We start from the raw sequence: 112,169 nt of genomic DNA, 5'->3' as shown, positions 1-112,169 counted from the left end.
AGTTGGTGGTGGTGCAGCTGGACTCTCCTGTGCTCTAACCCTTGCTTCTTCGAAGGGAAGAGGCTGGCAGTGGATAGAGGATAAGAAGTTCGTTGTGTTTGACACGGGATCCTCTGACCTTAACAAGGCGTACCTAAGGAACGTACCGGGCGTGGATGCAACCCTTGGTAAAGAGCTTATAAGCAAGATAAGGAAGCAGATACAGGAGTTTGACTCCGTAGACTTCGTAGAGGAAAGGGTAAGGAGGATAGAAAAGGAGGGTGATGTGTACAGACTATGGACCGAATCGGGTAAAGAGTTTACAGCCACGTACGTGGTACTGGCTACAGGCTTCCATTCCTTTGATATAGAAGGACTTCCTGTAGAGATCGTTGAGAATCCTAAATCTCCAAAGCCTGGTAGAATCATGATAAAGCATGTGGACTATGAAGTGATGCCTAACCTCTTCGTGGTTGGTACTCTTGCTGGTTTGTCATCTCACTTCACTTCTTGTGCAGGTTCTGGTGTTGAAGTAGCAATCCAGATACTCTCCAGGACTGTGGGTAAGAACATAGTCATACACGACGTGCCAGATCAGGGTTGAAAAGATCGCTTCCCTTTATACTTGCCCTTTCCTTTCTTGTAGCTTTCTTTTACTTTATACCCTTAGAAAAGCTCAAAGAAGCTTTGAGTAGAATTCCAATCCCCTTTTTACTTCTTGCCTTTTTCTTCTATTCTCTTAGCCAGGTGGCAAGGGCTGTTAGGTGGAAAGTCTTTCTCGATAACCTCAGCTTTTCTCAGATCTTCTGGCTTAGCAGTGTAAACGTGTTTTTTAACAACGTAATACCAGCAAGGCTAGGAGAACTAAGCTGGTTTTACTACGCAAAAAAACTCAACGTGGTATTTAGAGCTTCCCTCTGGTCTTTCCTAGTGGGAAGGATATTTGATATCTTAGCTATGTTCTTCGTATCTGGAATTGTATTCAGAGGCTATCTTATTACCCTTTCAATAGTCTCCTTGCTTATTGTGCTTTTGTTTCACAAGTCCTACTTTATGATACCAAAGTGGAAAAAGCTTGAAGAGTTTAGGAATTACATAAAAGAGAGATCATCTTTAAGAGTATCTCTATACCTTTTTGTCCTTTCCTGTGTTTCTTTTTTAACAAAACTGGCAGCTTTACAGACTTTGGTCTACAACTCAGTGGGTTTTGATACACGGCTGGTACCTTCCTTCGTAGCCGGGGAGCTGAGCAGCGTTTTACCCCTCCATAGCTTTATGGGTTACGGTACTTACGAGATGAGTTTTTCTCTACCGTTGAAGCTTTACGGGATTTCTCTTGAGGATGCACTCCTTACAGCCTTCCTGTTCCATAACTTCTTACTCATCTCCTCGGCCGTGTATGGTCTCATAGGTCTTGTTGTGTTACACTATAATGATAGTCCCCCATGAGAGAAGAGCTCTTGGAAAAGCTCCTTTATCTGTCTGTGTCCACCTTTCTAAACCTTATAATCTTTAGCTTTCTGTCTTACTTGCTGACCATTAACGTTAAACGCATGGTAAATAACACCCCCATAAACCTTTACGTTGAGTTACCTAAGCCAATGGAAGAAAAGGTAAATCTCACAAGAGGCTCCACCGGTTATGAAGCAAAGAAGGGCAAGGGTATAAACAGAGAAGGCAAAAAAAAATTAGCTACGTCTACTGTAGAACAACCACCTGCTGAAAAGGGATCTGTGCCAAATAGTAAAAACCAGTCTACCCAGGAGAGTTCCATACTTTCCCAGATAGAGGAGAAGGTTAAAGGCAGATACAGCAATTTGCAAGAGGAAGGTATTCAAAAGGTCCAGAATATAGGAGATATAAGTGCAACGGTTACCGAGAAGGGTGTGAGCCTGGAGGGATTGCCTGGTAACAGGGGGATAGCCTACAGTCCACCTCTACCAAAGATAGTCTCTGACGAACCTCTATCCACGCTTAAGATAGAGGTATGGATAGACCCAGATGGTAACGTGATAAAGGCCCAGATAGTAAAAAGGAGTGGTATGCCCTCTGTGGATGCCCGTCTTTTGTACTTTGTCAAGAGTATAAAGTTTGAACCTATAAGCTCAAACGTTATACAAAGAGGAATAATTAGCTTTAAGTTTAGAGGAGGTTAAGCGATGTTGGATTTTGCTTTTGCTCAGCAGCAGAATGCCCATCCTGATCCTGTTTCCGCATTGCTCTTCCAGATTATATTCTTTATAGGTATATTCGCCATCTTCTACTTTCTGATAGTAAGACCGCAACAGAAGGCAAGGAAAAAACACCAGGAGTTTCTGGCAAACCTCAAGAAGGGGGACAAGGTCATAACGAGCGGTGGTATATGGGGAACTGTCGTGGACATAGGCGAGCATACAATAACCTTAAAGGTGGATGCCAACACGCGTATAACCTTCAGCAAAGAGGCGATAATCAGCTATCAACCCAAGCAGGAAGAAGAACAGAAGGATTAATCTGTTTGGAATATACTTATAATCCATGGCAAAACAGATAAGATACTTGGACAGGAACCCAGAGCCCATGCTAGAGCCCAAGGAGAGGGTAAAGACTTTTAGAGAGTACGCTCTGGGTTATTCGGTAAGCCTCGCCGTAGATGAAGCAAAAAGATGTCTGTATTGTAAAGATGCCCACCTTAGATGTATAAAAGCCTGTCCTGTGAACGTAGACATACCAGGTTTTATAAAGAAGATAGCTGAAGGAGACCTCATAGGTGCATACAGAAAGATAGTAGAAGCTGATCCTTTTCCTTCCATATGTGGTAGGGTTTGCCCTCAGGAGAGGCAGTGCGAGGGAGCTTGTATCCTATACTACGACACTGTTAAGGGAAGAAGAAACAAAGGCCTTCCTGTAAGCATAGGAGCCTTGGAAAAGTTTGTGGGTGATGTAATAAGACTCATAGGCTACATAGAAGAAGAGAAAGCACCAAGCACAGGAAAGAGAGTAGCTCTAGTGGGTGCAGGACCTGCCAGCTTATCATGCGCCTATGACCTTGCAAGGTGGGGACACGAAGTGCATGTGTACGAAGCTCTTCCCAAAGCTGGCGGAGTCATGATCTACGGTATACCTAGTGCTCGCTTAGACAGGTCCATAGTAGATTGGGAGGTGGAGAGGCTAAAGAGGTTAGGAGTGATCTTTCACTTTGGCTATGTTATAGGTAGGACAAAAAGCCTTAAGGCACTCCTTGAGGAGTACGATGCTGTCTTCTTGGGGGTAGGTGCTGGAAGGGGAAACATAGGCTTTAAAGGAGAACACTTAAAAGGTGTTTATTCTGCCATAGAGGTTTTAACAAGGGTAAATCTCTTGCATGCAAAAGATTTTCCAGATAAAGGCGTGCCCATAAACCTGGGAAAGAAGACGGTTGTAGTAGGTGGTGGTTTTACAGCAATAGACTGTGCCATAACCGCTCTAAGGCTTGGTGTTGAAGTCCACGTAGTCTACAGGAGGACGAGGGAAACATCCTCGGCGAAGGACGAAGAGTGGGATCATATAATGGAAGAGGGTGCCATAATCCATTGGCTTACCCAACCCATCGAGATAATAGGAGATGAAAAGGGAAGGGTGGTAGGTCTAAAGTGTATTAAGATGACCCTTGGAGAACCAGATAGCAGCGGTAGGCCAAGACCCGTTCCCATAGAAGGTTCCGAGTTTGTCATAGAATGCGACTCTGTCATATTTGCTATAGGACAAAGAGCAAACCCCATAGCTTACGAAGGCATAGAGGGTCTTAGATTGACCAAATGGGGAACTGTAGAAGTGGACGAGAACTTCTACACGGGTGTTAAGGGCCTCTTTGCGGGTGGTGATGTGGTAAACGGTGGAGACACGGTAGTGAGAGCCATATCCCACGGAAGAAAAGCCGCAAAGGCTATACATGAATATCTTACGCAGGAGGTAAAAACATGAAAAAAGCACTGCCCTTACTAGCCTTACTACTTGCAGGCTTTTTTGTTGTAAAGGGCTGTAGCTCAAGCCCTGAAAGGCAAGCCCTTGGAACTGTCAAGGAGTTTATGGAAGCTATCAGGGATAAGGATTCTAAGGATGCTGTAAACCTCCTCTATCCACCTTACAGGGATGCCCTCGCTCAGCAGGTAAACGTACCTATACAGTTTGTAGAGCTAAAACCTTCAGAAATGGTAGGATGTGTACTAACCAGCATGGGTGAGAAGATAAAGGAGGTAAAGTACCTTGATGCCTCCAAGATAGATGACACACATACAGAGGTTGTCATAAAAGTGGTAGACAAGGACAAAACGGAAAAGATCCTCTCCTTTATACTCGTAAAGGATGGAAAGAGCTGGAAGATAGCCAACATATCAACCATGAGATGAAAATCCTTTTATGGCAGACAGCCTATTTAGGGGATGTGGTCCTCACCACTCCCCTCATAAGAACCATACTCCACAACCTTCCAGATGCAGAGTTAACTTTTGTAGGAAGGCCTTTCATAGTGGACCTTTTGAAAGGTTACCCCATAAAGCTTTTACCCTTCTCTAAAGGCTTCATTGAATCCTTCCAGATCATAGAAAAGATAAAAGAAAACCAGGTGGCTATATCACCCCATGTTTCCATGCGTACGGCTCTTATACTCTTCTTCTCCGGTATACCTAAAAGGGTAGGATTTGACAGGTCTGAGCTTTCCTTTCTGTATACACACAGGGTAAGACATAGATGGGAACTCCACGAAGCAGACAGAAACCTAGAACTCTTAAGACCTTTGGGTATCACGAGGTTTATAAGACGACCTCTGCTTTACGTGGACGAAGAGGAAAGGCAGAAGGTAAAAGAAAAGTTCAAACTGCCGCAAGAGTATGTGGTCATATCCCCATTTTCCAACTTTAGGCTAAAAGAATGGAGTCTTAAAAACTGGTTGGAGCTGGAGAAGAACATAGACCTTCCAGTGGTAGTGGTAGGGACTAAGGACAGGGTGGAAGAAGCCAGAGCTTTTAAAACGCAGTGGAACCTAGTGGGCAGTACAAACCTCAGGGAGCTGCTGGCTGTGATAGGGGCTTCTAAGCTTGTCGTTTCTTGTGATTCCTCTCCTGTCCACATGGCCAACGCTTTGGGAGTGCCGGCTATAACTATCTACACTTCCACTTCAAGTCGTTATGGTTTTTATCCCCTCATGGGTGGTTACTTAGAACCATACCTACCATGTAGTCCATGTTCCCCAAATCCGAAGGTTTGTAAGACTGGGAGTTACGCTTGCAAGGAGGCGGTAAAACCTAATCAGGTATTAGAAATGGCTTACAGGATACTCTCATGAGGCTTGACAGGTTTTTGTCCAACGGCGGTTTTGGTAGTAGATCACTTGTTAGCGAGCTCATAAAAGAGGGTAGAGTCCAAGTAAACGGCCGCGTGGTAAGAGACCCATCTTTTCACGTAGATCCCAAGAAGGATGTGGTGGAAGTCAACGGAGAAAGGGTAACTTATAGGCAGCATGTTTACTACATGTTTAACAAGCCAGCGGGTTATGTATGCTCTACTCATGACCCAAAGAACGAAACCATAATGATATTCTTTGAAGAAAACCCCTACAAGAGGAAGCTTTTCCCTGTAGGCAGATTGGACAAAGATGTAGAAGGTTTGTTGATCATAACTACAGACGGTGAGCTTGCCCACAGGCTATCCCATCCCAAGTGGGAAGTGCCAAAGGAGTACTATGCAGTAGTTAAGTGTGATGCCAATAAACTAGACACAAATGTAGGAAAGGAAGGTCTACAGATAGGTACCCTCAAAACAAAGCCTTTTGAGATAAGGGTGCTCTCCGACAAAGAGGTAATCATAAGGGTAGTAGAAGGTAAGTATCACCTCGTTAAAAGGATACTAGCCCACCTTAGCTGTCCTGTAGTTTATCTTAAACGCATAAGGATAGGTGAGCTGACCCTTGATGAGGACCTAAAACCTGGCCAATACAGAGAACTTACAGATGAGGAGTTAGCTAGGTTGAGATCTATGGTGGGTCTTCAGTAACCAGGCATAAAATATTACCCCATGATGGAAAGGGTCCTCATCTTCAACCCGGACGGAGACAGAGAACCAAGTAAAAGGAAGTTAGTCTTCGGAAACAGCACCAACATAATGGAGCTCAACAACATAAAGTACCAGTGGGCTTATGACCTTTACAAGACAATGGGCTTTACCAACTTCTGGATACCCGAAGAGATCCCCATGCACGAAGACAGAAAGCAGTACGAGAAAGAACTATCCCCTTATGAAAGGAGGGCTTACGAGCTTGTGCTGTCTTTTCTGATAGCACTAGACAGCTACCAAGTAAGTATGCTCAAGGAGTTCGCCAGGTACATAAGTGCTCCTGAGCTTGTGATGGCAATAACATCGCAGGAATTCCAGGAGGCTCTACATTCTTATTCTTACCAGTTTATCCTGGAGAGTGTAGTAGATCCAGTAAAGGCAGATGAGATATACAACTACTGGAGGCAGGATGAGAGACTGCTCGAAAGAAACAAAGTGGTAGCTCAGGTATACAACGACTTTATCAAGAACCCTACAGAAGAGAACTTTATAAAGGCTGTCTTTGGCAACTACGTGCTTGAAAGTCTGTACTTCTATTCAGGCTTTGCCTTCTTTTACACCCTAGGCCGCCAGGGCAAGATGAGAAACACAGTCCAGCAGATAAGGTACATAAACAGGGATGAGCTTACCCACGTGAGTCTTTTCAGGAACATAATCCTTACGCTTAAGGAAGAAGCACCCGAGCTGTTTACACCAGAAATAGAAAAATGGATCTATGAGTTTTTCAAGCTTGCAACTTACCAAGAGATAGAGTGGGGCAAGTATGTGACCCAGAACCAGATACTGGGTATAAATGACCATCTTATAGATCGTTACATAAAGTACCTTTCCAACCTTAGGCTTACACAGATAGGTTATAAACCCCTCTTTCCAGAGGTTACAGAAAACCCCATGAAGTGGATAGACACATTCAGATCCATAAATGACACAAAGACGGACTTCTTCCAGGCAAAGCCTCAAACTTATGCAAAGAGAACGGAGCTAAAGTGGTAGAGTGAAGACAAAGCTTGTAGCAAGTCTCAGCTATAAAACCCTAAGGTATCCCAAAAACCATCCACTAAGAATACCTAGGGTTTCCCTTCTTCTTGAGTTTCTCAAGGCTATGGACCTTTTACAAGACTCGGAGGTATGTGAAAGCAGAGAGGCCACTCTAGATGAACTTTTGCTCTTCCACACAGAGGACTACCTTGAAGCTCTCCAAGAAGCAGACAGGTGTATGTGTAGCAACAGCCTTTTGAGGGAAAAGTACAACATAGGTACCTACGAGAATCCCGTATCTCCTGCTATGTGGAGAGGATCTTTGCTAGCCACTGGTTCGTCTATCCAAGCAACAGAGCTTTTTCTCTCCGGCATTCTTGCTTTCAACCCAGCGGGTGGTATGCATCATGCTTATCCCTCAAGAGCAAACGGCTTTTGCTTCATCAACGACCCAGGCGTAACCATCCAGTACCTTTTAAAGAAAGGCTACAAAAGGGTCCTCTACATAGATCTAGATGCCCATCACTGCGACGGTGTTCAGGACTTCTTCTACCACACTAACGAGGTCTTTGTACTATCAATACACCAATCTCCCGAGTATGCCTTTCCTTTTAAGAAAGGTTATATACACGAAAGGGGTGAAGGTAAAGGAGAAGGTTACAACTTAAACGTACCCTTACCCAAGGGCATCAACGATGGAGAGTACCTTACCGTTCTTGATAAGACTCTTGAGCTTGTAAAGGATGTTTTTGAGCCAGATGTCTATGTACTCCAGCTTGGTACAGATACCCTTAAAGAAGACTACCTTTCTAAGTTTGAAATAACCAATACAACCTTTCTCCAAGCTTTTAGGATGGTAAGAGATTGCTTCGGTGAGGGGATATACCTTGGAGGTGGTGGGTACCATCCTATAGCCCTTGCCAGGGCCTGGGCGTTGATATGGTGTGACATTTCTGGTAGAGAAATACCAAAAAAGCTAACGCAAAAGGCAAAAGAGGTTTTACTCTCAGTAGAATTTGAAGAGTTTGACGATGAAGTAGATAGGAGCTACATGTATGAAAGTCTGGTGGATCCACCTGGTGAGTTCAATGTAAGAGGAGAAGTAAAAAAGCTACTTCAAGAGCTTAAAGCCTTTGTGTTATAATCTTCTCGTGAGGGTTTTAGTAATCGGTAACGGTGGAAGAGAGCACGCCATAGCCTACAAGCTTTCTCAAAGCCCTCTTGTAAACAAGCTATATGTGGCTAGAGGAAATGCAGGCATATGGCAGATAGCCCAGAAGGTAGACATAAATCCTACAGATGTATCATCCCTTCTAGAATTCTCCAAGAAGGAAGGGATAGACTTTGTGGTAGTTGGCCCAGAAGCTCCTCTTGTGGCCGGAATAGTAGACACCTTCGAAAAGGAAGGAGTGCCCGTTTTCGGTCCAAACAAACATGCTTCTATGCTAGAAGGAAGTAAAGCCTTAGCTAAAGAGTTTATGAGCAAGTACAACATACCCACGGCCCAGTATGAGGTCTTTGACGATCCAGATAAAGCCAAGAGGTTTATAAAGGATGTAGGAGCACCCATAGTCATAAAGGCTGACGGACTAGCTTCCGGTAAGGGTGCAGTGGTGTGTAAAACTTTAGAGGATGCCATAAAGACCGTAGACCAGTTTATGATCCAAGGTAAGTTGGGAGAGGCAGGTAAGAGGATAGTGGTGGAGGAATTTTTGGAAGGGGAGGAGGCTTCCTACATAGTCATGCTAAACGGTGATAGGTACGTACCCTTACCCACATCCCAAGACCACAAGAGACTTCTAGACGGAGACAAAGGCCCAAACACTGGTGGCATGGGTGCTTACTCTCCCAATCCTTTCGTAGATCCTCATACGGAAAAGCGCATAGAGGAGGAAATAATCAAGAGGGTGATACAGGGTCTAAAGCAAGAAGGGGTCTACTACAGGGGTTTCTTGTACGCAGGCCTTATGCTAACGGCCGAAGGACCAAAAGTTTTAGAGTTTAACGTGCGCCTTGGTGACCCCGAGGCCCAACCTATCCTCCTGAGGCTAAGGGGTGATTTCTTGAAGATCCTCCTAGACTTTTATGAAGGAAAAGAGATAAGTTTAGAAGTGACAGAGGAATGTGCCATATGCGTTGTCGTAGCAAGCTCTGGGTATCCAGAAACACCTTCGAAGGGTAAACCCATAAGCGGGCTTGAAGACCTAAAGGATGTAATAGTGTTCCACGCTGGAACAGACGTGAAGGATGGAAAGCTAGTAACCAACGGTGGCAGGATTTTAAACGTATGTGCCCTAGGTAAGAACCTCAGGGAAGCAAAGGAAAAGGTCTACAGGGAGATACAGAAGATACACTTTGAAGGTATGTACTACAGGAAGGATATAGGAGACAAAGCCTTAAGGTTTCTGGGAATTTAGTATCCTTTTTTCGTAGATCAGTATTAGGGTCACGGTGGTAGCAAAGATTATAGGTCCAAGGAAGAGTCCTATAAAACCGAAGCTCAGCAACCCACCTATGGTAGATAGGAATACCACTAAGTAGGGAAGTTCTACTCCTTTCTTCATTATCAAAGGTCTTACAAAGTTGTCAGCGGTGGATATAAAGAGAGCAGAATAGATGGTAAAGATTATGGCCTGAAGATGTCCCTTTGTAAAGAAGGCATAGACCGCTATGGGGAACCACACTAGAGAAGCGCCAAAAGGTGGTATAAAGCTTGCGACAAAGGTAAGCATAGCCCACAGCAGGGTATAATCTATTCCCAACAGCAGGTATCCTATAAAGCCCAAGATAGCCTGTATCAAGGCAACGCCCACAGAGCCGTATATCACCGCAAGAGTGGTCCTGTAGATGGTGGAAAACACTTCCCTTATATCCTCCTTGTGCACAGGAAGGAACCTTTCAAAAAAAGCTATCAACTTGGGCCAGTCTCTGAGTAAGAAAAAGTAAGCCAAAAGGAATACGAGAGTTTTGAAAAGCACACTACCGCTCTTTAGTATCATGTTTGTAAGTAGATCTCCGAGTCTCCCACTCATCTCCTTGATGGAGGACAGGAGAACATTTTTGAACGCTTCCCTCTGTATGTAAGAGAGCAGAGTCTGTACCTCTGGATGAGATAGAAACCTCTGTAAGCTAGGATGGTTCAAAAAGTCTATGTAGGAATGGTTTTGGAAGTAGTTTATAAGTAAACTTACAAACTCCGTTGCCTGCCTTACTATTATGATCCCAAGTAGGAAGAAAGGACCAACCACGAGGAAGAGAGTAGACACAGTCATCAAAAGAGCACTTATAGTCCTGCTCTTCACAACTTTGTTAAGCATACTGTAGGCCGGATATGTGATAAGTACAGCTATACCTGCCCAAAGCAGAGGTACCAAGAAGGGTAGTAGCATATAGAGAGTAAAGAGGGCAAAAAAGAGTGTAGAACTTAGTAAAAAGTAAACTATTAACTTTTCTCTATTCATTTTAATGTTAGTATTATAAAGGGCCAGAAGGCCCCTAGTATGTTTAAAACTGTGGCTTTGGTGTCTTTGCTGTAGAGGATGGAAGCACTGGAAGCTCTAGTGCATGCTTGGGAGGTGTACCAGTTAGGGTTTTGAGGAAAGCCACTATATCCTTTACCTGTTGGTCTGTTAGATCCTTACCAAGCTGTGTTTTTGCCATGACGCGTACTGCATCCTCCAGGGACCATACAGAACCGTCGTGGAAGTAAGGATAGGTTTTTTCTACGTTTCTGAGTGTTGGTACTTTAAAGACGTAGAGGTCTTCTTCCTTATGGGTCACTGCATACCTTCCTACGTCAACAGGTTGGGTAGGTTTGTCCAAAGTCACAAACTTTCTGGTAGCCTCCCAGTATGGACCTGTGACTCCGAACTTTACCATCATCCTACCACCCACGGCAGGACCGTTGTGACAGCCTGCACATCCAACCTCTATGAAGGTCTTAAGGCCCCTCTTTTCTTGCTCGTTTAGCGCGTTCGTGTTACCCTTAAGGAACTCATCAAAGCGTGAAGGAGTCTGTAATGTCCTTTCAAAGGCTGCAATGGCCTTGGCTATGTTGTCATAGGTGACAGGATCCTTTTCGTTGGGAAAGGCCTTCTTGAAAAGTTCCACGTACTCAGGTATAGACTTTATCCTCTTGACAGCTTCTTCAGGTGAGTCTAGGGCCATCTCTATGGGGTTGAGTATGGGGCCTTTGGCTTGCTCTTCTAAATCCTTTGCCCTTCCGTCCCAGAACTGTACCACGTTGAAGGCTGAGTTGTAAACGGTGGGAGCGTTCCTTGGTCCTATCGACCACCTGTGCCCTATGGATGTAGGCAAGTTGTCCACTCCATAGCTTGCAAGGTTGTGGCACGTGTTACAGCTTATAAGACCACTCTTTGAAAGCCTTGGATCATGGTAGAGCATCTTACCAAGCTGTACCTTTTCTTTAGTTACTGGGTTTTGAGGGTTGTCCACAACCTCCGGCAGCGTTCCAAAGAGTTGCCTTGCTGTCGCAAGGAGTTCATCATCCTTGCCAGCAGATTTTTGGGCGTAAACTGCACCACCAAGCATAAGACCTACCAGCAGACCACCTACTACCTTCTTCTTCATGTCTTAACCTCCTTAGAATATAATTATACCACACTATTAAAAACTTTTTGCAATAGATAAGGATTATCCTCACTTGAGTTTGTTAAAATTCTTACCTTATGATGAGTCCAGAAGAACAGCTGGAAATCATAAAGCAGGGAACTGTTGAGATAATAGAGGAAGAAGAGCTTCTAAAGAAGCTAAAGGAAGGAAGGCCCTTACGGGTGAAAGCAGGCTTTGATCCTACAGCTCCAGACTTGCACCTCGGTCATACGGTCTTACTCCAGAAGCTGAGGATTTTCCAAAAGCTTGGGCATGAAGTCTACTTTGTGATAGGTGACTTTACGGCCATGATAGGAGATCCAACGGGAAGGAACGAGACTAGGCCCCCTCTTTCCAGAGAGCAAGTCTTGGAGAATGCTAAAACCTACGAACACCAAGTTTTCAAAATCCTGGATCCTGAGAAAACGAACATAGTCTTCAACAGCTCCTGGTTGGCCAACCTAGGAACAGAAGGAATAATAAGACTTTGTGCTCAATACACGGTTGCCAGAATGCTAGAAAGGGATGACTTCTCCAAGAGATTCAGGGAAGGAAACCCCATATACATACATGAGTTTATATACCCCCTCTTACAGGGTTATGATTCTGTGTTCTTGAAGGCAGACGTAGAGCTTGGAGGGACAGACCAGAAGTTCAACCTGTTAGTAGGAAGAGACCTTCAGAGGGCCTTCGGTCAGGAACCGCAAGTGTGTATAACGCTCCCTCTCCTGGTAGGTCTTGATGGTGTGAGAAAGATGTCCAAGTCTTACGGTAATTATGTGGGAATAACCGAAGACCCAAACACCATGTTCGGAAAGATAATGTCCATATCAGACGAACTTATGTGGGAGTACTACCTTTTACTTACTGACTATTCGAGGGATCAGATAGAGGAGCTAAAAAAGCTACACCCCATGGAAGCCAAGAAAAGGCTGGCCCATTACCTAGTGAGCAGGTTCCATGGTCCTCAAGAAGCAGACAAAGCCAGGGAGTTCTTTGAGAGGACCTTCTCCCAAAGGGAGTTTCCTCAAGAGGCACCCATCTTAAAGGTACCTTACGGCTACAGAAAGAAGGCTTATGAGCTTCTCTATGAACTTGGCATTGAAGCTTCGAAGAACTCAGCCAGAAGGTTGATAGAAGGTGGAGGTCTTAAGGTAAACTTCCGTAAGGTGGAAGATCCAAACGAGGAGATAGAGGTAAACCAGGAGCTAAAGCTCCAGGTCGGCAAAAAGAGGTTCTACCGCGTAGTGCCAGAAGTCTCCTGAAGGAAGCTCACATCCCCCCAATCCACAGGCTTAAAGCCATGGACTTTCGCGAATTCTTGTAAAGACTTGTATCCTACTAGACTCTCTATCCTTGAGCTCAAAAGCAGATGAGTATCCCTTTCTTTCTGTAATCTTCTAAGTTTTTCAGAGTACATATTAGAAGTACGTAGGGCGTAGGTAGAATACAATAAGTTCACAACAAACAGAAATATGGAAAGTACAATATACTTCATGGCTTCTCCCCCGCTCTTAATTTTGCACTTCTACTGGAAGGATTCCTTCTTATCTCCTCCATAGTAGGAGTAATCGGCTTTTTTGTCAACACCTTTAATACATCCTTGTGCTCCTGGAAGAACCTTTTGACTATCCTGTCTTCCAGGGAATGAAAGGAGATGACCACTATCCTGCCATGTTTGTTTAGGAAGTTTATGGTCTTTTCAAGAGCTATCTTTAAGGACTGAAGCTCTTGGTTTACTTCTATCCTTATTGCCTGGAAGGTTCTGGTCGCTGGATGTATCTTTCCCCTTTTGGGTACTACAGAGAGGATTATCTTTGAGAGCTCACCAGTAGTCTCTATGGGTTTCTTGGACCTGTATAGGACTATAGCTTTTGCTATCTTTCTAGCGTAAGGCTCTTCTCCGTACTCCCTTATTATCCTGTATAGCTCCTCTTCTGAATATCTGTTAACCACATGGTATGCCGTCTTTTCTTGCTGTGGGTCCATCCTCATATCCAGGGGTTCATCCCTCTGAAAGGAAAAGCCTCTGGGAGTTTTAAGCTGCAGCATAGACACGCCAAGGTCAAAGAGAAAACCGTCAACCTTTTCAACACCTTCCTCTTTCAACACGAGGTCTAAGTCTGAATAGTTAGCCTTGTACAGAGAGTACCTACCCTCAAACTCACTTAGCCTCTGATCTGCAATTTCAAGGGCATGTGGGTCCCTGTCTATACCTATAAGGTAAGCCTCTGGGTTTCTCTTTAGGATCTCGTAAGAGTGACCGCCAAGACCTACTGTACAGTCTACGTATACCTTTCCACCATTCCCTAAAAGAAGAGATACAGCCTCTTCAAGAAGTACTGGTGTATGCATCAAAAAGCATTCTCTTGATGGGCATAAAGCTTTTCCTGTGGATGGGACTCTTTCCGTGAAGTTTTACCATCTTTACATGTTCGGATGTGGGATATCCTTTGTGCCTTTCAAAGCCATACTCGGGAAAGACCTTATGGTAATGTTCCATGATCCTGTCCCTTAGTACCTTTGCCACGACGCTAGCACATGCGCAGCTTATGCTCCTTTCATCTCCTTTCACCAAGGCTATACACTCGTAGCCCTCTAGTTTTACGTAATCGGAGATGACCACGTGAAAAGGATGTTTTAAATCCTCAAGGGCTCTCCTCATGGCGAGCTTTGTGGCTTTAAGGATGTTTGTTCTGTCTATCACTACACTGTCCACTACGGCCGTCCCTATGGCTAAGGCTATCTCCTTTATCTTGAGGAAGGTCTCCTCCCTTTCCTCTGGCGAGAGTTTTTTTGAATCCCCTTTTAAGAAGGGTTTGGTGAATGGTGGTAGTATTACTGCACAGGCAACCACAGGGCCCGCTATGGGCCCCCTACCCACCTCGTCGACACCGGCTACAAGCTTGCCCTCTCTCCAGAACCTTTCCTCATACTCTGTCATTTGTTCTTAGCTTCCCAAGGCTTTATCTCTCTAATCTTCCTTGCAGCCTCTTTACCGCTGTACTTCCTGAGGAAGTATAGCCTTGCCCTTCTTACCTTACCTATCTTGACCACCTCTATCTTTTCTATGTTTGGGCTGTAGTATGGGAATATCCTCTCTATGCCCACCGAGTAAGACTCCTTCCTCACGGTAAAGGTCTTATCAAGACCACTACCCCTTATCCTTATGACTATTCCTTCAAAGGGTTGTATCCTCTCTTTGTCTCCTTCTACTATCTTGTAGTAGACCCTTATGGTGTCACCTACCTTGAAAGGAGGATATTCCTTCTTAGGTGTGTACATCTCATGGATCTTCTGAACAAGGCTACTCATGGCTGACCTCCTTTGTAGTCAGGGAGTCTATTATACCATAAAGCTCTATTCTTTGACCACTAGGAGGCTTATTATCCTATTTCCTTCCATCTTTTCTATCTTTATCTTGTAGTCTTGGTAGACGACTTCCTCATCCTCCTCCGGAACTTTAGAAAGCAAAGACATTACAAAGCCAGCAACCGTATCATAATCGTACTCCTCGGGCAGTTCTATGTTGAAGAACTTAGCAAACTCTTCTATATCCGTCCATCCCATAACCTTGTAGGTGTTATAAGAAAGCTTTTGTATGTCCTTACTTATAGGAAGACTTTCCATGACGTAGGACAGGATGTCATGTATGGTCACGAGTCCTGTAACCTCCCCGTGCTCGCCTACCACTATGGCTATCTGCACACCTCTCTGGGCAAACTCTTTGAGAAGATCCTCTACGCTCATCACCTCTGGCACAAAAAGAACTTTTCTTTTGAACTCTCCAAGCCTTTTTGAAAGATTTTCCTCTATAGGGAGAAGGTCCTCTACGTGTACAACCCCCGTTACTGTATCCGTACTTTCCCTGTATACGGGTATCTTTGTATGCCTTTGCTCTACTATGTACTGCCACGCTTCTTGAACAGTCATGTCCTCGTCCAACATAAACACGTCTGGCTTAGGTTTCATCACCTCCCTGACAGTAGCGTCGTTAAGGGTTAGAGCTTTTTCAACTAGCTCTCTATCCTCTTGATCAAACACTTTCTCGTTGAAGCCAGTATCGAAGATCTCCCAAAAGAGATGTTCTTTTTTACTCGTTTCTATGGACTCCAAGCCAAAGTTATTCACAAGGTTTTCTAGAGGACCCCTTGCTAAAAGCCTTATGGGATAAGATAGGACGTAAAAAGGGTAGAGGATGATAGAGTACACGGCTATAAGCCTGTTAGTGAAGGAGAGTACCGCGTTCTTGGGTATTACCTCGCCAAAGATGAATATGAGCAAGCTTGCAAAGATCACCGAGTAGCCGGCGCTTGCTGGTCCAAAGATATGACTAAAAACCTTAACGCTGTAGGAGGAGATGAAGACGTTTACGAGTTCGTTGCCTATTAGGATTACCAGAAGGATCTCCCTAGGCCTGGAGAGGAGAAAGTCTATGAGCTTGTAGAGTTTGCCCGTGTAATACCTCGAGACTAGAAACCTGTTGCTACCGAAGAAGACTACCTCTGAGGATGAAAAGAATGCAGAAAGGAGTGTAGCTATAAGGAAGGTCAAAGTCTCAGTATAGATTGCACTTGACGAGCCTTCCATCTATTGAAACCTCCCTAAGGGTGTACCTGCATTCCTCTAGTCTTTTGGGACATAGGCTGTAGAAAGGGCATGAGCTTGTTTCATCTAACATGGGTTCAAGGAAAGACCTCGGTCTTCTCTCCCTTGGATGCTTTACGGGTACGTTCTCCAAAAGATACTGGGTGTAGGGATGGAGGGGGTTTTTTAATACTTGAGACTTGCTTCCCACCTCTACAAGCACACCTCTGTACAGCACACCTACCCTGTCAGCTGTGTATTCTACCGCTCTTACGTCATGGGTTATAAGGAGGGTAGATATGTTCCTTTCCTTAAGCTTAAGAAATAGGTTGAGTATTTCCCTTCTGATGCTTGCATCCAGAGAGGCCGTTGGTTCGTCGGCTACTATAAGTCTTGGTTCAAGAACTATAGCTCTACTTATGGCTACCCTTTGCCTCTGGCCACCTGAAAGCTGGGTAGGTCTTCTCTCCAGGTACTCTAAGGGAACTTGGGATAGCTCCAGAGACCTTTTTACCCTGTTTGGAATATCCTTCTGACCATGTACCAGGAGAGGCTCTTCCACTATCTGGTATACGGTGTAGCGTGGGTTTAGTGAAGTGGTAGGATCCTGAAAGACAGCGGATACTAGCTTTGTGTACTCCTTTCCCATACTAAATACATCTCTGTCCTCAAGTAGGACTTTACCTTTGTCTGGTCTTTCCAACCTAAGGACTATCTTACCAAGGGTACTCTTCCCAGATCCAGACTCACCCACGATGGCAAAGATCTCTCCCCTTTCCACTTTGAGAGAAACTCCCTTAAGGGCATGCACAGGCTTTTTCTTAAAGAGGGAGCTCTTTACCCAAAAGGTTTTATGAACATCCTGTATGTTTAGCATCAGATGGTTCTGGAGAACCTCTCCTCTTGCTTGGATCTTGTGTACTGATCAAAGACCATAGCTATGTTCCTTATGAGAAGCCTCCCTTCGGGTAGCACTCTTATCGTCCTGTCTTCTATCTTAAGAAGGCCATCTTCTTCCATGCTCTTGAGTTCTTGAAGCTCCTTCTCAAAGTGTTCTTCAAAGGGCACGCCAAACATCTTCTCTATCTTTTCGAAGGAACATACAAAATTACACATTAGATCCATGATGATCTCCCTACGTATGTAGTCTTCGTCCTTGAGGATATAGCCGCGCATAGTGGGAAGGTTATTCTGATCTATGGCCAGGTAGTACTCTCTTATGGTCTTGTAGTTTTGGAAGTATCCATCGTAGAGCATGCCTATGGAGGTGGCCCCTATGCCTATCAGGTCTACTCCCTTCTTGGTGGTATAACCCTGGAAGTTCCTCCATAGGGTGCCATCCTCTTGAGCTCTGGCAAGCTCATCCGTTGGTTTTGCAAAGTGGTCCATGCCTATGTACACATAACCAGCATCTTGAAACATATCTATGGTCATCTGAAGTATGGTAAGCTTGTCCTTAGGCGGTGGCAGGGTGGAAGGATCTATCTTCCTCTGCAAGGGTTTGAGCCAAGGTACGTAGGCGAAGTTGAAGACGGCAACCCTGTCTGGATCCAACTCTATGGTCTTCTCTATGGTCTTTTTAAACTTCTCAGGAGTCTGATAGGGAAGGCCGTACACAAGGTCTATGTTTATGCTTTCAAAGCCTAGATCCCTTAGCTTCTTCATTATGTCCCTCATAAGCTCCTCTGGCTGTATCCTGTTTATGGCCTTCTGCACCTCTGGGTCAAGGTCCTGAAGCCCCATGCTTATTCTGTTAAACCCGAGCCTTCTGAGGGTTTCAAGCTGCTCATCCGTGAGATACCTCGGATCTATCTCTACGCTTATCTCGGCATCCTCGCTTATCCTGAAGACTTCCCTCATGCTTGAGAAGAACTCTTCCATCTCCTGGGCTGTCAGAAAGTTGGGTGTTCCACCTCCCCAGTGAAGCTGGACTACCGGTCTTGATGTGTCAAGGTAATCTTTGAGTAACTCCATCTCTCTTTTCACGTAGTCTAAGTATCTCTTGGAGACGTCTTTTCTGTGCGATATTATCACGTTACATCCACAGAACCAGCAAGCGCTTTCACAGAAGGGTATGTGAAAGTATAGAGATAAGGGTCTCCCTGAGAAGTTGCTTTTGAGAAGGTGCCTTTTGTAATCCTCAGGCCCCACCTCGGGTGTGAACTCTGTGGCGGGTGGGTAACTGGTGTACCTTGGGCCGGGTCGGTCGTACTTCTTTATGAGCTCTTCGTTAAATACAGTTTTCATAGGTTATTAATATAGCTCCAGGTAGAGTTTGGCTATGGCCCCTGCTAGGTTGTTCATCCTCCTTATGTACCTTGCTCTCTCTTGTACAGAGATGACGCCTCTAGCATCAAGCAAGTTAAAGGTATGAGAACACTTAAGGAGATAATCATAAGCTGGAAGCACAAGCCTTTCGTCTATCAGCCTCTTGGTCTCTCTTTCGTACATCTCATACAGATCAAAGAGCATCTGAGGGTCAGACTTTTCAAAGTTGTAAATACTCCACTCTCTTTCAGCCTTTTTGAAAACATCTCCGTATGTGAGCCACTCGTTCCACTTTATGTCAAAGACGCTGTCTACATCCTGTAGGTACATGGCTATCCTCTCAAGCCCGTAGGTAATCTCTACCGATATCTCGTCAAGGTCTAGACCGCCAGCCTGTTGGAAATAGGTAAACTGGGTTATCTCCATACCGTCGAGCCAAACTTCCCAGCCGAGTCCCCATGCGCCAAGGGTAGGGGACTCCCAGTCATCTTCTACAAACCTTATGTCGTGCTCAGCGGGATCTATGCCAAGGACTTTAAGGCTCTCAAGGTATATCTCCTGTGGATCATCGGGTGCTGGCTTTAGGATGACCTGAAACTGGAAGTAGTGTTGGAGTCTGTTGGGATTTTCGCCGTACCTTCCGTCCTTGGGTCTTCGCGAGGGTTCTACGTATGCTACCTTCCATGGATTTTTGCCTAGGACCTTAAGGAAGGTAGCAGGGTTCATAGTACCAGCTCCTGTTTCTATGTCGTAGGGTTGCCATACGGCACAGCCTTGCTTAGCCCAGAAGTCATGGAGTTTCATTATTATGTCCTGAAAGTACATCTCAGACAGTACCCTCCTCTCTTATTTTTGCCCTGGAGAGTATGTAATACTTTCTCATGAGCACCCTGTTTAGAGCATCTATAAAACCGTTGACGCTGGCCTTTATTATGTCTACATCTATGCCTCTACCCGAGGCTCTAATGCCGTCAAGCTCTATGACGAGCCTTGCCTCAGCCTGTGCGTCCGTGTTGGGTGTTAAAGCCTTTATAGAGAAGTCTACCAGCTTTGGTTCTATGCCAAGGGCCTTTTGTATGGCCTTTATAACAGCATCAACGGGACCATTACCGGTGGATGTGGCCGTTTTTGTTTCCGAGTTGTAGGTTAGAACTACAGTGGCCGTTGGGAGCATGTTGTCACCCGTCTGTACCTGGTAGTGGACTATCTTTATGGGCTCTTTCTCTGGTACCTTCACAAACTCCTCGTATATAAGGGCTTCAAGGTCTTCTTCGTAAACTTCCTTCTTTTTGTCTGCCAAAGCTTTGAACTTCTCAAAGAGTCTGTCTAGGTCTTCCTCGGTAAAGTCATAACCCATCTCTTTAAGCTTTGCCTTCAAAGCATGCCTACCTGAGTGTTTACCCAACACTATACGTGTGGATGGAAAGCCTACATCCTCCGGGTTTATTATCTCGTAAGTGAGCCTGTGTGATAGGACTCCGTGCTGATGTATGCCAGATTCGTGGGCGAAGGCATTGTCCCCCACTATAGCCTTGTTGGGTGGTACGAAGCTGCCCGTTATCCTACACAGCAGTCTGCTAGTCTTGTAGAGTTCTTTGGTGTTTACACCCGTGTAAAGATCCTTAAAGTAGTCCTTTCTGACCTTTATGGCCATGACGATCTCTTCAAGGGCTGCATTACCAGCCCTTTCTCCGATACCATTTATGGTACATTCCACCTGTCTAGCCCCATGTTTTACAGCGGTGAGAGAGTTGGCTACGGCAAGCCCAAGGTCATCGTGACAGTGTACGCTTATTATGGCCTTGTCTACGTTGGGTACATTGTTGAGTATATCCTCTATAAGCTTACCGAACTCTTCGGGCACTGCATAACCCACTGTGTCTGGTATGTTTATGACCGTGGCGCCAGCCTTTATGGCTGTCTCTATGACTCTGTAGAGGAACTCCCTCTGGCTTCTGGTAGCGTCCTCGCAGGAGAACTCTACGTCATCCGTGAACCTTCTTGCAAACTCCACAGCCTTTTTCGCCCTCTCCAACACTTCCTCTTCGGACATACGAAGCTTGTACTTCATATGTATCTCAGATGTGGCTATGAAGGTGTGTATCCTTTTCCTTTCAGCTGGTGCAAGTGCTTGTGCTGCTATCTCTATGTCCTTCTCAAGGGCCCTTGCAAGGGAGCATATAACTGGTCCCTTGACTTCCGAAGCTATCAAGTTTATGGCTTCAAAGTCTCCCTTGGAGGCTGCTGCAAATCCTGCTTCTATGACATCGACACCCAGTTTTGCTAGTTGGTGAGCCATTTGGAGCTTTTCCTCTGTGGTCATAGAAAAGCCGGGTGCCTGTTCTCCATCCCTAAGGGTGGTGTCAAAGATGTATACCCTTTCCATACATCGACCTCCTGCTTATTGAAAATAATTCTCAACAGTCTTCAGGTCAAGGGGGCGTTGCAGAAGTTCATGCACTCCTCCGGAGACATCTCTATGCTCCTTATGACACACTCTCTAGCCCTCTCGAGTACTCTGTAAAGTAGCGGTTCTTCTTCTTTGTAGAAGGGGGAAAGCACGTACTGAACCACCTTGTTCTTGTTCTGCGGTCTACCTATACCTACCCTCAGTCTGTAAAAGCCTTCTGTCTTTATCTCTTTTACTATGGATTCTATACCGTGGTGTCCAGCGCTTGACCCACCAAACTTTAGCTTTAACCTTCCCAGGGGGAGGTCAAGCTCGTCGTGCACCACAAGCATCTCAGATGGATGTATACCATACTCTTCAAGAAGGTTTACCACAGCAAGACCCGAGTTGTTCATGTATGTTTGGGGCTTTGCTAGGAGTATCCTTCTATCACCTAAATTCTTTACGTACAGGTGTGAAAGGCATTCTACAGAGTAGGTCTTTATCCTCCAGTACTTTACTAGCTCGTCTATTACCATAAAGCCTATGTTGTGTCTTGTCCGCTCGTACTCTTTACCAGGATTTCCCAAACCTACTACAAGCTTTATCATCAAGAAGTAGCGGTCTCTTCGGTGGTGGTCGTCTCCTCCTCAGGTTCTAGTACTACAGCAACCGTCTCTTCTGGAGAGTCCATCACCACGCATCCTTCTGGCACGGGTATGTCCCTGACGTGGAGGACTGCTCCCAGACCCATGCCGGATACATCTACTACTATCTTCTCTGGAAGCTTGTCTATGGGTGCTCTCAAGGTTATGGTATGCATGAGTACCTCAAAGGTACCACCTAAACCCACACCTTCCGGTGTTCCCACAAACTCTAGAGGAACCTCTACCTCTATCTCTTTTACATGTGACAGGTCCATAAGGTCTACGTGCTGTGGATCGTCACCGAGCCAACCTGTTTGGATGTCCTTCAGGATGCAGAGCCTCTTTTCTCCATCTATCTCGGCTTCTATTAAAAAGGTCTCACCGTGAGGTAGGGAGAGCAGATCTTTTATGCTCATGTAGGCGTGTAGATTCTCCACACCCTTACCGTATATCTCTACGGGTACATACCCTTGAGCTCTCATCCTTTTGAGCTCGCTCTTTTTACCAAGCATTCTCGGCATAAGTTTTACCCTTACTCTTCTCATAACTGACCTCCTGAGTTCTATATGAATAGAGAGCTTACAGATTCTCCTTCCTGAACCCTTCTTATGGCTTCGGCCAAGAGATTAGCTATAGACACCACTTTTATCTTATCGCAGCTATCATCCTTCAAAGGTATGGTGTCGGTTATTATCACCTCTTCTATGGGAGCCGTCTTTATCCTATCTATAGCTGGTCCAGAGAGAACTCCGTGGGTTGCGCACACTTTCACAGACCTGGCACCTTTGCTTAAAAGAAGCTGTGATGCGGCTACTACAGTACCAGCTGTGTCTATGATATCGTCCAGGATTATGGTTTCCTTACCTTCCACGTTTCCTACAAGATCAAAGACTTCAGCAACTCCTGGTTCAGGCCTTCTCTTGTATATTATGGCTATATTGCAGCCAAGCTTGTTGGCAAGCCTTCTTGCCCTCTCCACACCGCCAGCATCGGGGGAGACTATAACCACCTTCTCGGGGTCTACCTTGTCCTTCAGATAGTCGTATATGACGTTAAGAGCAAAAAGGTTGTCCACTGGTATGTTGAAGAAACCTTGTATTTGAGGCGAGTGTAAATCTACCACTATCACCCTATGGGCACCTGCCGTGGTTATAAGGTCTGCCACGAGCCTGGCGCTTATGGGTACCCTTGGCCTGTCCTTCCTATCCTGACGTGCGTAGGCAAAGTAAGGGATCACGGCAGTTATACTCTTTGCAGAGGCTCTTTTGAGAGCATCAAGTATTAAAAGGAGCTCCATGAGGTGATCGTTTACCGGGCTGCAGAGGGACTGAAGAACAAAAACGTCCTCTGCCCTCATAGACTCGTTGATCTGTACACGTATCTCACCGTCGCTAAACCTGGATATGATAGCATCCACCAAAGAAACACCTAAATGACTGGCTACAGCCTGGGCAAGTTTAGGGTTGCTGTTACCAGCTATGAGCTTTGCTCCCATCTGTTCAACCTACCGTGTATAATTATAACTCTTATGCAAACAGCTGTACATCCGAGATTACACATATGCCACCGAGCCTTTTGATAAGACGACCCACCCTTTGAACTATCCTTTCTGCTTTGTCGTCTTCGCACACAGTGAAGGCGTAGCTATTCTTGTAGACGCCTGTGAGCTCATCGCCTTCCCTAAGGCCCCTTTCTCCCATACCTTCCACGTCTCTAATAACCGTATACCCAGATACCCTTTCTTCTTCAAAGATCTTAAGAACATCGTTAAGATGCAAGCTATCTATGACTACCTCTACCTTCTTCATGGCTTACCCCCAAAGCATGTTCACTAAGTAGTAGTATAAAGGTATGCCTACAGATATGTTGAAAGGAAAGGTAAGAGCAAGGCTCATGGGTACGTATATGCTGGGATTGGCTTCTGGAACAGACAGCCTCATGGCGGCAGGGACGGCTATGTAAGATGCACTAGCGGAAAGGACAGTAAGCAGAAAGGCATCACCTTTCTGTATACCTAGAGTATGCGTCAAGAAAGCAGCTATCACGGCGTTGATAACAGGCACTACTATGGCAAACACTAAAAGGAACGCACCAACCTTTCTTAACTCTCTTATGCGTTTGGCAGCGATTATACCCATATCGAGCAGGAAGAAGGTCAAGAAGCCCTTAAACAGGTTGCCAAAGACCGGTTCCACACCCTTCCACCCATTCTCACCTGTTACGTAACCCACTATCAAACCAACAAGAAGTAAGTACACGGACGTATTTAGAAAAGATTCCCTTAGAACTTCCTTCCAGTCCGTGTGGGAATTCTCTCTGTTTTTGGCAAATATAGAGAGAAGTACAAGGCCTATTATTATGGCGGGCGATTCCATGAGGGTCATGGCGGCAACCACATAACCTCCGCTTGGAACTTTTAGCTGTTGAAGGAAGGACAAGGCTGTCAAGAATGTTACCGCACTGATAGATCCATAGGTGGCGGCTACAGCTACAGCGTTGTAAACATCTAACTTGAGCCTGAGTATAAAGAAGGTGTAGATGGGTACAAAGATAGCCATGAACATAGCAAAACCAAGCACCTTGATAATGTAGGGTGTTATACCACTCTTTGAGAGCTCGTACCCACCATGCAGGCCTATGGATATGAGGAGATACAGGGAAAACAGCTTGGCTATGGGCTGAGGTATCTCAAGATCGCTCTTTAAAAACACGGCGAGCATACCCGCAAAGAAGAAGAGGACAGGCGGGTTGAGTACGTTGCTTAGTATAAGATCTATGCTCATGATCTTACCCTCCTAGTGAGAGTTTTTGTAAAGTACTAGGCTAAGTACCTGAGTTAATTGTAATCAAAAAGCTCGGGCCTGAATAATGATTAAGCTCAGATATATCCAAAAGCCCGAAGCTGTAGTTTACAATCAGGGGGTAGGGTGAATCCTTTACACGTACGATTCCCTTTACACGGATAGCCTTTTTCGTTAGATCTTCCAGGATTTCCATTAGTTTTTCGTAGTCTATCTCTTCTTCTATGTACACGATGTCCTTCCGTTGGTGTGAATGGTCATGATCATGATGATGGGGAATGGCTGTAAGTTCTTCCAAAGGGTAGACACCTTCAAACACCTCTTTTGGCACTACGCCGTGAGAAGCTCTGTAAATTCTAGGAGGGCTTCTGAAAAGAGGTTCACCTGTGAAGTAGTTTCTAAGTTGGTTCTGCCGCCAGACATTAAGAACTTCATCCTCTACCTGCTTAAGCTGATCCTGAGAAACCAAGTCTATTTTGTTTAGGATGAGGATGTTAGAACTTCCTATTTGGTGTTTTGCCACAGGGTCATCCTTGTACTCTAGAAAGTTTTTGCTGTCTACTATGCAGGCTACTCCTTCAACAGAACATCCAAGAGATTGCAAGCTTAACATAACTGGAAAGGGTTCTGCGGCTCCGGAGGTCTCCACAAAGAGAATCTCGGGATTAAACTTCTCTTTTATTTCACTGAGGGCCTTTTGAAACTCAGCATGTAAAGAGCAGCATATGCAACCCTCTGCTATCTCCATCACATCCGAGTAGATCCCCTGTAGGATCTTTCCGTCTACGCCTACCTCTCCTAGCTCGTTTACTACTATGGCTACTCTTCTGCCTTCAAAGTGTCTTCTGACAGAGTTGATCAAGAAGGTAGTCTTACCGCTTCCTAAAAAACCTGTTACGACGAAAGAGGGGAGCATTCACTCCCCTCCGTATTCTACAGAATCTATCTCTTCCATAAACTGTTGAACTTGGAAAAGGATGTAGTTTACAACCTCCTGCACATCACTGTTTAAAAGGTAATCTGGGTTTATATCTATCTCCTTCTCGTACACGTCGTGCCCTTCCACCACATACTTCACCTTTAGGTATGGGTAGGGCTTTAGCTCACAAGCATCATCAGCCTCAGGAAAACAGACTTCTACGTCCAGATCAGGGTTGTTTACAGCCTCCAGAACCTTCTCTCTTATGAGTTTCAGTCTTTCATCCATGTTTAGTCCCCTGCCGTTACCATGACCATCTGTATGCAGTTTCTCTTAAGAAGGTCAGAACATACGTAGACGCATATGGCACAGCCCTTACATCTTGAGTAGTTGACCCATGCCACGTGCTTGTCCTCATGGTACATCAAAGTGTTAGGTTCAGGACAGAAGAGTACGCACTGTTTACAGTTGTACTTGGCACAACAGGGTTCGTTTACATCCGCCACGTAGTACATACCCTTTAGAACCTCCTTAGGCCTTTATGGGTTCTTCTAAGACCCAACCTTGCTCCTCTGCTATCCTGATGGCCTCCTTTATGACCTGCATGTTCTTTTCAAGGAGTTCCATCTTCTTCTTGAACTTCTTCTCTATGGCGCTGTCAAGGGCTGTGGTACCACCAGATGCCACGAAGGTGTTGCCGAGGAACCTTTCCCTCACGGCCTGCTCTATGTGCTCTATACCCACAAGCTTGGTTATACCGAAGAAGAGACCTACCATAGCCATGTTGGTGGCAAGCTCAGTACCTGCTATATCAAGGGCGAGCTTTGTGGCCGGGAAGTTGATGACCTTTACGTTGAGCTCTTTGAGTACTACCCAATCCTCTTCAGGTATTATGTCTACGTCAGTGTTTATTATAACCAGACCGTTCTCTTTTAGGCCTGAGTAGAAGGGCATTGTGTAGGACTTTCCGTGGGTTATGACCTGTGGGTGATAGATCATTATCACGTTAGGATAGACTACCTCTCCCACCTCATAGATGGGTTGATCGGATACCCTCACGTAGGCTTCTACGGGTGCCATCCTCTTCTCTGAACCGAAAAAGGGAACGAGGCTGGCATACATACCAGCCGCCGACATAGCGTTACCGAGGATGTGGGCGGAGGTGACCACGCCCTGGCCACCCACGCCGGCTATCCTTATGTTGTACCTTTTCATGAGCTTACCTCCTGAGGAGCCTTCTCTATCTCTTCAAAGAACTCTTTCACTTCGTCCGTCATCCACTCGTAGAAACCAAAGTCCTGCTTTTCTCTCTTCCTTGCATCCTCAAGGACTTTCTCCGTAGGTATAGAGTACTCTATGTTACAGGAAGTGTAAGCGTGTATGAAGGTAGGACCGAAGTGCCTTGCCGCCAGTATAGCCCTTCTTATGGTCTTGGCTATTCTCTTGGGGTTGGTGGGGGCCAGCTTTGCCACGTACACGCATCCGGCTACCTTTGCAAGCTCAACGGCGTTTATCTTGTCAAACTGCTTTCCTTTTGGAGCCATCTTGAGCTGCACACCCTTAGGGGACATGCCACTTTCCTGACCGCCCGTGTTTCCGTACACCTCGTTGTCCACCATTATGGTGGTGAACTTCTCCTTTCTAAACCAAGAGTGCATGGTCATGCCAAAACCTATGTCTATGAGTCCACCGTCTCCAGCTATTACCACCACATCCTTTACCTTATCGGGGAACCTTATGCTTAGGGCCCTCTTAAGACCAGAGGCTACAGCGTTGGTGTCTCCGTAGTTTCCGTAGATGAAGGGTACTGCTGCCTGAGACAGGGCAAGTCTTGCACATCCAGCCGTTCCTATGACTATGGTGTCCTCAGGGTTGGGTAGGGCTGCATAAAAGACCCTTATGAAGTACGCCATGAAACATCCGGCGCACATAGGGTGCTCTTCCACGAGCTCCTTGAACTGTCCGAGTTGCTGGACGTCCACCTGCCTGCCGAACTGGCCGTACTTGACCAGGTCTACATAATCCTTAGGCATGTATCTTTCAAAGCCTGGAGAAATCCTCACGTATTCCAAGCCCATGATTAAACCTCCTCTTATGAAGTTTTTAAACTACTACCTTCTTCTCCTTCTTTATACCAAAGACATCGTAGATCTTTTCCATTATGAGCTCTACAGGCAGCGTCATGCCACCGTAGACCCTTGGACCGCCTATCACCTTGTCGTTGTCGGGTATGGCGGCCTTTACCTCTTTTGCAAGCCATCCTACTATGTTGTGTTCTGGAACTATAACAGCTTTTGCCTTCTTGAGCACTTCCCTTATTTCCTTCTCTGGGAAGGGTCTTATGGACTTAACCTTAACAAGTCCTACGTTTAATCCTTCCATCTGGGCATACCTTACAGCTTCCCTTCCTTGAGCGGCGGCACAACCAGAAGCCACTATAAAGACCTCTGCATCGGGGTTGACCACCTCTATGGGACCACCCAGGTACTTGTAAATGTACTTCATGGCTCTTATGTTTGACGCCCAAACTTCCTGTTGCCATACGGCGTGTATTAGGTAGCTCATGAAGTTGGACTTCTGAACGGGAGCATCCCTTTGTATCCTGGCGGGCGGTATTTCACAGTCTGTGGGTGGTACGGGTGCCTTGTATGGATCTCTTGGTGGTAGCTTCATGTCCTCTGGTGTCATGTTCACGTAACCCTTTGCGTGGGTTACAAAGAAGCCTTCTGTACATACGGCCACGGGGATGTAGACGTCTACCTTTTCAGATATAACAAAAGCAGCCAGCGTAAAATCAAACACGTCTTGCTGGTTTTCTGCGTGCAGGACTACCATACCACAGTTGAGAAGGTACGCTATCTCTACGTTGTCTGGCTGTATGGATAGAGGAGCGTTTACCACTCTCGTGAGGACACCGAGGACTGCAGGTATCCTGTGACCAGGCCAGGAAGCTATTGCTTCAAGACCTCTCAAGAGTCCAGGTCCTGATGTGGCCGAGAAGGCTCTGGCTCCACCCCTGACTGCGCCGGCTATGGCTGACATGGCTCCGTACTCTTCCTCTGCCCTGTAGTAGTCTCTCAGGTACCCCTGAGCCCAGAGATCTCCTACAAGGTGCATTACCTCTGACTGTGGGGTTATGGGATAGGCTATAGCTATATCCACGTTGGCCCTTTTGACGGCCTCAGCCATAGCCTGGGCTCCCGTTATAAACTTACGTTCCCTTGGAGCCTCTAAAAGAAGATAATCTGCATCTACAACTCTTTGCTCTGGCATGGCCTACCTCCTTACTCGGTTTCTGTTACTTGCTCACCCCTTCTGGGTATCAAAAGATAAGCATACTCACCATAGTCAAGAGTGGACAAGGTCTCATAGTTCTCTGGCGGTAGGGATGGATTCTCGGGTGGAAGCTTTGGCTCCCACTTTATACCCATCTCCTCCCTGACCTGGACTACGACGTCCTTAAACTTCCTTATCTCCTCTGCATGGACATCTCTAAGAGATACCATGGCATCCTCGTGACCCATCTCTGCACACAGTGCTATGGTAAAGCAGTTGGTACCTGCTCTTATCATCCTCAAGGATAGGTTAGCGTAGTGACAGTGAACACCTACAAATATGCACACCTCTATCTTGTTGTGGAGGATGGTTAGGTTGGGATGGTTGGGGTTTATCTCAGCCTCTGGGTCTATCTTGGGATACTTGGGCCTGTAATCAGGCATTGGGATTATCCTGCAGTTGGGTATCTCCATGGCAAGCTCGAGTACAGCCTTTGCTTTTTCCATGGCTGCAGCGTTCCATCCCCAGAGTACTAGCGGACCTGGGAAGATGGTCGGGTTCCTACGTGTAAGGAGGGCTTTTGCAGCCTCTCTCATAGCTACCTCTTCATCTACTATCTCACCGTACAGCAACGCCTTTCCTGGTGGTGGAAGTTCTACTCCTTCAAAAACTGCAGGCGTGGGCATGTAACCCACCGGACCAGGTAGAATCCTACCCATGCTACACCTCCGTTTTACTGGTTTAAAAAAAGTTAAGCAGGTTCTTATATGCTGTCAAGTGAAAAGGTATGATTTTTATCGTATTGGGAATATATTATTTTTCCATGTTTTTAAAGCTTAAGGTAAGGAGACAATTGGGGCAGGATGTATGGTATCAGACCTTTGAGGTTCCCTATCAGGAGGGCATGACCTTTCTTTCGGCCTTCTGGTGGATAAAGGAGAACATAGACAATAGCTTTACCTTCAGACACTTCTGCAGGGCTGGTATATGCGGCACTTGCACCGTTCAGATAAATGGCTTTCCTAAGCTTGCATGCAAAGAGCAAGTACTACCTTACGTACTTCTGGGAGAACCCGTGGTAGTTGAACCTCTCAAAAACTTTGAAGTGATAAGGGACCTGGTGGTAGACAACGAAAAGGTTATAAGGAAGATGAAGGAGCTCAAGCTTTGGATAAGCAGTGACTCTTCTGATGTAAGAATAGAAGCGCAGATAAGTCAAAAGATAGAGAGCGCTGCCGATTGTATACTGTGCTGTGCATGTCAATCTTACTGTCCTCAGGTTCTTGAGAGTGTGTACGCCGGACCTCTGTTCTTCGCCAAGATATACAGGTTTATAGAAGACCCGAGGGAAAAAGAAAAAGAGCTAAGACTAAATCAGGCTGTTCAGATGGGACACCTCTATCACTGCCTTTCTTGCAACAAGTGCAACAACGTCTGTCCTAAAGAGGTAGAGCCGGCAACCCTCATAAGAAGGCTCATGCTCTATGCTGTGGACAATACTCCTGCTTCTCCTTAACCTATGCTATGCATCTCTTGAAGAAGACATAAAGAGGAGGATAGAGGATACCTTCGGAAAGGATAGGGTAAAGGTTTTAAGGGTAAAGTTTGACAGAAAACCCGAGGATTCAAAGCCCTGTGACTTTGTTTTTGATATGGAGTATGGGAAGTTTAAAAGCCTGGTATACCTCTACTGCAAAGGAGAAAAGTACACGGCTTATGTAGATCTTCTTTGGGCTTACCCTGTGTTTATAGCCAAGGATGACATACCAAAAGGAACGCGTCTGAGCCCTGAAATGTTCGTAAAAGAGCTAAGGTACTCCAAGGTGATACCTTCTGACCTTCTCATAAGCGAGGAGGACATAAACAGCATGCTTACATCTACCAACATACTAAAGGGGACAGTGCTCAGAAGATCTTTGACGAGAAGTGTACCCGTAGTCCTTAGGGATCAGGAGGTATTGGCCATCTACAGGGAGGGTAACCTTTTGCTTGAGTTCAAGGCTAAGGCTTTGGAAAATGGAGAGGTAGGCAAGATAATACGCATAAGGCATGGAGAGAAGATCTTGAGGGCGAAGGTGGTGGGTAAAGGGAAGGTGGAAGTGTTTTGATAGTGGGGGTGGACTTGGCCGGAAGTGAGAAAAGAAACACGGGCGTGGCCTTCTTTCAAAAGGGCATAGTAAAGACATTTGTGGTAAAGTCGGACGGTGAGCTTATGGAGATCTGCAGAGGCTTTAGGCTTATCTTTGTAGATGCTCCCCTCTCCATACCCAAGGGAAGGAAGAACATAGATGATAGAGGAGAACACTTTAGAGAATGTGACAGAGAGCTAAGAAGAAGGGGAATCAAGTTCTTTCCTGTGACCCTTGGACCTATGAGACAGCTCACCAAAAGGGCCATAAACCTAAAGGGACTGTGGGAGTCTGAGGGAAAGAGGGTTTATGAAACTTATCCAGGGGCCTTCTATGATCTTATGGGTGTGCCAAGGAAGGACAAACAGGCGATACTCAGCTTCTACAGAAGCTTCCTAAAGCTTGAAGAGAAAGCATACACGCAGGACGAGCTTGATGCTGTAGCTTGTCTGGTGGTCGGGCTTTTGTTTAACTTGGGTCTACACGAGGTCATAGGTGGTGAGGACGGAACCATAGTCCTGCCTAAAAGCCAGGAAGCCTTAGCCCTCCTAAGAGGTACTTAAGGTCGTTGTCCGTGAAGAGAAGTCCAACACCACCAAAGGCTCCTCTAAGCTTAGAGTTAAGAAGATCATCCCCACCCACTCTTACGTAGACAGGCCCCTTTACTTTGTACTCCACACCCACCTGTAAGCTTGGTTTTAGGTCCTTATCCTGAGGCCTGTCCTTTCTGCCAGAGTTCCACAGGTCCGAGAAGAACGTAACCCTGTTACTGTATACAAAGTCTAGACCAACTCCACCTGTGGATTCCTTTAGACCTGCCCTCACAACTAGCTTTTTGTCTCCAAACACAGGGAAGAGAACTGCGTACTGAAGGGTGATCTGAGGCTTGAACTCCTTCTTGACTACGTACTGATTGGGAAGGATCTCCTCCTTGTAAACTCTTCCCCTAGAATTGCCTACTATCTCCAGAAGGTAGTACTTTCTTTCGTCGGGTTGAAGTTTGAGGGTTAGTATACCCTTTGTGTCTCCAGCCTTGTAGAGCTCACCCCTAAAACCTACGTACAAGTTTGTCTTGTCGGCTACCTCTCCGGCTTTTGAGAAGGTCCTTGTGGCACTGGCTATGTTTCTGTAGAGCTCATCGTCCGTTATCAGCTTACCCAACGTACCTTCTCCTCTCTCCAGCTTCTGGGCTATGTAATCAAGCCTTTTGGTAAGCTGGGCTATATTCTGGGTAGTTTCTTTTATGTTTTCCCTGTTTTCTGTAGCTATAAGGTTTAAGTTCCTGGAAAGGTCATTTAGGTTACGTGATAGCTCTGGAAGTGTTTCTTTTAAATCCTGGGATAAAGCTCGTAGGTTAGATATGGCTACTTTTATGTCCTGCCTGTTCTCGGTAGCTATGGCGTTCAAGTTTTCGGAGAGTCTTTCAACAGACTCTATGGCCGTAGGCAGTGTCCTGTTTAGAGAAGCAAGCAGGATGTTTAAATTGGCTATAGCTTGCCTTAGGTTTTCTCTGTTTTCCATGGTTATCCTGTTTAGGTTATCTGTAAGCACTGCTAGGTTCTGGGCTATGGCCCTTATGTCCTCTCTGTTCTCTGTAAGAATGAGTTGAAAGTTTTGTGCCAGTAGCTTTATAGCCTCGGATGCGTTGGTCATCTCCTTCACGAGCCTGTCGGTGTCTGCGTAACCTAAGGTGTTCTTTATGTAGCCACCCTCTTCCAAAGTACCAGCTGAAGGAGTGCCAGGGGTTATGGAAAGGTACTTATCACCCATGAGTCCCAAGGTTCCTATCTGTGCTGTGGCGTCTTTGTAAAGGGTTATGTCCTTATCCAGTTCAAAGACCACCTCCACCTTCCCATCCTTGAGTCTTATGTCCTTCACCTTTCCGCTTCTTATGCCGGCCACCCTTACCTCAGCACCCTTTGATAGGCCACCCACTTCATCAAAGATCACCTTGTAGACTCTACCGGAGGGTTTAAGGAATGGAACTTCACCGAAGGTAAGGATCAAAAAAGCAAAGCCAAGAGCTACAACAACGACAAATACACCAACCTTTACCTCGTTAGTAAGTTTCATGTTAAGAACAATTATAGAACCTTAAGGCTTAAGTCTATCCACCTGGCCGAGTGGGTTATGGCACCCACTGATATAAAGTCTACACCCTCTATGGCATACTCTCTTATGTTCTCTAAAGTTATGTTTCCAGAAACTTCCACGAGCAGCCTACCCTTTATTAGGTTGACCGCCTCTTCTACCATCTGGGGGCTGAAGTTGTCCAAAAGGACCATGTCCACACCACAGAAAAGGGCTTCCTCCAGCTCCTCAAGGCTTTCCACTTCCACCTCTACCTTGTAAGAAGGTCCTATCCTCTCCCTTACCCGACGTACAGCCTCCCTTATGGAACCTGCCAACCTCTTGTGATTGTCCTTTATAAGGACCATATCGTAGAGGGCAAAACGGTGGTTGTTTCCACCACCCACCCTAACGGCGTACTTTTCAAAAAACCTAAGCCCTGGAGTAGTTTTCCTCGTGTCCAACAGCCTCACCTTGGTCCCCTCAAGCCTCTTTACAAACTCCCTCGTCATAGTAGCTATACCACTCAAACGTTGAAGCAGGTTAAGAGCAGTCCTCTCCCCAGACAGAACAACATCACCAGCCGCATCTATCTCCATGAGCACGTCCCCTTTAACTACCCAGTCACCCTCTTGAACCATAAGGGTTATATGTGCCTCACCCAAGAGCTCAAAGACCCTTTTGGCAAACAAAAGCCCAGCCACCACACCCTCTTCCTTCGCCTTTATCTGGGCTCTTACCCTTTCTCCCCTAAATACACCCAGGGTAGTTACATCACCGTGTCCTATGTCTTCTTCCAAAAACTCAAGCAGTCTTTTATCTATAAAAGGCTCCATCATCTTCTCACAAAGGGAGTTTTAAACCTGACTATTCTAAAGTATAGCCACGTGTATAGGACTATGAAGAGGAGAACAAAAAGGATGAGGATAGGTGTTCTGTTCCAGAAAAAGAGGGCAGGCACCACGCACAGAAGGTGTAAAGACCATATAAAGGGAGAAGTCTGGGAGTTTAAAAGAAGGCTGTCGGCGTCCGTACCCAAAAGTGACCTGCTGAGCCTTTTGTAGAGCAAGCTATGAAGATGTAGAGTGTCTGGATGCATAGCTCCAGAACCTCTTAAAAATTTCCTCCTGTATATAGAAAACAGAGTTTCCCATACAGGGTAGATGAGAAGAAGCATCACAAACCATGGAGATACATCGGCATACCTGTGGGTCAGCAGGATCCCAATAAGACCGTTCAGAAAACCAAGCAGGTAAGCGCCCGAGTCTCCGAGAAAGATAAGACCAAAGGGATAGTTCCAGAGGAAGAAACCAAGGGTTGCAGAAAAAGCAGAAAGGCTAAGGTACAAAAGAAAGTAGTCATTATGCAGAAAAGACACATAAGAGTAAGCAAGGAAGTTCATCATAGCAACACCGCTAGCAAGACCGTTAAAACCGTCTATGATGTTAAAAGCATGACAAAGACCAGACACAGCAAATGCCGTAAACAAAAAGGCAACAGGATAGATGCTAAGAAGGTAGTCGAAGGGAGCAACATCAACCCTACTCACCCAAGCTTTTAGTAGAAGTACCAGAGCAGCACCAGACAAAAAGCCAGCCAACAGCCTAACCTTTGGTCCAACTTTCCTTGTGATATCTTCCACAAAACCAGCAGTAAAAACAGGAAGAGAGGACAAGACAGCCAGAAAGTACTCCCTTGAAAAGTCCTTTCTAACCCAGTAAAAGGAAAAAGTCACAAGGATTAGGGAGGCCATGATAGCAAGACCCCCAAGCCTTGGAGTAGGCCTTTTGTGGAACTTCTGAACCCCATAGGTTGGGTCGTGAGCCAAGTTGAGCCTAATAAAGAAGAGGGAAAGTAAAAAGCTAACAAAGAATGCAAGTATTAAGTAAGGCATGACTCTATAAGCTTAAGGTACTTGTCTATGACTATCCTCTCGTCAAACTCTTCAAGGACCATCTTCCTACCCTCTTCTCCCATAGCCTTCCTCTCCTCTTCCGAAAGCGTAAGGAATTTTATCATAGCATCGGCCAAGGACTGAGGATCCCTAGGTCTTACGAGAAAGCCATTCTGGCCCTCCTTGCACACCTCCCTGCAGCCTACTGAGTCTGTGGTGATTATGGGCTTTGCCATGGCCATAGCTTCAAGAAGGACCCTAGGAATTCCCTCACGGTAATAAGAAGGCAAGACTACTGCGTCTGCTTGAGCTATGAAAGGTCTTACATCCTGGGCCTGTCCCACGTACTTTATAAAACCTTGCTCCTGAGCCTTTTGGATGTGCTCCCTTGGAACGCCGGCAGGGTTTCCCTCGTCAAAGGGTCCCAAAAGCCAAAGCTCAGCACTTATACCCTTCTCCCTTAGAATCCTTCCAGCCTCCACAAACTCCCTAACTCCCTTATCCCAAAGAAGGCGCGAGATCATAAGAAAGATAGGCTTTTGGTTTGTTTTTTTTACTTCCATGGGATAGAAGTACTCAGTGTTAATTCCCTCACTTTTTATAAGTATAGCTTTTTGTTTTTTAACAAGTCCTATAGATAAGAAGTTTTCCATATCTTCTTCATTCAAAAAAACAACTTTTTGATTAAAAGAAAAAGCAACCTTATAAAGAAGGTTTACCAATGTTTGAAGAACCCTTTTTTGTATGTAAACATATCCAAGTCCTGTCACAACGCTTATACTTTTTATGCCAAGCAGTCCACATGCTACAGAGCTATAGATGTTTGGCTTTATGGTGAAGTTTATCACCAGGTGTGGCCTTAGCCTTCTGTAGATGCTCACATACTCAAACAGAAGTCTTAGGTCTTTTATGGGGTTTTTGCCCTTCCTGTCTAAGTTTCTTATGGGAGAGAAGTCAAAGCCCAAGGCTTCTAGCTTCTGTGAAAATTCATCTTCTGGAGCCACGGCCATAACTCTAAAGCCTCTTTCTTGCAAAGCCTTCATAAGCCCAAGCCTGAAGTTGTACAGAGAAAAGGAGGTGTTAGAAGAGAGGACTATGCTTTTATTTTTATCACTCATTATAATCATACATCTTAATTTTATAATGAAGAGGATACGTTTTACCTTTTAAAAAGCATTTTAAAATGGAGGCACTAGGGATGAAATCCGTAATCCTTGCAGGTGGCTCAGGTACAAGACTTTATCCAGTAACTCAGGTTGTAAACAAGCATCTTCTCCCCATTTATAACAAACCAATGATTTACTACCCCTTATCAATTGCCATGTTACTTGGAATAAGAGAGATTTTATTCATAGTAAACCCCGAAGATCTTCCTGCTTTTCAGAAGCTTTTTTCGGATGGCTCCCATCTTGGAATGAGTATAAGCTACAAGATTCAACATAAACCAAACGGTTTGGCTGAAGGTCTAATACTTGCAGAAGAGTTTATCGGCAATGATAACGTTTTGTATCTACTTGGAGACAACATATTCTTCGGACACGGTCTCATAGACGTACTCAGGCAGGCAAAAGAAGAACTAGAGCAGTACGGAGGAGCTTGTGTGTTCGGATACTATGTACACGATCCTGAAAGGTTTGGAATCTTAGAGTTTGACGAAACAGGTAGAGTGATATCAATTGAAGAAAAACCAAAAAAGCCAAAGTCAAACTATGCCGTTGTAGGAATGTATCTCTACGATCCAGAAGCGGTCGAGATAGCCAAGTCCATAAAACCTTCCCACAGAGGAGAGCTTGAGATAACCAGCGTAAATCAGGTGTATCTTGAAAAGGGAAAACTAAGGGTAAAGCTATTTGGAAGAGGATTTGCATGGTTTGATGCCGGCACTCACGATAGCTTCCTGGAGGCTGGGGAGTTTGTGGCAACTATTGAAAGAAAAACGGGGCTCATGATAGGTTGTATTGAGGAGATAGCTTACAGGAATGGCTGGATAGATAGATCCCAACTTCTTAAACTTGCAGAACATTTAAAAAAGACCGATTACGGAAAGTATCTAATAAAGCTCGCAGAAGAAGGTAAGTAAATGTATAAAACAGTTGACAATCAAAGAAGTACTCAGGTATAATGACCTTAGTAGGAAGAAATGTCTGGCGGTAACTTTACCTTTAGAAGGCTTGAAATTCCCGATGTGATCTTGATTGAACCTAAGGTGTTTTTTGATAACAGAGGTTTCTTTATGGAATTCTACAAAGCAACAGAGTTTGAGATGAACGGTATAAAGTATAAATTTGTTCAGGATAATCACTCATACTCAAAGAAAGGCGTGCTCAGAGGTTTGCATTATCAGTTGAATCCCAAGGCTCAAGGAAAACTCGTCCGTTGCATAAGAGGAAAGATCCTAGACGTTGCGGTTGATATAAGAAAAGGCTCGCCGTGGTATGGAAAATGGGTAGCTGCTGAACTTTCAGAAGAGAACAAGCTTATGCTTTGGATACCACCAGGTTTTGCTCACGGTTTTGTTGCTTTAGAAGACAGCGAAATCATCTACAAATGTACAGCAGAGTATGATCCAGCCTTGGATAGAGGCATTCTTTGGAATGATCCGGAGATTGCCATAGATTGGCCCATAAGTGACCCAATTCTATCCGCAAAGGATGCAAATTTACCTTTGTTGAAAGATGCTGATAACAACTTTGTTTATGAGGGAGAATCATAGATGAAGCTTCTCGTGACTGGTGGAGCAGGGTTTATAGGAAGTGAATTTGTAAGGCAAGCTGTAAAGCGTGGCTACTCAGTAGTAGTCGTAGACAAGCTTACTTATGCAGGAGACTTAGAAAGATTAAAAGAAGTATCCCAAAACATCATCTTTTATAAGATTGACATAGCCGACTTTAAAAGCCTAAAAGAAGTTTTTGAAAATCATAGACCAGAGGCGGTGATACATTTTGCTGCTGAAACACACGTAGACAGGAGCATACTTAACCCCTATGATTTTCTGCACTCAAACATAATAGGCACCTACAACCTCTGTGAGCTAAGCAGGAGATATGAAGTAGAAAAGTTTATAAACATTTCAACAGATGAAGTTTACGGAGAACTTGGAAACGAAGGAAAGTTTACAGAACAAACACCCCTTAATCCAAACTCACCCTATTCAGTAAGCAAAGCCTCTGCAGACATGTTAGGAAGGGCATACTACAGAACTTATGGACTGCCAGTGATCACAGTAAGACCATCAAACAACTATGGACCATGGCAGTATCCTGAAAAACTAATTCCTGTTGTAATAGCAAAGGCATTGTTAAATGAACCGGTGCCAGTTTATGGAGATGGCTCAAATATAAGGGAGTGGCTTTATGTTGAGGATTGTGCTGAGGCAATATTCGACATACTTGAAAAAGGTAAAATTGGAGAGGTTTATAACGTATCAAGTGGTGAAGAGAGAAGAAACATAGAAGTCGTATCTATGATACTTAAGCTGCTCGATAAACCATTGGAGCTAATAAGTTTTGTAAAAGACAGACCAGGACACGACTTTAGATACAGCTCAAGCTTTGAAAAGCTGAAAAACGAGTTAGGTTGGCAGCCAAAGACTACCTTTGAAGAAGGATTAGAAAAGACTGTCAGATGGTATATTGATCACCAGGATTGGCTCTTTAAAAAAGTGAAAGAGGTAAGAGATTACTGGGAAAAAGTATACAGATGAAGATCCTCATCACAGGTGCCAAAGGACAACTTGGAAGTGAATTTTTAAAAAAACTTAATAACAATAACAATATAAACCTCTTAGCTCTCGGCAAAGAAGAACTTGACGTTGGTAACTTTGAACAAGTGATGGAAGTATTTGAAAGTTTCCGCCCCGATATTGTTATAAACTGCTCAGCTTACAACCAGGTGGACAAAGCAGAGACAGAAAAAGAGCTTGCTTACCGGGTGAACGCCGAAGGACCCAAGAATCTCGCCAAAGCATGCGAAAAATACAAAGCCTACTTAATCCATTACTCCACAGATTATGTGTTTGATGGAAAAAAGGAGGGGCTATACACGGAAGATGACCCACCCAATCCACTTAATGAGTATGCAAAAAGCAAACTCATGGGAGAAAAACATATTCAGGAGATACTTGAAAACTATCTTATCTTCCGTGTAAGCTGGGTGTATGGAGAGGGAAAGCAAAACTTCCTCTACAAACTCATGCAGTGGGCTCAGACTCAAGAATACCTACGGATAGCATGTGATGAGTTTTCTGTACCAACATCAACAAATACCATCGTAGAGGTTACCCTAAAAGCCATAGAGCAAGGGCTTACTGGTCTGTATCATCTTGTCAACTCTGGCTACACCTCTCGTTTTGAATGGGCAAGGGAATTTTTCAAGCTTAAGGGCATCCGGAAGTTCATATACCCTGCTTATCAGTCTGACTTTAACCTACCCGCAAAAAGACCTCGCTTTTCTGCGATGAGCAATGAAAAAATATGTAAGACGCTTGGAATAGAGATAGAAGAGTGGGAAGAAAAACTTGCCAAAGATGTGTTAGAATTAGGTATTTAGAGTAGGGAAGCTTTTGAGGAACCATAGTGGGAGGTGTAGGTATATGTATAAACCTTTGGTTTCTGTAATAATGCCAACTTACAATCATGAAGCATACATATCGGAAGCTATTCAAAGCGTAATAGATCAAACTTATGATAATTGGGAGCTTATTATAGTTGACGATGCATCAACAGACAATACATACAAAATTATCCAAGAATTTGCAAACAAGGAGAAAAGAATAAAAGTCATAAAACATTCTAGAAATTACGGTCCATTAGAGCTATACAAAACTTATAATGAAGCACTTAATGAAAGTAGAGGTGAATGGATAGCAATACTTGAAGGAGATGATGTTCTACCAGTTTATTCACTTGAGGAAAGAGTAAAAGCCCTTAATCAAGCTCAAAATAAAGAAAACATAGTGTTGATACACGGATATTGTGGAAGGATATGGGAGCAGACTAAAAAGGTGGATATTGCATCCCATCTTTTAGCAAACTATCCAGAAGTAGTAAACAACAATCCTATGGGAGCAGCCTTGAAAGTTTTTTTAACAGGACGCAATTTAATCTACACTCAAACTGTAATGGTTAAAAAACAAGCTCTTCTAAAAATTGGCGGGTTTATTCAAGAACCTAAAGAGATTAGATTAGTTGATTTTCCCACCTGGGTGTTTATTTCCATGGAGGGACATTTCCTTTTTGTTCCTGAGGTTCTTGGCTTTTGGAGAAGGCACAGTAGCTCAATTACTTGGAACAATCATGTTGTTATACTTGAGAATTATGTTAAGTTTTTAAATATCTTTGTAGAAAAATATTTCTATAAATTGTTAAAACTAGGATTTAACGAAGAGCTTCTAAAAGATTGTGTAGGATTCACATCTATTTTAGACATGTTGAATGCCCCTTATTTATCAAAAGAAGGTTTAAGTAGGATTTTGAGATTTTCACCAAATGCTAAATGCTTGAAGTACATTTCAGAACAACGATCCCTGTACACGATAATGTACATACTATACTGGATTGTAAAAGCTACAAAAAGTCATAAGCCTTGGCAGATCGCCCTTAGACTGAAAAGGAAAATAACCTCTAGATTTCTAAGTGATTACAAACCGTATTTTTATAGGGAGTTTAAAGAACCAATAAGATGCTAAAAAATTTTATCATACCTTTTATCCAGAACAAAAGCTAAACTAAACGCCGACATAAGCATTATAAACCCGTACCTCTTACGGTATATGGCTCCTACGTTGGGTTCAGACAGGACGTGTAGCCAGATGATCGACAGGCTAACCATGGTAACCACCCAAAAAGATAGGTCCTTTCTGAATCTGTAGACAACAAAAGGAAACACTGCCAAACAAAGGTAGATAAATAGAGCTTCAAAGGGTGTTATGTATCTTGCCACAGTACCACCCGGTGTCCCACCTTTGGTAAACCACATGTTAGGGAAGGGAGCAAAAAGACCTATCTGTAAAGCTCTTGGCATGTACTTAACAAAATCCCAAAAAGAATGCGGTATAAAATCGTGGTCTATGTTCCCCGCATGGTTGGAGTAATACCTAATAAAAGACTCTCTCACACTGGCTAAAGACCAAAACATGTTGTCCAATTTTTCGGGTAAGAAAGGTGTTCTTATCCAGCTTGACTGAAGCTCACCTGATTGCGGCTGATCCGACTGTAGTTGATTTAACTGTTGATCCGACTGTATTTGATTTAACTGTTGATCCGACTGTATTTGATTTAACTGTAGATCCGACTGTATTTGATTTAACTGTAGCTGTGGAAGAAGTGGGTTGATAAGAATTATCATACAGACAGCTGTCAAAAACCTTAGTACATTGGTCTTATAATCCATCCTCCTGATGAAGATGTAGACAGAAGACACTAGAAATATAAGGCTTAGGATGGCTATTATGTACTTCAACGGTATAAGCATATGCTGCCTTGAAACGTACACAAAAAGGATACCTACGCTAAAGGGAATCAAACCATAGAATGGATTTCTTTTTATGAGGAGTACAAAGGCAAGGAACATAAGGTAAAAGCCAGCTATGTAAAGGCCATCCCTGTGTATCTGACTTGTCCAGGTTAAAGAAGATGGGAATATAAGGAAGGGCACAGAGGCCAGAAGCGACACCTTTTTACCAAAGCCAAAGAGCCTGAGGATACCTATGAGGGTGATAAAGGCAAGTGCATGCAGGAAGGCGTTGTAGAAGAGCATCACCCACGGCTTGTGTATACCAGTCAGAGCGTAAAAGAAAGCTGTTATACCAGCCATAGGCTGGTAGTTGGGTTCTGGTTTTAGCGTCCAGGCGTGCCATCCTTCCCTTTCTATCCTGTTGGCAAGTACCACAGCATCCTGATGAAACTCTATCCAATCACCACCCACCATAAGCCCCTCACCCCAGTGAGCCTGAGGAAAAAGGTAAGGGAGCACAACAAACTGGACGGCAAACCCAGTCAGTAACGTGTAAAGGTAGGCAAGCAAGAAGGCCTTAAGGTAAAACCTCATCGATCACCTCCTGCCATTCTTTTATGATCTTTTCAACGTGGAAGTCGTAAGCTCTTTGCATTCCTCTCTCTGAGTACTCTTTTAGTATACTCTCATCTTTGAGCATGCTTTTGATGACCTCTACCCACATCATCTCTTCCTGGGTTAAAGGTTCATCCTGTAAAAAACTTCCGTCAAGCACGGGCATGAGCACTCCGTACTTGGCAAACTCTGGCTTATCTGTCTGATGTCTGTAATCACTTCCAGGAGCCAATATCTCCCTAGGACCAGACCTACAGTCTGACGAAACAACAGGAACACCACAAGCCAAAGCCTCAACCAAAACATTACCAAAGCCTTCAAAAATAGACGGAAAGAGGAATAGCTTAGCCCTTGAGATGTATTTGAAGGGGTTTTCTCTAAAGCCCAAAAAGTAGACGTCAAAGTCTTCTGAAAGTTTGTCCTTGTCCCACAGATAAGCCCTAAGACCCAAGGTCTTGCAAAGGTTATAAAGGTAGCCCTTTAGCTCACCCTCGCCAAGGATCAAAAGCCTCAGGTCAGGAAACTCCTCCTTTAGACTCCTAAAGATCCTCAACAGATACCACTGACCTTTTGGTTTTGTAAGCCTTCCCACGTTGATAAGATATGGAAAGCTTTTAAAAACTTCCTCTACGTCTTCCTTTGCCTTCTGCTGGATCTCTTCTACCGGATAAGGGTTGTATATTACCCTTATCCTCTCCTCTGGAACTCCTAACCTAACAAGGCTTTCCTTGACCCCATGCGAAACGGCTATGCATAGGTCAGCTTTTGGATAAAGTTTCTTGATCAACCATTTATATGCAGCAACTACAATCCTTCTTCTCCAACCTATACCTATGAAAGGATCTTTCTCAAGGGCTTGTATAAGATCAAAATGCACTGATATTACAACTTTTTCTTGAGTTTTAGTCATTACGTTTAGGAAATTTGGGCCTTCCAGGAAACTAATGGCACATCAAACTGCTGCCTTTCTTTTAAATCTTTAAGCTTTTTATATCGCAAATAAAATCTTTTTACCTTAGTTAGAAGCTTCATAGATGCTGGTAGATCCCAAATAAGAACTTCACCTTCATAAGGATAGTCTATTTCGTTTTGAAACAGTATTATAGTTTTCTCAAAGCTTTTTAGGTATAGAGATAAGACGCTTGCAACTTTTTCAGCTCCACCCTTGCCTAAACTGTACAATATCAACAGGAGCTTTTTCATTACCTACCTCCTAAATTCTATTTTTTAAACTTTCCTGCCTTGGAAGTATAGATTAAGACCCTCTTCTATAAGCCACAGAGGAATGGTAGGAATTGTAAAAGCCACATCCCTTGTCAGCCTAAGCATTCTATAGAGCAAACTCCCTAAGCCGGGTTTGGACGTTTTTGAAATAGTCCTAAGGATCGGTTTGTGAGCCTTTTCTATATCAATTCCAAAGAGTTTTAGGGTTATTGCCTCTGTGTGAGGTATCAAAAGACTAAAGTTTCTTACAGAGGGATGGACTTCCGAATCAAAACCTACTCTTTTTAAGGTCTCCTCTAGAGCTTTCTGGGAAAACCTAAGGAAGTGATGAGGTGGAAAGTCGCCAGGATAAAGTTTGGAATACAGTTTCATGATTATACTATTCCTGTTTGGTACGCTTCCTGCTATGTAGCCTCCGTTTTTTAAAAGCCCTCTTACCATCCTTAAGAACTCCATGGGTTTATCTTGGTGTTCCAGAACTTCAAAGAAGGTGATCACGTCAAACTTTATGTTCTTCTCCTTGGCAAACTGATAAAACTCCTCCAAGCTCATGGCGTAGATAGTATCCACGCCGACTTTTTTCCTGGCAGTCTCCACGCTCTTGCGGTCAAAGTCTATACCCCACACTTCAAAGCCTTGTCTCTGAGCCTCTTTTAAAAAGATCCCATCACCACAACCTACGTCAAGAAGCCTCCCTTTTATATGTTTCGGGAAAAGTTTAAAGAACGGAGCTGAGTAAGCAGGTATCTTATTTCGCGAGCCTTCATGAAATTCCCTGTATGGTGTTAGGTATTCACTCTCATAAAACTCTGGTATTATCTTCAGAGGTTCCCACCAGTGAAGATCACAGTTTGGACAGGAGTACCTTTTGTATTCCTGCTGATTGTAAGGGCTTACGTATCTTTCTGAAGGGGCTTCTACTGAGGTCTGACACACTGGACAGTTAGGCATAAAGTTCCCTCCTTTTAGGCATGATTATAATACATCTTCTTCAGGATAATGTAACCAAGGGCGCACAGCATCAGGTAGGCAAAGAAGGTCCCAAGACACACACCCACTATGCCAAGATGCATGAGCATGACCAAAAGATAGTTAATAACACCTTTTACTATTACTACTACAATAGCCAGGAAGAAAACAGGAAGTAGGTTGTTCCTTATCTGGAATACCCTGTAGAGGACAGGCCATAGGAGAGCAAGGGGCAGGGAAAGGGCATAGTACCTGGTAGCCGTTGCCGTAAGGCTTACATCCGTGTGGGTGAACGCACCATGGCCAAAGAAGACCTTGACTAGCAGGTCGGCAAAGACGAACACAAAGAGTCCAAAGGTAATACCCAGCAGGAAAAGCCTTTTAAGGTAGAAGTTTAGCCTTTCCATGGAGCCTCGGACTTCAGAGAGGGAGGTTATGGCCATGTGTTCAAACTTCAAAACCCCGGTTGGAGCATAGGCAAGCATAAGACCGTAGGTGAGGGCGGAAACTCCCTTCTCCCCCAGGGTTGAACCAAAAGCCCCGTCAACCACTATAAAGATGTGAAAGACTCCGTATAGAGCCACAAGGTAGAGAAAATGCTTTAGCATAAGCTTAGCCTTGTCGTCTAAAAAGAGATTAAACCTTATGTATTGCCTCCCCATGTAGAGCATGTACAGGGTTGCAAACAGCTGAGCTACAGAGACACTGATGGGTATCACCCTGAAGTCTCTGTAGAGGTAGAGCCCTACGGTTATGAACAGGAAGCTGAAAAAGGAAAAGAGGAGCTCTCCTACAAAGTAGACAGTAAAGAGCCTTTGGCTTCTCAGGACTGCGCCAAAATGGTGGAAGAAGAAAGAAAAGAAGAGGTAAGGGAGCAGTAGCACAAAAGAGGTTTTCGTGTACTCTATGGCAACTTTTTCGAAGCCCAAGGGTACTTTAAGGAGCAAGGGCAAGGAGAGGAAGGCCAAGAGGGTAAGAAGAGAAGCCAGTATGGTGGTGAAAGTCAAAAGTAGACCAGCAAGCTTTTCAAACTCCTCTTTGCTCTGCTGTCCTGCCACTACCAAGTTTGGTACACCTATGGAATCAAAAACATCAACAAAGATCAAAAATATCCCCATCAAGGAAAAAGCCATAAAGAAGCCATCCGTCTGGTGGGAAAAGCCGAGTAGAATGGCTATGGAGAGGTTCTTAAGGTAGCCAAAACCCCTGGCAAACAGGTTTATGAGGGATGTTTTTAAAACGGCTTCAAGGATCCTTTCCGGCTTGGAAAAATTCAAATACCTGCTTAGCATTTGCTTAGATTATACCAGGCTTGACCTCTTGCCTTACTAAAGTTTGTGTAGTATAATATATAATATTAATAGATAAGGCCCGGTAGCTCAGTTGGTAGAGCACACGGCTGAAAACCGTGGTGTCGGCGGTTCGAGTCCGCCCTGGGCCATAAAAATCCTATCTATTACCTGATAAGGTTTATCGTATCCTCCAGTACAGTATTGGAAGAAGTTATAACCCTAGCGTTTGCCTGGTAAGCCCTTTGGGCGGATATAAGGTTTATGAACTCTGTAGCTATGTCTACGTTAGACATTTCAAGCATTCCAGACCTTACCTTTTCTGAACCTCCAGCAGCCAGAATAGTGGGTGTAAGTATAGATGTGTACAGATTTGATCCCTTCTTTATCAACTCTTCTGGGTCTGTAAAGACAGCCAGAGCTACCCTATAGAGAGGCAAGGATTTACCGTTAGAGTAGACAGCTACAACAGAACCGTCTTCCGAAAGCACATAGACATCTACCAAGTTACCCTTTGCATAACCATTCTGATCAGCGGTAACTACAAAGTCTGAATTGTACTGTGTAATATAGGGGTCAGATACTGGAGTTCCTACGTTTACGTTTGCAGACTGCAGAGATTCACCTACGTATATCCTCCACTGGTTTGGTGGTGGAAAAGTACCACCGCTTGGTGTAGAGGCCGGTAGTGTAAGGTTTGCTGGGTTAAGGTAGTAGTAAAACTTTGTTCCGTCAATGCTTGGTTCCCTTAGAACCTGCGCGTTGTCGTAGATTATCTTACCATCTGTACTAAAGGTCACACCTGTCCAGTCGCCAGACACTTCGTAGCCTGGTGTATTAGGGTCTGTATCAGCCCTTAGGTATATGTTCCAAGTGTTTTGCCCTGTGCGTCTAAAGAAAAGGTCGGCTTGGTAAGGTGTTCCTAAACTGTCGTAGATGGTTATAGTGTACTTGTAGTTGTAGCTTGTGGGGTCTGTTGGATTGAAGGGGTTGATTGGTATGTTTGCTCCAGCGTTTAGGTTTGTGGGTGAGAGGAACCTTATAGTAGAGGTGGCCTTTGGATCAATTTGCTGAAGCACTTTTATATCTTCCAATCCTGTACCTATTATCTTTCCTTGTTCGTCCAGTTTAAAACCTTGTAGCTTAAGTCCGTTTGCATTGACCATATATCCTTCCCTGTTTATCCTAAACTCTCCATCTCTTGTGTAATAACGTACATTGGTAACAGGATCTACGACTATGAAAAGACCTCTACCCTCTATGGCTAAGTCTGTATTCACACCCGTTTGTTTGAAGTTTCCAATAGTCCATATCTTCTGGGTGCTGTCAACTACTGCGCCTGCTCCAAAAGTGGTGGATTTTAAAGTTCTTGTGACCGTGTTTAGACCTGTTATCACGGAGGACACTACGTCTTGGAATATGGGTCTACTTGCTTTGAAGCCTGTGGTATTTACGTTGGCAAGGTTGTCAGAGGTTATGTCCATCCAAATCTTGTGGACATTTAAACCTGTGATGGCGTTAAAAAAGCTCCTAAGCATGTTATACCCCTCCAGCGTATACTATCTTGTAAGGGTCTACATAAGACCCATTGCTTAGCTCAAGAATAGGGCTGTTGTTTTGGAGACTTAAAGATACTACCTTTGCTAAGTATCCAAGTTTTACACTGTCCACTTCCTGACCGTTTACATAGACCTTTACAGCGTAGTCCCCATAGGGAAGTCCAGATATGTCTAGGCGGTTAGGACCTTGGTCTAGATTCATCTGCACGCTTTTGACCACATTGCCCGCGTTGTCAACAAAATCAACTCTTGCGTTGCTTACAGCTTGTGGAGAAACTAGATAGTAGTCAAGGCCCGTGGTTGGGTTTAGAGAATCCGCGGAGAATATGAAGCTCTTACCTATCAAAGACAGACTCTGCAGAAAGGTAAACTGGTTAAGGAGAGTAGTCAGCTTGTTAAAGAAGTTCTCGGTGTAGTTCATGTACTTTACCTGGTTTAGCTTTACCATATCGTCGAGCATCTTTGAGAAATCTTGCTCTTGGAAAGGATCCTGATACTTTAGAGTTTCAAGGTATATCTTCAGAAAGTCATCCGAGGAAAGGTTGTCTATTCCCGGCGTATAGTCCTGCGGCAGTATCTTTGGCGTAGACTGGGCTACGGATTGTGTTTCATTCATAGCTTTTTCCCCTCCTTCTTTAATTCCTCTGCCAAAATTTGGGCGAAGGTTTTCTGGGTTAGGTCAGAGCCACCCAGGGCCCCTTTGAGGTCAAATACTCTCTTTTCCTTCTTTATGACTATCTCCTCTCCCCTTACTTCTACCTTAACCATGTCACCTTCCTTTAGACCTACTTTCTTTCTTATCTCACTCGGAAGGGTTATTAAACCTCTTGCCATTATCTTTGCTACGTCCTCCATGAAGTATAAAGATAATCAGACTGCATGACTCTGTCAAACAGTTTGATATTGTTTAACTGTCAAACACTTGTTAAACATCCATCTCGAGGCTCTTAAGTATGAGCTCATCTCCTTTTACCACCCTTCCGTAGCTTCCGCATACTGGACACAGTATGTTAAGTTCTTTTTTAGAATACTCCTTACCACAAGAGTCACAGTAAATCGCGAGATCTGTTCTCTCTATCTCCAAAACAGCTTGGTTTGCTACTGTACCTTCCTTGAAGGTGTTGAAGGCTACCTCCAAAAGGTGAGGTTCCACACCGGAAAGAGGACCTATCTGCAGCACTACCCTAGTTACACTCTTTGCACCTTCTTCGCTTGCATACTTCTCTATGAGGCTTATAAGGCTTTGGACTATAGAAAACTCATGCATTTAACATATCCTCGGCAGGAGTATGCCTGTGGGTGGATCCAGGAGCATCCACACTCCTGACACATAGCTTTACCTCCAATTAATGATCGTTCACTATAAATACAACCCTTTAGGCCTTGACTGCGTTCCAAAGGGTTAAAGAAAGTTCCTCTACATACTCCATTAAGGGTTTTTCCAGAACACCTTCACCATGCAGGAAGACAAGACCACCGAGTGGACCCATAAGGGTGGTAAAAGCTACGAAGAAGTCTGTATTTCTAAGCTCTCCCTTCTGTACACCGTCCATTAGAAAGAGCATTATCTCTGTGACCACCTCACCCACGCATGCAAAGCCCTCGCATCCTCCGGAGAAGACCTCCCTGTTGGCCAAGAATACCCTCAAAAAGTACTCTATGAGCTCTGGCTCCTCTATAGCTAGCTCAAAAAACGTTCTCACTATCTCCTTTATCTTCTCTCTGGCACTTATATCCTTTTCGTTTATTTCTCTTAGACGCTAAGCTATCCAAGAGGATACAGTCATCATCACCGTCTTTGCCAACTCCTCTTTGGATTCAAAGTAGTTGTATATGTTACCTACGCTTATCCCAAGAGCTTCAGCTATGTCTGGTATCGTAGTGTTGTAGTAACCCTTTTCAGAAAATAGTTTGCATGCAGTCCTTATTATCTTAAGCCTTTTTTCTTACTTGAGCCTGTCGCTAAGCCTACCCAACCACTTCACCTCCTGCGTTTAAAAATTTAATCCCTGAAGGGTGCAGTAGAGAGATACTTACTTCCACCATCTGGGAATATAACCACGATAAGACCTTCTTCTAATTCCTTTGCCAGTTGTAGTGCAGCCCATAGTGCAGCCCCAGAAGACTGACCTACAAAAATAGCCTCTTCCAATGCAAGTCTTTTGGTCATCTCGTAAGCGTCCTCCGTCTCCACGAATATAGTCCTGTCTAAAAAGCTCTCGTCAAATATGCCTGGCTTTATAGAGCTCTCTATGTGCTTTAGACCCTCTATACCGTGGAAGGGATAGGCTGGTTGGACACCAATCACCTGTATATCTGGGTTGTAAACTTTCAACCTCCTTCCTGTACCCATTATGGTACCACCTGTACCTATACCGGCAACTAGATGCGTAACCCTTCCCCCTGTTTGATGCCATATTTCTATACCGGTGGAGTAGAAGTGAGCCTTCCAGTTTGCTGGATTGTTGTACTGGTCAAGGTATACGTACCTTTCTGGGTTCTTCTCCACCAACCCCCTCACAAAGAGAATGGCTCCATCTGTTCCTTCTAGAGGGTCTGTAAGGTACACCTTGGCCCCGTATGCCTTTATTATCCTCTTCCTCTCCTCGCTTACGTTCGCCGGCATGGCCAGCTCCACAGGTACTCCAAGGGCTGCTCCTACCATAGCCAGGGCTATGCCTGTGTTTCCTGAGGTAGCGTCTATTACCACCTTTCCTTCAGTGATTAGACCCCTCTTTATGGCGTCAAGGAACATGGAAAGGGCAGGCCTGTCTTTTACAGATCCTCCAGGGTTAAAACCCTCCAGCTTTGCGTATATCTCTACCTTTGGCGATATGTCCTTAGGCAGTACCTTTCTTATCTTGACCAGGGGCGTGTTTCCCACAAGGTTTAGGATGGAGTTTCTTGCCTTTCTGTAGGGTTCGTCATGTTCTCCTAATATCCACATTACCCTTTAGACAAGTATTATATTATTTAGTGATGGATCTAAGACCGTTGAAATTGAGGAATAAGGTAGTCCCTATACCCATAATCCAGGGGGGTATGGGGGTTGGCATTTCCTGGGAAAAGCTAGCTGGAGCTGTTGCAAAGGAAGGAGCTGTAGGAGTCATATCTGCGGTTGGTACAGGTTACAGATTCCCAAACCTTGTAAAAAGAGACAAATTTGGAAGACCAATAGGTTCTATCTACACGCACAGTAAAGAAGCTTTAACCTTCATGATACAGGAAGCTAAAAGGATATCGGAAGGAAAGGGTGCAATAGGTGTCAACATCCTCTGTGCCATAACCGACTACGGAAGGGTAGTAAAAGATGCTATAGAAGCAGGAGCTGACCTTATCATTTCAGGTGCCGGTCTTCCTCTAAAGCTTCCTGAGTATGCAGAGGATGCTGACGTAGCTCTCGTGCCCATAGTCTCCTCGGCCAGGGCCCTCAACCTCATATGCAGGACCTGGGAAAAGAGGTACAAGAGATTGCCCGATGCCGTTATCTTAGAGGGTCCAAAATCGGGTGGACACCAAGGGTTCAAGTACGAAGAGTGCTTCATGGAAGAGTACCAGCTTGAAAACCTCTTTCCTTCAGTGCTTGAAGAGGCAAACAGATGGGGTGGTATACCCGTAATAGTAGCTGGTGGTGTATGGAGCTACAGGGACATAAAGGCATACATGGATGCCGGAGCTGCAGGAGTTCAAATGGCTACTAGGTTTATAGCCACCCATGAGTGTGACGCACCCGAGATATACAAGCGTATACTTCTTGAGGCTGAAGAAGAAGACATAATATTGCTAAAGTCTCCAGTGGGGTATCCATTAAGGGTGGTCAAAACTCCTTTTGTGGAAAGGCTTTTAGCTGGTTACAACGGCTGGCAAGGCTGCATATCTCACTGCATAACACCCTGCAACAAAGGAGAAGAAGCCAAAAAGGTAGGATTTTGTATAGCTGACAGACTTGGAGCTGCCTGGCTTGGAAACTACGAGGAAGGCATCTTCATAAGTGGAGCAAACGGACATCTTCTGAAAAAGCAGGGCATAATACACGTGAGCGAGCTTATAAAGATGCTTACGGGTCAAATTCCAGATCCTACGGTAGAGGAGCCTGCTAAAACAGTTTAAAGGAGGGGGTATCATGTTTAGAGCCCTTTGGACAGCAGCTTCTGGGATGACAGCCCAGCAGACAAACCTTGATGTGATATCTCATAACATGGCCAACGTTAACACCGTAGGCTTTAAAAAGATGAGGCCTACCTTTGAAGATCTGGTGTATCAAACGGTAAGAGACCCAGGAGCGCCTACATCTCCAGCCACAAGGACTCCGGCAGGCTTTCAGATAGGTCTAGGTGTGTACGTGGCAGATACCTACGGCATTTTTACGCAGGGAAACATAATCCAAACGGGCAATACTTTTGACCTTGCCATACAAGGAGATGGATTCTTTAAGGTAGTCCTTCCAGATGGAACCATAGCCTACACTAGGAACGGCCAGTTTAAACTTGATGCCAACGGCAGGCTAGTGAACACGGACGGTTATCCTCTAGATCCAGAGATTACTATACCACCGGACACCATAAGCGTGAGTATAGGACCTGATGGAACTGTATCTGTGCTAAGACAAGGAGCTACAAACGTGGAAGAGGTAGGAAGGCTTGAACTGGCCAAGTTTATAAACCCAGCTGGTTTAAGGAGGATAGGTTACAACCTCTTCATACAGACGGACGCCTCGGGCGACCCCATAATAGACAACCCAGGGAACCAAGGACTTGGCACCATAATGCAGGGATACCTAGAAGCTTCTAACGTAAACATAGTGGAAGAGATGGTAAACCTCATAATAGCCCAGAGGGCCTTCGAGTTCAACACCAAAGCGATAATAGCTTCTGATGAAATGCTCGGTCAAGTAGCTAATCTGAAGAGATAGTGTAGAATATCTTCTTGATGTATGGCGTTTATAAACAGGGGATCTATAACAGAAGAGGAGAGCTAGTATTCTATGAACTTTTTCTTGAGGAAACCACTTCTGGTAAGTATCCAGAAGGTGTAGATCCTCTAAAGGCTACAAGCATAGTGATAGATGTAATAACAGAGCTGGGCCCTAGGAACGTAGGTGGTGGCAAGCTCCTGTTTATAAACGTACCAGCCATATTTTTAGAAGCATCCATGTTTGATTTATTACCCCCAGAATACATAGGTATTGAACTTGTTGAAAATAAACGGCTGAGCAGCACATTCTATGAGAACATAAAGGTCCTTTTAAGACGAGGCTTTAAATTTTGCATAGATGATTTTGGCTTTGAGAAAATAGATTACCTACCTTTGCTGAACAAGTGTCATTATGTGAAGATAGACATAAAAAACAGTCCGTACGATGAAGAAGAACTCACTGAAGTGATCGGTATATTGAAGGACCTTAAAAAAGGAATAATAGCAAAAAATATAGAGACCAAGGAAGATTACGAATTCGCGATAGAATTAGGGTTTGACTTTTTCCAGGGTTTTTATCTGGCCAAACCTATCCGTGTGAAAGATGCAAGAACGGTAGCCTTTATAAAGACCACTATACTAAAACTCTATGAAGCATTAAAGAAGGGAGATATAAAAAATGTTGTGGAAGTGCTAGAAAAGGATGTTGGAGCTACTTACAAGCTTCTAAAGTTTGCAAGCTCTGCTTACTTTCCAAAACCCAAAAGGATATCTACGGTGGATGAAGCCGTAGCGTATTTAGGCTTAGATAATCTGGTAAAGTTCACTATTATTCTTGCTCTCTCTGAAGTCTTCGCAGACGATGATGACATAGAGATATGGAAGAAAGCCCTCTTTAAAGCCATCCTCATGGAAAAGCTCGCAAGTATATACGCACCCCATATAAAAGAAAAAGCCTACCTTGCAGGCCTGTTTTCAACGGCGAGTGAAGCTTTAAACCAGAGTCCAGAGGAAGTAGCAAGGGAGTTATCCTTGGATGAGGACATAATCCAAGCTTACGAAGGAAAGCCCAACGAAATAGGCTTCCTGTTGTCTATAAGTAATCTACTTGAAGATGTGAACAAGAACGAAAGTCTGTTGGGAAAGGTGGCTAGGCTTCTCAACATCTCCAAGGAACACATAGAGGATATAATCCAACAAGCCAAGAAGGAATCAGAAAAGCTTCTTAGTTATACCTCTTAATCTTTTGCATAGCTGTGAAGTCCTGGGAAGAAGAGGTTTATAGCAAAGAAGCAGATAAGCACTGTAATGTATCCAAAGACGAGCATCCAGGAAGTTCTTTTACCTTTCCAGCCTAGCATCTGTCTAGCGTGAAGGTAAGCTCCAAAGAATAACCAAACTATCAGAGACCAAACTTCCTTAGGGTCCCAACTCCAATAGCCACCCCATGCCTCGTAAGCCCATAGGGAACCTAGTATTATTGACAAAGTCCACACAGGGAAAACCAAGACTACAGCTTTATAGGATATCTCTTCCAGAAGATCCTTTGAAGGAAGGAAGGAAAGGTTTGGAAACTTTTCTTTCACAAGGTACAGAAGGGCACCCCCAAAGGCTACAGTAAAGCCAGCATAACCTAAGAAGGCTGTAACCACGTGGAAGTAAAGCCAATAGCTTCTTAGTGCGGGTATAAGTGGAGTTATTTCCTTGACGGCGTATACGTCTGCAAACAGGGAAAGTAAGAAGGATACTGGGACCACTAAGGCACCCAGAAGCCTAACGTGGTACTTTAGCTCCAAAATAAGGTACAAAACACCCACCATGAAAGCCCAGAAGGTAAGGGCTTCAAAGAGGTTGCTCCACGGTGGATGGAAGGCCCCCATCTGATAGGTCTGGTAAGTTCTCCTTCCCATAGCTATAAGGTTTAAAAGCAGCGACAGGTAAAGGCTCAAAGTAGCCCATCTGCCCAAAGCTTTAGACCTTAAGAAAAGGTTCAGTAGGTAAAGAATGGAAGAAAGGCCATATCCGTAAAGTGCCAGGCGGTACCACAAAAGGTTGTCAATGGGTACCCAAGAGAGCGGAAGGGCTAAGAGGAAGGGCAAGAAGTATAAAAACTTGGAATACTCTACAGACTTGGTTCCTTTGTACTCGATTTCTCTCATGATGGTCTTTTAATATATCCTACTCTGGCTGTACATCAACCTTTATGTTTACCACTATCTCAGGGTGGAGCTTTATGGCCACCGTGTACATGCCCACCTCTTTTATAGGGTTTTTGAGCAGTATCTTCTTCCTGTCTACGTCGTATCCTAAGCTTTGAAGAGCTTGAGCGATTTCGTTCACGGTCACAGAACCAAACAGCTTACCCTTTTCACCCACCTTTCTCTTTATGCTTACCACCAGACCTTCAAGTTCCTTAGCAAGCTTCTCTGCCTTTTCCTTCTCTTTTTGAAGCTTCTTAGCTTTTTGTTGCAGTATACTCTGCACATGCTTTACGTTGGAAGGTGTGGCTCTAAGAGCCAATCCTCTCGGTATAAGGTAGTTATTGGCAAAGCCGTCTTTCACCTGCACTATATCGCCTATAGTTCCATAACCCTCTACATCCTTGAGGAGTATTACCTTCATGTTCTTACCTCCTACATGATCACGTATGGTAACAGTGCTAGCTGTCTGGCCCTCTTTATGGCAACAGAGAGCTTTCTCTGATGTTTTGCGCAGACTCCCGTTTGCCTTCTACCTATGATTCTTCCTCTTTCGGACATAAAGTTCCTTAGCTCTTCATAATCCCTGTAGCTTGGGTCTTTTCCTTGCTCACAGAAATAACAAGTTTTCTTGGCTGGTTTTTTCACTTGCATAATACCACCTCCTTAAAAGACTATGTCTTCATCGTTTTCTATTTTGTGCTCTTCTGAGTCAAGATCTTCAAAACGTTCAACTGGCAGAACTTCTTCTTCTATGGTATCCTCTACCTTTGGTTTACTTATAATCCTTACAGATTCTGCGATTATCCGTACCTTACTTCGTTTGTTCCCTTCTTTGTCTATCCACCTGTGCTGAGTAAGTCTACCTTCTACTACTACAAGATATCCCTTAGAAAGCTTAGTAGGAAGATCTTCTGCCAATCTACCATAGGCTCTCACGTCAAAGAAGTGACTTTCTTCTTTCCACTCTTCACCTACCTTATACCTTCTGTTGTAAGCTAAGGTAAACTCAGCCACCTTAGCACCTGAAGGAAGATACTGAAAGGTGGGATCACCTGTAAGCCGTCCTATTATAAGGACCTTATTGAGCAATTGCTTTTACCTCCTTTTCCTTTACCTGGAAGTTAAGCCATCTGATAATGTTGTCATTTATCTTGAAGAAGAAGTCAAGTTCGTTGGGTAGCTGCGGGTTTTCCGTCTTTATCTGGAAGACGAAGTATCTACCATGCATAAAGTTTTGTATCCTATAAGCTAGCTGCTTTAGACCCCAGTCTTCTTCGGTCAGTATAACACCACCCTTCTTCTGGATGAAGTCCCTTACGTCTTTTAAGACCTTCTGGACTTCTTCCTCTGTGAGGGTAGGCTTGAGCACGAACACACTTTCGTAATAGCGCAGAGTCTTGTAAAACTTTCTACCCATCTCATACCTCCTGGACAGTAATCCTGGCCTCCCAAGCTAAACCTGGGAAGCGATGTATATTATATACCTTAATGCTTAAGGTGATGTACTTTTCCATAATCAGGGAGAAGCTAAAGAAGTCTCAAGAGGATATAGACTTTCAAGGAAGCGTAAAGGATCTCAAAGGATACCTTTCCGAAAGGTATCCAGATCTTAGGCATCTTATAGAAGCTTCTAAAGTAGCAGTGAACGAAGAGTACGTGGACGATGACTTCCCTTTAAAGGGAGGCGAGAGGGTAGCCCTTATCCCTCCAGTCAGCGGTGGATAAGAAAGCACTGCTTGTAAGGTTTTCATCCCTCGGCGATGTGGTCCTTGTATCTTCCTTGTTTGATCCACTCATAAGCTTAGGCTACAGACCTTTTCTTTTAACCTTTGAACCTTACGGTGAGCTTTTTAGCGATGATAAAAGGGTGGAGGTAATCCAGATAAGGAAGGACGAGCTTCTAAAGACTGTAAACATCCTAAAGGGTTTTGACCTGTATATAGACCTTCACAAAAACTTAAGGAGTATGCTTTTAAGGTTATTGATAAGGGGAAGGTGGCTCTCTTACGACAAGCAGTCCATAAGGAGGAGACTCTCTGTGACCTTCAAGGTTTTCAGAAAACCCTACAACGTCCTTGAAAGCTATGGGAAGATCTTGGGCGTTAACCATATAAGGCCTAAGATAGAAGTCTCTCAGGAGAGGTTAAATCTTTTGAGGGAAAAAGTGGGGGAGGGTTTTATAGCAGTCGGTCCAGGAGCACGTTACAGGAAAAAACGTTATCCATACTTTGAAGAAGTTGTAAACAAGCTCATAGGTCTGGGTTTTAAGGTTGTTTTGGTGGGAAGTGCTGAGGAGAGGGATCTTGTTAAGCACCCGCTTGCTCTGAACCTATGCGGAGAGCTATCATTGGTAGATACCTTGGCAGTGTTAAAGCTGGCTAGGCTTTTTATAGGTAACGACTCGGGACTTTTGCACATGGCCAGGGCTGTAAAGACAAAAGTGTTGCAGATCTATGGTGGAACTCATCCCACCCTTGGCTTTTCTGTATTTGAGGATGAAGGTAAGTATCTCATCAAAGGGTTGGATTGCCAACCTTGTGATGTACATGGAAAAGGCAAGTGTAAGTACGCAGACTATAGATGTCTTGAAATTGATCCACGGAGGATAGTGGAAGAGGCTTTGAGTTTAGTAGAACCTCTCAAGTAGATTGTTAGCGCTGTTTATCTTTTGATAGGCTGAGGAGATAACGTAGTAAAGTTGTTCACCTTCAGCTATTGTTAGATCGTAAAGGGTTATGCTAAAGTCCTTGAGTATGGAGTAGAGTGTAGAGTACAAGCTTTCGTCCAGCTTTCTCTCTGGATTGGGTATGTCTCTGTATACATCGTATATGTACTGACACAAACCCAGGATGCTTTTGGCTATGTTCATAACCTCCATGTTATGGGAATACATGGAGGCGACCTCTTCGTACCTTTCCCTTATTTCCTCCTCTACGCTTCTAAGCAGCATGTCCTCAAGTAAGTACAAGGTCCTGTCCATGTTTATTACCCCCTCTCTTAATATGTACCGTTGAAAATTTTTTGCAATAGACAGCTTATAATAGGTATACGATGGACCTGATGCCTTACGAAGAAGCTCTAAGTATAGTCTTAGAAAACACAGTACTCATCGGAACTTCCGAGAGGCTTGCCTTTACAGAGTGTCTAGGTAGGGTGTTGGCAGAAGATGTACTTACCGATACGGATAAACCCCTCTTTGACAACTCGGCAATGGATGGTTATGCGGTAAGAAGTCAGGACATACAAAACGCTTCAGAAGATAATCCTGTAAGGCTTGAGGTGATAGGTGAAGTGGCCGCGGGTGGCGAGCAGACTTACACCGTAAAGCAGGGACAGGCAGTAAAGGTCTTCACAGGTGCACCATTGCCAGAGGGTGCTGACTGCGTAGTTCCTGTAGAGCTAACCCAGAGGGATGGAAATACAGTCCTCATAAAGAAAGCGTTAAAGTCAGGAGCAAACATAAGAAGGAAAGGAGAAGAGGTAAAGGCAGGGGAGGTACTTATAAAGAAAGGGACTGTCATAAGGCCTTACGAGATCGGTCTTTGTGCTTCAGTCAATAAAGCTATCTTGAGCGTATACACCCTCCCAAAGGTAGCCGTTCTATCCACAGGTGACGAGATAAAAGACGTGGGAGAACCTATAGAAAAACCATCCCAGATAAGGACTTCCAACAATTACACCATATTTGCCATGGCAAAGGCAATGGGCCTGAACGTGCAGAACCTTGGAATAGTTAAGGATGACCCAGAAACTATAAAGAAGATTCTTTCCAATATTTATGACTACGATGTTTTTATAACCACTGGTGGTGTATCCGCTGGAGATAAGGACTTTGTTAAGATGCTCGTCAGAGAAGTGGGTGTAGATGTGAAGTTTCATAAGGTTAGGATAAAGCCAGCAAAACCCATACTCTTTGGTACATACGGCAAGAGGGGACTTTTCTTCGGTCTTCCAGGTAATCCTGTTTCGTGTGCTATAGCCTTTGACCTCATAGTTAGGCCTGCCCTCCTTAAGATGATGGGAAGAGAAGACTACATGCCTACTTATCAGGAGGCTTACCTTATAAGAACCTTTGAGAGAAAGGATGCGGATAGAAGGGAGTTTGTGAGAGCAAGGGTTTGGTACGAAAATGGAAAACTCCTGTGCGACTACTCAGAAAAGCTTCAGTCTCATATGCTCACCTCTTATGTGGGCATGAACGCCTACATGGTTGTGCCTGAAGATGTAAAGCGTATAGAGGAAGGCTCTAGGGTTAAAGTGGTCTACTTCCCTTGGGTGTACTGATCTATTCTGCACTTCTTATCAGCATACTTGTATACTTTATAGGTCTATTCCCTTTCCAAGTCTGGTCTCCCAACGAGGCTTTTTATGCAGATGCCTCAAGACGTATGCTAGAGACAGGAGACTACATTACCCCATACTACAACGGTGAATTGAGGCTAGAAAAGCCTCCCCTCACATACTGGTTTGTGGTTTTGGGTTATAAGCTCTTTGGTGTAAACGAGGTGGGCCTTAGGTTTATGCATACTGTCCTTGGTCTTCTGCTTGCCCTTGTGGTATTCCTTCTTGCGAGGCTTACAGGCCAGAGCACTAGGGCTTCCACACTTGCTGCCATCATAATACTTCTGTCTGTGCCTTTCTTCGTAAACTCTCACTATGCTTCTCCGGAGGTACCTTTTTCCTTTTTTATATCCCTTAGTCTTCTCCTGTGGCAAGCTTACTATAGGTATAAGAAGTTTGTCTTCTTGCTGTTTGCCTTTCTATCCTCCTCCTTGGCCATGTGGGTAAAGGGTCCGGCGGGTTTTTTACTGCCTGCGGCTGTAGTCTCTCTCTACCTTCTTTTCACAGACCCAAAGGAGCTTCTGAAGGCAAGATACTACATACTTACAGTCCTCTCCTTAGCAGTTGGGTTGTGGTGGCATGTCTACCAGCTTGCAACGCACAGGGAGGCTTTTTTGAAAGTCTTCTTTGAGGAAAACTTAAAACGTGTTTACTCTGGTGGTGATCCATGGTACTTTTACCTTGTGGACACTCTTGCTTCCTTTTTACCTTACTCTTTTATCTTCTACCTTTCTCTTGTATGGGTGCTGTTAAGAAAAAGGAGAGAGCTGTACTTTTTCTTTGCGTGGTCTTTGGTGATTCTTTTCATCTTTAGCCTTGTAAAGCAGAAGATACCCGTCTACACTATGCCAGCTTATCCTGCTATGGCTATCCTTACAGCCAGTTTCTTGGATGGACAAGAGTGGAATAGGATAAAGGTCTGGTCTTCCCTTGCGATTTCCTCTCTCCTTATGCTTGTCAGCACCTTTGGTGTATTTTACCTGTCTCTTCCGTCTTATCTTCTTCTGTTTGTTGTATCTGCTTTCTTAGTGAGCCTGAAGGTTCCTAAGCTTGCACCTATTTACAGTATTCTTTCCTTCTACCTTATCCTCCTGTTTGGGGTACTTCCTTGGCTTGAAGCCTACAGACCTTACAAAGAAGTAGGAGAGATCTTGAAAGCCCAGAGAGCAAGCGTGTACAGCGTTGGACACTTCCTTCATAGTCTACCCTTCTACGCTGGTAAGGAAGTAAACAGGAGAGAGAGCCCAAGGCCTGGATCCTTGGTAGTTTTTCAGTGGGGTACCTTTAGTTGCAAACCCATCTACACCTTTAGAGCTTACACAGGTTCAGAATCACGCCTGCTTAAGTATATACTTGATGTTAAAAGGGGCAAAAACTTTTCAGACTTTGGGGTTTGTGTAGCGCCATGAGGGTATACATAGGTTGCAGTGGCTTCTACTATCCCGAATGGATAGGTCTTTTCTATCCTCCTCACATAAAAAGGGATGAGCTTCTAAGGTACTACGAGAAGTACTTTGTAGTGGTGGAGCTCAACTTTTCCTTCTACAGGTTTCCAGATAGAGGAACCTTGAAGAGTATGCTATCCAGGACTAGAGAGTTAAAGTTCTCCTTAAAAGCAAACAGGCTGTTTACTCACGTAAGAAGCTATACACAGAAGGATGTGGACAGCTTTCTATACCAGATAGAGCCACTTTTAAAGGAGGAAGAGAGATTTATAGCCTTACTGTTTCAGTTTCCCGAAAGCTTCCATTACAGCGAGGAAAGCCTTGCATACATAGAAAAGTTAGCTAAAGACTTTTCAGGAGTACAAAAGGTAATAGAGGTAAGGAGTAAGAGCTTTAAAAGGGCAGACTTTTACTCCTTTTTAGAAGGTATAGGCTTTTCTCTTGTGAACGTTGACGCACCCAAGAAGGGCTTTCTAGTAGGACCTTGGGTAAGCGTTGGAAGCATAAACTACGTGAGGATACACGGCAGGAACGAGGAAAATCCTTACGACTATCTGTATTCACTGGAAGAACTCAAAAAATTAAGGGACAAGATAAAGAAGCTTGGAGACAAAGACACTTACGTGTTTTTCAACAATACACCGAAGGCAAAGGCCGTCTATAACGCTCTGGAGCTTAAAAACCTTATGGGCTATCCTGCAGATATTCCAAAGAGTCTAGAGAGAAGCTTCTTGGAAAGAGAGTGGGAGTAAGAGCTCAAGACCTGCCCGTACAGCCTTATCTATCTTTTCTTCAGAGTCAAGAACTACACACCTCACCCATGGATGGTGATGATAAGACTGAGGAAAATCTTTTACAAAGATGGCCAGCGTTGGAACCCTTAAGGCTACGGCCATATGGTATGGTCCGCTGTCTGTGGAGATAAAAAGACTGAAGGACTTTATCAAACCTGTGAGCTCCGATATGCTTGTCTTTCCAGCCATATCTAAAGCTGGAAGGTCGTAATCTTGAAGGAATGCTTGGTTTATGTCCTTCTCAAAGGATGCACCAGTTAGCACAAGATAAGCATCCATCTTAGACTGTAGAGTCCTTACCACTTGTCTAAGAAGCTTTAAGGACGGCCTTCTCCAGAGCGCATCGGGTGTTCCACATCCTATGTTCAAGCCCAAGAGGGGTTTGTTAGGTATGTTGTAAAGTCTTCTGAAAGATTCTCTAAAGGCCTTCCCTTCCGGAGTTTCACACAGCTCTATAGGTGTACCTTTCCTCTCTATGCCAAGAGGTTTTAAGGCTACAAAGAATCTGTCTGTGTAGTCTACAGACTTTAGGACCTTTCTTGTAGGTTCTGCCCTTACTGTATAAAAAAGACCTCTTAAAGGAAACTCGGCTATACCCACCGTCTTTATGCCATACTTTAGCCTTGCATACATACAAAGAAAGGAGCTTTTAAGACCGTGAGGCTCCAAATCCACTATGAGATCAGGCCTTACCTTTTCCACTACCACCTCAAAGTCGTTGAAAAACCTCTTCCAATCCTTTAAAGACCTTATCCTCTTGTCTATGGAGTGAAAAGAGTTTAAGAGGCAATGCTTGGACATGAGCTCTTCAGAGACGTATCCCTTGTCCTTGGTAAGAAGCACAAGATGTATTTCAGACTCAGGATAGGCCATCTTAAAGGCTTTTAAGGCAGCGGTAACCCTCAGTACATCACCAACACCCGCCGAATGTCCCATCAAGAAAAGGGTCGCCTTAGGATCCATCCTCTACCATCCTAAACATGATAAGGTAAAGAGGAAGCATAGCATCCCAAAAGCCGGTGAAGACGATTCCACCTAGATGAACGCAGAGCATAAGAAGAAAGGGTATTTTAAGAGGATCATCTAATCTATAAACAAGAAGCCTCCTAAAGTAAGCAAACATAAACCATAGGACTCCTAAAAGCCCCAAAAGTCCCCTCTCTGTAAACTCGGATACCACAAACACAGACTCGTAGCCCCCAACAACGGAAGGGTAAGGTAGGCGTTCGGCAGGGTTTATACCGTGTCCGAACAGGATGGCAAACAGGTTTTTCTCCTTAAAGTCATCCCTTATGACCATAAGGCCAGACCTAAGGTTATACAGCCTCTTGCTTGAAAACTCATCTAAAGTCTCAAGACTTATACCCTTCTCAAAAACTACCCTTATACGTGGATCCTTGTAGTAGAAAAAAACTCCAAGCAGGAGAATAAGGGACAGAACACCAAAGGTCACGCCAAGCATAGACCTTTTGGATAGCTTGTGCCTGTAGAGCCACAGGAGCATAAAGAGAGCTAACACTAGCCCTATAAGGGTTGACCTCCTCTGACTGAAAAAGACCACAACAAGGAACAGCATTGCCGGTATCACATAGACAGGCCTTTTTTTGTACAACAGCAAGGAAAGGGAAGCAAGGAAGAAGAGAGAATAAAAGTTTGAAACTTCAAAGGGACCACCCCACAGTAGGGATATCTCACCTTTTGTGTAGTGTTTCCAGAGGAGGACTGGTATAAGCAAGAAACCAAAAGCCAGGAGTGTGTAATTTATCCGAAGGAGAAGCTCTCTTCTACCTTGCAGCCTCTGACCGTAAAAGTAGGAGAGAAGGAAGAAGCTCCTTTCTATGGCCTTCCCAGGATAGTAAGCTACAGAAGAGGCAAAGGATGGCACCGAGTACATCACAAGCGGCAAGCCTAGAATACCCTTAGGTCTTATCTCCCCCTTAAGCATCAAGTAAGCGGTATACAAGAGGACTATCAATACAAGCCCCTCAAAAAGGCTTATGGAGACGAAGGCAGAAACTAGAAGCAAGTAGATCATGGGATAAAATCTTACCAGACAATAAACCATAAGATAAGCTTATAGAGCTTATAAATGCAGCTTATGGCAGTATAAGAAAATTTTAGTCACGTGGAACTTCTAACGTGATAGCTTATTCCATAAGGAGGTTTCTCCATGGAGATAGGAGGTAGCTTTTACGACAGGAAGACCTACAGTACATGCTACATGTGCGCCTGCAGATGTGGTATAGAGGTTTACGTAAGAAACAACAAGATAGCTTACATAAAGGGTAACGACGCTCACCCTACCAACAAAGGAGTCCTCTGTGCGAAGGGTTCTTCCGGAATAATGAAAGAGTACAGCCCGGCTAGGCTTAGGAAGCCTCTTTTAAGGGTTGGTCCAAGAGGTTCAGGGCAGTTTAAGGAAATAGAATGGGAAGAAGCTATACAGATAGCCGTCCAGTGGTTGGATGAAGCAAGAAGAAAAGGCCCTTACAAAATAGCCTTCTTCACAGGAAGGGATCAGATGCAGGCCATAAACAGCTGGTTTGCAAGCCAGCTTGGAACAGTAAATTGGGCAGCTCACGGAGGTTTCTGCTCTGTTAACATAGCGGCTGCAGGTCTTTACTCCATAGGTGGTTCCTTCTGGGAGTTTGGAGAGGCTGACTTTGAAAACACCAAGTACTTTATGATGATAGGCGTGGCCGAGGACCACTCTTCCAATCCTTTCAAACTCGGCATACAGGAGATGAAGAGGAAGGGAGGCAAGTTCGTAGTGGTCAACCCTGTAAGGTGGGGTTACGGTGCCATAGCTGACGAGTGGGTACCCATAAAGCCAGGAACGGACGGGGCCTTCATCATGGGCCTTATGCATGTGCTGTTTAAGTACAACCTAGTGGACTGGGAGTTCCTAAAGACCTACACCAACGCACCCTACCTGGTAATACAAGCTCCAGGAACATCCAAGGACGGTCTTTTCTACAGAAACGAAGAAGGAAAGCCTATGGTGTTTGACAAAAAATCTGGAACCTTCAAGCCAGCAGATGCCATAGTTCCAGAAGATCTAGACCCAGCCTTCATAGGTGAATTCACCACACCAGAGGGCTACAAGGTAAGACCAGCTTTTGATATATTTGCCGAGAGACTTGTAAAGGACTACAGCCCAGAGAAGGTAGAGAAAATAACAGGCATACCTGCAAAGGATATAGAGCGTATAGCCAAAGAGATGGGAACTGTTGCTTTCCTCGAACCCTTAGAACTCCCCATAGAATGGACGGACGTATGGGGAAGGAAGCATAAAAAGACAAGAGGAAGACCCGTATCCTTCCACATAATGAGAGGTGTAGGTTCTCATACCAACGGTTTCCAAACAGCAAGGGCTGTCTTCCTACTTATGATGATGCTAGGATGCATAGACACTCCAGGTGGATTCCTCAACAAGCCACCATACCCCAAGCATATAGAGGATCTTCCCAAACCTTACAAGATATCAAGACCAGATGAGATAAAATACGGAGAGGTTTACCCTGGTCCGCACCTTGGATATGTTCAAAATCCTGACGATTTGCTCGTTGATGAAAAGGGAAACCCCATAAGGATAGACTGGGCGTACAGCTGGTACTTCCCCATGTCCGCGCACGGTTGCATACAGAACGTAATACCAGCAGCCTACCAACAGAATCCTTACGGCATCGAAGTGTTGATGATATACATGGCCAACATGGCCTGGAATTCTTCTCAGAACATACCCTACATCCTTGAAGCCCTTACAGCCACAGATCCATCCGGAAACTACATAATACCCAAGATAATAACAATAGACGCTTTCTACAGTGAGCAGGTAGCTTACTCAGACCTGGTTCTTCCAGACGCTACATACCTGGAGCAATGGTTTGCCCTCTCCCTGCTTGACAGACCACCATCTTCTGTGGACGGTCCCGTTGATGCGCTAAGGCATCCCATAGTGGATCCTAGAGAGTACGGTTACGATGTAAGAGGTTGGGGAGACGTGATGGTGGAGATAGGCTCCAGGCTAAAGCTCCCTGGTTTTGTCAACGAGGATGGTTCCAGAAAGTACAAAGACTTTAAAGACTTCTTGATAAACTGGCAGATAAGGCCGGGAGTGGGTGCTCTGGCAGGTTGGAGGGGTAAAAACGGAGACAAACACTTTGTAGGAGAACCAAACCCCAACCAGCTTGAGATGTACATAAAGAATAAAGGCTTCTTCTACTACAAACTTCCCGACAACATGCGCTACTACAGACATGCCAACAAGGATTACTTAGAGTGGGCAAAGAGTGTAGGTTTTGTGAAAAAGACAGATCCTATCATATTCAACTTTTACCTTGAAGCACTACAAACCTTCAGGCTAGCTGGGCAGGGCCTATGGGAGGGTAAAAACCAACCACCCAACGATCCCATACTCAGGGAAAGGCTCATAAAGTACTTTGACCCCCTACCCTTCTGGTACCCACCCTTTGAAGAGGAGATAAGTGGTAAGGAATACCCACTGTATGCCTTCACACAGAGACCTCAGTGGATGTACCACTCCTGGGACTCCCAAAACGCTTGGCTTAGGCAGATATCTACAAGGAATTACCTTTACATGAACCCAAAAACAGCACAAAAGCTGGGCATAAAACACCTAGACTGGGTATGGGTAGAATCAAGGGTAGGTAAGGTAAAATGCCAAGTGTTCCTGACAGAAACAACAGAACCCAACTCTGTCTGGACATGGAACGCCATAGGAAAGATGAGGGGAACATGGGGCCTAAAACCAGACGCCGAAGAAGGAACACTAGGTTTCCTGCTCAACCACGTCATACCTCACAGCATAAAGATAGGAGGAAGGGAGATTTACTACGGAGACCCTATAACAGGACACTTGGCATGGTTTGACACCAAGGTAAAGGTTTACAAGGCCGAGGACGAGTCACCAGAAACATACCCACAGTTTGAAGTAAAGCCCCTACCTTACATAGAAGAAAGGTGGGTAGAGGTATTAAGGTACAAGCCTTAAGGAGGTTAGTCATGGCTCAGTTTGCCTTGGTCATAGACTTAAACACTTGCGTTGGTTGTCATGCTTGCGCCACCAACTGTAAAGAGTGGAACACGCAGGCGTCCTTCGGTCCCCTTTCTGACTTTGACCCTTATGGCAGGGAGCCAGAGGGTGTCTGGTACAACAGGATAATGACTTACGAAGTGGGAGAGTTTCCAAACACCCAGGTATTTCATCTTCCTAAGTCCTGCCTGCACTGTCAGGATGCTCCCTGCGTGCCTGTATGCCCCACCGGAGCAAGCTATAAAAGAGAACAGGACGGCATAGTCCTCGTGAACTACGATGACTGTATAGGATGTAAACTCTGCTCGTGGTCTTGTCCTTACGGATGCAGAGAGTTTGATGAAGCTGATAAAGTGATGAAGAAGTGCACCCTGTGCATAGACAGGATATACGATGAAACACTACCACCCGAACACAGAAAGCCAGCGTGCGTGCTCACATGTCCGGCAAGGGCTAGATTCTTCGGAGACATAGAGGATCCCAACAGCGAAGCGTACAGGATGATAAAGGAGCGGAACGGCTTTGTACTCTTCCCAGACATGGGAACGAACCCCGCCAACCACTACCTACCCAGGACAGAGACCAAGATACACGTGGATGATCATGTACTAAAACCAGACAACCCTCTGTTCTTAGAAGTACTAAGAAGACATCATGTAGGAGGATAGACCATGCATCCACCTCTGTCTTTGATATGGTTCTTTCTCACAGCTGGCACCTCCATAGGCCTATTTACCTTTACCTACTTTATGGAGTTTTTGACCCTCTTTGGCAAGAATACCGCCCTTCCCAAGAACGCAGTACTGATATCAGGCTTGATATCTTTGGTGCTTATAGGCCTAGGGGCCATAGGAGCTTCTTTTCACCTGGGTCACAAGCTCAGGGCTTGGAAGGCTATAAAGAGGTTTAGGACCTCTTGGCTCTCAAGGGAGGCTGTATTCAGCGGTGCTTACGGGTTTACCCTTTTTGTCTACCTAGTCCTCAAATACTATCAGGTAAACCCCTTTCTTGAACATACTTTTGGAATAGTTACCTTTGTGCTCGGCTGGCTAAGCAGCTTTTCCACAGCCATGATATACGCCTCCAACAAGTTTGTGCTTGAGTGGAACACGTCCATAAGCGTCCTCTACTATCTAAACATGTACCTCATGCTCGGATCCTCCGCCACTTTACTGCTCGTGTACCACTACAGGCCAGAGTTCATAGGAACTTACGTGTTTTTAACTTTCCTCTTCCTGGCTCTTGGCCTTGCCTTTAGGCTTGCCTTCAACATAAGACAGGCTTTCCTCAAAAGACCTACCCTCAACGAGGCTCTCAATTTGCCTCACAACAGACCAATAAGAGTTCTTGACACTGGCACAACCACCAACAACTACTGTACGGAAGAGTTCTATTACGCCAAAGGTAAGGAGCTTCTACCTACAGCCATCCCACTGGCGTACATACTTACTTTTGTTATACCCCTATTCTTAATACTCTACTCGTGGATATCAGGAGTAAGGGCATACCACCTCTACACAGTTACCTTTGCTCTTATACTTTTAGGCTCCGCCATAGAAAGATGGAGCTTCTTCGTGGAAGGAAACCATGTTCAAAACCTCTTCTACGGGCTATATCCCAAAGAGGGTTATACTCTAAGAAAAGGATTCATGGAGAGGAAGAGGACAAGGATAAGCTACCGGTAAACCACTTTGCTCTTTCCCTCCCTCTTTGCCTTGTATAACCTTTCATCGGCTTTTTTGAGTAGTTCTTCCACGCTCTCCCCATCTTCTGGGAAAGTTGCAACACCAAAGCTTGCACTTATAAATATTCTATTGTCTCCTATGTCTAGAGGGTTTGTTTTAAGGGCTTTCCTTATCCTCTCACTTATCTTCACAGCATCCTCCTTAGTGGTGGATGGTAGGATTATCATGAACTCCTCACCCCCGTATCTTCCCAGTAGATCCATAGCTCTTATTGAGTTTGAGACTAAGGTTGTCACGTGTTTGAGGGCAGTATCGCCTATGATGTGTCCATGGGTGTCGTTTAGCTTTTTAAAGTCATCAAGGTCAAAAATAACAACGCTCAGCTGTCTTTTCTCTCTCCTGCTCCTTTCCAGCTCCTTCTCAAAGACCTCCATCAGGAACCTTCTGTTGTAGACGTTCGTAAGTGGGTCCCTAATGGATAGCTCCCTGGTTATCTCTATGAGCCTTAGGTTGGATATAAAGGGCGAGAAGGTGTTGACTAAGCTTTCTATAAGCTCCTTTACTATTCCTCCAAAGTAATCCTTGCTCTTGGAGAACATACTTAGTACAGCTATAATCCTTCCAGAAGAGACAACAGGTATACACATGTAAGAAAACTCCCTTGGAACCTTAGAGAAGGGACAATCTATAAGCCCATCTGGTGTGTAGACAAGTGGTTGGGTGCTCAGAACCACCTTACACTGATCTATATCTGTTTCCATGCATTCTTGCATGTCCTGCCCGTAATGTATTATCCCGCTTATTCTGTTTAGGGAGGGGTTTATCATGTAGACGGTAAGGCTGTCAACACCAAGCTTTTCTACAAGCGTCTTCGCCAGAAGGTTGTAAGCCTCACCCTCAGAAGTACACACGTTTAAGGCCAAGGTAAAGTCGTACAGGAGTCTAAGCCTCCTGTAGCTCTCTTGCAACTCTTCTTCCATCTTTTTTCTTTCCCTTATGTCCCTGGCTACCACAAGTATATGCGGCGTGGACTCTAACTCAACCTTTGTGGCTACTACCTCTACAGTTATCACATCCCCATAAGCTCTTTTGTAATGCCTCTCTCCCCTTATCACCACGTCCTCCCTTACTATCCTCTCAATATTATTCCTTATGATGGAGTGATCGTCCTGAATTATGTCAAAGATGGTCATTTTCTTTAGCTCTTCCTCAGTGTAAGCCAGAGTTTTCAGAGTGGCCATATTGAAAAGTTTTATCCTACCAGTAGAAGCTTCGTATATTATCATCAAATCTTCCGTGGAATTTATTATCCTACGGTAGTTTTCTATTATCCTAAGGGTGCTTTTAAGTTGCTCTTCTTCTTTGGTTATGTCCCTTATCAGGAGGTTTATCTTACCGTTTGTGTAAAGCTTATTTTCTACAGGAAGGTATGAAGCTGATACTTCGTACACACTACTATTTACGTAAAACTTGTACCTTTCTATCTTTCCTTCTTTAATAAGCTGTGTGTAGAACTGTATCCACTGTATCTCCGGAAAAATTTCTTTTATGTCCTTGTCTAGCAAATTTCCTAAGATTTCTTTTGCTTTCTTGTTCTGCCAGATAACTATCTGTTCTTGAAAACTTCTATCTACAAGCTCCAATACTACTTCAGGGAAAATGTCAAGGATATCCTTAACGTGTTTTAACTTCTGTATAAAATCCTTAAAATCTCCACCTATAGCTCTTAACACATCCGTTACGGCTATTAATCCAGTAACCTTACCCGTATTATCTACCACTACTAACCTTCTTATTTTTTGCTTTTCCATAATCTTTAAAGCTTCATATACTTTTTTATCCTCCTCAACCGTTATGACCGGTTTGGACATGTACTTCTCTACACTATCTGAAAGGTCCATATCATCAAAGTTCTTTAGGATGTCACTCTCAGTTATTATACCTACAGGAATCATGTTTTCCAGGATGGGTAAAGCTCCTATATTTTTCTCATCCATTATCCTTAAACATTCTTTTATGCTGGTATTCCTGTTCACATAGGTAAATTTTCTCTTGCAGATTATGTCTCTCACTTTTAAATCTCTATCAAAAACATCATCCTCAAGTACCTTGAGAATATCTTCAACAGTTATCACGCCAAGGAACTTATTCTCATAATCTACAACGGCGAGTCTCCTTATGGAGTTTTCAAGCATGAGGTAAAGGGCATGCCACAGGCTTCTGTCTGCCCTACAGGTGATAAGCTCCTTATTTCCGTACAGATAAGCTGGTTTCCTAAGATCTACACCTGAATTTATGAGTCTTACTAAATCCCTCTCTGTGAGTATGCCCGCTGGTCTACCATCCCTTGTAAGGAGAACATAACCCCTTCCCTTCTCTCTCATCACGGAGAAGGCCTCTTTCAGAGGCACGTCCTCCCTGACCTGCGGCTCTTCCCCCCTTATAATCTCCTTGACTGTGATTCCAAGTAGGTTCATTAATATACTATATTATGTACTATATTATGGATGTCTGTCCAAGATGTGGAAGGATCTTAGAGGTCATAGAATGCTGTGGTGGCGGTATATTCAGATGTAGTCACTGCAATGAGTACTACTATCCAGGTGAGCTTATAGACTTTCATAAGGAGAGAGAGAAGGTCTTAGAAGGAGATCCTTCAGAACCTCTTCTAAGGGTTTGCCTTCAAAAAGGAGAGAGTAAAGAGCCTGAGAGATAGGTGCGTATATTTGAAGGTTGTCTGAGAGCTCTTTTACTGCTTTTACCGTGTGGTACCCTTCCACCACCTGACCTATCCTTTCTAAAGCTCTTTCAGCAGAAAGACCTTGACCTATCAGATAACCAAAGGTTCTGTTTCTGGAAAGGTCCGAGCTTGCTGTGAGGAAGAGGTCACCCATACCGGAAAGTCCGTAGAAGGTATCTCTCTTTGCACCCAGCTGTACACCTATCCTCACCATCTCGGCAAGACCCCTGGTCATTAAGGCGGCTCTTGCGTTATGTCCATATCCAAGTCCATCAGATATGCCGCAGGCTATGGCTATGACGTTCTTGAGAGCTCCACCTAGTTCTACTCCTACAATATCATCACAGAGGTATACCCTAAAGTATGGACTGGAGATAAGTTCTCTTAGCCTCTGGGCCTGTTCCATATCCTGACCTGCCAACACTACAGCAGTAGGAAGACCCTTCATTACTTCAACGGCGAAAGAAGGTCCAGAAAGACAAAAGATCTGACAATCTTGACTGAGCTCTTCTATGATCTGAGATACTCTTTTATGCGTACCTATCTCAAGACCCTTGGAGGCTGATATGATTACTTTCCCTCTTACCTCTGCCTTCTCTAGTACAGACCTTATGGCTTGAACAGGAAGTGCTACCACCAAGTACTGAGAAAAATCTATGGCTTCTTTTAGATCCTGAGTAGAGGCTATCCTTTCTAAACTTTGACTTTCTAGGTAGGGGTTTACACCTGCATTTAGGCTTTCTACCACCTTCGGGTTCTTATCGTACACGAGGACTTCATGCCCTAACCTAGATAGGTGCGAGGCTAGGGCTGTTCCCCACCTACCACCACCTAATATGGTAAACTTCTGACTCATTCTATGAGCTCTTTGAACCTTCTTACGGCCTCTTCAAAACCAAAGAAGAGAGCGTTGGCCACTATGGAGTGTCCTACGTTTAGCTCCTCTACTACATCCCTCAGCTCTTCTACCAATGGTTTTACGTTATGGTAAGTCAGACCATGTCCTGCGTAAACCTTCAGACCCAAGCTTTTGGCCAGAAGGCCTGCCTCCTTTAACCTCTTTAGCTCATCCTTTGCTTCCTTAATTCTGTGAGCGTTGTAAAGGTTTGCATAAGTACCTGTGTGAAGTTCTATGGCGTCAGCACCTACCTCCTTGCTTGCCTCTATCTGTTTAGGATCTGCCTCCACAAAGAGGGATATCTCAATGATGCCTTTAAAATCTTTTAGGTACTCAACTAGATAGTTCTTGAGACTTACAACATCAAGCCCACCCTCTGTGGTGATTTCCTCCCTTCTTTCAGGTACTAGGGTGATCCTGTTGGGTTTTATGCGTAAGGCTATCTGCTTCATCTCTTGGGTGGGTGCCATCTCTAGGTTTACAGGTATATGGACCACCCTTTTTATGAGCTCCAAGTCCTCGTCCTGTATGTGCCTTCTGTCTTCTCTAAGGTGCAAAGTTATTTGGTTCGCTCCAGCCTTCTGGGCCAAAAGGGCAGCAAAGACTGGACTAGGCTCGAAGGTTTTTCTGGCTTGCCTCAGGGTTGCTACATGATCTATGTTGACACCAAGCCTCATCAGAAGTTTACCTGACAGGCTTGTTGATACTCTATGAGTTCCTTTATGGTAGCCTTTTCGGAGCAGAGGGGACAATTGGGATCCTTCCTAAGCTTTACAGTCCTAAAGTCCATGGAAAGGGCATCCATTATGAGCAGTCTTCCTACGAGGGGTTCACCTATGCCGAGCAGGAGTTTTATGGCCTCTGTGGCCTGTATGCAACCCATTATTCCACCTATAGAACCTAGTATGCCTGCCTCTTGGCAAGATGGTACAAGACCCGGAGGTGGTGGCTCTGGAAAGAGACACCTATAACAAGGTGAGTTTTCTTTGTCTCTAAAGTCAAAGACGGTTGCCTGGCCCTCAAACCTCAACATAGCAGCGGAGACAAGAGGTTTTCCTGCAAAGTAACATGCGTCGTTTATCAAAAACCTTGTGGGGAAGTTATCAGTACCATCTATGACAACGTCGTAATCTTTTATTATGTCCATGATGTTTTCTTTGTTTATCATAGTGTTGTAGGTGATAACCTTGACGTCTGGGTTTAGCTCCTCTACAGTTCTTTTGGCTGACTCCACTTTTGGCACGCCCACCCTGTTGGTGTTGTGTATCACCTGCCTTTGAAGGTTTGAAAAATCCACCACGTCAAAGTCTACTATGCCTATGGTACCGACTCCTGCAGCGGCCAGGTAGAGTATGGCTGGAGAACCAAGCCCACCGGCACCTATAACTAACACCTTGGAATTTAGGAGCTTCTCCTGCCCCTTACCGCCAACCTCTGGGAGTATGATATGCCTCGCGTACCTCTTTATCTGCTCCTCTGTAAACCTAAACATAGGATATAAATATACAACAAGCTTTTGGGTTATAATCTGATGTAGATGAGGCTTTTTAAAGAGTTTGTGGCGGTGCTTATAGTAGTACTCCTCATAAGAACCTTTGTAGCTCAGGCTTACAACATACCCTCAGGATCTATGAAGCCTACACTTCTAGTTGGAGACTTTATACTGGTGAACAAGCTCGTGTACAGGTTTTCCGAACCCCAGAGGGGTGATGTGATAGTCTTCAAATGGCCGGTGGATGAAAGACTCGACTTCATAAAGAGGATCATAGCCGTACCTGGTGACACTGTAGAGGTAAGGGGAGCCCAGGTGATAGTAAACGGTAAGCCCTTGCCCTTAAGGTACGTAGGCGAGATGTACGAGGAGGGAAGCAAGAGACTTGTGTACGAAGAAACTCTACCAAACGGAAGAAAGCATCTCATATACCTCTACGCAAACCCTATGATACCAAGGAAGGACTTTGGGCCAGCTGTGGTACCACCGGATAACTACTTTGTGATGGGAGACAACAGGGACAACAGCGAGGACAGCAGATACTGGGGATTCCTTCCAAGGGAAAATATAGTGGGTAAAGCCTTCGTCATATACTACTCTGGAGAGACACCACCCCTTAACACTACGGAGGTATCTCTCCTTACAGGCCTAAGACAGCTTTTCATAGCCTTGCTTCATCCTAGGTTTGACAGGATAGGCATGTCTCTTATAGACAAGTAGGGGCCAGCAGCCCCTTTAAAAGGACAGTCCAAGCCTTACACCGTAAAGGTCCATCTTTGAAGAGGGTTGATACAAGTAGTCGTTCACTACTGGGCTGTACTTATAGCTTGAGCTTCCTGTATTAAACTTCTCATAGTACACTCCCAGTTTTAGCTTGCTATACTTTAGTCCTAACTCTATGTAAGGGTTTACCTTCTTACCAGGCCTTGTCTTTACGTCAAAGGCTGGAGCATAGTTTTCATTGTCTATCTGGAAGGTAAGCCCAGCGTCAGCATAGTAGGTAACAGGCTTTACGTTGTACTCAAGGGTAAAGCCTAAAGGAGCGTAGAGGGAGTGCCATTTTTAGGTGTAACCTATTGCATTTAGAGAACCGCCTGAGGTTCTGGTCCATTTCCTGAAGGCAAGTCCCGTGTAGCCTCCTACTTTCATCTGCTTGCTCATGGGGTAGTCAACACCCAAAAGTCCCTTGATCTCCCATCCCTCGTAGGTGGTGTCAGAATCTACTGGAGTTCCTCCCCAAGTTTGCCCTTTGTAGTCCACGTTTCCGCCAAAGAGGGAAGCCCCAAGCTTACCGTAGACAAGCTTGTTAAAGGGTTGTTTGAGGCTAAAGTCTACCCTGTGAAGCCATCCCTTGTTTTCCATAACTGGCTCTTTCCATTTGAAGTAAGAGGGGCTGTAGGAGATGTCCATCTCAAGGGCAAGGGCCATAAATGGTGCAAACAGTAGAAGCTTTTTCATAGCTATACCTCCTTTTACGTTTCCTATTCATATATAACGGCCAAGGCTTTTCAATCTGACAGGCACGTGTTATAATACTGAGCATGGCTAAGGTTAAGATGAAGACAAACAAGTCGGCAAAGAAGAGGTTTAAGATAACGGCCACGGGTAAGATAAAGAGATGGAGAGCAGGAGGCTCCCACTACAACACCAAGAAGGCCAAAGACAGGAAGAGGAGGCTAAGGAAGCCTACCCTTGTTAACCCTGGATGGGAAGACAAGGTAAGGGGCTTACTTAAGGAGTTTTAGGTGGCACGTGTCGTTTAGGTACCTAAGGTGGAACCTTCCATCGTACTCAAGCAAGCTTATGCCTGTGTTATCCATGTGAATATTCCAGTTGTTTTCAAGACCTAGGTTAAGGGCAAGGCATACAAGGGCATGGAGGGTTCCACCGTGCGCTACCACCACTAGGTTTTCGTAGGGGACTTCTTTTATATCCTCCAGAAAGCTGCTTACCCTTCTTTCAAACTCTCCCATGTCCTCCTGCGTTGGAAGGGGATACTTTACAGGGTTGCTAAGCCAGTTTAGGAACATCTCCCTGTTTTCTTCTACCATGGTCCAGAAGTGTCTACCCTCCAACACGCCGAAGGACATTTCCTTTATACGTTCATCTACTATTACCTCAAGGTTTAGAACATCTGCTATGGTCAGGGCTGTTTTGTAAGCCCTTCTCTGGGGAGAAGTGTAGACTATTTGTATGCCCTTGTCCATTAGGTATTGGGCGCATAGCCTTGCCTGGACAAAGCCTAAGGGTGTAAGATCGCTGTCTAACCTTCCTTGAAAGATTCCCTTTTCGTTGTACTCACTTTGGGCGTGTCTGACCAAGTATATGCGTTTCATCAAGTGGTATACTCGGCGTTTATCCTGATGTATTCGTAACCAAGGTCAGAAGCATAGTAGGTCCAGCTTTCTTTGCCCTCCATAAGGTCCAGCACTATGGATATCTCCTTTTCCGTCTGTAGGTACTCCTTTGCGTGCTTTAGAGCATGAGGGTGCACCTTTGAGTCGTAGACAAGGTGGTTACCTATGTAGAGCTTTAGTTTAAACTGGTCTATGGGGAAGGCTGTGGATCCTGCAGCTGCCAGTATCCTACCAAAATTAGGATCTCCCCCAAATATGGCCGTCTTAACTAGGTTAGACGTGGCTATTTTCTCAGCTATGAGCCTGGCCTTCAGCTGAAGGGTTGCATTCTTGACTACTACCTTTATAACTTTTGTGGCTCCCTCTCCATCTTCTACTATTTTTTTAGCTAAGCTCAAAGACACCTCTTCTACAGCATCTCTCACCTTGGTAAGGTCATTTTCCCTGTATACACCAAGGCTTATAAGGGCAAAAGAATCATTGGTGCTCGTGCAGCCATCCACGCTTATGGAGTTAAAAGTTCTTTCTGTTATCTCCCTATGAATGCTACTTAGTTCGTAAGGGTCTAGGTCTGCGTTGGTAAAAACAAAGGCCAGCATGGTAGCCATGTTTGGGTGTATCATCCCGGCTCCCTTGGCAAAACCGAACACCTCAAGGTGGTCTTTCTTAAGGAAGTCATACTTGGGAAACTTGTCAGTAGTAGATATTACCTCGCTCGCAGTCTTCAGATCAAGCTCCTCCAGGTTTGAACATGCATGCTCTATAGCCTTTAGCACGTCCTCTATGGGTAATGGTTTACCTATTATACCGGTGGAGAAGACAAGGACCTGTTCTTCTGGAATGTCAAGCAACTCCGATATCTTCTTGGCCATAAGCTCGGCGTGTAGTATGCCCTCTTTACCCACGGCGCAGTTGGCGTTACCGCTGTTTATTACTAGGGCCCTTATGTACCCTCCGCTCCTTCTATAGGCTTCCTCTGAGTATAAGACGCTCGCAGCCTTAAAGTGGTTGCCTGTAAAGACCACAGAGGCTGCACACTCCTTCTGCAGGTGGATTACCAGAATGTCGGGCTTTTTGCTACCTTTTAGCCCTGCTGTTCCTACTCCCATAAAAACGCTCATGAGAAAATTTTAGCCTAGTTTACCAGCCTTTTTATCCTGTGAAACTCCTCCGTGTCGGTTATCAGGGCACCTGAAGGTCTTAACATCTCAACTGTTCGTTTAGCTTCTACTATACGTGACTCTGGAAGGGGGTGGGTTGAAAGCCACTCGGGTGGCCTTTGTTTTTCCATCTTCTTGAACATTTCAAAGACCCTTATCATTCCATAAGGATCGTATCCTGCCTGTAGCATAAGCTTTATACCATTCTGGTCTGCTTCGCTCTCTTGATCCCTGCTGAACTTCAAAGCAAGAAGGTTTGCGCTTATGCTTCCAAGCTGTGCAACTACCTCACCCCTTGCTCCACCACCTGAAAGAACATACGCTAAGTTAAGCAAGAAGTTAAGACCGTAGACCTTTTCCAAAAATTTGGCGTGATGCCTTAGCTCCACGTGGGATATCTCATGACCTAAAACGGCTGCAAGCTCGCTCTCGCTGCTGAGGCGTTTAAACAGTCCAGTGGTTACAAACACTGGACCACCCGGTAGGGCAAAGGCGTTTACCTCATCGGACTTTACCAGATAAAACTCGTAGGGTATGGGTCTTGTCTTGTTCCTGGCAATCCTCTGACCCACGCTTTGTAGATAGGCCTGCGCTTCCTTGTTAGGGTAAAGGGGATACTTTTTAAATACCTCATCCTTTAAGGATTGGCCTAACCTTACTTCCTGCTCAGTTGGTAGAAAAGCAGACTCCATACCTACTGTGGCGCAACCAGCTATGAACGTAAGGAGGATAAGGAGTATGGCCTTTACCTTAAGCATCTTCCACCGCATATACACCTTTTAGATTCCTCCCTTCTTCGTCCCAGTCAAGGCCATAGCCTACTATAAAGTAGTTGGGTATATCAAAGCCCACAAAATCTGCCTCGACGTCTATCTTTCTTCTTTCTTTCTTGTCCAAAAGGACGCACGTCTTTACCTCTTTAGCACCCTTCAAAAGTAGAAGCTCCTTTATCTCCTTGAGGGTGTAGCCCGTGTCTAGGATGTCGTCTACGAGCAAGATTCTTTGGCCGCTTACGTCCATGTCTAGGTCTTTTACTATCTTCACATGCTGAGAGCTTTCAGTGGAAGAGCCATAACTAGATGCCCAGATGAAGTCCACCTTTACTGGCAGCTGGATCTCCCTTATGAGGTCAGCAAGGAATACGAAAGCTCCTTTCAGAAGACCCACCACTAGGAAAGGTTCTCTGAAGTAATCCTCTATCTCTCTTGCAAGCTCCTTTATCCTTTCTTGAACCTTTTCGTGTGGTATAAGAAGCTTTACAGGTTTGTCCTTGATGCGGTGCATAGTATAAAAATTTTATTAATTATTCTTTAAAAGAAACCTTTTATAAAAGGAAGCAGTCCCTTCCAAAACATGCCTTTGTAGGAATGTTTTCCCTTTAGAAAATCTAAATACCTCTCTAGGCTACCTTGTTTTGCCAGCTTAAAGGCTACTCCTTGGTACCTATAACCCAGTTTGGCTATGAATCCTGCATACATGAGATCTTTCACTGTATCTTTGAGAAGGCTTATATAGGCTTTTATAGGGTCTGAAGGGTTGCTTACTATAGCATGGGAGGCCAACCTTCCGCTTAGTACAGCGTAGTATATACCTTCTCCCAGGAGTGGATCCACCAGGTTTGCAGCATCTCCTACCAGGAGCACCTTTCCCCTCCCAAAGAAAACATCCTTTGGACTCTCCGTGTATGGTATATGCCAACCTTTCACAAGGTTAAACTTATAACCCCTTAACTTTGAATAAGATTCCACAACCTTCAGTAGGTTTTCTCTTCCAGTGGATGCCACTCCTACACTTACAGCGTCTCCTTTTGGAAACACCCATGCGTAACCCCTCTGGACTATACCTATGTCTATGATCACCCTGTTCTTTAGATCTCCTTCTGTAAAAAACTCTACAGATCTGAAGAACTTTTCTTTTCGAAAACCTAAAGACCTGGCTACCTTTGAGTAAAACCCATCAGCACCTACTACAAAATCAGCCATAAAATCTCCCTTTGTAGTCTTTACTACCAGGTCCTTACCTTCTTGATGTACTCCTAAAACTTCTACACCTTGCACAAGCGTAGCTCCAGCCTGCTCAGAGCTACAGGCTAAAAAGCTGTCAAATTCTGATCTGTCTACTATGTAGGCTACAGGCCCATCAGAGAAGACTGTGTACTCCTCACCTCTGTAACCCAAAGTTCCACCACTAATAGTATTAAGTACTAGCTTATTCCAGCCTTCTGGAAGCAAGCTCTCTATCCTGCCTGACAAACAACCTGCACAGAGTTTAGGCCTTGGTAGTTTGTGTTTTTCCAAGAGCAAGACTTTGAGGCCAGCCTTTGCTAGATGATAGGCGGCGCTAGATCCCCCTGGTCCTGCACCTACTACGATAACATCCCACCTCATCTTACCTTAAGGGTGGCAACTGTTAAAACGGCCAGCAGGAAGGAGATTATCCACATCCTGACCACTATCTTAGGTTCTGGAATCCCTGAAAGCTCAAGATGATGATGAAAGGGAGCCATCTTGAAAAGTCTCTTTCCCTTGGTGAGCTTAAAGTAGGCTACCTGTAGTATGACCGACAAGGTTTCAAACACGAAAACACCACCAGCTATAGGGAGGAGTAACTCAGACTTAGAGACTACAGCTATGACCCCAAGGGTAGCACCCAAGGAGAGGGCACCCACATCCCCCATGAAGAGCTGAGCCGGGTACGCGTTAAACCACAAAAAGCCAAGCCCTGCACCTACTATGGCAAAGCATAAAACTGTAAGGTCACCTGCGTATGGCACGTAGGGTATGTTTAGATACTTGGAAAGTGTAGCATGCCCCACAGCGTAAGAGACTACTCCCAAAGCTCCGGCTGTAGTCATAACAGGTCCTATGGCGAGTCCATCAAGCCCATCCGTAAGGTTTACGGCGTTGGAGGTAGCCACTATCACAAAAACGCAGAAGGGTATGTAGAAAAGCCCAAGGTCTACCTGTAGGTTTTTGAATACAGGGAAATAGAGCTTAGTTCCTACGTCAGTAAAGAAGTATATAAAAAGGGCCGTTACGGTAGCTACTACCATTTGGAGGGAAAACTTAAGCTTTGCAGATATTCCCTTTTTATTTTTTAGCTTTACATAGTCATCCAAAAAGCCGATCAGGGCAAAGCCAACCATGCAGAAGGTTATGATCCAAAAGTAGATAAGGTCAAGCCTCATAAGAAGCAAAGAGCTCACTAGTATAGACAGGAGGATGACAAAACCACCCATGGTGGGTACGTACCTCTTTATTACATGACCCTCTGGAGTGTACTCCCTTACGTACCCCTTAAAAAGCCTCTGGACTGCCTTCATCTTTCTGGTGAATATGGGAGTTATCACCAGTACAAGCACGAAGGCCAAGATTATGGCAAGTAGGGATCTAAAGGTTATGTACTTAAAGACATTAAAGGCAAAAAAATAGTGTCTGAGTTCTAAAGCTAAGTGGTAGAGCATGTTAGCACCTGTTCCTGCTTAGGAGTCTATCCAATATTATGGCTGCAGCGTTCCTCACGGAAAGATGGTTCCAATCTCCTGCTCCGTATATGGGTTCCAGTATATAGTCAAAGGTGGACATAAGGTCTGGTGGTATGCCGTAAGCTGTTCCAAAGACTATTAGAAAGTTATCTTCCCTCTTTTGTATCTCATGCCTTAAAAAGTCATAAGAGACCGTGTTTGGATACTTTCTGGCATCTGTACCCACTACCTTTGGCATCTTACCCGTCCTTTTTTGAATATCTTCCAAAACTTCTTCGTAAGTGTAGGCAAGCTTTACCAAGCTTACAGCCTCGTACCTTGTAGGATTATCCTTCTTACCTTCTTCAGAGAGCCAATATTCTAGCTGTTTCCTTATTATGTACCTCTGTCCATCAACGGGCTGGACTATGTAATAGGTATTTATCTCATAGGCTCTACAGGGGCGGGCTATGTCGTGTAGATCCATGGTAGTAAAGGAAGTCACGATAGGTTTACCATCTTTGTCCATCGCTGGGTAGTGGAGAAGAGCAATGAAGACGTTATAGTTGAGCATGGTTTATATTTTAACTCTATGAATCTCACCATATATTTGGTAACGGACGATAAGTACTTTAAAGACAGGGATCTTATAAGTACTATAGAGCAGGCTATACAGGGTGGTGTCACCGCTGTCCAATACAGGTTCAAGAACAAAAGCTCCAGACAGATGTACGAAGAGCTCTTGGTGCTTAGAGAGCTCACCAGAAGGTATGGGGTGGACCTGGTGGTAAACGACAGGGTAGACCTGGCCCTGGCAGTGGAGGCGGACGGTGTGCACGTAGGAAGTCAAGACCTACCACCTGATGTGGTAAGGAAGCTCGTGGGAGACAAGATGTACATAGGATACTCGGTCAACAGCGTAGAAGCCCTAAGGGAGGTAGAGCATTTACCCATAGACTACATAGGTTTTGGCTCCGTCTACGAGACCACCACCAAGGAAAACTACAAACTGGTAGGTATAGAAGGTCTAAGACAGGCTTGTAAGATGACCACAAAGCCAGTCATAGCTATAGGTGGTATAATGCCCTACAGAGTGAAGGAAGTGGTAGAAGCCGGGGCAAAGGGTATAGCCGTTGTGTCCGCCATACTTGGTTTTGAGGATGTTAAAAAGGCAGCCCAGTCTCTGGTGGAGGCTTACAAGAGGGTAGTGAAGGATAAGATCTACATGCCATGAAAAGGCTTTATCTTTTGGATGGTTCTGCTTTCATCTACAGGAGCTTTTTTGCACTTCCTCCCCTTTCTACTAAGGATGGCTTTCCTACGTCAGCTATCTACGGCTTTTTAAGGGCTCTTTTGGCCATAATGAAGGAAGAAAACCCTAGGTACTTTGCTATCTGCTTTGACCATCCCGCACCCACGAGGAGGAAAGAGGTCTTTAAAGAGTACAAGTCCAAAAGACCCTCCATGCCAGACCCTCTAAAGCTTCAGATACCAGTCATAAAAAGGTTTGTAGATCTTTTAGGAATTCCAAGGTTTGAAGTAGAAGGGTACGAAGCCGACGATCTTATAGCCTCTCTAACCCTGTATAGTGTGGAAAGATCCTTTCAAGTGAATATATACAGCCCAGACAAAGACGTGCTACAGTTGATTTCTGAAAAGGTTACAGTGGTAAACCCTATGAACAACGAGGTTTTTGATGAGAAAAAGGTAGTGGAAAAGTTTGGTGTACCACCCAGGCTCATACCAGACTACCTTGCCCTAGTTGGAGACAAGACAGACAACGTGGAGGGCATAAAGGGAATAGGTCCAAAGGGAGCACTAAAGCTTCTGGAAACTTTTGGTTCCGTAGAAAACATACTACAAAACTGGGAAAAGTTTCAAAGGCTCTACCCACAGGCAGATAGGGAAAAGCTTAGTCTCTCTTACTACCTTGTAAAGCTACACCCACCACCGATTGAAATCAAGGAGGAAGACCTCCTCGTTAAGGAACCTTCACTGGAAGGGCTAAAAAAAGAACTCCTTAGATACGAGATGAAGAGTATCCTACAAGATGTAGAAAAGCTCTACTCTAAACCAAAACAAAGAAGTCTCTTTTAGACTACCTTGGAAGGTTGTTTACCTTTTCTTGAAGGCTATCTAGGGATCTTATAAGGTTTGAGTATGCCTCGTGAGCTCTAGCCGCCTGTATGAGGTTTACCATCTCCTGTATGATGTTTACGTTGGAGTTTTCCAACACACCCTGGAGTATCCTATAGTTAGTGGCTGGGGCCGCAGTACCTACAAAGAGTGTATCACCCACCTTCTGGGGGTTCGTCAAAGAGAAAACACCTAACCTTGCCACAAGGTTCCCGTTTACAAAGAGCGTTCCATCCTTTGCTGCTTGGACTTGACCTTCTATTCTTATCTCTTGCAGGCTGTCCGAGAGCACCCGATAACCCTGCGCGTTTACCAAATAACCATCCTTATCCAGTCTAAAGTTTCCGTTCCTAGTGTAGTATACGTTCCCTTGACCATCCCTTACAGCGAAAAACCCCTCACCTTCTATAGCAAAGTCTAATGGATTCTGTGTATCCCTAGCAACACCCTGCGACAGATCTGTGTAGGTTCTCTCTACTATAGGGTACAGGAAGTTCTTAGCTGGATCTTCGGGAGACATACCAGCGTAAGGTTGATTGTTTGAAGTCCTCCAAGTGGACACAAGCATAAGGTCCTTCTTAAAACCTACAGTGTCCGCGTTGGCCATGTTGTTGGCAGTAAGGTCTAGCTTCCTCTCCTGTAGGAGCATCCCACTCCCAAGTATGTATATCCCCTGGTAATCTAAAGCCATTAAATAAAATTATTAAGCATGCTTATACTGATTTCAAGCTTGCTTTTCTTTGTTATATCCTTTGCAAAGGTTTACGTAGCTCAATGGGCAGATCCCATAACACCCACTACGGTAGATTACATAAAAAGAACGTTAAAAGAAACAACTCCTGGTGACGTCTACATACTCCTCCTCAACACACCCGGCGGCCTTGAAAGCTCTATGAGGGAAATAGTGCAAACTTTCCAGAGTTCAAAGGCTGTAGTGGTGGTCTACGTGTACCCTCCTGGTGGCAGAGCTGCATCGGCGGGTGCCATAATAACCGTAGCTGCAGACATAGCAGCCATGGCCCCAGGTACTAACATAGGTGCTGCCCATCCTGTAACTGTAGGAGATCAAGAAAAAAACAAAGTCCTTGAAGAAAAGATCCTTCAGGATACCTTGGCCTTTGTAAGGAGTATAGCCAAGCAGAAAGGAAGGAACGAAAAGATTTTGGAAAGAATGGTAAAGGAGAGCATATCCCTCACAGCCGAGGAAGCCCTGAAGCAAGGAGTCATTGACCTTATAGCCAAAGACCTCCAGGACCTTCTTAAGAACATAGACGGACGTACCTTTGAGAAAGGTGGTTTAAAGATAGTTCTTAAAACAGAAAACCAGGATATAGTCAACCTTGAGAAGAACCTAAAGGAACAGTTTTTGACCTTCATAACCAACCCTACGTTAGCCTATCTGCTTATGATCATAGGCATATATGGGCTTATCTTTGAGCTGTATAACCCAGGGAGTGTGTTACCTGGTAGCATAGGAACCACAAGCCTGTTGCTCGGCCTCTATGGCCTTGGGATAATAGGCATAAACTGGGTAGGTCTTCTACTCATAGCCTTCGGCATAATACTGCTTGTCCTGGAAATGCTTACACCTACACATGGTGGGCTGACTGTAGCAGGTACTCTATCTCTGGCCATAGGATCCTTCTTCTTGGTAGACCCCACATCCCCATACGGCAGGATACCCATATCCGTGATAGGTGGAGTGGTGCTCGCCAGCCTTGTATTTTTCCTAGTCGTAGGTAGGCTTGGGCTCAAAGCCCAGAAACTGAAAAGTAAAGTTGGGGTGGAAGAACTAATAAACCAAGAAGCTCAAGCTCTGGAAGACTTCGTAAACGGTGAAGGGAGAGTTTTTGTAAACGGGGAGATATGGTTCGCTCACTCAAAGGATGAAGTGAAGAAGGGGGACAGGGTTAAAATACTGAAAGTCAAGGGTCTCAAACTGGAGGTAAAAAAGGTTGATAGTGAAAGCTGACGATCCAAAGGCTAAGGACTTAATCCTGTCCTTCTTAAGGGATGGGAAGATAGTCTTTGCTCCAACGGACACCATATATGGACTTCTCGCAAGAGCCGGATCAAAAGAAGCTGTAGAAAGACTCTACAACATAAGAAGGCCTAGCGGCAAACCCTTTTTGGTATTACTAGGTGATAAGTCTCAGGCTTACCTGTTTGACCTCTTGATAAAACCCTGGCAGCTGGACATACTAGACCTACACGTGACTGTTGTCTTTCAAAAGAGGACAAGCCTTCCTCTATACCTTACGCGGGGTAGAAAAAGTATAGGACTCAGGCTCCTAAAAGAGGGAGTCTTTCTTAAAGATATTCTCATAAGGCTTGGTGATGTAGTGGTGGCACCAAGTGCAAACCCAGAAGGTCAAAAACCGGCCAGCTGTGTGGAAGAAGCCATGGAATACTTTGGTGATAGCGTAGACCTTTACGTGGATGCAGGCAGACTGGAAGGGAAACCTTCCACTGTCGTTAGAGTAGTGGGCAACGGTATAAGACCTATCCGGGAAGGTAATGTACCTTTTGAACATATCCTAAATTTCTGGAAAAAGCTTAAGGGAGGGAAGAAAAATGGATAAAAGATTGAAAGTAAGTATGGTTCTTGAATCTATAGTAAGGTTAAGAGATGATACCTTGTACGGCTATAAAGTTCTGTCAAGAGTTTATACAAGGGAAGGTGAGGAAATCCATTTCTTAGAATTGTCCAAAGATGTGAGGGCAAAAGTTGAGAACACGGTACTAGAATATGCTTTAAAAAACCTGAAAGACATTAACATCTTCATAAACTTACCCGTAGAGTTGTCTATAGATAGCGTGCTTCTCAAAAAAGCAGATCTGTTTGTATGCATAAATGCGGACATGTCCATACAGGATCTTGCCTTTTATGTTCAGAAGATAAAGACCGCGGGTGGTAGAATCTGCATCGATGACTTTTACGTACCCACTATGGACTTTAGCCAGATGCTTCTTGGTTCCTTTGAGGTGGTAGCACTAAAGGAGGATTTTTACAGCAAGCTAAACCATAAGGACCTAAAGAGGCTTGTTTCATACATAAAACAGTTTGGCTCTCTGGTATGCTTTAAGAAGATAGATTCTCTCAAAAAACTGCAGCTGGCTATAGATGTAGGTGCAGATCTTGGACATGGTTACATCTTCGGCTACGAAGAACATATCGTAGGGATCATAGAGTGAGGATATTTCTGCTTTTTCTGTTGTTTGTCTATTCGTGTTCTGTACCTAAGATTGTGATTTTAGATTATCCCCTAACAGCTGAAGAGTATTTAACGCTCGGCTACATATACGAGAAAGAGGGCAAACTTGACGTAGCCCAAAGGTACTACGAAAAGGCTATAAGCAAAGACAGGAGACTCTGGAAAGCTTACTTCAACCTTGGAAATGTCTATACCCAGAAGATGGAATACGAAAGGGCACAAGAAGCTTACGAAAAGGCTATAGCTTTAAAGCCCAACGACCCGGATATTCTTAACAACCTGGCCTACGTTCTGTATAAACAGGGGAAGCCGGAAGAAGCTTACCCATACATAAAGAAAGCTCTCAGCATACAGAAAAAGCCCGAGTACCTTAGTACCCTAAGACAGATAGAAGAGGCCCTAAAATTTAAAGGGGAATCTTGGTAATCTTGGCATGGTACCTAAACCAAGTGCTCCTTTTAGCTTTTTCATCTGTCTTTTCATCTCCTCGTATTCCTTTAAGACTCTGTTTACGTCCGACACTGTTGTACCGCTTCCTCTTGCTATTCTTTGCTTTCTGCTCATGTTGATTATCTTAGGATTCCTTCTTTCTTCCTTTGTCATAGAGAGGATTATGGCCTCAGTCTTCTTGAACTTTTCTTCATCTATCTTTATGTGCTTTAGCTGTGCCGATATGCCCGGCAGCATACCAAGGACCTTTTCAAGTGGGCCCAGGTTCTTGATAAACCTTATTATCCTGAGCATGTCCTCTAAGTTAAAGTCTCCTTCTAGAACCTTTGTAGCAAGTACCTGAGCTTCGTCCTCCGGTATGGTCTGCTGAACCTTTTCCACAAGGCTTTGTATGTCACCAAGACCAAGTATCCTCTGGGCTATCCTGTCTGGGTAGAAGGGTTCAAGGTCTTCAATCTTCTCACCCACGCCTATGAACTTTATGGGAACTCCAAGGGCTTCTCTTACGGATAGCGCAAGTCCACCTCTTGCATCGCCGTCCATCTTGGTCAGTATCACACCCGTTAACCCTAAGGCTTCGTGGAAGGTGCGTGCCACGTTCAGCGCTTCTTGACCTTGCATAGCATCCGCCACGTAGAGTATCTCAGAAGGTTTTACGGCTTCCTTTATCTGCTTTAACTCTTCCATAAGCTCCTCGTCCACATGGAGTCTTCCAGCTGTGTCCAGGAGCAGAAAGTCCATACCTTCCTTTTTGTACCTCTCAACAGCCTTCTTTGCTATGTCCACTGCAGAAAGACCTTCTTCAAAGCTGTAGTAGGGAACTCCTACCTTCTCGGAGAGCCTCTGAAGCTGGAGCATGGCCGCGGGTCTTCTCACGTCCGTAGAACTAACAGTCACATTGTAGTTCTGTGCCTTTAGCATATGCGCTAACTTTCCTATAGTGGTAGTTTTTCCTGTTCCCTGAAGACCCACGAAGAGAACGACACCCTTTTTGAGATCTTCCTTTTGTTGTCCAAGGATTTTGGTAAGCTCTTCGTATACGGTAAACACTATACTGTCAGCCGGGGAGAGGCTTTTCTTTAGATCCTCGGATAAGACCCTGTCCCTTACCCTCTTCAGAAAGCTTTTGACCACCTGGTAGTCTACGTCTGCTTCAAGCAAGGCTGCCCTTATGTCCCTTAGAACATCGTTAACTACCTTTTCTGTCACCTTCCTGGAATCCCTAAGTCTAAGAAGGCTCTTTGAGAACTTCTCTGTTAAAAGTTCTAACAAGCTTCAGCACCTCCGTACTTTTATATTATAATTTTAAGTTAAGACCGCACCTTTCTCCAACGGGTTGCCCCTCTGTGGGGTTTCTGGAGAAAGGGAGGCAAAACCCGACAGGAGGTTTAGTTTATGGCTGTAGTTTCTATGAGAGAACTTCTTGAAGCTGGTGTTCACTTTGGGCACTCTAAGAGCAGATGGAACCCAAAAATGGCCCCATATCTGTATGGGGTACGTAACGGCATTCACATAATAGACCTTAACAAGACTGTAGTTTACCTGGACCAGGCTTACCACTTCGTGGCTGACAGCGTGGCTCAGGGTGCAGAGGTTCTTTTCGTAGGTACCAAGAAGCAAGCCAAGGATGTCATAAAGGAAGAGGCCGAAAGGGCAGGCGTCCACTACGTAAACGAAAGGTGGGTTGGTGGACTCCTTACCAACTTTAGAACAGTACGTAAGAGCATACTTAGGCTCTTGACTCTTGAGAGAATGGAAGCTGACGGTGTGTTTGATGTGCTTCCTAAGAAGGAGGTAAGGGACCTACGCAGGAAGATGGAAAGGCTCCGTAAGCTCTACGGTGGAATAATCAACATGAAGCGTGTACCAGACATAATATGGGTAGTGGACACTGTTAGAGAACACATAGCAGTAACAGAGGCCAAAAAGTTGGGCATAACTGTAGTTGCCGTAGCAGACTCTAACTGTGATCCAGACCTTATAGACTACATAATACCTGGTAATGATGATGCTATTAAATCCATAAAGCTCCTGACATCAAAGATAGCCGATGCCGTCATAGAAGGAAAGATGAGAAGAGAAAGCTTGGGTGAGGAAGCTGCAGAGGTCAAAGTACCCAGGAGAAGGGTTGTCACCGTTGAAGAAGAAGAAAAGGCTCTATTCGAAAAAGCTCTTGAGATGTCTGAAAAGTACGAGTACATAGACAAGGGAGCGGAGGAAGAAGAGTAATCAAGGAGGTGCTACTATGATCAGTGCAGAACAGGTAAAGCTTCTGAGAGAACTTACAGGTGCAGGTATGCTTGAGTGTAAGAAGGCCTTAGAGGAAGCAAACGGAGACATAGAGAAGGCCAAAGAGATACTCAGGGTAAGGGGTCTGGCAAAAGCCGAGAAAAAAGCAGGTAGAGTGGCAAAGGAAGGAATAGTTTACGCCTTTGTCTCAGAAGACAGAAAAAAGGGAGTTCTCATAGAGTTAAACTGTGAGACAGACTTCGTCGCCAGAAACGAGCTATTCAACGAGCTTGCTTTACGCCTTGCCAAGCACATAGCACACGTGGAGGAAAACAAAAACAAACAGGGAAGCGGAGAGCTTGTGGCCGATCAGCCCTTCTTTGAAGACCCTTCCAAAAAAGTTCAGGATGTACTGAAGGAATACATAGCAAGGATAGGTGAAAACATAGTGCTCAGAAGGTTTGCAAGGTTTGACGCCGAGGGTTACGTGCACGCTTACGTACACGGTATAGGAAGGGTAGGGGTTTTACTGGAGTTCAAAGCTCCCTCTTTGGATGATAGTACCCTCAGAGTGGTACAGGATATAGCCATGCAGATAGCAGCCATGAAGCCTGAGTTTGTAAGCGTAGAGACCATACCCCAGGATGTGTTAGAGAGAGAAAGGAAAATACTTGCTGAGCAGACAAGACAGGAGGGCAAACCCGAGAACCTAATAGATAGAATAGTGGAAGGAAAGCTAAAGAAGTTCTATCAAGAGAAGGTGCTGTTAGAACAACCCTTCATAAAGGACGATAAGAAGAGAGTGGCCGATTACATAAAGGAAGCTCTTCCCGAGCTTAAGATAGAGAGGTTTGTAAGGTTTGAAGTAGGAGAGGGCTGATGGAGAACCCGAAGCCCAAGTACAGGAGGGTTCTCCTCAAACTTTCTGGTGAGGCTTTTGCAGGTGGTAAGGAGTACGGCATAGATCCAGCCTTTTTAGAATACATAAGCATGGAAATAAAATCCGTATGGGAGTTGGGAGTTCAGACAGCCATAGTCATAGGTGGGGGCAACATCTTTAGGGGTGTTGAGGGAGAAAGTATGGGCATAGAAAGGGCTGTGGGTGACTACATGGGCATGCTGGCCACGGTCATAAACGCCTTAGCCTTACAATCAGCTCTAGAAAAGGTGGCCAACGTACCCACTAGGGTACTTTCTGCACTGGAGATAAGACAGGTGGCAGAGCCTTACATAAGAAGGAGGGCTATAAGACATCTAGAGAAGGGCAGAGTGGTGATCTTTGCAGCAGGTACCGGTAACCCCTTTTTCTCCACAGACACAGCAGGAGCTCTAAGAGCGTTAGAGATAGAAGCAGAGCTTTACATAAAGGCAACAAAGGTTGACGGTATATACACAGACGACCCTTACAAAAATCCAGAAGCTCAGTTCATCGAAGAAATAACCTACCTAGAGGTTATAAACAGGGGTATAAGGGTTATGGATCATACGGCCATGACCTTGTGCAAAGACAACAAACTGCCCATAATGGTCATAAACATATACAAACCAAACAACCTAAAGAGGGCAGTACTGGGGGAAAAGGTAGGTTCACTCATAAAGGGAGGTTAAGCCATGCTGCAGATGGTGGAGGATATACTAAAGAGCGCCGAAGAGGATATGAAGAAGGCCCTAAACCATTACAAGAACGAGATAGCAGGTCTTAGGACTGGAAGAGCAAGCACTTCACTTGTTGAGGATCTAAAGGTGGAGTACTATGGAACCAAAGTCCCTTTAAAGCAGCTAGGGACCATATCGGTGCCTGAAGCTAACCAAATACTCATACAGCTGTGGGATTCCAACGCAGTACCCGCCGTAGAAAAAGCCATAATGGAAAACTTAAACCTGACACCTCAAAGACAAGGCAACACGATAAGGGTTATACTCCCCCCTCTCACTGAAGAGAGGAGAAAGGATCTAGTGCGTATGCTCCATAAGATGACGGAAGAGGCAAGAGTGGCAGTCCGCAACATAAGAAGATCCGCCAAGGAGATGATAGAAGAGTTAGAGGGTATATCCGAAGATGATATAAAAAGGTCCTTGGATAGACTCCAGAAGCTCACAGACAAGTACATAGAAGAGATAAACAAACTTATGGAGGCAAAGGAGCAAGATATTATGTCCCTTTAAACTCTAGCCTCACCACGCTTTCTATGTGGTAGGTCTGGGGAAAGTTGTCCACAAGGGTAATACCCCTTATGCTGTAGCCACCCTTTACAAGGATGGAGAGATCCCTAGCAAGGGTGGAAGTGTTGCAAGAGACATAGTTTATACGGGTAGGTTTCATCTGAAGCAGGAGTTTTAGTTCTTCTCCCGTCAAGCCGGTGCGTGGTGGATCTACTAGCACAAAGTCCACAAGCTCTCCAGCATGATCTTTTAGTATCTCCTTAGAAGGGGAGTGAACAAAGGTTATGTTGCTTCTCCCTATAAGCCTCGCACTGTACTGAGCGTCCTTTACTGATGTGGGATTCATCTCTCCAGCTGTTAAAAATTCCACCTTTTCAGAGAGGGGGAGACTGAAAAAGCCTACTCCAGAGTAAAGTTCAAGAGCCCTTCCGTAAGCACCTTCAATAGCTTCCTCTATAAGCTTTTCCCAAGTGGTATGGTTAACCTGGAAGAAGGACTCATTGCTCACCCTGTAAGTGTAGTTTCCAACTTTTATGAAGGTAAACTCCCTGCCCACATGAGATCTCTTTATAAGCTTGCCGCTAAGTATATGAAAGTCTCCCAAGCCTACAACGCGCTTTGGTAACGTTCCTTCCATAAGCTTTCTTAGTGTGTCTTTATCTTGAGCCATAGGCCCTACAAGCTTTACCAAAAACTCGTCCTCTGTAGGAGAGTAGAGTACATGAATTTCTTGAACATCCTTTGCCTTCTTTAGGACCTCTTTTAAAGATGGAACGAGCGCGTTTATCTCCGAATGACAAAGCATGCACTCAGAGATCTCTATAAGCTCGTTACTTTGAGGTTTAAAGAATCCGAGCCTTCCATCCTTCACTTTGAACTGTACCCTTATCCTGTAGTGGTAGCTAGCAGAAGCTACCGTTTTCACCTGAAGCTCTTCCCTTATACCGCCTATCCTGTATAGGTCTTCAAGCAGGATCAGCTTCTTTTGTTCAAGCTGCTGTCCATACTCTAGGTGCTGAAGCTGGCATCCACCACAGAAGCCATAATAAGGACATGGTGGGTCAACCCTATAAGCAGAAGGCAGTATAATGTCTACTGCTTGGGCCTCTATGTAGTCCTTTTTCTCCTTTATTACCTGAGCCTTTACCCTCTCGCCGGGTAGGGCATACCTTACAAAAACCTTTTTGCCGCCGTAAGTGGCAAGTCCATAGCCACCATGTACAAGCTTTTCTATATCAAGCGTTAACTCTTCCATCTTAGCGTCTTAGCGACTGAAGTTTTTCGAAGTCTTCTTCTGACATGACATCCAAATACCAACCTGTAATCTTGTTGGCCAACTTAACGTTAGAACCGTGTTTGCCTATGGCTACGGAAAGCTTTTCCTTTGGAACTGCCACCTCCGCCCTCTTTTCTTCAGGTATGAGCCTTACTTTTGTAACAGGTGCCGGGGATAGGCTTCTCTTTATAAGCTCCTCTATATCCTCAGTCCACCTTATGACCTCTATCTTCTCACCTGCAAGCTCCTTTGATACAGGAGCTATACGAGAACCTCTCAGGCCAACAACTACACCTACAGGATCTATCTTTGTATCCTTGGAGCTTACAAGCACCTTTGCTCTTTCTCCGGGTTCCCTTGCTATGGCCTTTACCTCTATCTCTCCCGTCTTTATCTCCGGCACCTCTAACTCAAGAAGCCTTAAGAGAAACTTAGGATGTGTTCTTGAAAGTATGAGCTGGTAGCGACCTTTTTGCTTTCTCACCTCCAGAAGGAGAGCCTTTATCCTGTCTCCCACTTTGTAACTCTCCTTTGGAATCTGTTCCCTCTTTGGGAGTATGGCCGTTACCTTTCCGAGATCCACGAGTATGTCCGAGTTTTCAAATATCTTCCTGACGACTCCGAACACTATTTGGCCTTCAAGCTCTACAAACTCGAGGTAACCCCTCTCTTCTTCGGCTTTCTCTAGCTCCTTCAGGAACTCCTCCTTAGCTGCGTAAGCTGCCAACCTGTTCAAGTCCTCAGGTGATATATCCAGAGGTTCCTTTCCTTCCTTCCTAACCAAGAAAACCTTTATTCCCTCGTCCTCCAACTCCACGTCTAAGTAATCTCTTATCTTCCTGTCCTTCTTTATGGCTACGGCTATGGCATCCTTGAGGGCACGCTCCACCGTCCATACAGGCAAGTTCTTTTCCTTGGCCACCTGTTCTATGAGCTTTCTTAGATTTTTCACCATGTTCACATCTCCAGGTTAGCTCTTGCTATCACAGAGAAGGGTATATGGACCACCTGACCCTCCACCTCCACTTTAACTATCCCCTCTTCTACACCCTTTATAACGCCCACTAACTCCCTCTTCCCCTGTACAGGCTCCCTCAAGATAATCCTCACCTTTCTACCTGTAAAGAACTCAAAGTGTTCTGGCTTTTTAAGCTCCCTTGTTAGGCCAGGTGAAGAAACTTCAAGAAAGTAAGAAAAAGGAATCAGATCTTCCACATCCAACAAAGCTGACACCCTTTTACTTATCTCCTCACATTCACCTACCGTAATACCCCCCTCCTTGTCCACTATGATCCTGAGTACCCACCCCTTCTCGGGTCTGAATTCGACGTCAAAGAGTCTATACCCCATCCTTTCCACTATGGGTTTTACCAACTCTTTTACTCTTTCTTCTACCGCTTTTTCATCTATGCGCATAAGAAAATTATAGCTTAGAAGAATGATATAATTAAAACCATGGCTAGGGTGGCTTGGAGTATAACGCATCAAGAGTTTACCATTACAGACTACTACTATTTTTCCATACTTCAGAAGGAAGCTACAAAGGCAGGCATACAGATAGATGAGGTAGACAAGTGGGAAAGCCTAAAGGAATACGACACAATAGTCTTTAACTACCCAGAGATACCCTTCACGGAAAAGGAAGCCCAAGATGTAGAAAAATGGGTGTGGGAGCTTGGAAAGAAGGTCATACTTCTAGGATACTACAAGAACGAGGACAGGATAGCCGACACTTGTAACACCCTAGCCAGAAGGTTTGGTATGGAACTAAACCCTGATGAAGTCACTGATGAGGTAAATAACCATAACTCAGACCCTTACTTTGTAGTAAGCAGCAAGGTAAGAAGGTACAACAAGGGAGTGGAAAAGGTAATGCTTGCATGTACCTGCTCCATAAAACCCCTCATGCCTGATATAAAGATAGTTGTAAGGGCTGAGGATACAGCAAAATCTAACATGGGTTACTACACACTGCTGATAGCAGAGCAGATAGCACCTACCTCCGGTGGTTACTTCTGTCTTGCAGGTACGTGTGTATTCTGGGACAACTATTCTATAACCCTTTACGATAATCTTAACTTCTCTTTAAACCTGCTAAGACATGAGGCACCACCCCCAGGGAAGGAAAGGGTTATGGTAAAGTTTGATCTATGACAGAAGCCCTGAGTCTGTTAGAAGAATTTCCAAAACAGTTTTTGGTGGACCTCCCTCACAGGATAAGCCTTGAGAAGATTAAGGGTGTAATCTTCTCTGGTATGGGTGGTTCTGGTATAGTAGGGGATTTTGTTAAGCTGCTCCTTGAGAGGGACCTAAACCTTCCTATGCTGTCTTTAAGGGGATACGACCTTCCCAGGTTCGTAGGAGAGGACTGGCTTGTAGTATGTACAAGTTACAGCGGTAACACGGAGGAGACAATAAGCGTTTTTGAGCAAGCACTAGAGAGGAGATGCAGGCTTGTGGCTATAAGCTCGGGCGGAAAGCTAAAAGAACTTGCTCTAATGCACGGAGTACTCCACATTTCCCTACCAGAAGGTTTTCCCCCTAGGTATGCTTTTGGGTACATGCTCTCATCTTTGCTTTCCCTATTTGGTATCAGTATGAAGGACGTTTCAGAGCATCTTGAGGACAGCAAAGAGAATATAAAGAAGGAAGCAGATTACATAGCTAAAAGGCTTTACGGTTATGTTCCGATAATCTACGCTACACCCCTAACAGAACCTGTAGCCTTCAGGTGGAAAACTCAGATAAACGAAAACTCCAAAAGCCTCTGCTATTATGTAACCCTTCCCGAGATGCACCATAACGAGGTAGTAGGTCTTGACAACCCAAAAACCAGAAACTGTTTAGTCTTTTTGATCATGCACGATGAAGAGGATCATGAAAGGATAAAGAAAAGGGTTGACATAACTCAGAACATACTCAAGGAGCTGGGAATAGCTCCCATAATACTGAAGGGTGAAGGGAACACACTCCTTAAGAGACTCATGTACCTGCTTTATCTCGGGGATTACACAAGCTGCTTGCTAGCTCAAACTTATGGCTACGACCCTATTCCTGTTAGGGTAATAGAAAGAATAAAGCATGAACTGGCCAGCTGAAATGGAAATAAACTGGTTAGTCTTTGGAGCCGTAGTCTTTATTGCCCTCTTTTTGGACCTTTTTGTCTTCCACAGAACTCCTCACAAGATATCCATAAAGGAGTCCTTACTCTTCTCCCTCTTTTGGTTCACCCTTGGTGTTGCCTTTGGAGGTTATGTGTACTACACAAAAGGTCTTGACAGAACTGTAGAGTACTTTACCGCTTACCTTCTTGAAAAATCCCTAAGCTTGGACAACATCTTCGTCTTCATCCTCATCTTCTCTTACTTTAAGATACCTGAAGAATACAGGCATAAGGTCCTCTTCTGGGGCGTGCTTGGTGCTATAGTGACCCGTTTTATTTTCATCTTTACAGGTCTGTGGCTTGTGGAGAAGATAAACTGGATAGTTTACGCCTTCGGTCTTATCCTTATAGCTTCTGCAGTAAAGATCCTCACCATGGAAGACAAAGAGTTTCATCCAGAAAACACTTTGGCCTATAGGATAGCAAGCAATCTATTCCCAATGAAGCCAAGCGTAGAGTCTGGTAGCTTCTTCATAAGGGAGGGCAGAAAGGTGTACGCCACACCTCTCTTTTTGGCTTTGATGTTTGTAGAGTCCTCGGACATAATGTTCGCCATAGACTCAGTACCTGCTGTCATAGCTGTGTCAAGAGACCCTTTTGTAGTTTACACTTCCAACATCTTTGCCATCTTAGGTCTTAGAGCTCTTTACTTTGCAGCTTCTACCATACTCCCCCTCTTTCACTACATCCACTATGGGCTTGCCTTTGTTTTAGCCTTCATAGGTTTTAAGATGCTAGTGTCTAACTTCTACCACATACCGCCTTATGTATCTTTACTGCTCATCATAAGTGTCTTGGCCATATCTATGATCGCCTCTATTGTTTCTAAAAAGGGCAATGGTTAATCGTTTATTAAACTGAGCACTAGGTTTTTAACCTCCTCAAACACCTCCTGGAGTTCTCTACTGCCATCTACGAAAGCGTACCTTCTTTCTTTGTACATGTCTGGCAGGAGAAAGTAAGCATCCCTGACTTTTCTTAGGTACTCCAGATCCTGTTCAAAACGACTTTTGGAAGTTTTTAGGCGTTCTACTGCCTTCTCAAGGGGAATGTTTATTATGATTGTGAGGTCCGGCTTTATGCTCCTGGTGGAGATGTGGTTGAGTATGTTGACGGTACCCAGGTTTATCTCCTTTCCGAAACCTTGATAAACCACTGTAGAGTCTATGAACCTGTCCAGAAGAATTATTTTTCCTTCTCTTAAGTCTGGAAGGATTTTCTCCCACACCAGGCTGCTCCTTGCTGCTTCAAAAAGCAGAAGCTCTGTAGTAGGATCCATATCGTTTTCAAGGATTAGCTTCCTTATGTTTTCAGCAAGTTCTGTACTTCCTGGATCCCTATAGAGGCTGACTTTGTGGCCTTCTTTAAGAAGATGTTCATAAAGCATTCTAGATAGAGTGGTTTTCCCTGAACCGTCTATGCCTTCAAAGCTGATTAAGTATCCTTTCTTCATCTAGTAGTACCCTCCTTATTCGGTTTGACAGGTTACACATAAGTTCGTAGGGAATAGTTCCGGCGAGCCTGGCAAGATCTGTAAAACTCTGCTGCTCACACACTATGTGAACCCAGTCGCCTACTTTAGCATCAGTACCGTCTAAATCTACCATAGTCATGTCCATAGTTATGTTACCCAAGATTTTTACAGGCTTTCCCTTGTAGTATAGGTGGGCAATGTTGGAAAGTACCTTGTGAAGGCCATCGGCGTATCCAAAGGCGACAACCCCTACCTTCTTGGGCTTATCTGTTATGTAAGTTCTGGAGTAAGATACGGGAAAGCCTTTTGGAAGCTCCTTTACTGATAGTATCCTTGCCTTTAGGGTGAGTGCTCTTTTTAGCTCTATGGGATATCCTGGAAAGGGTTTCTCTCCATGAAGGGCAAGGCCAATCCTTATGTGGGTAGTCCAAGGTACTTTGTACACAACTCCTGCAGAGCTCTCCAGGTGTACATAGGGAAGCTTAGGGTAGTGTTTTATTATTCTCTCAAAGCATACTATTTGTGCAAGAGAAAAGTCCTTGTCTAGTGGACTAGAAAGGTGTGTCAAAATACCCTCCACCCGTGGGTCATGGACTATGTCTTTGAAGAAGCCAAGCCTTCCCATACCTGTGTCGTACTTTAATTGAAACTTGATGGGAACACTCTCTATAGCCTTAAGGTGTTCTGCATGTGAAATCACCGGTGTAAGCTCGTACTCTAAAAAAGCCTTTTCTTCTCCTTTGAGGACACCACCAAGTACTAAAATTTTTTTTCTAAAACCTTCCTTCCTTAGCTCTATACCCTCCTCCACGCAAGCAACAGCATACCCTTCTACTTCTGGCATATCCTCCAGAATACTGGCCATTTGGACAGCACCTACACCGTATCCGTTTGCCTTTATAACAGCTATTACCTTTTTACCTGAGTAGGAAGAAAGAGCTCTTGCGTTATGTCTGATGGCTTCCTTGGATATCTCAAGGACGGCTCTGGACATAGTTCTATTTTAATGCCTTTACCTAAGGGTTTTTAGAAACCGCTTTATTTTCAATTTTTCTCCATATTTCATTACTTGGTTTCCTTCCAGAGGCCTAAGCCTTTTTCTCTTGCCTGTATGTAGCACCTTCTAAACTCATCTGCATACTTTACGTTGGGTGGTATGGTTAAGGGCATGGCATAGCCGTTGCATATTATCTCTTTATTTAGCATCCTTCCGTCTTTTAAATACACATACGCCAGCAATCTTCCATACTTATCCCTCTGCTGGACATCAAACTCTAGGTACACCTTGTCCCCCGGCTTTACTAAGGATTGCACATACTCCTTAGCCTCTTGTCCCATCTTGAGAATTGTCTGAACATCTCCTAAAGACCTCTGCTTTTCGATCCTTGGGTTTATGCTACTCTCTGGAGCATCTATCCCTATCAACCTCACCCTCTCCTTCTTTCCATCTATTATCACCACTATGGTATCCCCATCCGTTACATGATGTACCACTGCTTCCTTCTTGCCTAGATGGTCAAATAAAAACCCACTGCTAAAGCTGAACGCCAAAAGCAACAAGATCACAGGAAACACAGCGTACTTCCTCATGGCAAACACTCCTTTGTTTGTAAGTATAACTCCCTACAACACTTTCAACTCCACCAGGAAGATTAGAAACTCTCGATGAGTATAAAACTCCCTCCTGCCAGTACCGCTTTCAACTCCACCAGGAAGATTAGAAACAAGCAGTCAAGATCAAGGCCGCCACAGCAATACAGCTGCTTTCAACTCCACCAGGAAGATTAGAAACGTACAGCACCCACGGCCAGGGTGGGGTTCTAATTTTCCCTTTCAACTCCACCAGGAAGATTAGAAACAATGCAGTACGTGTTCCGTACGGGACTGGGTACGTGCCTTTCAACTCCACCAGGAAGATTAGAAACCTTATACAAGACTCTTTTATGTACGATATGCGGCCTTGCTTTCAACTCCACCAGGAAGATTAGAAACGCTTTACCCTCTTCAAAAAGTATAATCCCGCTCACGACTTTCAACTCCACCAGGAAGATTAGAAACACAAGGATACGCACATTACCCTGAGCTTGATAAACGACTTTCAACTCCACCAGGAAGATTAGAAACCTTGTCAAACAGGTCCGCATCAGTAAGGTTGGCCAGCTTTCAACTCCACCAGGAAGATTAGAAACGACCTTGTTCTTAATGTCGACTACGGTGACATCTCAACTTTCAACTCCACCAGGAAGATTAGAAACATAACATGCATAACAAAACCGGCAAGTCGTTGATTCTCACTTTCAACTCCACCAGGAAGATTAGAAACCCTTATAATCCCCCGTTTACCACCACGAGAACCCGACTTTCAACTCCACCAGGAAGATTAGAAACTTGAAGATCTTTGCCAGGGACGTTGCTTTGAATGATAGCCTTTCAACTCCACCAGGAAGATTAGAAACAGTACCTCTCAGTGGAGTCATGCTAATCCCCTCAGGCCCTTTCAACTCCACCAGGAAGATTAGAAACTTCCAGGTGGAGTTTAGTTTTGCTACTCCTATTCCTGCTTTCAACTCCACCAGGAAGATTAGAAACAGGTAAGCCATGGATAGGAAGATCTTTATCACAGCCCTTTCAACTCCACCAGGAAGATTAGAAACCTTCCGCAGTGAACCTGAAGCTCCCGAGCTTTACATGCCTTTCAACTCCACCAGGAAGATTAGAAACCTCAACTTTACCTATCTATCTATTATACACACTTCAAAGATTTTGTCAAGGGGGTACCCCCCTCAAATGAAGGTGCATTTCCGGAAACCGCCAGTGGGCCAGAAGGACCCTCAAAAACAGCACTTTCACCCTCCTAAAGTCATTGAGTGTCAAGCCTCAGAAATGCATAAATATGAAGAATCCAGATATCTAAAAATTTAAAAATAAAGACTCTCCACACCCTTCCCAAATCCCTGATTTTCAAGCTTTTTAAAAGATACACATCAGTTTTAGACACCCATAAAGTCAAAAAGTGCAAAAAATTGCGTTTTTTCAAAAGTATTTCCAAAAGTACCCATACAAAACCCTTGTACTACAAGGATGAGAAAGGTAGGGAGTAAATGTAGCGGATTTTTTATACCATAAAAGTTACAACCTTTTGTTTTTCGTAAAAACAAATCTCGTAGAAGTCTTGAGTCTCAAGGCTTTTAAAAGTACCTGTATTAAAACTCTTAAGAAAAGATATCTACCATGGACTTTATGACTTGCTGTAGCTCTTCTTTAGTAGGCATCTCGGCGTATATCCTTATGAGGGGCTCTGTTCCAGAAGCTCTGGCAAGGACCCATCCATCATTTTCAAAAACAAGCTTTAACCCATCTTTTGTTATCACTTCTTTTACCTTGTAACTTCCTAGCTTCTGGGGTGGATTTTCTATAAGGTTCTTTAGTTTTTGCTTTTTGTCTTCTTCTGCGTACATGTCTACACGTTCGTAGTAAGCTGTACCAAACTCCTTGAATATGTCCTGTATGACCTCAGAAAGTGGCTTTCCTAGAAGGTGGAGCATCTCAATGATGTAAAGGGCGCTGAAAAGTCCGTCCCTTTCTGGCAGGTAGTGGATCACTCCATAACCTCCGCTCTCCTCTCCACCAAATATGACCTTTTCCTTAAGTATGAGCTCGTTTATATGCTTGAAGCCTACGGGTACCTCTACTAGTTTGACACCAAAGGCCCGGCATATCCTGTCTGCTAGGTACGTAGTAGATACGGTCTTTACGACTATGCCATCCTTGATATTCTTATGCTTGAGTAGATGTAGGAGAAGGAGCACATATATCATCTGTGTGTTAACAAAACTTCCCTTTTCGTCCACGAGTGCAATCCTGTCTCCGTCTCCATCGTTTGCAACACCGAGGGAATAATCTCCAGACCTCACCTTTTCTATCAAAGGCTTAAGGTATTTCTCTACAGGCTCTGGTGGATGTCCCCCAAAGAGTGGATCTCTGTAAGAACGTATGGAATGTACTTCTATCTTTGTGTTTTTAAGGGCAAGGTTTAGGAGCCCAGCCGCCGTTCCGTACATGGCATCGTGTACCATACGCGATTCTTTTTCTGAGAATAGCTCTAAGTTTACAAACTCCCGAATTTTGTTTATATAGCTTTCTTTCACACTTAGAGTTTCTACCTTCTGTCTTTCTTTTGGCACTTTCTCTATCCTCTCTATTTCTTTTTCTACTTCCTTGACAAGTTCTACAGTTGCAGACCCACCGAAGGAATCCTTTATCTTGTAACCGTTGTACTCAGGTGGATTGTGGGATGCAGTTATCATAACTCCGTTATCAAAGCCCAGGTACTTTATAGCAAAGGATACCATTGGAGTAGTGCAAGGCTCTGAAGATAAGAAAACCTCAAAACCTTCTACTTTAAAGACGCTTGCTACTTCTTTGGCAAACTCCTCTGACAGGAATCTATGGTCATAACCTACAAAGATCTTTCTTAGGTTCTTCCTCTGAAGGACCTTAGCATGAGCTAGAGCAACCTTCCTTACGTTGTCAAAGGTAAAGTCTTCTCCTATCCTTGCCCTCCATCCATCTGTGCCAAACTTTATCATGACCAGACAATATTTTAAAGCTTTTGACTAACAATCATCATAAACGCTTATACGTGTATAGAATACCTTTATAAAGAACTATGATGGTGGAGATACCTTTAGAACTTGCTCAAAAGTGTGTAAAGTGTGGGCTGTGTAAATCCGTGTGTCCTACTTATCCATACATAGAGGAAGAAAGGGGCTTTGCAAGGGGAAGGCTTGCCCTGGCCGAGATGGTTTTAAAGGGTGAGCTTCCGCTGACGGAAGAGGTAGCCCTTCAGTGGGATCAGTGTGCTATGTGCAGGCGCTGCGAGTGGATATGTCCAAATGACGTCCACTACAAGGAAATACTAGTAAAGGCAAAAGAGCTTCAAAATCAGACACTAGGTCAGAGTTTAGTAAAGAAGGCTGGACTAAAAGGCCTTGAACTCATGCAGTCCAAAGTAGGTAGAAAGCTGGTACCGTTGGCTGGTAAAGTTTTTAAGTTCATTCCAAAGGATGAGATAAAGGTTTTCTTTCCAACTGGTGCCAAAAAGTACATGCCCAAGTTTAAGGAAGATGCCTTTGAGCTCAGAGGTAAGGTCTTTGACGTAAAAAATCCAAAGGCTACCCTTCTGTTTTTCACAGGATGTATGATAGACATGTTCCAGACGAGTACAGGCAAGAACGTGATAAAACTCTTAAACAGAGCAGGTTATACGGTGATAGTCCCGGAGGACATACGCTGTTGTGGAGCACCCCACTACTACTCTGGAGACACCAAAACCTTTGAAAGCCTAAAAGAACATAACCTGAAGGAGTTTGAAAAGTACTCTTTTGACGCCTTTGTGGTTGCATGCCCCACATGCGGAGGAGCTCTCAGCGAAGATTATGGACTAAACAAAAAGGTCTACGACCTCGTGGAGCTTATCCAAGATCTAGAGTTTAAAGGAGATGGAAAAAGGACTACCTTCCACGTACCCTGTCACTCTTACTCAGCCATGAAGGTAGACCCAAAAACCTTCTATACAGCTCTGAAGAAGGTAGAAGGCGATACCTTTGTAAAGGCCGAAAAAGACCAATCCTGCTGCGGTTTTGCTGGCCTGTTCTCTATAACAAACCCTCAGATCTCGGATCAAGTCCAGAAGGAGAAGATAGAAGACCTTAGCAAGACACAGGCAGATGTAGTTCTCTCAGCATGTCCAGGATGCGTGCTAAACCTGAAGGACGGATGTATAAAGCACAAGACTGGTCAAAAGGTAATGCACATAGCCGACTATCTTGCAGAAAGACTAAAGCAGGATTAAATTTTATATGCATGCTTGACTACGAAAAGCTCTTAGAGGATGATTACCTCGAGATAGCAGGCAGGCGTTTTAAATCAAGGTTAATCATAGGTTCTGGAAAGTTCAAAAGCTTCCAGCAGAACAAGGAAGTCCTCGAAGCATCAGGTGCAGAGATAATAACCGTTGCAGTAAGAAGGGTAAACATCACAGACCCTACCAAGGAAAACCTTCTGGACTACATAGACCCCAACAAGTACCTGATACTGCCCAACACAGCTGGATGCTACACAGCAGAAGAGGCCATAAAGACGGCCATGATGGCAAGAGAAGCAACAGGCATAAACTGGATAAAGCTTGAGGTCATAGGAGACCAAAAGACATTACTCCCCGATATGGAGGAAACTTACAAAGCCGCCAAGTTTTTAGTAAAAGAAGGCTTTGTAGTACTCCCTTACATCTTTGACGATCCTGTGTACGCCAAAAAGTTCGAAGACATAGGTTGTGCCGCAGTAATGCCCTTGGCAGCACCCATAGGTTCTGGTCTTGGTCTACAGAACCCATACAACATAATGTTTATAAAGGAAGCTGTCTCTGTCCCCGTAATAGTAGACGCAGGTATAGGTTCAGCGGCAGACATACCACCTGTCATGGAACTAGGTGTGGATGCCATCCTTACCAACACGGCTTTAGCCGAGGCAAAGGATCCTATAAAGATGGCCGTAGCAATGAAGTATGCAGTGATAGCTGGAAGATTATCTTACCTTGCAGGAAGGATGCCAAAGAGAACTTATGCCGTTCCTTCTTCACCTACCAGAGGAGTTCCTTTCAAGTCCTAGGATCCTTGAAAAAGCCACCTTTAGAACCTATCTTAATTAAGTAGTGAGGTGAAAGGCCATGTTTGAGAAGTTTACAGAAAAGGCAAGACAGGTGATACTCCAAGCAAGAGAAGAAGCTCTTGAGCTTGGACATACATACTTAGGAAGCGAACACATACTTTTGGCTCTAATAAAAGAAGAGGACTTGCCTACCCTGATCCTTTCCAGGGCAGGACTCACGCCGGAAAAGATAAGAAAAGCTATACTTGGACAGGTAACAAGAGGGACCCATTCGGGTGAAATCCTCTTTGCGCCCGACGCCAAAAGGGTCCTTGAGTTTGCAGTAGAGGAAGCGCGCATACTCCATCACCAGTTCGTAGGCCCCGAACACCTACTCATAGGTGTAGTAAGAGAGAAGACGGGTCTGGGTGGTAGGATACTAAGAGGTTTCGGCCTTGACGAATACACAGTAAGAAGGGAAGTCCTACAGATACTAGGAGAGCTACCACCTCAAGAGACGATAAAGCACGCTCCCACGCCCAACCTAGACAGGTTTTCCAGAGACCTTACACAGATGGCAAGAGAAGGTAAGCTTGATCCAGTCATAGGTAGAGAAAGGGAGATAGAAAGGGTAATCCAAATACTCTCAAGGAGGAGAAAGAACAATCCAGTACTGCTCGGAGATCCTGGAGTAGGAAAAACAGCCATAGTGGAAGGTCTAGCTCAAAGGATAGCAAACAGAGAGGTCCCAGAACCTTTGCAAGGTAAGAGGGTTGTAGCCCTTGATCTGGCAGCTCTGGTAGCGGGTACCAAATACAGAGGCCAGTTTGAAGAAAGGTTGAAAAACATACTCAAGGAGCTAGAAAAGGCTCCTAACGTAATCCTCTTTATAGATGAGATACACACCCTAGTGGGAGCAGGTTCTGCTGAAGGTTCTATCGATGCTTCCAACATGCTAAAGCCAGCCCTCGCAAGAGGTGAAATACAGGTAATAGGTGCTACAACGCTGGATGAATACAGGAAGTACATAGAGAAAGATGGAGCTCTGGAAAGAAGGTTCCAGCCCGTCATAGTAGAACAACCCTCTGAAGAGGATACTATCAAAATACTTTACGGTCTTAAGAGCAAGTTTGAGGAGTTTCACAATGTAGAATACACACCTCAAGCCATAGAAAAAGCTGTACAGCTCTCCGTAAGGTACATAACGGACAGAAACCTACCAGATAAGGCAATAGACGTCATGGATGAAGCAGGATCCCTCGTAAAACTAAAGTCCTATCAGTACCCACCTGAGATAAAAGAACTGGAAGAGAAGATCAAGGAGATAGAAAGGGAGAAGGAAAAGGCTGCAGAAGAGCAAGACTATGAAAAAGCTGCCAAGTTAAGAGACGAAGAGCTAAGGCTAAGAGCTAAGCTTGAAAACATGAAGCTACACTGGAAGCAAGAGATGAGCAAAAACAGACCTAAGGTTACAGAAGAGGACGTAGCAGAAGTAGTAGCCAGATGGACAGGTATACCCGTCAAGAGAGTTCATGAAGATGATATGCAAAAACTCCTTCATATAGAGGACGAGCTCAAGAAGAGAGTTATAGGTCAAGATGAAGCCATAAAAGCCATAGCAAAGGCCATAAGAAGGTCCAGGGTAGGTCTAAAGGGTAGACACAGACCTATAGGAGTGTTCCTGTTCCTAGGTCCCACAGGTGTAGGAAAGACAGAAACAGCCAAGGCTTTGGCCGAATACCTCTTCGGAACGGAGGATGCCCTCATAAGGTTTGACATGTCCGAGTACATGGAAAAGCACACCGTCTCCAGGTTAATAGGAGCACCACCAGGATATGTAGGCTACGAGGAAGGCGGACAGCTTACTGAAAGGGTAAGAAGAAGACCTTACTCTGTTCTACTCTTTGACGAGATAGAAAAGGCTCATCCAGACGTTTTCAACATATTCCTGCAGATCTTTGACGACGGAAGGCTTACAGACTCTATGGGAAGGGTAGTAGACTTTTCCAACACCATAATCATCCTAACATCCAACTTGGGGGCTAGGATGATAGCCTACGGCTCCACCATGGGGTTTGAGAAGAAGTTTGGCATTATAGACTTTGAGCAGATGAAGAAGAACGTCATGGATCAGGTCAAGAGGACCTTCAGCCCCGAATTCCTCAACAGGCTTGACGAGATAATCGTATACAGACCACTGGAAAAAGAAGACATAGCCAAGATAGTAGAGCTGCAGCTCAACGAGATCAACAAGAACCTACAAGAATGGAACGTCACGGTCAAAGCGCACAAAAGCTTTGTAGACTGGCTTATAGATAAAGAGTACAGGCCTGAGTACGGTGCAAGGAGCATAAAGAGGGCGCTGCAGCGTCATGTGGAAGACCTGTTAGCAGAAGAGCTTATAAAGGGCACCCTCAAGGATGTGAACACAGTTGAGATCAGAGTAAAGGATGACAAGCCTTACCTAAAGCCCGTAAAGAAGAGTAAGAAGATGGAGGTAGCCTTTAGCGAGCGTTCTGAGTGATGTTTTGGAGGGGGAATACCCTTGATATTCCCCCTCTTGCACTTACTCCTATAAGCTTGTCAGCAAACTCCGCCATAGCCTCCCTGAGGGTAACTACTATGAACTGCTGTTCTTTAGATTTTTCCTTTATGAGCTGGGCTACGCGAACAGCGTTTGCTTCATCCAAGTGGGCATCCACCTCGTCAAAGTAGTAAAACACAGAGGGTTTGTATTCCTGTATTGCGAAGATAAGAGAGAGAGCTGCAAGTGTTTTCTCTCCTCCAGACATGGCTTCCATGTACTGGACGTCCTTTCCCCTTGGTTTTATGTGTACGTGTATACCACCTGAGAATGGGTCGTCTTCCCTTTCCAACTCCATGTTTATCCTTCCACCCGGAGAAAGGTAGGCGAACACCCTCTTTAAGTTTGCGTTTATAGCTCTAAAGGCTGACATAAAGGCCTTTAGCTTTTTACTTTCCACTTCCTGTATGAGTTCTGTTATTGCCTTCTTTTCCTCTTTTGCTTTGTTGTAGCGTTCTGTAAGTTCCTTGTGTTTGTCTAAAGCTTGTTTGTAATCTTCTTCAGCCATAAAGTTTACGTTTCCAAACCTTTCAAGCCTCTTCTCTACAGCCGCAAGCTCTTGCCTCAGAGAGTTTATAGATTCGCCTACCTGAAGTGTCTGTTCTACACCAAGAGATGCAAGCTTTTCTTTCAGTTCCTTTGTTCTTTCTTCTAGCTTTGCCAGCTCTACAAGTATGGAATTGAGATATGTACTCTTCTCCTCTTCTTGGAGCCTTAACCTTCCAAGCTCTATCTGAAGATCCTTTATCTCCTTTTCAAGCTCATCCCTGAGTTTATAAAGCTTGTACGCTTCCTCGTTTAGTTTTTTGAGCTCCTCTTGCAGGCGTTCCTTGTGTGAGGTGAGGTATGCAAGCTTTTGGGATATCTCCTTTTGTTCTTCTTCCACACGTTGAAAAAGTGCTTTTACTCTTGCCATCTCCTTAAAAACGCTTTCTTTCTGTGCTTCTTTTTCTTTTAGCTCCACCTGAAGCTTGTAAAGCTCTTCTCTTTTTAGCTTGAGTTTGCTTTCAACCGCTTCATACTGTCTTCTTAACTCTTCTATGCCCAGCTCCTTGTAGTGGCTAAGTATAGACTGTCTCTTTATGCTGATGTTTTCTATCTTCTTTTCTAGGTAGTTTATCTCCTCCACGAGTTTTTTTTCTTCCTCTTGTAGCTTTTTTATCTCCTCTTGGGTGATGGTTATGTACTCCTGGGCTTTGATTATCCTGTTTTCTATATCCTTTAGTCTGTCTAGATCCTTTTTTTCCTTTTCCTCTATTTCCTTTATGCGCCTTTGAAGTATGTGTAAGACTCCCTCTTTCTCTACCAGCTCTTCCCTTAGTCTCTTAACACGTTCTTCTTCTTTCTTTAAACTTTCTAAAAGTTTCTCCTCTTGCTTTTTTAGATCTTCTAGCTCCCTTATGTAAACCTCTCTACCTAGTTCACCCCTAACTTCATAAGAGCCACCACTTATGACTCCACTCTTTTCAAAGAGCTCTCCATCCAAGGTTACCATCCTGTAAGTTCCTATGCCTATTCTCTTGGCAGCTTCAAAGTCCTCCACGAGCAGTGTATCTCCAAACACGAAAGATACTACCTTCTTGAACTTAGGATCGTAGTCTACTAGCTTCACCACAAAGTCCAACGCTCCCCTGACCCTAGGGTATGGCGGAAGGGGTTGCTCTCTTACCTTGTTCAAAGGTATAAAGCTCATCCTCCCAAGCTTTAGCTCTTTTAGCCTTTGGATGCACTTCCTGGCCACCTCTTCGTCTTCCACCACAACAAAGGAAAGCCTACCGCCTCCTGCTACCTCTATAGCCTTTATATGCTGAGGATCCTTTACACTTATAAGGTCAGAAACTCTTCCGTATACTCCTTCTATACCTTCAAAGGGAAGGCTTTCAGGCGAGATTCTACTTAAAGTATCCTCAAGCACTGCCATCTTTTTGAGAAGCTCCTCCCTCGCCTTTCTCATTTCATTTAGCCTCTCTTCCGCTTCCTTTAATTCCATCCTTTTCTTTGAGAGGGATATGTTTTCTTCTTCCAACATCTTGCGGTAGTTTTCCAAGCTTAAGAGGAGCTCCTCCTTTTGACTCTGTATACTATTGGCTTCGTCTGAAAGTCTCTGTATGTCTTCCATTACCTTTTGTATTTTCATCTCAAGCTCTTTTACCTTGAGCTGTATGTAAGAAAGCCTGTTTTTCTTCTCCTTTAGGTCTTTGTTCATTTGGCCTAGCTTTTCTTCAGCTCTGTGAGCTTCTTCAAGGGATACCCTGAGCACATCTTCTTTCTGACTTAGCTCTACCTTTATTTTTTGGGCTTCCTCTTCAAGCTCCCTAAGTTCTTCCTCTTTCACAGTTATGCTTTCCTGTAGAGTGTTAATCTGAAATTCTAGCTCTTCCAGCGTCCTTTGAAAGATACGTTCCCTTTCTGTAGCAGAAACTACCTCCTGGTTTAGTTCCAAGGATCTTCTGTTTAGCTCCTTTATCTTCTCTTCAGCATGTTCCAAGTCAGAGCTTAACTTTCCTACCTTTTCCCTATATGGCAAAAGTTCTCTGTTAGTATTTTCTAAAAGCTCTTCCTTCTCCTTTAGCTTTTCCTCTAGCTGCCTTATGGTGCCTTTTAGCTGCTCTAGCTGGTCATGTATAGCTTGCTTCTGTGAGAAAAGTTCTTTGATTCTGTCTTCTAGCGTTGTAAGCTCTTTTTGGTAGAGCTTAGCTTGCAGTACCTTCCTCTTGTGCTCCAACTCTCTGTAAGCCTCAAGCCTCTTTAATTCCTCCGATAGCTTTTCCATCTGAAGCTCTACTTCATCTATCAGAAGTCTTAGCTCTCTTATTTTCAGTTCTACCTGACCAAGGTTTTCTAACGCTTTCTGTTTCTTCTCTTCAAACTCACCTATGCCCGCTATCTCTTCTATTAGCTTCCTTCTCTCCACTGGTGTCATCTTCAAGAAACGCACTACATCTCCTTGGAGCACTATGTTGTAAGCTGTTTCGTATAGACCAGCTTTGGAGAGAAACTCTGCCAGTTCCGATTCTCTTACTTGTACACCGTTTATCCTAAAAACACTTCTACCATCTTTGTATACCTTCCTTGAAATAACAACATCCTCTTCATGTGTAGGAAATGCTCCATAGTTTTTGAAGTGAACCTCCACGTAGGCGTAATCTGCCCTTTTCCCATCCTTTGAGAAGATAAGGTGGCTTAGGTTTTTAGCCCTAAGGGTTCTTGCCGTGGCAAGACCCAGAGCAAAGGATATAGCATCCCCTATGTTTGATTTACCGGCCCCATTAGGACCTACCACCGCTATGAAGCCTTTCCCTAGCGGGATCTCTACTTTACCCTCACCGTAGGACTTGAAGTTTTCAACCACCAAAAGGTCTATAAACCCTTTCATGAATCTCGAATTTTTATAATATCACTTTCTTAAAGAGGGTTAAAGTGGGATGATACTATTAATCTTAATCTTAATTCCTTTCTTGGCCTTTTCTAAAGTCTACATATCTTCTAACTATCCCCTTTCGGGAACAAACCTGGAAGATGTGGTAAACGAAAACAATTACATGCAAGTCGTGCAGATGTTAAAGTCTCTGGACATAGTAAAAGATGTAAGCGTTATAAGAATAAACGATAACGTAGAGTTGCATGTAGAGCTTTACCCTATAATAGAAGAGGTAAAGATAGAAGGGAACTTAGCTCTCTGGAAAGCTACTATATTGAACTACCTTGGTATCTACGAAGGCCAAGCTTTGAAGGATGTTAGCAGTGAGGATATAGAGAACAAACTACTGAGACTTTACCAAAATGAAGGCTATCTGGATGCAAAGGTAAAGGTAAACATAGACGTGGACAAGGACGGAAAAGCACGCATACATATACATATCCATGAGGGACAAGCTTACTTTCTAAGGGGTGGTATGTACAAAGGTACTACTATAAACCCAAAGGAGTTGGATAAGGCTTTGAACATAGTAGAGGGTAGGATAGCTAGACAGGAAGAGTTGGCGCAGCTAGTGTTCAAACTTCAAGATGTCTACATTCGAAAAGGGTACCTGGATAGCTTTGTCTACTTTGAAAGTGTGAAAAAAGAGAGGTTGAATAAGCCTTTGTGGAAGGTACTCCTACCCTACAGTGGAAGAGGAGGGTTTTTATCCCTTTCCTCTGCCTTCTTTGAGGGTATTTCAAACCTCTTTACCCGCCCCATCTCAACCCTAAAAGCTCTCACAGGAAGAGGTTACGTTGCCATACCCGTGTTTGAAGTTATAGAAGGTCAAAAGTATGAGTTTTATTTCAACGGAGCCCACTTTTTTAAGCCAGAAGAGTTGCTAGAAGCTACCGATCTAAGCTACAAGGGTGTAGATCCACTCTCTCTAGAAGAAGCAAAGCAGAAAATAGAAGAGCTTTATAAAAGTAAGGGTTTCTTTGACGTACAAGTGTCTTATGAATGGCAAGGTAGAAGAGTAGAGTTTAGTGTAAAAGAGGGAGAAAGATACAGAGCTTACATGGGAGATGAATACATAGGTTACTACGATGAAGAAACACTACAAGAAAGGCTGAATAAAGAGATCGATCGCCTTAAAAATGGAGGATACACCCTAGCTGAAGGGTATGTAGAAAAGTTCGTAGATAAGGAGTCTAAGAAAGTCTATATCAAGTTTATGATACAGAAGGGTACAAGACAAGTCATTAAGGCTTTCGTGTACGAGGGAGACAACAAGAATATAAAGAAAATATTCAAAAAAGCCAATTCAAAGCTACCAGCCATATACGACACTAAGCTCATAGAAGATCTAAACCTATCCATAGAGAAGTACTTCAAAGAAAAGGGCTACATGGAAGGAGATTACCTTCCAGAGGTAAACATCCAAACAGAAGGAGACACCACGTACTACACATATATTTACAAAGTTTCAGAAGGTACAAGGTACAAACTTGGAGACGATCTATTCTACGGTTACAACCACACACGCCTTAGTGAATTAAGGTACATGACTGTAAGGGATACTTATTACTCAGAAAACCTTGACGATGAAACTCTCGAAACTTACTATGCAAGCGGACTATTTGCGGGTATAAAAATAGATACCTTTCTTGATAAAGATAAGAAATTAGTTCACAGGCTTATTGAGCTCCAAGAAGATAAAAGAGGGTACCTAGACATATCTTTACTCTACAACACTCAGGAAAAGCTAGGTATAGACCTGTACGTAGGCTGGAAAAACCTTTTCGGAATTGGTCTAAACTCGGAACTTAGCTACAGGAAAACGGCTAAACAGGAGATATACTCTCTAAACTTCACAGATAACGCAATTTTTACAAGAAAACTATGGTTTAAATCTTCTATATTTAAGAACTACGAAAACCATCTTAGTTACGATTTGACTTCGGAAGGTATTTCTTTAAGCGTAGGATACAGGCTTACAAGAAGGACCTCCATAGGACCTGTACTTTCTATCACCACAAACCGTTTTAGTGGGCAAACATTGAATCTTAAAAAGTACGGTATATTTCTCCTAAGGGAGTACAAGGATAACCCTTTCTCACCTAAAAGGTTACAGTACGAGAACATTAGCCTTATAAGGGCGGAAGGTGATACAAGCTATTACAAAGTAGACCTTAGGACCTTTTACCTGATACCTTTGAAGGAGGGTGTGGACCTTGATTTCAAGCTGGAGGGCGGTTACGCTTCCAGAAATGCACCCATATTTGACAGGTTCTTCTTAGGTGGGCTGTACAACCTAAGGGGATACTCTTACGAAAGCGTGGGCCAACCAAATGGAGGAAGATACTACCTTTTTGGAAAGCTTGAGTTTGGCCTTTATGTACATGGTTCTTTCATGATCTTTCCTTTCGTGGATGTAGGACAAGTGGGCAACAGGTTTCCAGATGTGATAAAAGCTCTTAAGTGGGACGTAGGTATTGGAGGGGGGGTGAAGACACCTGTGGGACCTTTGAGGGTATACGTGGCCTTACCTACGGATCATATGAAAAGAGCTAAGTTCTATCTGGCTGTAGGTTACTACTATTGACGATCCTCTGTAGGAAGAGGAAGAATTCGTCCTTTAGGTCTTTTCTGTGCAGAGCAAAATCAACAAGGGTCTGAAGGTAACCGAGGGGTGTCCCTGTGTCGTACACCTTCGCCTTTATCTTAAAAGCATAGACCTCTTCCTCCTCAAGCAAAAGCTTTATGGCATCCGTCAACTGTATCTCTCCACCTTTACCTGGCCTTGTCTTTCTAAGCTTTTCAAAGATAGCAGGCGTAAACACATACCTTCCCACTATGGCCAGGTTTGAGGGTGCTTCATCCACGTTAGGTTTTTCCACCAAATCCACTATGCGCGACAGTTCTGCGGAGGGATCTTCTACTTTCACTATGCCATACTTGGAGACTTCTGAATAAGGAACCTCAAAGACAGCTATAACGCTTCTCTTTAATCTTTCAAACACTTTGATAATATCCCTTGTAGAATTTGAAGGGCCCCTTAGTACTATATCTCCCAGTGCTACTAAGAAAGGCTCGTTTCCTACCACTGGCTCAGCAGTCAGCACGGCATGACCTAGACCAAGCTGCTCTTTCTGTCTTACGTATATAGGGTTTATAAGCCTGCTTACTTGCCGTATTTCTTCAAGTAAAGTGTACTTTCCCGATTTTTCCAAAAACCTTTCCAAATCTGCGTTTATGTCAAAATGGTGTTCTATGGGTCTTTTGTGTCTTCCTGTGACGAATATGATGTTCTCTATGTCTGCATCAAGGCACTCCTCCACTATGAACTGTATTATGGGCTTGTCTATGAGCGGAAACATTTCCTTGGGCATGGCCTTCGTTGCTGGCAGAAACCTCGTCCCCCAACCCGCCACCGGTAGAACGGCTTTCCTGACCATGATCCGGATATTTTATCAGAAATCCTTCCTGCGAAATGCCCTCAAACCCACCAATAGGAAGGAAAAGGTATAGAAGAAGGTAGTCAAGAAGGAGAGAGGCCGGAGTAGACTGGAACGTTCCTTAAGCCAACTACCCACAAAGCTCAGGAGCTCTGAAAGACCGGTGTTTGGTATCTATGGGATTAAGCATGGTCAGGAGAATGACCACACTCTCCACCGGATACTCGGATAGTAGTATAGCCAGGTAAAGGATGAACGCATCGTACAGACCTGCTAAGAATAGCCATACAAGCAAAGCTACGAGCAAGCCAGTAAATCTATCTTCTACGGTCAGCGATACGAACATGCCGACAGAAACGAAGAGAGGAATTAAGGAAGATGAGAGCAGGACAGGAAATACGTACATGTGCTCAAAACCGTAAAAGTAGTAATAAAGGGCTATGGAGACCAAGAGATAAGGAAGTATGAGGGTTGCACATACGGACAAGAACACAGAGGAATAGCTCCAACAGACTGTCCAGCTCCTTGGATCTTTCACCCCTTATGTCCTCCACCATCCTCACTATATCAAGCACCGTAAGATTCTCCGGAAACTTCGGCTCTTGTGGCATGTAACTTATCACTCTCCTTTGGTCAATGTTGTTCCTAAAGGTTACCCTCCCGCCATCGGGTTGGTCCTAGTATGGCTGTTCTCTTGC

Annotated in this window: 121 protein-coding genes, 1 tRNA gene and 1 CRISPR repeat array (1 of these 123 only partly in view); of the genes, 51 read left to right on the top strand and 71 right to left on the bottom strand. The window is 44.4% G+C overall.

Features of this window, described 5'->3' with window-relative positions; all coding sequences use genetic code 11:
• The 11 genes in view from B5444_RS04875 to purD are tightly spaced (at most 25 nt apart) and all read left to right on the top strand, a layout consistent with a single transcriptional unit that may run on beyond the window.
• Positions 1-583 carry the 3' portion of an FAD-dependent oxidoreductase gene (locus B5444_RS04875; RefSeq protein ID WP_079654112.1) on the top strand. The gene continues 20 nt to the left of window position 1, outside the view, so only the last 583 of its 603 coding nucleotides appear in the window; the start codon falls outside the window, past its left edge; its stop codon occupies positions 581-583.
• Positions 580-1,428, top strand: coding sequence for a lysylphosphatidylglycerol synthase transmembrane domain-containing protein (locus tag B5444_RS04870; protein ID WP_079654111.1), 849 nt, complete (start codon positions 580-582; stop codon positions 1,426-1,428). Before B5444_RS04875 ends, B5444_RS04870 begins: the two co-directional genes overlap by 4 nt.
• Positions 1,425-2,135, top strand: a complete 711-nt coding sequence (locus B5444_RS04865) for a TonB family protein (RefSeq protein ID WP_079654110.1) — start codon at positions 1,425-1,427, stop codon at positions 2,133-2,135. The genes B5444_RS04870 and B5444_RS04865 overlap by 4 nt, the downstream gene beginning before the upstream one ends.
• A gap of 3 nt (positions 2,136-2,138) precedes the next feature.
• Positions 2,139-2,471 (top strand): preprotein translocase subunit YajC, encoded by a 333-nt coding sequence (gene yajC, locus B5444_RS04860; RefSeq protein ID WP_079654109.1) that lies wholly within the window; start codon positions 2,139-2,141, stop codon positions 2,469-2,471.
• A 25-nt stretch (positions 2,472-2,496) separates the two neighbouring features.
• Positions 2,497-3,921 carry an NADPH-dependent glutamate synthase gene (gene gltA / locus B5444_RS04855; RefSeq protein ID WP_079654108.1) on the top strand — a complete coding sequence of 475 codons (1,425 nt, stop codon included), beginning with the start codon at positions 2,497-2,499 and terminating at the stop codon, positions 3,919-3,921.
• Complete coding sequence (locus B5444_RS04850) at positions 3,918-4,346, top strand: DUF4878 domain-containing protein (protein WP_079654107.1); 429 nt, start codon at positions 3,918-3,920, stop codon at positions 4,344-4,346. The genes gltA and B5444_RS04850 overlap by 4 nt, the downstream gene beginning before the upstream one ends.
• The gene (locus B5444_RS04845) at positions 4,343-5,281 is read left to right on the top strand and encodes a glycosyltransferase family 9 protein (RefSeq protein WP_079654106.1); all 939 of its coding nucleotides are present in this window, start codon (positions 4,343-4,345) and stop codon (positions 5,279-5,281) included. The genes B5444_RS04850 and B5444_RS04845 overlap by 4 nt, the downstream gene beginning before the upstream one ends.
• A complete protein-coding gene (locus tag B5444_RS04840) occupies positions 5,278-5,988 on the top strand; it encodes a pseudouridine synthase (RefSeq protein ID WP_079654105.1) in 711 nt (236 codons plus the stop codon). Before B5444_RS04845 ends, B5444_RS04840 begins: the two co-directional genes overlap by 4 nt.
• A gap of 21 nt (positions 5,989-6,009) precedes the next feature.
• Positions 6,010-7,041: a ribonucleotide-diphosphate reductase subunit beta gene (locus tag B5444_RS04835; protein WP_231967084.1), complete on the top strand. Its 1,032-nt coding sequence runs from the start codon at positions 6,010-6,012 to the stop codon at positions 7,039-7,041.
• A 1-nt stretch (position 7,042) separates the two neighbouring features.
• A complete protein-coding gene (locus B5444_RS04830; RefSeq protein ID WP_079654104.1) occupies positions 7,043-8,170 on the top strand; it encodes an acetoin utilization protein AcuC in 1,128 nt (375 codons plus the stop codon).
• Positions 8,171-8,177: 7 nt separating this feature from the next.
• Positions 8,178-9,443 carry a phosphoribosylamine--glycine ligase gene (gene purD / locus B5444_RS04825; protein ID WP_079654103.1) on the top strand — a complete coding sequence of 422 codons (1,266 nt, stop codon included), beginning with the start codon at positions 8,178-8,180 and terminating at the stop codon, positions 9,441-9,443.
• Here the strand turns inward: purD and B5444_RS04820 are convergent.
• Together B5444_RS04820 and B5444_RS04815 are read right to left on the bottom strand one after the other, a co-directional pair.
• The gene (locus B5444_RS04820; protein ID WP_079654102.1) at positions 9,423-10,487 is read right to left on the bottom strand and encodes an AI-2E family transporter; all 1,065 of its coding nucleotides are present in this window, start codon (positions 10,485-10,487) and stop codon (positions 9,423-9,425) included. The genes purD and B5444_RS04820 overlap by 21 nt on opposite strands.
• 43 nt (positions 10,488-10,530) lie before the next feature.
• Entirely contained in the window at positions 10,531-11,616 is a 1,086-nt protein-coding gene (locus B5444_RS04815; protein ID WP_079654101.1) for a cytochrome-c peroxidase, read from the bottom strand.
• A gap of 101 nt (positions 11,617-11,717) precedes the next feature.
• Between B5444_RS04815 and tyrS the strand changes: the two genes are divergently transcribed.
• On the top strand, positions 11,718-12,902 hold the full coding sequence (gene tyrS, locus B5444_RS04810; RefSeq protein WP_079654100.1) for a tyrosine--tRNA ligase: 1,185 nt from the start codon (positions 11,718-11,720) through the stop codon (positions 12,900-12,902).
• Here tyrS and B5444_RS04805 read toward each other — a convergent pair.
• Genes B5444_RS04805 through B5444_RS04705 form a run of 21 tightly spaced genes read right to left on the bottom strand, consistent with a single transcriptional unit; the run spans position 12,875 to position 29,243 of the window.
• Positions 12,875-13,135: a hypothetical protein gene (locus B5444_RS04805; protein WP_079654099.1), complete on the bottom strand. Its 261-nt coding sequence runs from the start codon at positions 13,133-13,135 to the stop codon at positions 12,875-12,877. The two genes, tyrS and B5444_RS04805, sit on opposite strands and share 28 nt — an antisense overlap.
• The gene (gene rsmH / locus B5444_RS04800; protein ID WP_079654098.1) at positions 13,132-13,992 is read right to left on the bottom strand and encodes a 16S rRNA (cytosine(1402)-N(4))-methyltransferase RsmH; all 861 of its coding nucleotides are present in this window, start codon (positions 13,990-13,992) and stop codon (positions 13,132-13,134) included. The genes B5444_RS04805 and rsmH overlap by 4 nt, the downstream gene beginning before the upstream one ends.
• Entirely contained in the window at positions 13,970-14,581 is a 612-nt protein-coding gene (locus tag B5444_RS04795; protein WP_079654097.1) for a ribonuclease HII, read from the bottom strand. The genes rsmH and B5444_RS04795 overlap by 23 nt, the downstream gene beginning before the upstream one ends.
• The gene (gene rplS / locus B5444_RS04790) at positions 14,578-14,952 is read right to left on the bottom strand and encodes a 50S ribosomal protein L19 (protein ID WP_079654096.1); all 375 of its coding nucleotides are present in this window, start codon (positions 14,950-14,952) and stop codon (positions 14,578-14,580) included. Before rplS ends, B5444_RS04795 begins: the two co-directional genes overlap by 4 nt.
• Before the next feature lie 45 nt (positions 14,953-14,997).
• Positions 14,998-16,191 (bottom strand): hemolysin family protein, encoded by a 1,194-nt coding sequence (locus tag B5444_RS04785; RefSeq protein WP_231967082.1) that lies wholly within the window; start codon positions 16,189-16,191, stop codon positions 14,998-15,000.
• 4 nt (positions 16,192-16,195) lie between these two features.
• A complete protein-coding gene (locus B5444_RS04780) occupies positions 16,196-17,101 on the bottom strand; it encodes an ABC transporter ATP-binding protein (protein ID WP_079654094.1) in 906 nt (301 codons plus the stop codon).
• Positions 17,101-18,471 (bottom strand): oxygen-independent coproporphyrinogen III oxidase, encoded by a 1,371-nt coding sequence (gene hemN / locus B5444_RS04775; RefSeq protein ID WP_079654093.1) that lies wholly within the window; start codon positions 18,469-18,471, stop codon positions 17,101-17,103. Before hemN ends, B5444_RS04780 begins: the two co-directional genes overlap by 1 nt.
• Positions 18,472-18,477: 6 nt before the next feature.
• Positions 18,478-19,317 carry a glycine--tRNA ligase subunit alpha gene (locus tag B5444_RS04770; RefSeq protein WP_079654092.1) on the bottom strand — a complete coding sequence of 280 codons (840 nt, stop codon included), beginning with the start codon at positions 19,315-19,317 and terminating at the stop codon, positions 18,478-18,480.
• A gap of 1 nt (position 19,318) precedes the next feature.
• Positions 19,319-20,878, bottom strand: a complete 1,560-nt coding sequence (gene leuA, locus B5444_RS04765; protein ID WP_079654091.1) for a 2-isopropylmalate synthase — start codon at positions 20,876-20,878, stop codon at positions 19,319-19,321.
• A gap of 41 nt (positions 20,879-20,919) precedes the next feature.
• Positions 20,920-21,492 (bottom strand): aminoacyl-tRNA hydrolase, encoded by a 573-nt coding sequence (gene pth, locus B5444_RS04760; protein WP_079654090.1) that lies wholly within the window; start codon positions 21,490-21,492, stop codon positions 20,920-20,922.
• On the bottom strand, positions 21,492-22,073 hold the full coding sequence (locus B5444_RS04755; protein ID WP_079654089.1) for a 50S ribosomal protein L25/general stress protein Ctc: 582 nt from the start codon (positions 22,071-22,073) through the stop codon (positions 21,492-21,494). Before B5444_RS04755 ends, pth begins: the two co-directional genes overlap by 1 nt.
• A 17-nt stretch (positions 22,074-22,090) precedes the next feature.
• Complete coding sequence (locus B5444_RS04750; protein WP_079654088.1) at positions 22,091-23,023, bottom strand: ribose-phosphate diphosphokinase; 933 nt, start codon at positions 23,021-23,023, stop codon at positions 22,091-22,093.
• 31 nt (positions 23,024-23,054) lie between these two features.
• Positions 23,055-23,336: a P-II family nitrogen regulator gene (locus B5444_RS04745; protein WP_079654087.1), complete on the bottom strand. Its 282-nt coding sequence runs from the start codon at positions 23,334-23,336 to the stop codon at positions 23,055-23,057.
• Between the two features lie 3 nt (positions 23,337-23,339).
• Positions 23,340-24,311: a sodium-dependent bicarbonate transport family permease gene (locus B5444_RS04740; protein ID WP_079654086.1), complete on the bottom strand. Its 972-nt coding sequence runs from the start codon at positions 24,309-24,311 to the stop codon at positions 23,340-23,342.
• A 40-nt stretch (positions 24,312-24,351) separates the two neighbouring features.
• Complete coding sequence (locus tag B5444_RS04735; RefSeq protein ID WP_079654085.1) at positions 24,352-25,245, bottom strand: CobW family GTP-binding protein; 894 nt, start codon at positions 25,243-25,245, stop codon at positions 24,352-24,354.
• Positions 25,246-25,536, bottom strand: coding sequence for a hypothetical protein (locus B5444_RS04730; protein WP_079654084.1), 291 nt, complete (start codon positions 25,534-25,536; stop codon positions 25,246-25,248).
• 2 nt (positions 25,537-25,538) lie between these two features.
• Positions 25,539-25,763 (bottom strand): ferredoxin oxidoreductase, encoded by a 225-nt coding sequence (locus B5444_RS04725; protein WP_079654083.1) that lies wholly within the window; start codon positions 25,761-25,763, stop codon positions 25,539-25,541.
• Between the two features lie 16 nt (positions 25,764-25,779).
• Positions 25,780-26,463, bottom strand: coding sequence for a 2-oxoacid:ferredoxin oxidoreductase subunit gamma family protein (locus tag B5444_RS04720; protein ID WP_079654082.1), 684 nt, complete (start codon positions 26,461-26,463; stop codon positions 25,780-25,782).
• The gene (locus B5444_RS04715; protein WP_079654081.1) at positions 26,460-27,326 is read right to left on the bottom strand and encodes a thiamine pyrophosphate-dependent enzyme; all 867 of its coding nucleotides are present in this window, start codon (positions 27,324-27,326) and stop codon (positions 26,460-26,462) included. Before B5444_RS04715 ends, B5444_RS04720 begins: the two co-directional genes overlap by 4 nt.
• A gap of 25 nt (positions 27,327-27,351) precedes the next feature.
• Positions 27,352-28,521, bottom strand: a complete 1,170-nt coding sequence (locus B5444_RS04710; protein ID WP_079654080.1) for a transketolase C-terminal domain-containing protein — start codon at positions 28,519-28,521, stop codon at positions 27,352-27,354.
• A gap of 11 nt (positions 28,522-28,532) precedes the next feature.
• Positions 28,533-29,243: a carbon monoxide dehydrogenase beta subunit family protein gene (locus tag B5444_RS04705; RefSeq protein WP_079654079.1), complete on the bottom strand. Its 711-nt coding sequence runs from the start codon at positions 29,241-29,243 to the stop codon at positions 28,533-28,535.
• A gap of 104 nt (positions 29,244-29,347) precedes the next feature.
• Here B5444_RS04705 and B5444_RS04700 point away from each other — a divergent pair, with 104 nt between their 5' ends.
• Genes B5444_RS04700 through B5444_RS04690 form a run of 3 tightly spaced genes read left to right on the top strand, consistent with a single transcriptional unit; the run spans position 29,348 to position 31,216 of the window.
• The gene (locus B5444_RS04700; RefSeq protein WP_079654655.1) at positions 29,348-30,040 is read left to right on the top strand and encodes a succinate dehydrogenase/fumarate reductase iron-sulfur subunit; all 693 of its coding nucleotides are present in this window, start codon (positions 29,348-29,350) and stop codon (positions 30,038-30,040) included.
• Entirely contained in the window at positions 30,009-30,632 is a 624-nt protein-coding gene (gene flgA, locus B5444_RS04695; protein ID WP_079654078.1) for a flagellar basal body P-ring formation chaperone FlgA, read from the top strand. The genes B5444_RS04700 and flgA overlap by 32 nt, the downstream gene beginning before the upstream one ends.
• Before the next feature lie 2 nt (positions 30,633-30,634).
• A complete protein-coding gene (locus B5444_RS04690) occupies positions 30,635-31,216 on the top strand; it encodes a DUF429 domain-containing protein (RefSeq protein ID WP_231967179.1) in 582 nt (193 codons plus the stop codon).
• On the opposite strand, the gene B5444_RS04685 is transcribed toward B5444_RS04690, so the two are convergent.
• Genes B5444_RS04685 through B5444_RS04670 form a run of 4 tightly spaced genes read right to left on the bottom strand, consistent with a single transcriptional unit; the run spans position 31,176 to position 35,735 of the window.
• Entirely contained in the window at positions 31,176-32,726 is a 1,551-nt protein-coding gene (locus B5444_RS04685) for an MlaD family protein (RefSeq protein WP_079654076.1), read from the bottom strand. The two genes, B5444_RS04690 and B5444_RS04685, sit on opposite strands and share 41 nt — an antisense overlap.
• A gap of 11 nt (positions 32,727-32,737) precedes the next feature.
• Entirely contained in the window at positions 32,738-33,562 is an 825-nt protein-coding gene (gene nadC / locus B5444_RS04680) for a carboxylating nicotinate-nucleotide diphosphorylase (protein ID WP_154021739.1), read from the bottom strand.
• Positions 33,559-34,617 (bottom strand): MraY family glycosyltransferase, encoded by a 1,059-nt coding sequence (locus tag B5444_RS04675; protein ID WP_079654075.1) that lies wholly within the window; start codon positions 34,615-34,617, stop codon positions 33,559-33,561. Before B5444_RS04675 ends, nadC begins: the two co-directional genes overlap by 4 nt.
• Positions 34,605-35,735 (bottom strand): glycosyltransferase family 4 protein, encoded by a 1,131-nt coding sequence (locus tag B5444_RS04670; RefSeq protein WP_172838431.1) that lies wholly within the window; start codon positions 35,733-35,735, stop codon positions 34,605-34,607. Before B5444_RS04670 ends, B5444_RS04675 begins: the two co-directional genes overlap by 13 nt.
• 80 nt (positions 35,736-35,815) lie before the next feature.
• On the opposite strand from B5444_RS04670, the gene rfbA reads away from it, so the two are divergent.
• From rfbA to B5444_RS04645, 5 genes are read left to right on the top strand one after another with little or no spacing between them, the layout of a single operon-like run.
• The gene (rfbA, locus tag B5444_RS04665) at positions 35,816-36,697 is read left to right on the top strand and encodes a glucose-1-phosphate thymidylyltransferase RfbA (protein WP_079654073.1); all 882 of its coding nucleotides are present in this window, start codon (positions 35,816-35,818) and stop codon (positions 36,695-36,697) included.
• A gap of 60 nt (positions 36,698-36,757) precedes the next feature.
• Positions 36,758-37,330, top strand: coding sequence for a dTDP-4-dehydrorhamnose 3,5-epimerase (rfbC, locus tag B5444_RS04660; RefSeq protein WP_079654072.1), 573 nt, complete (start codon positions 36,758-36,760; stop codon positions 37,328-37,330).
• On the top strand, positions 37,331-38,320 hold the full coding sequence (rfbB, locus tag B5444_RS04655) for a dTDP-glucose 4,6-dehydratase (protein WP_079654071.1): 990 nt from the start codon (positions 37,331-37,333) through the stop codon (positions 38,318-38,320).
• Positions 38,317-39,165: a dTDP-4-dehydrorhamnose reductase gene (rfbD, locus tag B5444_RS04650; RefSeq protein WP_079654070.1), complete on the top strand. Its 849-nt coding sequence runs from the start codon at positions 38,317-38,319 to the stop codon at positions 39,163-39,165. Before rfbB ends, rfbD begins: the two co-directional genes overlap by 4 nt.
• 55 nt (positions 39,166-39,220) lie before the next feature.
• Positions 39,221-40,303, top strand: a complete 1,083-nt coding sequence (locus B5444_RS04645; protein ID WP_197680858.1) for a glycosyltransferase family 2 protein — start codon at positions 39,221-39,223, stop codon at positions 40,301-40,303.
• Here B5444_RS04645 and B5444_RS04640 read toward each other — a convergent pair.
• Genes B5444_RS04640 through B5444_RS04620 form a run of 5 tightly spaced genes read right to left on the bottom strand, consistent with a single transcriptional unit; the run spans position 40,300 to position 45,170 of the window.
• Positions 40,300-41,664 carry a hypothetical protein gene (locus B5444_RS04640; RefSeq protein WP_079654068.1) on the bottom strand — a complete coding sequence of 455 codons (1,365 nt, stop codon included), beginning with the start codon at positions 41,662-41,664 and terminating at the stop codon, positions 40,300-40,302. The two genes, B5444_RS04645 and B5444_RS04640, sit on opposite strands and share 4 nt — an antisense overlap.
• Positions 41,648-42,595 carry a glycosyltransferase gene (locus tag B5444_RS04635; protein ID WP_079654067.1) on the bottom strand — a complete coding sequence of 316 codons (948 nt, stop codon included), beginning with the start codon at positions 42,593-42,595 and terminating at the stop codon, positions 41,648-41,650. The genes B5444_RS04640 and B5444_RS04635 overlap by 17 nt, the downstream gene beginning before the upstream one ends.
• A 5-nt stretch (positions 42,596-42,600) precedes the next feature.
• Positions 42,601-42,888: a glycosyltransferase family protein gene (locus B5444_RS04630; RefSeq protein ID WP_079654066.1), complete on the bottom strand. Its 288-nt coding sequence runs from the start codon at positions 42,886-42,888 to the stop codon at positions 42,601-42,603.
• Between the two features lie 24 nt (positions 42,889-42,912).
• A complete protein-coding gene (locus B5444_RS04625) occupies positions 42,913-43,860 on the bottom strand; it encodes a class I SAM-dependent methyltransferase (protein WP_079654065.1) in 948 nt (315 codons plus the stop codon).
• 14 nt (positions 43,861-43,874) lie between these two features.
• On the bottom strand, positions 43,875-45,170 hold the full coding sequence (locus B5444_RS04620) for a lipid II flippase MurJ (protein WP_079654064.1): 1,296 nt from the start codon (positions 45,168-45,170) through the stop codon (positions 43,875-43,877).
• A gap of 76 nt (positions 45,171-45,246) precedes the next feature.
• Here B5444_RS04620 and B5444_RS04615 point away from each other — a divergent pair.
• Positions 45,247-45,319: transfer RNA gene (locus B5444_RS04615), tRNA-Phe, on the top strand.
• A 15-nt stretch (positions 45,320-45,334) separates the two neighbouring features.
• On the opposite strand, the gene B5444_RS04610 is transcribed toward B5444_RS04615, so the two are convergent.
• The 7 genes from B5444_RS04610 to cysM form a co-directional block, all read right to left on the bottom strand.
• Positions 45,335-46,705: a flagellar hook protein FlgE gene (locus B5444_RS04610; protein ID WP_079654063.1), complete on the bottom strand. Its 1,371-nt coding sequence runs from the start codon at positions 46,703-46,705 to the stop codon at positions 45,335-45,337.
• A gap of 1 nt (position 46,706) precedes the next feature.
• Positions 46,707-47,342 carry a flagellar hook assembly protein FlgD gene (locus B5444_RS04605; RefSeq protein ID WP_079654062.1) on the bottom strand — a complete coding sequence of 212 codons (636 nt, stop codon included), beginning with the start codon at positions 47,340-47,342 and terminating at the stop codon, positions 46,707-46,709.
• Positions 47,339-47,581, bottom strand: coding sequence for an AbrB/MazE/SpoVT family DNA-binding domain-containing protein (locus tag B5444_RS04600; protein ID WP_079654061.1), 243 nt, complete (start codon positions 47,579-47,581; stop codon positions 47,339-47,341). Before B5444_RS04600 ends, B5444_RS04605 begins: the two co-directional genes overlap by 4 nt.
• Before the next feature lie 70 nt (positions 47,582-47,651).
• The gene (hypA, locus tag B5444_RS04595; RefSeq protein WP_079654060.1) at positions 47,652-47,993 is read right to left on the bottom strand and encodes a hydrogenase maturation nickel metallochaperone HypA; all 342 of its coding nucleotides are present in this window, start codon (positions 47,991-47,993) and stop codon (positions 47,652-47,654) included.
• 109 nt (positions 47,994-48,102) lie between these two features.
• Positions 48,103-48,429 carry a hypothetical protein gene (locus B5444_RS07850; RefSeq protein WP_331711493.1) on the bottom strand — a complete coding sequence of 109 codons (327 nt, stop codon included), beginning with the start codon at positions 48,427-48,429 and terminating at the stop codon, positions 48,103-48,105.
• Between the two features lie 57 nt (positions 48,430-48,486).
• Positions 48,487-48,654, bottom strand: a complete 168-nt coding sequence (locus B5444_RS07845; RefSeq protein WP_331711502.1) for a helix-turn-helix domain-containing protein — start codon at positions 48,652-48,654, stop codon at positions 48,487-48,489.
• Positions 48,655-48,728: 74 nt separating this feature from the next.
• Positions 48,729-49,673, bottom strand: coding sequence for a cysteine synthase B (gene cysM, locus B5444_RS04585; protein WP_079654059.1), 945 nt, complete (start codon positions 49,671-49,673; stop codon positions 48,729-48,731).
• Between the two features lie 32 nt (positions 49,674-49,705).
• On the opposite strand from cysM, the gene B5444_RS04580 reads away from it, so the two are divergent.
• The 3 genes from B5444_RS04580 to B5444_RS04570 are packed head-to-tail and all read left to right on the top strand — an operon-like array spanning position 49,706 to position 52,882.
• On the top strand, positions 49,706-50,836 hold the full coding sequence (locus B5444_RS04580) for an NAD(P)H-dependent flavin oxidoreductase (RefSeq protein WP_079654058.1): 1,131 nt from the start codon (positions 49,706-49,708) through the stop codon (positions 50,834-50,836).
• 13 nt (positions 50,837-50,849) lie between these two features.
• A complete protein-coding gene (gene flgG, locus B5444_RS04575) occupies positions 50,850-51,638 on the top strand; it encodes a flagellar basal-body rod protein FlgG (protein ID WP_079654057.1) in 789 nt (262 codons plus the stop codon).
• Positions 51,639-51,655: 17 nt separating this feature from the next.
• A complete protein-coding gene (locus B5444_RS04570; protein WP_079654056.1) occupies positions 51,656-52,882 on the top strand; it encodes an EAL and HDOD domain-containing protein in 1,227 nt (408 codons plus the stop codon).
• Here B5444_RS04570 and ccsB read toward each other — a convergent pair.
• From ccsB to rpsF, 5 genes are read right to left on the bottom strand one after another with little or no spacing between them, the layout of a single operon-like run.
• Positions 52,879-53,799: a c-type cytochrome biogenesis protein CcsB gene (gene ccsB, locus B5444_RS04565; RefSeq protein ID WP_079654055.1), complete on the bottom strand. Its 921-nt coding sequence runs from the start codon at positions 53,797-53,799 to the stop codon at positions 52,879-52,881. The two genes, B5444_RS04570 and ccsB, sit on opposite strands and share 4 nt — an antisense overlap.
• Positions 53,800-53,818: 19 nt before the next feature.
• Positions 53,819-54,262: a 50S ribosomal protein L9 gene (gene rplI, locus B5444_RS04560; protein ID WP_079654054.1), complete on the bottom strand. Its 444-nt coding sequence runs from the start codon at positions 54,260-54,262 to the stop codon at positions 53,819-53,821.
• Positions 54,263-54,273: 11 nt separating this feature from the next.
• Positions 54,274-54,492 carry a 30S ribosomal protein S18 gene (gene rpsR, locus B5444_RS04555; RefSeq protein WP_079654053.1) on the bottom strand — a complete coding sequence of 73 codons (219 nt, stop codon included), beginning with the start codon at positions 54,490-54,492 and terminating at the stop codon, positions 54,274-54,276.
• Positions 54,493-54,504: 12 nt separating this feature from the next.
• Positions 54,505-54,930 (bottom strand): single-stranded DNA-binding protein, encoded by a 426-nt coding sequence (gene ssb, locus B5444_RS04550; RefSeq protein ID WP_079654052.1) that lies wholly within the window; start codon positions 54,928-54,930, stop codon positions 54,505-54,507.
• A complete protein-coding gene (rpsF, locus tag B5444_RS04545) occupies positions 54,920-55,258 on the bottom strand; it encodes a 30S ribosomal protein S6 (RefSeq protein ID WP_079654051.1) in 339 nt (112 codons plus the stop codon). Before rpsF ends, ssb begins: the two co-directional genes overlap by 11 nt.
• 71 nt (positions 55,259-55,329) lie before the next feature.
• On the opposite strand from rpsF, the gene moaD reads away from it, so the two are divergent.
• Together moaD and B5444_RS04535 are read left to right on the top strand one after the other, a co-directional pair.
• Complete coding sequence (moaD, locus tag B5444_RS04540; protein WP_079654050.1) at positions 55,330-55,566, top strand: molybdopterin converting factor subunit 1; 237 nt, start codon at positions 55,330-55,332, stop codon at positions 55,564-55,566.
• Positions 55,559-56,488: a glycosyltransferase family 9 protein gene (locus B5444_RS04535; protein ID WP_079654049.1), complete on the top strand. Its 930-nt coding sequence runs from the start codon at positions 55,559-55,561 to the stop codon at positions 56,486-56,488. The genes moaD and B5444_RS04535 overlap by 8 nt, the downstream gene beginning before the upstream one ends.
• On the opposite strand, the gene B5444_RS04530 is transcribed toward B5444_RS04535, so the two are convergent.
• On the bottom strand, positions 56,468-56,821 hold the full coding sequence (locus tag B5444_RS04530; protein ID WP_079654048.1) for a hypothetical protein: 354 nt from the start codon (positions 56,819-56,821) through the stop codon (positions 56,468-56,470). The two genes, B5444_RS04535 and B5444_RS04530, sit on opposite strands and share 21 nt — an antisense overlap.
• 71 nt (positions 56,822-56,892) lie before the next feature.
• Here B5444_RS04530 and B5444_RS04525 point away from each other — a divergent pair, with 71 nt between their 5' ends.
• Genes B5444_RS04525 through B5444_RS04515 form a run of 3 tightly spaced genes read left to right on the top strand, consistent with a single transcriptional unit; the run spans position 56,893 to position 60,379 of the window.
• Positions 56,893-58,125, top strand: a complete 1,233-nt coding sequence (locus B5444_RS04525; RefSeq protein WP_231967080.1) for a molybdopterin molybdotransferase MoeA — start codon at positions 56,893-56,895, stop codon at positions 58,123-58,125.
• Positions 58,113-59,591 carry an ArnT family glycosyltransferase gene (locus tag B5444_RS04520; RefSeq protein ID WP_079654047.1) on the top strand — a complete coding sequence of 493 codons (1,479 nt, stop codon included), beginning with the start codon at positions 58,113-58,115 and terminating at the stop codon, positions 59,589-59,591. The genes B5444_RS04525 and B5444_RS04520 overlap by 13 nt, the downstream gene beginning before the upstream one ends.
• Positions 59,588-60,379 carry a DUF72 domain-containing protein gene (locus B5444_RS04515; protein ID WP_079654046.1) on the top strand — a complete coding sequence of 264 codons (792 nt, stop codon included), beginning with the start codon at positions 59,588-59,590 and terminating at the stop codon, positions 60,377-60,379. Before B5444_RS04520 ends, B5444_RS04515 begins: the two co-directional genes overlap by 4 nt.
• Here B5444_RS04515 and B5444_RS04510 read toward each other — a convergent pair.
• Together B5444_RS04510 and B5444_RS04505 are read right to left on the bottom strand one after the other, a co-directional pair.
• Entirely contained in the window at positions 60,344-61,384 is a 1,041-nt protein-coding gene (locus B5444_RS04510) for a glycosyltransferase family 9 protein (RefSeq protein WP_079654045.1), read from the bottom strand. The two genes, B5444_RS04515 and B5444_RS04510, sit on opposite strands and share 36 nt — an antisense overlap.
• Positions 61,374-62,456: an O-antigen ligase family protein gene (locus tag B5444_RS04505; protein WP_154021738.1), complete on the bottom strand. Its 1,083-nt coding sequence runs from the start codon at positions 62,454-62,456 to the stop codon at positions 61,374-61,376. Before B5444_RS04505 ends, B5444_RS04510 begins: the two co-directional genes overlap by 11 nt.
• Before the next feature lie 135 nt (positions 62,457-62,591).
• On the opposite strand from B5444_RS04505, the gene sreA reads away from it, so the two are divergent.
• The 3 genes from sreA to sreC are packed head-to-tail and all read left to right on the top strand — an operon-like array spanning position 62,592 to position 67,162.
• Positions 62,592-65,435, top strand: coding sequence for a sulfur reductase subunit SreA (gene sreA / locus B5444_RS04500; protein ID WP_079654043.1), 2,844 nt, complete (start codon positions 62,592-62,594; stop codon positions 65,433-65,435).
• Between the two features lie 11 nt (positions 65,436-65,446).
• On the top strand, positions 65,447-66,145 hold the full coding sequence (sreB, locus tag B5444_RS04495; protein WP_079654042.1) for a sulfur reductase subunit SreB: 699 nt from the start codon (positions 65,447-65,449) through the stop codon (positions 66,143-66,145).
• Positions 66,146-66,148: 3 nt separating this feature from the next.
• Positions 66,149-67,162: a DmsC/YnfH family molybdoenzyme membrane anchor subunit gene (gene sreC, locus B5444_RS04490; RefSeq protein ID WP_079654041.1), complete on the top strand. Its 1,014-nt coding sequence runs from the start codon at positions 66,149-66,151 to the stop codon at positions 67,160-67,162.
• Here the strand turns inward: sreC and B5444_RS04485 are convergent.
• From B5444_RS04485 to moeB, 4 genes are all read right to left on the bottom strand, one after another.
• The gene (locus tag B5444_RS04485; protein ID WP_079654040.1) at positions 67,153-69,639 is read right to left on the bottom strand and encodes a diguanylate cyclase; all 2,487 of its coding nucleotides are present in this window, start codon (positions 69,637-69,639) and stop codon (positions 67,153-67,155) included. The two genes, sreC and B5444_RS04485, sit on opposite strands and share 10 nt — an antisense overlap.
• A 132-nt stretch (positions 69,640-69,771) precedes the next feature.
• Entirely contained in the window at positions 69,772-70,758 is a 987-nt protein-coding gene (locus tag B5444_RS04480; RefSeq protein WP_079654039.1) for an NAD(P)H-dependent glycerol-3-phosphate dehydrogenase, read from the bottom strand.
• Positions 70,755-71,477, bottom strand: coding sequence for a pyridoxine 5'-phosphate synthase (pdxJ, locus tag B5444_RS04475; RefSeq protein ID WP_079654038.1), 723 nt, complete (start codon positions 71,475-71,477; stop codon positions 70,755-70,757). The genes B5444_RS04480 and pdxJ overlap by 4 nt, the downstream gene beginning before the upstream one ends.
• Entirely contained in the window at positions 71,477-72,292 is an 816-nt protein-coding gene (moeB, locus tag B5444_RS04470; RefSeq protein ID WP_079654037.1) for a molybdopterin-synthase adenylyltransferase MoeB, read from the bottom strand. Before moeB ends, pdxJ begins: the two co-directional genes overlap by 1 nt.
• 45 nt (positions 72,293-72,337) lie before the next feature.
• On the opposite strand from moeB, the gene lepB reads away from it, so the two are divergent.
• Positions 72,338-73,012 (top strand): signal peptidase I, encoded by a 675-nt coding sequence (gene lepB / locus B5444_RS04465; RefSeq protein ID WP_079654036.1) that lies wholly within the window; start codon positions 72,338-72,340, stop codon positions 73,010-73,012.
• A gap of 342 nt (positions 73,013-73,354) precedes the next feature.
• On the opposite strand, the gene B5444_RS04460 is transcribed toward lepB, so the two are convergent.
• Complete coding sequence (locus B5444_RS04460) at positions 73,355-73,750, bottom strand: hypothetical protein (protein WP_079654035.1); 396 nt, start codon at positions 73,748-73,750, stop codon at positions 73,355-73,357.
• 83 nt (positions 73,751-73,833) lie between these two features.
• Here B5444_RS04460 and rpmI point away from each other — a divergent pair, with 83 nt between their 5' ends.
• Positions 73,834-74,037 carry a 50S ribosomal protein L35 gene (rpmI, locus tag B5444_RS04455; RefSeq protein ID WP_079654034.1) on the top strand — a complete coding sequence of 68 codons (204 nt, stop codon included), beginning with the start codon at positions 73,834-73,836 and terminating at the stop codon, positions 74,035-74,037.
• Here rpmI and B5444_RS04450 read toward each other — a convergent pair.
• From B5444_RS04450 to B5444_RS04420, 7 genes are read right to left on the bottom strand one after another with little or no spacing between them, the layout of a single operon-like run.
• Positions 74,020-74,628 carry a histidine phosphatase family protein gene (locus B5444_RS04450; protein WP_079654033.1) on the bottom strand — a complete coding sequence of 203 codons (609 nt, stop codon included), beginning with the start codon at positions 74,626-74,628 and terminating at the stop codon, positions 74,020-74,022. The genes rpmI and B5444_RS04450 overlap by 18 nt on opposite strands.
• Positions 74,628-75,770: a bifunctional glutamate N-acetyltransferase/amino-acid acetyltransferase ArgJ gene (gene argJ / locus B5444_RS04445; RefSeq protein WP_079654032.1), complete on the bottom strand. Its 1,143-nt coding sequence runs from the start codon at positions 75,768-75,770 to the stop codon at positions 74,628-74,630. Before argJ ends, B5444_RS04450 begins: the two co-directional genes overlap by 1 nt.
• A 14-nt stretch (positions 75,771-75,784) precedes the next feature.
• A complete protein-coding gene (locus B5444_RS04440; RefSeq protein WP_172838429.1) occupies positions 75,785-76,567 on the bottom strand; it encodes a M48 family metallopeptidase in 783 nt (260 codons plus the stop codon).
• A complete protein-coding gene (hpt, locus tag B5444_RS04435; RefSeq protein WP_079654030.1) occupies positions 76,560-77,093 on the bottom strand; it encodes a hypoxanthine phosphoribosyltransferase in 534 nt (177 codons plus the stop codon). Before hpt ends, B5444_RS04440 begins: the two co-directional genes overlap by 8 nt.
• A 26-nt stretch (positions 77,094-77,119) precedes the next feature.
• The gene (locus tag B5444_RS04430) at positions 77,120-78,196 is read right to left on the bottom strand and encodes a geranylgeranyl reductase family protein (RefSeq protein WP_079654029.1); all 1,077 of its coding nucleotides are present in this window, start codon (positions 78,194-78,196) and stop codon (positions 77,120-77,122) included.
• Positions 78,193-79,272 (bottom strand): phospho-N-acetylmuramoyl-pentapeptide-transferase, encoded by a 1,080-nt coding sequence (mraY, locus tag B5444_RS04425; protein WP_079654028.1) that lies wholly within the window; start codon positions 79,270-79,272, stop codon positions 78,193-78,195. Before mraY ends, B5444_RS04430 begins: the two co-directional genes overlap by 4 nt.
• 1 nt (position 79,273) lies before the next feature.
• Positions 79,274-79,846: an RNA methyltransferase gene (locus tag B5444_RS04420; protein ID WP_079654027.1), complete on the bottom strand. Its 573-nt coding sequence runs from the start codon at positions 79,844-79,846 to the stop codon at positions 79,274-79,276.
• Between the two features lie 18 nt (positions 79,847-79,864).
• Between B5444_RS04420 and thiE the strand changes: the two genes are divergently transcribed.
• Positions 79,865-80,506, top strand: coding sequence for a thiamine phosphate synthase (gene thiE / locus B5444_RS04415; RefSeq protein WP_079654026.1), 642 nt, complete (start codon positions 79,865-79,867; stop codon positions 80,504-80,506).
• Positions 80,503-81,369 (top strand): 5'-3' exonuclease, encoded by an 867-nt coding sequence (locus tag B5444_RS04410; RefSeq protein ID WP_079654025.1) that lies wholly within the window; start codon positions 80,503-80,505, stop codon positions 81,367-81,369. Before thiE ends, B5444_RS04410 begins: the two co-directional genes overlap by 4 nt.
• A gap of 1 nt (position 81,370) precedes the next feature.
• Here the strand turns inward: B5444_RS04410 and B5444_RS04405 are convergent, their stop codons facing one another.
• The gene (locus B5444_RS04405) at positions 81,371-82,099 is read right to left on the bottom strand and encodes a flagellar hook-basal body protein (protein ID WP_079654024.1); all 729 of its coding nucleotides are present in this window, start codon (positions 82,097-82,099) and stop codon (positions 81,371-81,373) included.
• 18 nt (positions 82,100-82,117) lie between these two features.
• On the opposite strand from B5444_RS04405, the gene B5444_RS04400 reads away from it, so the two are divergent.
• From B5444_RS04400 to B5444_RS04385, 4 genes are read left to right on the top strand one after another with little or no spacing between them, the layout of a single operon-like run.
• Positions 82,118-83,380, top strand: coding sequence for an NfeD family protein (locus B5444_RS04400; RefSeq protein ID WP_079654023.1), 1,263 nt, complete (start codon positions 82,118-82,120; stop codon positions 83,378-83,380).
• A complete protein-coding gene (locus B5444_RS04395) occupies positions 83,370-83,990 on the top strand; it encodes an L-threonylcarbamoyladenylate synthase (protein WP_231967178.1) in 621 nt (206 codons plus the stop codon). Before B5444_RS04400 ends, B5444_RS04395 begins: the two co-directional genes overlap by 11 nt.
• Entirely contained in the window at positions 83,983-84,603 is a 621-nt protein-coding gene (locus B5444_RS04390) for an EAL domain-containing protein (protein ID WP_079654021.1), read from the top strand. Before B5444_RS04395 ends, B5444_RS04390 begins: the two co-directional genes overlap by 8 nt.
• Positions 84,600-85,049: a tetratricopeptide repeat protein gene (locus B5444_RS04385; RefSeq protein ID WP_079654020.1), complete on the top strand. Its 450-nt coding sequence runs from the start codon at positions 84,600-84,602 to the stop codon at positions 85,047-85,049. Before B5444_RS04390 ends, B5444_RS04385 begins: the two co-directional genes overlap by 4 nt.
• Here B5444_RS04385 and ffh read toward each other — a convergent pair.
• On the bottom strand, positions 85,023-86,345 hold the full coding sequence (gene ffh / locus B5444_RS04380; protein ID WP_079654019.1) for a signal recognition particle protein: 1,323 nt from the start codon (positions 86,343-86,345) through the stop codon (positions 85,023-85,025). The two genes, B5444_RS04385 and ffh, sit on opposite strands and share 27 nt — an antisense overlap.
• Before the next feature lie 123 nt (positions 86,346-86,468).
• Here ffh and rpsB point away from each other — a divergent pair, with 123 nt between their 5' ends.
• The 4 genes from rpsB to frr are packed head-to-tail and all read left to right on the top strand — an operon-like array spanning position 86,469 to position 89,468.
• Complete coding sequence (gene rpsB / locus B5444_RS04375) at positions 86,469-87,302, top strand: 30S ribosomal protein S2 (protein ID WP_079654018.1); 834 nt, start codon at positions 86,469-86,471, stop codon at positions 87,300-87,302.
• 16 nt (positions 87,303-87,318) lie between these two features.
• Positions 87,319-88,182, top strand: a complete 864-nt coding sequence (gene tsf / locus B5444_RS04370; protein WP_079654017.1) for a translation elongation factor Ts — start codon at positions 87,319-87,321, stop codon at positions 88,180-88,182.
• Entirely contained in the window at positions 88,182-88,910 is a 729-nt protein-coding gene (pyrH, locus tag B5444_RS04365) for a UMP kinase (RefSeq protein WP_079654016.1), read from the top strand. The genes tsf and pyrH overlap by 1 nt, the downstream gene beginning before the upstream one ends.
• Before the next feature lie 12 nt (positions 88,911-88,922).
• Entirely contained in the window at positions 88,923-89,468 is a 546-nt protein-coding gene (gene frr / locus B5444_RS04360) for a ribosome recycling factor (protein WP_079654652.1), read from the top strand.
• Here the strand turns inward: frr and B5444_RS04355 are convergent.
• Genes B5444_RS04355 through B5444_RS04345 form a run of 3 tightly spaced genes read right to left on the bottom strand, consistent with a single transcriptional unit; the run spans position 89,455 to position 92,157 of the window.
• Positions 89,455-90,720: a class I SAM-dependent RNA methyltransferase gene (locus B5444_RS04355; RefSeq protein WP_079654015.1), complete on the bottom strand. Its 1,266-nt coding sequence runs from the start codon at positions 90,718-90,720 to the stop codon at positions 89,455-89,457. The two genes, frr and B5444_RS04355, sit on opposite strands and share 14 nt — an antisense overlap.
• A gap of 1 nt (position 90,721) precedes the next feature.
• Complete coding sequence (nusA, locus tag B5444_RS04350; RefSeq protein ID WP_079654014.1) at positions 90,722-91,696, bottom strand: transcription termination factor NusA; 975 nt, start codon at positions 91,694-91,696, stop codon at positions 90,722-90,724.
• A gap of 2 nt (positions 91,697-91,698) precedes the next feature.
• Positions 91,699-92,157, bottom strand: a complete 459-nt coding sequence (locus B5444_RS04345; RefSeq protein WP_079654013.1) for a ribosome maturation factor RimP — start codon at positions 92,155-92,157, stop codon at positions 91,699-91,701.
• A 39-nt stretch (positions 92,158-92,196) separates the two neighbouring features.
• Between B5444_RS04345 and B5444_RS04340 the strand changes: the two genes are divergently transcribed.
• Genes B5444_RS04340 through B5444_RS04330 form a run of 3 tightly spaced genes read left to right on the top strand, consistent with a single transcriptional unit; the run spans position 92,197 to position 94,749 of the window.
• Complete coding sequence (locus B5444_RS04340; protein WP_079654012.1) at positions 92,197-92,895, top strand: hypothetical protein; 699 nt, start codon at positions 92,197-92,199, stop codon at positions 92,893-92,895.
• A complete protein-coding gene (locus B5444_RS04335; RefSeq protein WP_079654011.1) occupies positions 92,892-93,839 on the top strand; it encodes a bifunctional phosphoglucose/phosphomannose isomerase in 948 nt (315 codons plus the stop codon). Before B5444_RS04340 ends, B5444_RS04335 begins: the two co-directional genes overlap by 4 nt.
• Entirely contained in the window at positions 93,823-94,749 is a 927-nt protein-coding gene (locus tag B5444_RS04330) for a TerC family protein (protein WP_231967078.1), read from the top strand. The genes B5444_RS04335 and B5444_RS04330 overlap by 17 nt, the downstream gene beginning before the upstream one ends.
• Here B5444_RS04330 and tmk read toward each other — a convergent pair.
• From tmk to B5444_RS04310, 4 genes are all read right to left on the bottom strand, one after another.
• Positions 94,746-95,357, bottom strand: coding sequence for a dTMP kinase (gene tmk, locus B5444_RS04325; RefSeq protein ID WP_079654010.1), 612 nt, complete (start codon positions 95,355-95,357; stop codon positions 94,746-94,748). The two genes, B5444_RS04330 and tmk, sit on opposite strands and share 4 nt — an antisense overlap.
• The gene (alr, locus tag B5444_RS04320; RefSeq protein WP_079654009.1) at positions 95,329-96,372 is read right to left on the bottom strand and encodes an alanine racemase; all 1,044 of its coding nucleotides are present in this window, start codon (positions 96,370-96,372) and stop codon (positions 95,329-95,331) included. Before alr ends, tmk begins: the two co-directional genes overlap by 29 nt.
• Positions 96,373-96,443: 71 nt before the next feature.
• Positions 96,444-96,968 carry a thermonuclease family protein gene (locus B5444_RS04315; RefSeq protein ID WP_079654008.1) on the bottom strand — a complete coding sequence of 175 codons (525 nt, stop codon included), beginning with the start codon at positions 96,966-96,968 and terminating at the stop codon, positions 96,444-96,446.
• Between the two features lie 41 nt (positions 96,969-97,009).
• Positions 97,010-98,099: direct repeats of the CRISPR family, unit length 29 nt; unit sequence CTTTCAACTCCACCAGGAAGATTAGAAAC.
• A 491-nt stretch (positions 98,100-98,590) separates the two neighbouring features.
• The gene (locus tag B5444_RS04310) at positions 98,591-99,967 is read right to left on the bottom strand and encodes a phosphoglucomutase/phosphomannomutase family protein (protein WP_079654007.1); all 1,377 of its coding nucleotides are present in this window, start codon (positions 99,965-99,967) and stop codon (positions 98,591-98,593) included.
• An 80-nt stretch (positions 99,968-100,047) separates the two neighbouring features.
• Between B5444_RS04310 and B5444_RS04305 the strand changes: the two genes are divergently transcribed.
• Genes B5444_RS04305 through B5444_RS04295 form a run of 3 tightly spaced genes read left to right on the top strand, consistent with a single transcriptional unit; the run spans position 100,048 to position 104,550 of the window.
• Complete coding sequence (locus B5444_RS04305) at positions 100,048-101,232, top strand: (Fe-S)-binding protein (protein ID WP_079654006.1); 1,185 nt, start codon at positions 100,048-100,050, stop codon at positions 101,230-101,232.
• 11 nt (positions 101,233-101,243) lie between these two features.
• A complete protein-coding gene (locus B5444_RS04300; RefSeq protein ID WP_079654005.1) occupies positions 101,244-102,047 on the top strand; it encodes a thiazole synthase in 804 nt (267 codons plus the stop codon).
• Between the two features lie 58 nt (positions 102,048-102,105).
• Entirely contained in the window at positions 102,106-104,550 is a 2,445-nt protein-coding gene (locus tag B5444_RS04295) for an ATP-dependent Clp protease ATP-binding subunit (protein ID WP_079654004.1), read from the top strand.
• Here B5444_RS04295 and smc read toward each other — a convergent pair.
• Entirely contained in the window at positions 104,531-107,986 is a 3,456-nt protein-coding gene (gene smc, locus B5444_RS04290) for a chromosome segregation protein SMC (RefSeq protein ID WP_079654003.1), read from the bottom strand. The two genes, B5444_RS04295 and smc, sit on opposite strands and share 20 nt — an antisense overlap.
• Positions 107,987-108,035: 49 nt before the next feature.
• Here smc and B5444_RS04285 point away from each other — a divergent pair, with 49 nt between their 5' ends.
• Entirely contained in the window at positions 108,036-110,618 is a 2,583-nt protein-coding gene (locus B5444_RS04285; protein ID WP_079654002.1) for a POTRA domain-containing protein, read from the top strand.
• Here B5444_RS04285 and galU read toward each other — a convergent pair.
• Positions 110,584-111,471 carry a UTP--glucose-1-phosphate uridylyltransferase GalU gene (gene galU, locus B5444_RS04280; RefSeq protein WP_154021736.1) on the bottom strand — a complete coding sequence of 296 codons (888 nt, stop codon included), beginning with the start codon at positions 111,469-111,471 and terminating at the stop codon, positions 110,584-110,586. The genes B5444_RS04285 and galU overlap by 35 nt on opposite strands.
• A 130-nt stretch (positions 111,472-111,601) precedes the next feature.
• Positions 111,602-112,009 (bottom strand): hypothetical protein, encoded by a 408-nt coding sequence (locus tag B5444_RS04275; RefSeq protein WP_079654000.1) that lies wholly within the window; start codon positions 112,007-112,009, stop codon positions 111,602-111,604.
• Positions 112,010-112,169: the final 160 nt, after the last annotated feature.

Origin of the sequence: Thermocrinis minervae (assembly GCF_900142435.1) — a bacterium.
In the GTDB taxonomy this organism is placed as follows: domain Bacteria; phylum Aquificota; class Aquificia; order Aquificales; family Aquificaceae; genus Thermocrinis_A; species Thermocrinis_A minervae.
This window is presented reverse-complemented; position numbering and strand designations above follow the sequence as displayed.

Bases quoted from the DNA above. Each gene is read 5' to 3' on its own strand.
- B5444_RS04865 (WP_079654110.1), top strand. From the start codon at position 1,425: ATGAGAGAAGAGCTCTTGGAAAAGCTCCTTTATCTGTCTGTGTCCACC.
- yajC (WP_079654109.1), top strand. From the start codon at position 2,139: ATGTTGGATTTTGCTTTTGCTCAGCAGCAGAATGCCCATCCTGATCCT.
- gltA (WP_079654108.1), top strand. From the start codon at position 2,497: ATGGCAAAACAGATAAGATACTTGGACAGGAACCCAGAGCCCATGCTA.
- B5444_RS04850 (WP_079654107.1), top strand. From the start codon at position 3,918: ATGAAAAAAGCACTGCCCTTACTAGCCTTACTACTTGCAGGCTTTTTT.
- B5444_RS04845 (WP_079654106.1), top strand. From the start codon at position 4,343: ATGAAAATCCTTTTATGGCAGACAGCCTATTTAGGGGATGTGGTCCTC.
- B5444_RS04840 (WP_079654105.1), top strand. From the start codon at position 5,278: ATGAGGCTTGACAGGTTTTTGTCCAACGGCGGTTTTGGTAGTAGATCA.
- B5444_RS04835 (WP_231967084.1), top strand. From the start codon at position 6,010: ATGATGGAAAGGGTCCTCATCTTCAACCCGGACGGAGACAGAGAACCA.
- B5444_RS04820 (WP_079654102.1), bottom strand. From the start codon at position 10,487: ATGAATAGAGAAAAGTTAATAGTTTACTTTTTACTAAGTTCTACACTC.
- B5444_RS04815 (WP_079654101.1), bottom strand. From the start codon at position 11,616: ATGAAGAAGAAGGTAGTAGGTGGTCTGCTGGTAGGTCTTATGCTTGGT.
- tyrS (WP_079654100.1), top strand. From the start codon at position 11,718: ATGAGTCCAGAAGAACAGCTGGAAATCATAAAGCAGGGAACTGTTGAG.
- B5444_RS04805 (WP_079654099.1), bottom strand. From the start codon at position 13,135: ATGAAGTATATTGTACTTTCCATATTTCTGTTTGTTGTGAACTTATTG.
- rsmH (WP_079654098.1), bottom strand. From the start codon at position 13,992: ATGCATACACCAGTACTTCTTGAAGAGGCTGTATCTCTTCTTTTAGGG.
- B5444_RS04795 (WP_079654097.1), bottom strand. From the start codon at position 14,581: ATGACAGAGTATGAGGAAAGGTTCTGGAGAGAGGGCAAGCTTGTAGCC.
- rplS (WP_079654096.1), bottom strand. From the start codon at position 14,952: ATGAGTAGCCTTGTTCAGAAGATCCATGAGATGTACACACCTAAGAAG.
- B5444_RS04780 (WP_079654094.1), bottom strand. From the start codon at position 17,101: ATGCTAAACATACAGGATGTTCATAAAACCTTTTGGGTAAAGAGCTCC.
- hemN (WP_079654093.1), bottom strand. From the start codon at position 18,471: ATGAAAACTGTATTTAACGAAGAGCTCATAAAGAAGTACGACCGACCC.
- B5444_RS04770 (WP_079654092.1), bottom strand. From the start codon at position 19,317: ATGTACTTTCAGGACATAATAATGAAACTCCATGACTTCTGGGCTAAG.
- leuA (WP_079654091.1), bottom strand. From the start codon at position 20,878: ATGGAAAGGGTATACATCTTTGACACCACCCTTAGGGATGGAGAACAG.
- pth (WP_079654090.1), bottom strand. From the start codon at position 21,492: ATGATAAAGCTTGTAGTAGGTTTGGGAAATCCTGGTAAAGAGTACGAG.
- B5444_RS04755 (WP_079654089.1), bottom strand. From the start codon at position 22,073: ATGAGAAGAGTAAGGGTAAAACTTATGCCGAGAATGCTTGGTAAAAAG.
- B5444_RS04750 (WP_079654088.1), bottom strand. From the start codon at position 23,023: ATGGGAGCAAAGCTCATAGCTGGTAACAGCAACCCTAAACTTGCCCAG.
- B5444_RS04745 (WP_079654087.1), bottom strand. From the start codon at position 23,336: ATGAAGAAGGTAGAGGTAGTCATAGATAGCTTGCATCTTAACGATGTT.
- B5444_RS04740 (WP_079654086.1), bottom strand. From the start codon at position 24,311: ATGAGCATAGATCTTATACTAAGCAACGTACTCAACCCGCCTGTCCTC.
- B5444_RS04735 (WP_079654085.1), bottom strand. From the start codon at position 25,245: ATGCTCCCCTCTTTCGTCGTAACAGGTTTTTTAGGAAGCGGTAAGACT.
- B5444_RS04730 (WP_079654084.1), bottom strand. From the start codon at position 25,536: ATGGATGAAAGACTGAAACTCATAAGAGAGAAGGTTCTGGAGGCTGTA.
- B5444_RS04725 (WP_079654083.1), bottom strand. From the start codon at position 25,763: ATGTACTACGTGGCGGATGTAAACGAACCCTGTTGTGCCAAGTACAAC.
- B5444_RS04720 (WP_079654082.1), bottom strand. From the start codon at position 26,463: ATGAAAAGGTACAACATAAGGATAGCCGGCGTGGGTGGCCAGGGCGTG.
- B5444_RS04715 (WP_079654081.1), bottom strand. From the start codon at position 27,326: ATGGGCTTGGAATACGTGAGGATTTCTCCAGGCTTTGAAAGATACATG.
- B5444_RS04710 (WP_079654080.1), bottom strand. From the start codon at position 28,521: ATGCCAGAGCAAAGAGTTGTAGATGCAGATTATCTTCTTTTAGAGGCT.
- B5444_RS04705 (WP_079654079.1), bottom strand. From the start codon at position 29,243: ATGGGTAGGATTCTACCTGGTCCGGTGGGTTACATGCCCACGCCTGCA.
- B5444_RS04700 (WP_079654655.1), top strand. From the start codon at position 29,348: ATGTTTTTAAAGCTTAAGGTAAGGAGACAATTGGGGCAGGATGTATGG.
- flgA (WP_079654078.1), top strand. From the start codon at position 30,009: ATGCTGTGGACAATACTCCTGCTTCTCCTTAACCTATGCTATGCATCT.
- B5444_RS04685 (WP_079654076.1), bottom strand. From the start codon at position 32,726: ATGAAACTTACTAACGAGGTAAAGGTTGGTGTATTTGTCGTTGTTGTA.
- nadC (WP_154021739.1), bottom strand. From the start codon at position 33,562: ATGATGGAGCCTTTTATAGATAAAAGACTGCTTGAGTTTTTGGAAGAA.
- B5444_RS04675 (WP_079654075.1), bottom strand. From the start codon at position 34,617: ATGCCTTACTTAATACTTGCATTCTTTGTTAGCTTTTTACTTTCCCTC.
- B5444_RS04670 (WP_172838431.1), bottom strand. From the start codon at position 35,735: ATGAGTGATAAAAATAAAAGCATAGTCCTCTCTTCTAACACCTCCTTT.
- rfbA (WP_079654073.1), top strand. From the start codon at position 35,816: ATGAAATCCGTAATCCTTGCAGGTGGCTCAGGTACAAGACTTTATCCA.
- rfbC (WP_079654072.1), top strand. From the start codon at position 36,758: ATGTCTGGCGGTAACTTTACCTTTAGAAGGCTTGAAATTCCCGATGTG.
- rfbB (WP_079654071.1), top strand. From the start codon at position 37,331: ATGAAGCTTCTCGTGACTGGTGGAGCAGGGTTTATAGGAAGTGAATTT.
- rfbD (WP_079654070.1), top strand. From the start codon at position 38,317: ATGAAGATCCTCATCACAGGTGCCAAAGGACAACTTGGAAGTGAATTT.
- B5444_RS04640 (WP_079654068.1), bottom strand. From the start codon at position 41,664: ATGAGGTTTTACCTTAAGGCCTTCTTGCTTGCCTACCTTTACACGTTA.
- B5444_RS04635 (WP_079654067.1), bottom strand. From the start codon at position 42,595: ATGACTAAAACTCAAGAAAAAGTTGTAATATCAGTGCATTTTGATCTT.
- B5444_RS04630 (WP_079654066.1), bottom strand. From the start codon at position 42,888: ATGAAAAAGCTCCTGTTGATATTGTACAGTTTAGGCAAGGGTGGAGCT.
- B5444_RS04625 (WP_079654065.1), bottom strand. From the start codon at position 43,860: ATGCCTAACTGTCCAGTGTGTCAGACCTCAGTAGAAGCCCCTTCAGAA.
- B5444_RS04620 (WP_079654064.1), bottom strand. From the start codon at position 45,170: ATGCTAAGCAGGTATTTGAATTTTTCCAAGCCGGAAAGGATCCTTGAA.
- B5444_RS04610 (WP_079654063.1), bottom strand. From the start codon at position 46,705: ATGCTTAGGAGCTTTTTTAACGCCATCACAGGTTTAAATGTCCACAAG.
- B5444_RS04605 (WP_079654062.1), bottom strand. From the start codon at position 47,342: ATGAATGAAACACAATCCGTAGCCCAGTCTACGCCAAAGATACTGCCG.
- B5444_RS04600 (WP_079654061.1), bottom strand. From the start codon at position 47,581: ATGGAGGACGTAGCAAAGATAATGGCAAGAGGTTTAATAACCCTTCCG.
- hypA (WP_079654060.1), bottom strand. From the start codon at position 47,993: ATGCATGAGTTTTCTATAGTCCAAAGCCTTATAAGCCTCATAGAGAAG.
- cysM (WP_079654059.1), bottom strand. From the start codon at position 49,673: ATGTGGATATTAGGAGAACATGACGAACCCTACAGAAAGGCAAGAAAC.
- B5444_RS04580 (WP_079654058.1), top strand. From the start codon at position 49,706: ATGGATCTAAGACCGTTGAAATTGAGGAATAAGGTAGTCCCTATACCC.
- flgG (WP_079654057.1), top strand. From the start codon at position 50,850: ATGTTTAGAGCCCTTTGGACAGCAGCTTCTGGGATGACAGCCCAGCAG.
- B5444_RS04570 (WP_079654056.1), top strand. From the start codon at position 51,656: ATGTATGGCGTTTATAAACAGGGGATCTATAACAGAAGAGGAGAGCTA.
- ccsB (WP_079654055.1), bottom strand. From the start codon at position 53,799: ATGAGAGAAATCGAGTACAAAGGAACCAAGTCTGTAGAGTATTCCAAG.
- rplI (WP_079654054.1), bottom strand. From the start codon at position 54,262: ATGAAGGTAATACTCCTCAAGGATGTAGAGGGTTATGGAACTATAGGC.
- rpsR (WP_079654053.1), bottom strand. From the start codon at position 54,492: ATGCAAGTGAAAAAACCAGCCAAGAAAACTTGTTATTTCTGTGAGCAA.
- rpsF (WP_079654051.1), bottom strand. From the start codon at position 55,258: ATGGGTAGAAAGTTTTACAAGACTCTGCGCTATTACGAAAGTGTGTTC.
- moaD (WP_079654050.1), top strand. From the start codon at position 55,330: ATGCTTAAGGTGATGTACTTTTCCATAATCAGGGAGAAGCTAAAGAAG.
- B5444_RS04530 (WP_079654048.1), bottom strand. From the start codon at position 56,821: ATGGACAGGACCTTGTACTTACTTGAGGACATGCTGCTTAGAAGCGTA.
- B5444_RS04525 (WP_231967080.1), top strand. From the start codon at position 56,893: ATGGACCTGATGCCTTACGAAGAAGCTCTAAGTATAGTCTTAGAAAAC.
- B5444_RS04515 (WP_079654046.1), top strand. From the start codon at position 59,588: ATGAGGGTATACATAGGTTGCAGTGGCTTCTACTATCCCGAATGGATA.
- B5444_RS04510 (WP_079654045.1), bottom strand. From the start codon at position 61,384: ATGGATCCTAAGGCGACCCTTTTCTTGATGGGACATTCGGCGGGTGTT.
- B5444_RS04505 (WP_154021738.1), bottom strand. From the start codon at position 62,456: ATGATCTACTTGCTTCTAGTTTCTGCCTTCGTCTCCATAAGCCTTTTT.
- sreA (WP_079654043.1), top strand. From the start codon at position 62,592: ATGGAGATAGGAGGTAGCTTTTACGACAGGAAGACCTACAGTACATGC.
- sreB (WP_079654042.1), top strand. From the start codon at position 65,447: ATGGCTCAGTTTGCCTTGGTCATAGACTTAAACACTTGCGTTGGTTGT.
- sreC (WP_079654041.1), top strand. From the start codon at position 66,149: ATGCATCCACCTCTGTCTTTGATATGGTTCTTTCTCACAGCTGGCACC.
- B5444_RS04485 (WP_079654040.1), bottom strand. From the start codon at position 69,639: ATGAACCTACTTGGAATCACAGTCAAGGAGATTATAAGGGGGGAAGAG.
- B5444_RS04480 (WP_079654039.1), bottom strand. From the start codon at position 70,758: ATGAGTCAGAAGTTTACCATATTAGGTGGTGGTAGGTGGGGAACAGCC.
- pdxJ (WP_079654038.1), bottom strand. From the start codon at position 71,477: ATGAGGCTTGGTGTCAACATAGATCATGTAGCAACCCTGAGGCAAGCC.
- moeB (WP_079654037.1), bottom strand. From the start codon at position 72,292: ATGTTTAGGTTTACAGAGGAGCAGATAAAGAGGTACGCGAGGCATATC.
- lepB (WP_079654036.1), top strand. From the start codon at position 72,338: ATGAGGCTTTTTAAAGAGTTTGTGGCGGTGCTTATAGTAGTACTCCTC.
- B5444_RS04460 (WP_079654035.1), bottom strand. From the start codon at position 73,750: ATGAAAAAGCTTCTACTGTTTGCACCATTTATGGCCCTTGCCCTTGAG.
- rpmI (WP_079654034.1), top strand. From the start codon at position 73,834: ATGGCTAAGGTTAAGATGAAGACAAACAAGTCGGCAAAGAAGAGGTTT.
- B5444_RS04450 (WP_079654033.1), bottom strand. From the start codon at position 74,628: ATGAAACGCATATACTTGGTCAGACACGCCCAAAGTGAGTACAACGAA.
- argJ (WP_079654032.1), bottom strand. From the start codon at position 75,770: ATGAGCGTTTTTATGGGAGTAGGAACAGCAGGGCTAAAAGGTAGCAAA.
- B5444_RS04440 (WP_172838429.1), bottom strand. From the start codon at position 76,567: ATGCTTAAGGTAAAGGCCATACTCCTTATCCTCCTTACGTTCATAGCT.
- hpt (WP_079654030.1), bottom strand. From the start codon at position 77,093: ATGCACCGCATCAAGGACAAACCTGTAAAGCTTCTTATACCACACGAA.
- B5444_RS04430 (WP_079654029.1), bottom strand. From the start codon at position 78,196: ATGAGGTGGGATGTTATCGTAGTAGGTGCAGGACCAGGGGGATCTAGC.
- mraY (WP_079654028.1), bottom strand. From the start codon at position 79,272: ATGCTCTACCACTTAGCTTTAGAACTCAGACACTATTTTTTTGCCTTT.
- B5444_RS04420 (WP_079654027.1), bottom strand. From the start codon at position 79,846: ATGCTCAACTATAACGTCTTCATTGCTCTTCTCCACTACCCAGCGATG.
- thiE (WP_079654026.1), top strand. From the start codon at position 79,865: ATGAATCTCACCATATATTTGGTAACGGACGATAAGTACTTTAAAGAC.
- B5444_RS04410 (WP_079654025.1), top strand. From the start codon at position 80,503: ATGAAAAGGCTTTATCTTTTGGATGGTTCTGCTTTCATCTACAGGAGC.
- B5444_RS04405 (WP_079654024.1), bottom strand. From the start codon at position 82,099: ATGGCTTTAGATTACCAGGGGATATACATACTTGGGAGTGGGATGCTC.
- B5444_RS04400 (WP_079654023.1), top strand. From the start codon at position 82,118: ATGCTTATACTGATTTCAAGCTTGCTTTTCTTTGTTATATCCTTTGCA.
- B5444_RS04390 (WP_079654021.1), top strand. From the start codon at position 83,983: ATGGATAAAAGATTGAAAGTAAGTATGGTTCTTGAATCTATAGTAAGG.
- rpsB (WP_079654018.1), top strand. From the start codon at position 86,469: ATGGCTGTAGTTTCTATGAGAGAACTTCTTGAAGCTGGTGTTCACTTT.
- tsf (WP_079654017.1), top strand. From the start codon at position 87,319: ATGATCAGTGCAGAACAGGTAAAGCTTCTGAGAGAACTTACAGGTGCA.
- pyrH (WP_079654016.1), top strand. From the start codon at position 88,182: ATGGAGAACCCGAAGCCCAAGTACAGGAGGGTTCTCCTCAAACTTTCT.
- frr (WP_079654652.1), top strand. From the start codon at position 88,923: ATGGTGGAGGATATACTAAAGAGCGCCGAAGAGGATATGAAGAAGGCC.
- B5444_RS04355 (WP_079654015.1), bottom strand. From the start codon at position 90,720: ATGGAAGAGTTAACGCTTGATATAGAAAAGCTTGTACATGGTGGCTAT.
- nusA (WP_079654014.1), bottom strand. From the start codon at position 91,696: ATGGTGAAAAATCTAAGAAAGCTCATAGAACAGGTGGCCAAGGAAAAG.
- B5444_RS04345 (WP_079654013.1), bottom strand. From the start codon at position 92,157: ATGCGCATAGATGAAAAAGCGGTAGAAGAAAGAGTAAAAGAGTTGGTA.
- B5444_RS04340 (WP_079654012.1), top strand. From the start codon at position 92,197: ATGGCTAGGGTGGCTTGGAGTATAACGCATCAAGAGTTTACCATTACA.
- B5444_RS04335 (WP_079654011.1), top strand. From the start codon at position 92,892: ATGACAGAAGCCCTGAGTCTGTTAGAAGAATTTCCAAAACAGTTTTTG.
- B5444_RS04330 (WP_231967078.1), top strand. From the start codon at position 93,823: ATGAACTGGCCAGCTGAAATGGAAATAAACTGGTTAGTCTTTGGAGCC.
- tmk (WP_079654010.1), bottom strand. From the start codon at position 95,357: ATGAAGAAAGGATACTTAATCAGCTTTGAAGGCATAGACGGTTCAGGG.
- alr (WP_079654009.1), bottom strand. From the start codon at position 96,372: ATGTCCAGAGCCGTCCTTGAGATATCCAAGGAAGCCATCAGACATAAC.
- B5444_RS04315 (WP_079654008.1), bottom strand. From the start codon at position 96,968: ATGAGGAAGTACGCTGTGTTTCCTGTGATCTTGTTGCTTTTGGCGTTC.
- B5444_RS04310 (WP_079654007.1), bottom strand. From the start codon at position 99,967: ATGATAAAGTTTGGCACAGATGGATGGAGGGCAAGGATAGGAGAAGAC.
- B5444_RS04305 (WP_079654006.1), top strand. From the start codon at position 100,048: ATGATGGTGGAGATACCTTTAGAACTTGCTCAAAAGTGTGTAAAGTGT.
- B5444_RS04300 (WP_079654005.1), top strand. From the start codon at position 101,244: ATGCTTGACTACGAAAAGCTCTTAGAGGATGATTACCTCGAGATAGCA.
- B5444_RS04295 (WP_079654004.1), top strand. From the start codon at position 102,106: ATGTTTGAGAAGTTTACAGAAAAGGCAAGACAGGTGATACTCCAAGCA.
- smc (WP_079654003.1), bottom strand. From the start codon at position 107,986: ATGAAAGGGTTTATAGACCTTTTGGTGGTTGAAAACTTCAAGTCCTAC.
- B5444_RS04285 (WP_079654002.1), top strand. From the start codon at position 108,036: ATGATACTATTAATCTTAATCTTAATTCCTTTCTTGGCCTTTTCTAAA.
- galU (WP_154021736.1), bottom strand. From the start codon at position 111,471: ATGGTCAGGAAAGCCGTTCTACCGGTGGCGGGTTGGGGGACGAGGTTT.